Consider the following 115,343-nt stretch of genomic DNA (forward strand, 5'->3'; position numbering starts at 1 on the left):
CCAAAGCGTGAATAGTTCCTAGGTTTATAGTAGGTGTACTATCTACTACGGTATCATCATTAACATCTATGTCAGTTCCACCATCTACCTTTATGACATATACTTTATCATTATCTAATGTATTTATTATATTTCTATCCCATGCGATTATACCTGCTGTATGAACAGTTGAGCCGTATGTTGTTTGTGACTGCCATATAGGATTGACTCCCGTATCACTATCTGCATCAAAGTCAGTTGCTTTATATATGCTCACATCAGCCCCAGCCAATGCTCCCAAATCTGCTTTTGAGATGTGCCAAAGTATATAATAGATATAGTCTTTTACATTATTGAAATGAGGTATAGGTGGAGTCCAACTAGCACTATGCTCATTACCTCCATTGTAACTGCCATCACTTGAACCACCATTGCTACTACCTCCTACACTAGAGTTGTTTCCTCTGTTGTAGGAATTATAGATAACTGTTGCTTGTTGTTTAAATCTATCTGTTGGGACATATCTTATTTTATTTTCTTCTACTACTATATCTGCTATATGTCCATTAGCCAAGGAGTCAATAACATTAAAGCTTACATTTCTTATCTCAGATCCACCTGGGGTTTTAATGCTTACAATAATGTTTGGATATTCTCTTACTTCTTTTACTATATTTGCATCATTTTTATATGTTACATGTACAGGATATACTCCTGGAGTTAGACCTGTATCATCAACGGCAAAAAAGTGTTCTAAAGGTTGACAAGAGATATTTTTAATATCATGTGTTCCATTTGGTAAAGCTACGCTTAGATCCATATCTATAGTTTTATCATTCCAAGCTAGAGTTACTTCTATGTAACCATTTTTAGGTATTTTTGGGTTTCCTTCAAAGTTTGAATCTATAGTTTCTATGCTTGTATTGTTTTTATCTTTTAGTTCATAGCATATACCTTCAGTCAAAGGCTCAGCTATACTTTTTCCACCATAACTAGCTTTTACATAACTGTCTTGTACTTTATAGAGTTTTCCCTCTTCTTTAAATGGATATACTTTATCATCAATTTTTAAATTTACTGAGTCATATTCATGTTCAACTTCTCTTAATTTGTCTTCACATCCTGATATACCGCATTGTGATTGTTTTTTGAATTTCCATTGGGACTTTGCTGTTTTATGACTATTTATTGCATTCGTTATAAAGCTATAAACTTTATCTCTTGTTATTGGTGTTGACATGTAGTATTTAAATTCATGATACTTTCTATATGAACTTTTTTCTTTCGCAATCCAATCAGCATCATTGCAATATGGAGTTTTTCCAACAGCTACTTCAGTTCCTACGCATGGCGATGTAGTTGTACTATCAACAGGAACATTAGGACCTGCATACCAAGTATAATAACGCATAGGATTATCCATAACCGTACCTGCACCATTTAAAATGGAAATAGGGTCATTATCGTAAGTTAAATAACTACTATTATTTATTTTTATATCAGATGGTGATGCTAGTCCTATAGTTACAAAGTAATTTTGTATCCATTTATCTGTTTTTATATTAAATGTTTTATATGCTTTATTTGTAAAAAAGTTTCCTTGAGAGTGAGCTATAACTATAACTTTATGACCATTGTATATACTTTGTCTATATGCTTCTACTTGAGTATTAATATCATTTTGTTCTAGATGTTTAATAGTCTCTTCTGTTAACTTTAAGGCTCCTCCAATGATAGGACCTGTAGCACGAGAGATTGCTTCTGTAAAAGCATTCCAACCTACATTATAAATAGCGTTTTCATCTAAATATTGAAACCATGCCTCTGAATAGTCACTTATTGGTCCTCTTCCTGTGTTGAAGGCTAGGTCGTATTTGCCTACAAAATCTTCTATTTGTAAATCATTATCTATATAATTATCGTATACAACTTCACCTTGCATATAAGATTTTTCACGAGAAGTTGCACCAACTCCATTTGCAAAGTATATATCACTCTTATACTCATTAATTGGTTCATTAGTAGGTTCAGCAAACAAACTTAAAGTAAATAAAAGTATTAGTATTATAAGCTTTTTCATTTGCCAAGCTCCAACATCTCTTGTACATTAAAATCACAATTTTCTTCTTTATAATCTCTTCGCAATGGTATTGAGTAGCTTCCCCCACTTGAGGCTTCATTAAATTCTATATATGCTCTTATTCTATCTTTAGTATTCATATAGGCATTTTCCATAAACTCAACACCTTCAACTCTTGGCATTTCTATTTTTTTAATTCTCCGTAAATATCCTGAACATGAACTTTTATTCCACATTTCATCTTGTGTCTCTTGTGCTTTAGCACTAGCAGTAGGGTTCTCCAAATATTTAGGATAAGACTTAGCACTTTGCATCATATAAGCCTGTATAACAGGTTTCTTATACTTAAAGTAAATCTTCCTCTCCACATCATCCCTAACCCCATTGTTATTGCTATCAATCCCAAGCAGTGTAGAGTTGTTTAAAGTTTCATCTGGTTCAGGAGGAAGTTTATATCCGTTTATAATTTCATTTGACTGGGGAGGAAGTTTATTTCCGTTTATAGTTTCATCTTCTGTTTCGTCCATACATCCAGTTATGAAAAGAACTAAAAACAGACCTAAAATTACTTTTTTTATACTACTCATTATTATTTCCTTTTTTTGCAATAATTGATAATAGTATCTTTTCGTTTTATTTAGTGCATTAAGATATAAATGTTTATTTTATATTATTAAAGGGTAACAAGTGGTAACACTCTACACTAGATATGTCAATGAGGTATTTCCAAACTTTTTAGATTTTTTCATCTTGAAGGCACCTATTTTTTTTGGTAGTTCTAAGAGTTAGACCTGTATCGTTAAGTGCAAAAAAGTGTTCTAAAGGCTGACAAGAGATATTTTTAATATCATGTGTTCCATTTGGTAAAGCTACGCTTAGATCCATATCTATAGTTTTATCATTCCAAGCTAGAGTTACTTCTATGTAACCATTTTTAGGTATTTTTGGGTTTCCTTCAAAGTTTGAATCTATAGTTTCTATGGTTGTCTTATTTTTATCTTTGAGTTCATAGCATATACCTTCGTCCAAAGGTTCAGCTATACTTTTTCCACCATAACTAGCTTTTACATAACTGTCTTGTACTTTATAGAGTTTTCCCTCTTCTTTAAATGGATATACTTTATCATCAATTTTTAAATTTACTGAGTCATGTCTATGTTCAACTTCTCTTAATTTGTTTTCACATTTTGATATACCGCATTGTGATTGTTTTTTGAATTTCCATTGGGAAGGTAATTTGTCAAGCATTGTCAATTTTTTCTCTATCTCTGCCATAATTTTATCTTTTGCAACATTAGTTTTTAAAGTTTCATTTGTTAATGTATTTAAAATAAAATTTTTACCATCATTTTTAAGTTCTTCACCCATATAAAAAGTAAAAGCATGAACATTAGAGTCATATCTAAAATCAATATGAATCCAGCCATCAAATGTGCCTGTTGGGACTTGAAAATCATAAGTATGCATTGGTGATTCAAACGGAGGAATTGTTGAATCTCCTAAAGGAACCCATTTCGTGATTCTTACAGGATTAGTTGTAAAATCATCATACAAACCAATATGTCCCACAAGATCATTATGCCAAGATATACGAGGTGTTCCAGCTTTTATGAGTTCATGTCCTGGTGAAGCAATACTTATAGCCTCAAAATAATCCTGCATCCAATCATCTATCTTCCTATAAGCTTCATAAGTAAATAAGTTACCTTGAGAATGAGCCACAACTAAGACCTTATGTCCATCTGCTATACTTTTATTATAAGCAGTTATTTGTATGTTTAAATCTCTTGTATGTGCATCTTGTAAAAATTCTGGTAAATAGTCATTTAGATCAAAAGATGTCTCTTTTTTAAGTTTTTGTAGTATAGTTTCATATACGTCAGCTATGAATCCATGAGTGGAGTTATAAGCTTTAGCTACTTTTCCAATACTTTTGTCCATTTCAATAGATTTACCATTATAAAATTCTATTTTAATTGATTTTTCTAACAATAATGCATTTGCTGTAGCATTTCCATCATCAGTTAATATTCCATTTGCAAAATAAACATCTGTTTTTCTTTCATCTATTTCAGCAAAACTACTTAAAGGGTAAGCTACGCATAAAAATATAATTAATAATAATTTCATTTTTAACTACTTATCATATTTTGAAGTATTAAAATCACAAAATGATTTTCTTTCTTGTGCTTTAGGCAGAGGATAACTACCACCACTCAACAAAGTATCATATTCCCAATAAACTGCATTACGCTCTTTAGTATTAAAATATTTACTTTTTACAGGTGCATCTATTCTTTCATCGACCAATAAAGGATCCCCAAACTCTTCTGAATCATTTTGGTAATACCAAGCACAATATAAAGGGGCATTTACTACGGTTTCATGAATTTCAACAGCCCTCTCAGGAGTCTCTAAAACTTGTTTATAAGCCCTCCCAGCCTGCATAGCAATATCTATATAAATAGGATGTTTATCTTTATAAGTTTTATATATCCACCTCTCCACATCATCCCTAACCCCATTGTTATTGCTATCAATTCCAAGCAGTGTAGAGTTGTTTAAAGTTTCATCTGGTTCAGGAGGAAGTATATAACCGTTTATATCTTTATATACTGTTATTCTTAGTTTATTTGATGTAGTGTTATCTATTTTAGCTTGAATTGTTGTAGTTCCTTCTTTTAAAGTTTCTAGGGTAGTATTGTTTATAGTTACTATTGAGTTATCTTGTATAATCCATTGTATGTTTTTAGTTATATATTTTATGGTATCGTCTGAGTAAGCTGCTTGAATAATTAAAGCTGCTTGAGTGTTTTCTTTTAACTCTGTTTCTATTGTTTCTAAGCTTATGAATTTTATGAATACAATATTATCATTTACACTAAAAGAGTAGTTTATACTTGTTGTTATTATGTCATTGTTTCCAAAGAAGAAATTATATAGTTTACATTTTTTTACATCACGATTGAAGAAAGAACATATTTTCAAGATAAATTTTTGAAACCAATTGTTTAGTTTGATTGGTTTTGGGTTCTTTAGTTTTAAACTCTTTACATGTAAAGAGTATATTCCTGTTTTTAGGTTTTCATTTGGAGTGAAGAGTAAGGTGTTTTTATCTTTAATACTTAGTTTTCCTTTTAGGTTTTTATTACCTGTTGTTAGTTTTATTGTATTTTCATTTGTACTTGAAATAATTATTGGGTTATTAAATGTTATTTGTATTTGTACATCACTTTTTACATTAGTTGCATCTTTTTGAGGGATTAGTAGTGTTGTATGGTTGTTTGCATTTAAAGTTAATGAGAGCATACATAGAAACATAAGTTTTGTGATTATATTTAACATTTTTATAGCCTTTTTATTATAATAAATTAATTTTATCTTTTATGTTATTAAATATTACTTAAAATATATAGCTCCTATTATTCGTCCTACTGATTATATTTTTAACTTATTTATCTCAATTTGAAAAAAATCTCTGATTTCTTCTTTACTTATTGTCTTTATGGGGTTAAGGTAGTCTATGTTGTCATCTTCTATATCATCTATATACAACAAAGAGACCATAAAAAGTTTAAAAGTTAATCCATCTAAAATCTGCAAACTATCTTTAAAAATATTTTCAATACCTATTTGTTTTACTAAAAAATATAAATCATAATAATCTCTATATTTAGCCCTTAAAAAAATAACATTTACTTTCATTGCAGAAATAGATTTTAGTGAGGCTAAGTTAAGTATTTCTATTTTTTCAGGTTTTAAGAATTTCCATTTTGCATTAAAGAAGGTAACCTTTACTCCATTTAGCAACAAATCAATTTGTTCATTTGTTTGATTTAATATTTCACTATTTTTAAAGTTTTCTAAGTATCTGAAAATCTCTTGTTTATTAAAGTCATCTTCATAAGTAAAAAAATCTAAATCTTCACTTTTTCTATGACATATATGCAAAGCCAATGCTGATCCACCGACAAGTACATATTTGTTTAAAAATGGACAATCTTTATATAGCTTTTCTAAAAGGTCTTGTGTTTTAGGAAGCAAGTAGTTTAAGTTTTTCAAATCTTGCATTTTTCATCTCCTTAAAATAGTTACTTTCTACATTCATATTGAAAAAAACTCTAGCTAGCATTAGATTTGTTTTTATAAACTGTTGATCACGCATAACTTTCTTTTCCCAAATCTTTTTTATAGCTCTTATTCCAAAAAGCTTCATTCCTAAAACTATATCGTAAAAATCTCCATATTTTAAAAGATATTCTACAAACAGGCTCTCCCCTGCTTTGGCATATGTTATCTCTTTGCTATAACTCCAAAAAATACCTTTTTCTTGTAGCTTATCAAATAGTTTAACTTTTTGTCTGTAATTTTTATATATTTTAGAGATAGAAACTACCGAGAGATGCAAGTGTTTTGCTATTTGAGTTTGCAAGTAGCCGTCTTTGATAGCCATTGCGATTGCTACTTCTTTAGTGAAATTTTCAAAATAATTATTGAGGTCTTTTTTAACTACAAGTACTAACTTTTTATCTTTTTTTTCAAACTTAGCTGTAAAAATATCATTTATGTTTTTCAACTCTTTTTCGTTTGGTTCTTTAATTAAATCAATGTTATCCATAAGTTCAAAATCCAAACACTCAATAGTAACTTTCTTGCTACTCATAGACCATGTAAATTGACCTATGCTTTGTGTTAAATTTGCTTTTATTGGATTGTACTCTATATATTTAATTAGGCTTGTTAAGTAGTTTTCATCGTAAACAAAAAAAGATTTAAAACGTCCTTGCCATAGAGGTCCTACTCTTTTGTATTTGTTGTTAAAGTATATGCTATATCTAGAGTTTATCTGTCGCATAATCAACGATAAGTTTTTTTCTTGAGTTTGAAGTAAAAGATGATAATGATTCTTCATCAAACAAAAAGAGTGAATTACAAAATTGTAAATCTCACTGCTTTCTTCAAGAATCTCAAAAAACTTTTCATAATCTTCATCATTTACAAAAATATCTCGTCTCTCAACTCCACGATTAATAATATGATAAAAACCTATCTCTTCAACTCTAAGCTGTCTTGGCATTTACTTTTATCCTTACATGTAAAGTTAGTGATTATAACATATTTTGGTTAAAAGTAAATACCTGACCCTGCTAATTTTATGAAGAGGCGAGAGCTATCTCGTTTAGAGCTTCTTTGATTCCTCAGATAAACTCCTTTTTAGCTGTTGGTTTAGTCTCTTTACCTGGTATGATGACAGGACAAATACTAGTAGGAATTGATCCCATTGTTGCAGTTCGTTACCAAATTATGGTCATGTTTATGGTTCTTGGAAGCTCTGGCATTAGTACCATACTCTACCTTTTACAAAAAAAAGACTAGGCTTCAATTACAAACTGTATCTTTAAGCCCAAGTCCATTTCTGAGTGATTTTTGCCATTTATTCCTAACAACCCATTAAAATTTGAAGTAAATAAAAATGTTAGAAGAAGAATTATAAGCTTTTTCATTTCCCAATCTCCAACGTCTCTTCTACGTTAAAATCACAATTTTCTTCTTTTAAATCTTTATCATGTATTGGTATTTCATATACTCCACCACTCATAGCTTCATTAAACTTTATATATGCTCTTATTCTCTCTTTAGTGTTCATGTAGGCATTGTTCATAAACTTAACACCTTCAAGCCTAGGTATCTTTATCTTTTTAAGTCTTCTTAAATATCCTGAGCATGAACTTTCATTCCATGCATCTTTTTGCTCTTCTCCTGATTCTGCGACACCTACAGGATTATCCAAAATTTTTGTATACGATTTCGCACTCTGCATCATAAAGGCTTGTATAACAGGTTTCTTATACTTAAAGTAAATCTTTCTCTCCACATCATCCCTAACCCCATTGTTATTGCTGTCTATTCCAAGCAGTGTAGAGTTGTTTAAAGTTTCATCTGGTTTAGGAGGAAGTTTATATCCGTTTATCTCTTTATATACTGTTATTTTTAGTTTATTTGATGTAGTGTTATCTAATTTTGCTTGAATTGTTGTAGTTCCTTCTTTTAAAGTTTCTAGGGTAGTATTGTTTATAGTTACTATTGAGTTATCTTGTATAATCCATTGTATGTTTTTAGTTATATATTTTATGGTATTGTCTGAGTAAGCTGCTTGAATAATTAAAGCTGCTTGAGTATTTTCTTTTAACTCTGTTTGTATTGTTTCTAAGCTTAGGGTTTTTATGAATACAATATTATCATTTACACTAAAAGAGTAGTTTATACTTGTTGTTATTATGTCATTGTTTCCAAAGAAGAAATTATATAGTTTACATTTTTTTACATCACTATAGAAGAAAGAACATATTTTCAAGATAATCTTTTGAAACCAAGTTTTTGGTTTAATTGGTTCTGGGTTTATTAGTTTTAAACTCTTTACATGTAAAGAGTATATTCCTGATTTTAAGTTCTCATTTGGAATGAAGACTAAAGTGTTTTTATCTTTAATACTAATTACACCATCTATATTTTTATTATCAGTTTCTAGTTGAACTGTATTTGATGTTAAAGATGAAGAGACTATTGGGTTAGTAAATGTTATTTGTATTTGTGCATTACTTTTTACATTAGTTGCATCTTTTTTAGGGACTAGTGATGTTGTATGGTTGTTTGCATTTAAACTCAATGATAGTACACACAGAAATATAAATTTAGTAAGTATATTTAACATTTCTTATAGCCTTTTTATTATAATTGATTGATTTTATCTTTTATGTTATTAAATATTATTTAAAATCACATAGCTTCTATTAAGTAATGGAGCAATTCTATCTTAGCTTAGAAACATTACTTTGCGAAGTAGGATATATTTCTCAAATGCCAAATAGACTTGCATCTATAAAATCAAGTAAGTACCAATGCTATATGATATGCCAAGAATCCTAATCCATACGCTATTAAAGAAGTAAATACAAAAAGGTATATAAAATACTTAATGCCCCCAGCTTCACGAGTAAAAACAATAGAAGCGGCTAAACAAGGAAGATAAATCATAATCACTACTATAAAAGCAATAGCAGATGCAAAAGGTATATTTTTACTGATTGCATCTATAAGTGAGTTACTCTCCTCATCTACTTCATTACCAACTGCATACAAAACTCCAAGAGTAGATACAACAACTTCTTTAGCAGCAAGACCTGTTTGAAGAGCAACACTCATTTTCCAGTCAAATCCTAAAGGAGCAAATATTGGTTCTGAAAATTTACCAATACTTCCTAAATAACTTTGCTCTAAATTAGCTGAAGCTAATTCATTCGATAACTCTATCTTTGCATCTTCACTTTTTGCCATTTCAATCTTAGATGCAAATTCTTTTTCAAGAGCTAAATTATTTGGATAATTACTTAAAAACCAGATAAGCATAGATGCTGCCGCAATGAAAGTACCAGCTTTTTTTAGATACATCATTGTTTTTGTTAAAACTGTATGCCAGATTAGTTTTACAGATGGAAATCTGTATTTTGGCATCTCCATAACAAATGGTTCATCTGCTCCTTGAAATGCTGTCATTTTAAGAACTTTAGCAGCTACTAGACCAATCATTACACCGCTAATATAAATTATAAATAAAATATTACCTGCCATTTCAGGAGAAAAAAATGCACCGGCAAACAGTACATATACAGGAAGTCTAGCACCACAGCTCATAAAACCTATGACAAAAAGGGTTAAAAGTCTATCTCTATCATTTTTTAATATTCTAGCACTCATATACGCAGGGATAGAACAGCCAAAACCAGTTACTAATGGTATAAAAGACTGACCATGCATACCAAACTTATGAAAAAATCCATCTAATAAAAAAGCAACCCTTGACATATAACCTGTACTTTCTAAAAGTGCAATACCTATAAATAAAATCACAATATTTGGTACAAATAAAATAACTGCCCCAACTCCTGCAATGATTCCATCTACTATAAGAGAGCGAACTTCCTCATTTTGAATTGTCGAACCTACCGTATCTCCAAGCCAACCGAAAAATGCATCTATCCAATCCATAGGAATAGAACCTATTTCAAATGTTAATTGAAAAAGTCCCCACATAAAAAATAAGAATATTGGGATACCTAAGATTGGATGAATAAAAACAGCATCTATCTTTTCAGTTAGTGTCTTTTTTTCTTCAAAAGCATCTTGAGCTACAACCTCAGCAATAATTCCTCGATTAAAAGATGCATACTCTCCAGCAAAAGCCTCTTTTATATCATCTGTATCATGATGAAGTTCTATATGTTTAGATGCATCTACTAATATTGGTTGGAGTTCCGTCCAAATAGGCTCAGCATGTAAAAGTTCATAAGTTCTTTTATTATTTTTAAGTAGGTTAATTGAAACATTTCTATAAGAATTTACTGCTTTGTATTTATGTTTTGTTAAATAATCAACAATATTTACTATCTCTTCTTCAACTGCTTCGCTGAAGATTAATTTTGAGTTTTGGCTTGACGCTTTTCTAACGGATACAACAGCATCTAGGAGTTCTTCTATGCCCTCTTTTGTAACGGCAGAAACTTTAACACAAGGGATACCAAGAAGTTCTGACATATATGAAGCATCTATGTCAATTCCTTCTTTTTGAGCTTCATCACTCATATTTAATGCAATTACAATATCTTTGCTCATACTCATAAGTTCAGAAGTAAGTTGAAGATTTTTCTCTAAGTTTGTAGAGTCCATTACATTGATGATGAGATCATAACCTTTAGCACAAAGATACTCATGAGTAACTCTTTCTTCGATTGTATAATCTGTAAAAGCATAAGTTCCAGGTAAATCGACAACTGTAAAATGATACTCTTTATAATCAAATAAAACTTCTGTTTTATCAACAGTAACACCAGAAAAATTTCCAACATGAAGATGCGCGTTTGACACAGAGTTAATAAGCATACTTTTGCCAACATTTGGCTGACCAACAAGAGCTATTTTTATATGATTAGCTATAACAGGACAAGCTTTTTCTTCTTCTATTTTCATATCTCTTCAACCTCTATAAGCTTGGCTTCTTGTGCACGAAGAGCTATTCGCATTTTTCCCACTTTTACCTCTATGGTACTTTTAGCAGGACCGTATTCTAAAACTTCTATGATAGTCTCTTTCATAATTCCAAAAGATATAAGTCTTTGTTTTAAATCTTTTGGAGCATTTAATTTCACAACTTTTACCTTGTGTGTTTTTTCGCATTCTTTTAATGTTCTCACTTATTATCCTAACTCAAATTTCAATTCACTATCAATAGCATAAGTATTTTTACTTAAAGTATTAAAATGATAACAACTATCAACTTATAAAACTCTTAATATTGATAATATTTATCATTTAATCTTTTATTTTTTTCTATCTTTGCTTTGATATAATTGTACAATTTATTTAATCTAAGGTACTTTATGAAATTTCTTTTTAATCCATCCTCTCACTTTAACCTAGCAAACCTTTTTACTTTTGTAAATATTACAGCAGGACTTAGTGCTATGTATTTTATCACTCTAAATAACTTTTTTCTAGCTATCATCTTAGCTTGGATTGGTGGTGCTTTTGATATTTTTGATGGGAAAATTGCTAGAGAATATGAGCTTTCAAATGAATTTGGTGTTCAACTTGATAGTTTTGCAGACTTTTTGAGTTTTGTTCTTGTGCCTGTATTTCTAATCTTTCAAGCTGTTTATGCACCAAGTCTAACAGGCTTTATGCTTTTTGTCGTAGCAGTTATTAGCATCTACTATGTTATTTCAGGTTTAAGAAGACTGATTCATTTTAATATTAACACAGATGCTGGAGAAGTAGATAAACATTTTGTAGGTGTACCTACCCCACTTGGCGCCATCTTACTCTGGCTTGTATATCTTGGAAGTGCTTATAATCTTTTTTCTGTTTCTATGGTTATAGTCTTAATGCTCTTCATAGGATGGAGTCTTAACTCAAAGTTAAAAGTACCACATCCTTAAAAAGTATCTATTTAGAATTAACTCCATACTTTCCGCTTCCAAGTAAAAATATTACTACTGATATAACTAAGTAAAAAAATGGCAACTCTATGACTGGAGAACCATTTTTACTTAACTCAAGAAGTGTACTTCCATGAGCTAAAAATATTGCCATAAGCATATTAAAAGCAAGACCTAAAGAAGCCACTCTTGCATATAAGCCTAAAATTATCAGGATTGGAAAAACAACTTCTCCAACATAAACACCATAAGCTAAAAACTCTGGTAGTCCTGCATTTGTTGTTAAGTACTTTACTCCACTAATGCCATTTATAATTTTCTCTACTCCATGAAAGAGCATCATTATTCCAAGAGATAACCTAAGTATTAATTTTGCAATATCAGTATTCATATCTGCTCCTTATTTCGCTAATCTAAATTTATAACTACCAATACCAATAACCTTGCCTTTTTTTACAACCTCTTTTATGTAAGTAAGTGTACCTTTGGCATCTGCGTCACCTATCTCTTCTTCTATTATTTTAAGAAGTTCAACTTCATTGGCATCTGTGAATGTTTTTTCAGTTCTATATTGTGTTTGTATTTTCATAATAGTATAATACCCTAAATGAGGTATAAACTATGAAAGACATGTTAAAAAATTTTACGATTTTGTATGTGGAAGATGAAGAAATGGTAAGAAAAAGTGCCGTAGAATATCTTAGTAGAGTGTGTAAAAATGTTCTTGAAGCCAAAGATGGCAAAGAGGCTATAAATATATGGAAAGAGCATAAGCCAGATATAATAATTACAGATATTAGCATGCCTAAACTAAACGGTATTGATATGGCAAGTTACATCAGAGCGCATGATAAAGATGTTCAAATCATCATCGCTACTGCTCACTCTGATACTGACTACTTAATCCAAGCAGTTGAACTTCAACTTGTTAAGTACATCATAAAACCAATCACAAAAGACAAACTTATCGGTGCTTTAGAGAAGTCAATCGAACTTATAGAAGATAAAAGTAAATTTAACCTTTTACTTTCAAAAAACTGTGAATATAATGCTTTTGAAAAAGTCATATATACTGATAACAAAGAGATAAAACTTACAAAAAATGAAACTCTATTTCTTGACTTGCTAGCTCATCACCACACAAGAGTTGTAAAGTATGAAGAGATTGAAAATGCTATTTGGGCTTATGAAGGAATGAGTCAAGATGCTATCCGCTCACTTGTTCGTGGCATAAGAAAAAAAGTTCCAGATGGAGCTATAGAAAATATTTCAGGCTCTGGATATAAACTTTACACTTTATAACACTATCTTAAAACACGCTCCACTGTCTGAGTTGTAAACACTTAGTTTTCCTTCTAAGTGTTCTTCGATTATCATTTTTGACATATAAAGTCCCAAACCTGTTCCGCTTTGCTCATCTTTAGTAGAAAAATATGGCTCAAAAATTTTATCTATTATATCTTCATCAACTCCACCACCATTATCACACACATCTACAACAAGTTTTTTGCCTTCACTTTTTGTCGTTATGCTTATTTTTGGATTTTGGATTTTTTTATCTATGAGTATATCTTTTGCATTTTTGATTAGGTTTAACATCACTTGGATAAATTCGTTTTTATATATATGAGTGAGTTCTCTTCCATAAGATTCAACTTCTATCTCAACTCCACCTAATTCCAAAGATTTTTGCATAAGTTTTACACTTGTATTTACTACATTACTAACTAAAACAAACTCTTTTTCTTTATCTGGACGAAAATAGTTTCTAAAATCATCAATAGTCATAGACATAAACTCTAAAAGTTCATTACCCTCTTTTAGTTTTTCATCAAGATACTCTTTTGTTAGTTCTTTGTATTCATAAGCAGACTCAACATTCATAAATAGATAGGACATTTGATTTAGCGGTTGTCTCCATTGATGAGCAATCATACTAAGCATATCCCCCATTTCAGCCATTTTTGACTGCTGTATTAGCATCTTGTCTTTTTGCCTATGTGCATTTAACTCATCTGATACTCTTTGCTCTAGTGACTCATTTAGTTTTACTAACTCACCTTCTCTTTTGTGCACTTCTTCTTGATACTGAGAAAATATTTGGTTAATTTTTCTTGATAAAAGAAGAGATAAAATAACAACAAAAATAACAATAGTTGAAGATGCTTTTAAAATAAGCTCTAACTCGTTATCAAGTATTATCTCTAACTCTCGCTGTTTTTTAAACTCTTGTTTACTCATTCTTGATATTTCAAAACCATAAACTAAGTGCCAATCAAGAGGTTTATAGTATTTAGAGTAGTAGTAATACCCATCTAGTTTATATTTGTACCAAGTTGATTTTTGAGAAAGATTTTTACTAATTATATTTAAGGACTCATCTCCTAAAAAGATTCTCATTTTTTTAGACAAGTAGATTGCCTTTTTGTTATCATAAAGCCCCATAAAATCCGAGCTATCTAGTGGAATACTTTGAACCATACCCAAAAGAGTTGATTTTAAGACTTCCATTTCTTGCATAATATTGATAGCTGAACCAATATACCAACCATACATTTCTAAATCTTTAACAAAAATAACCTGTTTACCAACTCCTTGGTAAAACTTGCCTTCTAAAAAACCTTCAGATTTTTTTTTGATCATCTGAATCTCTTCAAGAACTAGTGATCTTTGATACATTTTATGTAAGTTTTCATTTCTAAAGAGAATATTGTTACCCTTAAAATTCGATATATAAAGAGCTTCTTTGTTTGAACTATAACCCATCTGATTGAAAGAGTCTAAGATTCTCTCTTTTATCTCTATATCGCTCTTTTTACCTTTATACTTTTCATAAATAAATCTAGCATTTTCATAAGCTATATCAATTCTTTTTTGTAACTTAATTTTTATATCTTTATCTACTCTATTATCTTTATAATCAAACAACAAATTAAGTTGTTTCACCCAAATCTCACTCTTATTTTTTTTAGAATCTACATAATCTTTTATAGAACGCTCTTTTATTTTTTGAAAATATAGGTTTACCTTTTCTATATAAAAAGTAGTTATAAAAAAACTAGCAGTTAACACAAGGGCAAGAGGAACAACAACAATAAGGTATGGAATAATTTTTTTCTCATTCACTCTCATTTTAATCTTCACTTGAAATACTCAATATTTTTTTTGGTTTTAATCCTAGCTCTATCATGTTTTGCGCCCGTTTTATGATGTTGCCTTTACCTGTTTTTAGTCTGTTCATGGAAGTGTCGTAAGAATCTTGTGCTTTTTGTAGATGCGAGCCAACTTTAGTCATTTCATCTACAAAAAGAACAAGCTTACCATACATCGCCTCGGCTTCCTCAGCGATTTTTTTGGCATGGTCTTGTTGTTTTTGTGTTCTCCAAATATGCTCTATTGTTTTTAGTGTAACTAAAAGAGTAGATGGAGAAACAACTAAAATATTGCTATCATAAGCCTTTTTAAAAAACTCTCCATCTTGTTCAAGAGCCAACAAAAAAGCGCCCTCTATTGGCATAAATAAAAGAACATAATCAAGTGTATTTACACCTTCAAGTTTGTCGTATTGTTTCGAGCTTAGAGCTTTTATGTGCGTTTTTATTGAAAATATATGCTCTTTTAAAGCTATTGCTCGTTCCTCATCATCATCTTCACTCATAAACCTCTCATAAGCAACTAAAGAAACTTTTGAGTCTATGATAATATCTCTGTCTTGTGGCATATGAATAACTACATCAGGTCTATAAGTTTTACCTTCACTTGATTTTAAAGTTGCCTGTGTTTCATACTCCATACCCTCTCTTAAACCTGACTCTTCTAAGATGCGTTCTAAAATTATTTCTCCCCAATTTCCTTGAGTTTTATTTTCACCTTTTAAAGCATTAGTTAGATTTATAGCATCTTGGGAGAGTTGAATATTCATCTGTTTTAGTCTTAGTAATTCATCTTTAAGTAGATGCCCATCTTTTAACTGAGTAGTAAACTGTTCACGAGATTGTATAGAGAAGTTAGATATTTGTTCTCTAAAAGGTTTTAATAATATTTCAAATTGTTCTTTATGAGTATGGTCAAATTTTTTTGTTTTATCATCAAAAATTTTACTTGCCAAGTTATTAAACTCTAAACCAAGTTCCGCTTTTGCATCTTTAAGAACCTCTAGTTTCTCTTGGGAAAATCTCACCTCATCATCATATCTAGCATTTAAAACTGCCAACTCTAACTTAAAGGCATTCTTTTCTTGAATTACTTTTAAATATAGATAAAACAAAACTAAAATAACGACACCACTAAAACTAAATAGCACCAAATATATATCTAAATTTTGTAAATCCATCTAAATTAAAACCTCTTGTATTTATAAATTTTGTTATTATTATACTATGATTGAACGGAATGAAGGTTTAAATCTTAGTATTGGTACTTTAATTCAGGACATAGACAAAGTATCTGCAAGAAACGCTAGCATTATTTACACAAGTTATACTTAAATTATTTTAATTTTAATAAATTCAAGATTTATTTTGTTTTACTTGGGTATAATTCGCATAATATTTTAGGAGAAGGTGCTTTGCAGTTGGCAAACTTGTATCATCTCCTTAATTACAAGGATTATGATGCAAGAAGAAAATGCACAAACACAAGAAGAAACAAAACAAGAAGAGCCTCAAATTACTTTTGATGATTTAGGTTTAAACAAAGACATGCTAAGAAGCGTAAAACAAGCAGGTTTTACTGTACCGAGTCCTATTCAAGCAGCTGCAATTCCATTTGTACTTCAAGGTAGAGATATCGTAGGTCAAGCACATACAGGTACAGGTAAAACTGCTGCTTTTGGTCTTCCAGCACTAAACAATATTGATGTAAAAAGTGGTGTTGAGATTTTAGTTATTACTCCAACACGCGAACTTGCTACTCAAGTAAGTGATGAGTTATTCAAGTACGGAAGAGGCATAAATGCTAGAACTGTTACAGTTTACGGTGGTAGTTCATACAAAAGACAGATAGACCTTATTGAGCGTGGGGCAAGTGTTGTTGTAGCCACTCCAGGTCGTCTTTTAGACATCTTAAAAAAAGATATGCTTAAAGATTTTTCTCCTAGCATAGTTGTTTTAGATGAAGCTGATGAGATGCTAGATATGGGATTTTTAGATGATATAAATGAAATCTTTTCGTATATTCCTACAAATCGTCAAACTCTACTTTTCTCAGCAACTATGCCTAAACCTATTAAACTTTTAGCAGAACGAATTTTAAATAACCCTGAGTTTATTTCTATAACAAAAGGTGAAACTACAAATGCTGATATTGACCAAGAGTATTATGTAATCGAAGAGAGTGAAAGAGATGATGCAGTTATTCGTCTTATGGATTCTGAGGGAACTAAAAAAGCGATTGTATTTTGTAGAACAAAAAGTGAAGTTGATAGACTAAGTAATGTTTTATCAAATGCTGGGTATTTAGCAAATGGTCTTCATGGAGATATGGAACAACGTCAACGTGAAGCAGTAATAAAAGGTTTTAAAAGCGATTCTATAAAAGTTCTTGTTGCAACTGATGTAGCTGCTCGTGGTATTCATGTAAACAATATTTCCCATGTTTTTAATTATCACATCCCTTTTGACCCTGAGTCTTATGTTCACCGCATCGGTAGAACAGGTCGCGCGGGAACTAAAGGTAAAGCTATAACACTTTTAACTCCACTAGAGTTTAAAGAACTTCAACGAATCAAATCAAAAGTTGGAGCAACTATGACTCACGCTTTTGTTCCAAGTAAAAATGACTTAAGAAGTTCAACTATCGATAAACTTGTTAGTAATGTTGAAAATCAACATATCTATGATGAAGCACATAAAGTTTTAGACAAACTTAGAGAAGATATTGATGAAGAACAAATGGCTTACAAACTTATCTCTATGCTACTTGACCAACAAGATATAAAAGGTCCAAATCAAATCGGAATACCTGCTGATAGATTAGACGCTATTTTAGAGCGTGCTGGAAGAAGAAGAGATACTGGTGGCGGTCGTGGTCGCAGTCGTGGTAGAAGTGGCGGCGGCGGTGGTTACCGTGGCAATAAGCCTCGCTCAGGTGGAGGTGGAAATAGAAACCGTGAGGGTGGAGGAAGTCGTGAAGGTGGTGGTTACAGAGGTAATCGCGATAGAAATCGCTCAAATTCTTCTAGACATAGAGATTAATTCAAAAAAGTTATGCATCTTTTGATATAATCAAAAAATGTATTTCTTTAAAAAAAGTTTTTTTCTACTAAGCATATTTTTTCTTTTTGAGTTGTCAGCATCTGTAACTCAAAAAGACATTTTACTTATACACTCTTACCATAGAGGTTATAAGTGGAGTGATGACATCTCTAAAGTCATCGATAAAAATTTTGATAACAGAGATGATGTATCTCTAACTACTGTCTATATGGACACAAAAAAAGTTGCAACTCCCCTTTACTTTGACAGACTATTTGAACTTTATGATGAACGCTTTAGAAACAGAGGTTTTGATCTTATAATCGCTGCTGACAACAATGCATTAGAGTTTGTCATCAGATATCATGAGCATCTATTTAAAGACTTACCCGTTGTATTTTTAGGTATAAACAACTTTGATGAAGCCATGATTTACGAGAACAATATGCGTTCATACACTACTGGGGTAGTTGAAGCGGTTGATATTAAAAAAAATATAGACCTCATCTTAAACCTTCATCCAAAACTAAAAAAAATTCTCATTATAAATGACCACTCAAGAACAGGTTTCGCCATTAAAAGAGATATATTTAAAGTTCTACCTATTTATAAAAATAGAGTTGAATTTGAATATGTTGATAATATGAAAATATCTAACTTAAAGAACAAGGTAACAAATCTTTCTAAGGATACAGCCATACTTTGGGTTTTACTTTTTCAAGATAAAGCAGGAAAATATTTTACTTATAAAGAGAGTTTAGAAGAAGTAAGAGAGATTTCAAATACCCCAATTTATGGCTTATGGGATTTTTACTTAGGAGAGGGCATCGTTGGTGGAGTTTTAACAAGTGCAGCATCACAAGCAGAGTCAGCATCTATAATGGTTGAAGATTTACTAAAAGGAGTAAATCCAAGAACAGTACCCATCTTAACTAAAAGTCCAAATAAATATATGTTTGATTATAATGAACTTCAAAAATATAAAATACAAATTCCATCTTCTATAAAGAACTATGAAATTATAAACAAACCATTCTCTTTTTATGAAACTTATAAAAAATTGGTTTGGGCAACTATTGGCACTCTTTTCATAATCACAATAATTCTAATCTTACTAACCATAAATGTAAGACGAAGAAAAAAAACTGAACTTGCACTCACAAACCAGCTAAAATTTATCGGTGTTTTGATGGACACTATTCCAAATCCACTAAACTATAAAGATTTAGATGGAGTTTATATAGGTTGTAATAAAGCCTTTGCAGATTTTTTTAACAAAAATAAAGAAGAGATAATAGGAAAGACTGTTTTTGATTTTTTTCAAAAAGATTCTGCTCTAAAGCATCTACAAAAAGATGCGATGCTACTTGACACTCATGGAACAGCGAACTTTGAAGAAACATTTCACTTCTCAGATGGTCGTTCAAGAGTTGTAAGCTATAACAAAACAGTTTATGAGAACATAGATGGTTCTATTGGTGGAATTGTAAGTGTTATGGATGATATTACTAAAAGAATTCAGCAAGAGCAGTTTATGATTCAACAATCTAAACTAGCAGAAATGGGAGAGATGGTTGAAGCTATCGCACACCAATGGAACGAGCCACTGGTAGAACTCTCCGCTATACTTCAAGATATGGAATTTTCTTATGTTCAAGATGAAATGAATGAAAAAAATATGAAAGAGTTCGTAAATGAATCAATGGTTCAAATTCAGTATATGTCACATACTTTAAAAGATTTTAGAAATTTTTTAAAACCTTCTACAAAAAAAGCTATATTTTGTGCTAAAAAAGCTTTAGATGATGTTTTGGAAATTTTAGGAAAACAAATTTTTTACTCTCATATCAAACTAACTGTTTCTTGTAGCAATAAGTCTATAAATGCTTATGGTTACGAGAGTGAATTTAAACAAGTTCTTTTAAATATCATAAACAATGCAAAGAAAAAAATACTATCCGCTAAAAAAGGTAACAATATCAACATAAGCATTAAATCAATAAAAGATTATGCACAAATAAGAATCAGTGATAATGGTGGAGCAATTCCTGGGGATATAATCGGTCTAATTTTTGATGCCTACTTTACTACAAATAAAGATGGAACAGGTCTAGGTCTTTATATGGCAAAGGTAATTATAGAAGATAAAATGAATGGTAAAATCCAAGTTTATAATGATAAAGAAGTTGTTACCTTTGATATAATTGTACCAAGTAAGGAAATGAAAATATGAAAATTCTTCTTCTTGAAGACAACAAACGATTAAACTCAACCATAACAAAAAGATTAAAAGCAAAAGGTTTTGAGGTAAATAACTTTTTAGATGGAGAAGAGGCTTATAAAGCAATCGATGAAGGTTATATATGTTTTGTTTTAGATATTAATACCCCTTCATTAAATGGAATTGAATTACTTAAAAAAATCAGAGAATATAACAAAGACACTCCAGTTATCATCATAAGCTCTACTATTGAGCTTGATGTAATTAAAGATTCTTATAGTTGTGGCTGTAATGACTACTTGAAAAAACCATTTTTTATAGATGAACTTGAAATAAAGATAGAGAAACTTTGTCATATAGATAAAGATGTCATAGAAATTAGTAAAGATTGTAAGTTTTATTTCAAAGATAGTGTTATTGAGATAGAAGGCTTACGAGTACATCTATCAACAAAAGAGCGCAACCTTATAAATTTACTTCTTTCTCAAAGAGGAAAAGTTGTTTCATTTGAGAGCATTCAAACTATCGTATGGGAAGGTAATATCGCTTCTATAGAATCCATTCGCTCACTTGTTAAACGACTAAGAAAGAAACTGCAACTTGACTATATAGAAACTGTTCTTGATGTTGGTTACCTTTTTAAAAATAAAAATTAATAAAATAAAAATGTCATACCTTTGTCATATAGCATCGATACAATACTTCTAACTTAAAATAAGGAAAGTACGATGAAATTGACAAAACTTCTAGGAACACTAGGTTTAGTTTCTGTTTTAGCTGTATCAGCGATAGCTGGTGAGAAAAAAGTAAAATGGAAAATAGCAACAACATGGGGACCAACAGCGGTTCCATTCTCAACTGCTGTAACAAATATGGCAGATATGGTTAACAAAATGAGTGGTGGTAACTTCACTATTAGAGTAGACGCTTCAAACAAACACAAATCTCCATTTGGTGTTTTGGATATGGTGAAGCTTGGACAATATGACATGGCACACTCTGCGTCTTATTATTGGAAAGGTAAAGATATAAATCTTCTTCCATTTACAAGTATGCCTTTTGGTATGACTGCAGCTGAGCAAAACTCTTGGTTTTATTATGGTGGCGGTATGGCGTTGATGGAAAAAGCTTATAAAAAACATAAAGTTTTATCGTTTCCAGGTGGTAACACAGGAAATCAAATGGGCGGTTGGTTTAGAAAAGAAATCAAAAGTGTTGAAGACTTAAAAGGCCTTAAGATGCGTATTCCAGGGTTTGCTGGAGAAGTTATGGCTGAGTTAGGTCTTACTGTTACAAATATCGCTCCAGGTGAGCTTTACACTTCTTTAGAGCGTGGAACTATCGATGCACTAGAATGGGTTGGACCTGGTATGGATATCAACATGGGATTTTACAAAATTGCACCTTTTTACTATACAGGATGGCATGAGCCAGCAACTGAGTTACAATTTTTAGTAAATACTAAAAAATTCAATAAACTTAGTGCTAAAAATAAAGAGATCTTAAGAGTTGCTATGAGATTAGCTGCGTATGATATGTACACAGAAAACTTTTATATGAGTGCTGAAGCTTGGGCGAAAATTGAAAAAGAATATCCAAATATCAAAATCAAAACTTTCCCAAAATCAGTATTTAACGCAATGAAAGCAGCAAACAAAAAATTACTTGCTGAAAAAACTAAAAATAATCCTCTTTTAAAAGAGATTTTAAATTCTCAAAATGCTTATATGAAAAAAGCTAGAGTTTGGAGTGAAATGTCAGATTACACTTACTTAAAAGACAACCTAGAATAAGGATCTAAATGCTATTGAAATTAGAAAAAGCTTTTAATAAGTTTGCTGATTTTATAGGAAATATTACTTCAGTTTTGATGTTGCTAATGATGTTGAATGTGTTTTATGATGTAATCATGAGATACTTTTTTAACTCTGGCTCCATTGGAATGCAGGAAATGGAATGGCATCTATTTTCTGTTGTAATTTTACTAGGAATTTCATACACATTAAAAGAAGATGGACATGTTAGAGTTGATATTATATATGACAATCTAACTCCACAAAAACAGGCAATCATAAACATTGTTGGAACATTTATATTTTTAATTCCTTTTGCCCTACTTATTGGCTTTGGTTCATTAGAATTTGTTTATGAATCATTTTCTTCAAACGAAATAAGTGGTGATCCAGGTGGACTATCTTATAGATGGATAATGAAAGCTTTTATACCTTTTTCGATGTTATTGCTTTCTATAACTGCTATTGGATATATAATTAAAAATATAAATATTTATAAAGGAGCATCGAAATGATTGGTATAGTAATGTTTTTTACAGCACTATTTATGCTTCTGTTTGGTTTTCCTGTTGCTTTTACCTTTGGTGCTGTATCTGTCATCTTTGGTTTTACAGCTGGATTCTTTGAAGCTTTTGCAGCAGATGAAGGTTTTATACAAGGATTACAATACGGTGTAGATATGTTTGCTTTTATGCCTTATCGAATCTGGGCTATTATGAATAACACTATTTTAATGGCGATTCCTCTTTTTATATTTATGGGAATAGTTCTACAAAAAAGTCAGTTAGCAGAGAGACTATTAGAGTCTATGGGTTATCTATTTGGCGAAGTGCGTGGTGGTTTAGCAATTAGCACAGTTTTAGTTGGCTCATTACTAGCAGCATCTACAGGTGTTGTTGGAGCTAGTGTGGTTGCTATGGGAGTTATATCACTTCCTGTTATGATGAAGTACAACTATAACAAAGGCTTAGCAACAGGAACTATCTGTGCATCTGGAACACTAGGGCAAATTATTCCTCCTTCAATAGTTCTTATCATCTTAGGTGATGTTTTTCAAGTTCCTGTTGGTGATTTATTTCAGGCTGCTATATGGCCAGGGTTATTTTTGATAGGTGCATATATTTTATATATTGTTATCTATTCATCTATTAACAAAGAAGCAGCACCTCCTATTGTTCTTGAAAATAATATTGGTTCTAAATCGGAACAAATTATTAAAGCACTAAAAGCTATTATTCCTCCACTTGTACTTATACTACTTGTTTTGGGGTCTATTTTTATGGGCATCGCAACTCCTACTGAATCGGCAGCAGTTGGAGGGATTGGAGCAATAGTCCTTGCATTTTTATATAAATCATTTTCTTTTGATATGGTTCATAATGCTTCAAAAGAAACTGTACAAATAACAGCTATGGTTTTTGGTATTCTTATTGGTGCTACAGCTTTTTCAATGGTTTTTACTTATACTGGTGGGGATATAATTGTAGAAGAATTTATGTTAGGACTTCCAGGTGAAAAATGGGGCTTTTTACTTCTCTCTATGTTTGCAATTATGATTTTAGGATTTTTTATTGATTTTATAGAAATTTCATATATCATTGTACCAATTTTAGTACCTATTGCTGAAGCGATTGGTATAAACCCTGTTTGGTATGCGATTTTAATAGCGATGAATTTACAGACCTCATTTCTCACCCCACCTTTTGGTTTTAGTCTGTTTTACTTAAAAGGTGTCGCCCCTCCAAATGTAAAAACAACAGACATCTATAAAGGGGTAGTTCCTTTTATTATTATTCAAGTAATCGTCTTACTAATGCTTACTTTTTATCCTGAAATATTTGGTATTTCTCAAATATCTCACTAGTCTATTAACCTCGAATTTATTCGAGGTTTAGTAAATATTACTTATGATAATATATATACTAATAAAAGGAGTTTTTATGCATCTGCTAATATATGAAGATGGTGAAATATATATAGAAAAACATGAAAGCGAAATACCTTGGCTAAAAATTTTCACTAAAGAGCCGTACAAAGAATTAGGAGATGTTCCAAAAAAATTACGACTTAAATTATGGGATATTTACGATATTTTAGAATTTGAGATGAAAAATTATTATAAACCTGACAAAATAAATATGGCATCTTTTTCAAATATACTTCCCCGTGTTCACATACATATTATGGCTAGATTTAAAGATGATTCTTATTTTCCAAATCCTATGTGGGGAGAAAAACAAAGAAATGCTAAGTTACATCTTCCCAGTGAAGATGATTTTTTTAAAAAAATTTTTACACTTTTAAATGAAAGAGAATATATTTAGTCTTATTTTGGTGAAAAAGGAACTAAGGCTGAACCCCAAGTAAGTCCACCACCAAAAGCGTCTAAAAGCATTAGGTCACCTTTTTTAAGTTTACCTTGTTCATAAATATCGTCTATTGCCATAGGTATAGATGCACCAGAAGTATTACCATATTTTGCAACAGTTAAAACAACTTGTTCTTCTTTTAACTTAAGAGCATCACCAACTGCTTTAATAATTCTGTAATTTGCTTGATGTGGAACGAAATGATTTATTACAGAACTATCTATTGAGTTTTTTTCTAAGATATCTATGACATCTTTTGTTAAAGTTCTAACTGCAACTTTAAAAGTTTCATTGCCTTTCATCTGCATAAAACAACCTGCTGCTTCTTGCTCTAGTGCATCATGGACTGAGCCTGTTCCACCATTTGGAGTCATAAGTAAATCAGCATAATTTCCATCTGATGCTGTATGAATATCTATAATTGCTTCTTGCTTTTTTTCAGTTGCACAAATCATTGCTGCACCTGCACCATCACCAAATAAAATACAAGTTCCTCTATCAGTATAATCCATAATTGCAGATATCTTCTCAGCACCTACAATAAGAACATTCTTTTTCATTCCTGATTCTATAAATGCTTTCGCAATAGAAATCAAATAAACAAATCCTGTACAAGCAGCAGAAATATCAAATGCTGTAATTTTTCCAAGACCAAGTTTTGTTGCGATTACCGTTGCAGTTGAAGGCATACAAAAATAATCAGGAGAGATAGTTGCACAGATAATCATATCTATTTCACTAGCATCTACACCACTTCTTTGTATAGCTTTTTTAGCAGCCTCAACACCCAAATCACTAGTATGCTCATCTTTTGCTGCGATGCGACGCTCTTTGATACCTGTTCTTTTTGTTATCCATTCATCTGTTGTATCAACCATCTTTGAAAGTTCATCGTTAGTTAATATTTTACTTGGAACATAAGAACCGATAGAGCGAAATGCAGCATAAGCCATTAAATATCCTTTTGATTGTACTCTTGAAGTTTTTCTAATATATGCTCATTTACACCTGTATCAACATAACCGATAGCTTGATAAATCGCATTTTCTATTGCCCTTGCATTACTCTTCCCATGACTAACAATAGCACAACCTTTTAGACCAATAAGAGGTGCGCCACCAACTTCGGCATAATCTATCTCTTTTTTCAAAAGTCTAAAAACTTTTCTCATTAAAAGTGCACCTGTAATAGCAATAGGAGATTTTCTTATATAGTCTTTAATCAAACCACTAATAGTAGCAGCTACTCCTTCACTAGTTTTAAGGACTAAGTTTCCTATAAAACCATCGCAAGTTATAACATCACAACTTCCATTAAAGATATCCCCACCTTCAACATTACCAACAAAGCCTTTATAGCCTTTAAGCATTTTAAAAGCGGTTTTTGTTACTTCGTTCCCTTTTGAGTCTTCTTCACCATTTGCTAAAAGACCTATTGACGGATTTTCAACCTTTAGTAAATCCTTAGCATAGCATCCACCCATAATAGCGAATTGTACTAGATGCTCAGGCTTAGAGTCAACATTTGCTCCAACATCTAAAACAACTGAACGACGACCTGTTTTTGTTGGCATAAGAGTCACAAGAGCAGGACGAGAAACACCCTTTAAGCGACCAAGCCTAAGAGTTGCCAAGGTCATTGTGGCACCGCTATGACCAGCAGACACAACTCCATCAGCTTCACCATCTTTAACTAAGTCAATAGCTTTATATATGCTACTCTCTTTTCTCCTAATAGCATCAGTTGCTAAATCACTCATAGAAATAACATCATCAGCTTCAACTATAGAAATCTCAGATCTATAACATTTTGGTAACAGAGCTAAAATTTCTTTTTTATTTCCTACAAGGATAGGTTCAAATGACTTTTTTTTAAGTGCTTGGATACACCCTTTAACAATTGGCGAAGGACCAAAATCCCCACCCATTGCATCAATAGCAATTTTTACCATTGATTACTTATACTCACCCGTAGTTGGGTTGATATGGTGAGGTAGCTTGTATGTTCCGTCTTTATCTTTAACTGGTTTAGCTAAAGTAATTTTATAGTGAGTTCTTCTTTTCGCTCCGCGAGAGTGTGAGACTCGTCTTTTAGGTACTGCCATAATCTATTTCCTTTATTTGGTTTTTATCTATCTACAATCTTGACAACTATGATAGTCGCTTTTGATTAGTTCTATTTCAGATTTTAGAAGTTCATCTAAATCTGCTTGTGAGTCAAAAGATTCTACAATATCTATTGCTAGATTGTTTGTATCATCATAAGCACCATCTGAGATATAAAACTCTACATCTTCATTTTGTGCTACTTCTACCTCTTTCCCACATTGGCTACACTGAGTTTTCACAAAGCCATTTAGCTTTGCTTTTAGCAAAATCAATTTGTCAGCATAATACTCTAAATAACCTTTAAAAATTATTTCATCAGACTTCACTTCAAAATCTAAAGGTGTTCTACCAATTTTAATTAATTTTATTTTCATAAGAACTTACGAAATTTCTCTCTCAGAGAAAAAGAATGCAATTTCTATAGCTGCATTTTCAACTGAATCACTTCCATGAACTGCATTTGCATCTATATTTTGCGCAAAATCAGCACGGATAGTTCCAGCCTCAGCTTCTTTAGGGTTAGTTGCACCCATTAAATCACGGTTTATTTGCATAGCATTGTCACCTTCTAAAACTGTAACTACAACTGGACCGCTAATCATAAAATCAACTAAGTCGTTGAAAAAAGGACGCTCTGCATGAATAGCATAAAATGCTTGTGCATCTTGGATTGAAAGTTGAATTTTTTTAGTAGCTGCAAGTCTAAGACCATTACTCTCAAAACGATCTAAAATTTTACCGATTACACCTTTTGCAACTGCATCTGGCTTTATTATTGATAGTGTACGCTCCATCAAATCTCCTGTATATTATAAAATTAGTCTGGGATTATATCGAAATAAAAGTATAGTTTAGTTTAAATTGAAAGATTTATAAAAGAAAAGATAAGCATAAGGTATAAAATACCCTTATGCTTAAAAATAAAAAAGAATTAATCTACAATAGCTTCTTTATTTGTGCGTTGCTCATCTGTAATTTCTTCACGATGCTCTGGGCTTTCACCGATAGCATCCCAAGTAATACAGCCCTCAGTAGGACATGCAGTAGCACAAGCTGGTTCATCATGATGACCAACACACTCTACACATTTGTCACCATAAACATAATAAGTATCCTCATCATTCGGATTATCATCCTCATCAACAATTGCTTCTACTGGACATTCATCTATACATGCACCACAATTAATACAGGTATCATTAATAATTACTGCCATAAATTTCTCCTAAAATAAATTTGGGACAAGTTTATCACAAGACTTTTAAAAATAGCTAAAATATCTTTGCTAAATAAACAAACATTATAAAAGTTCCTTATTTCCTAGAAAAGAATGCTTTTATGCTATCTACTTTATCTGTTCGCTCCCAAGTAAACTCTTTATCTTCTCGTCCAAAGTGGCCATAAGAGGCAGTTTTTTTGTATATTGGGCGTAGTAAATCTAAGGAATCTATAATACCTTTTGGAGATAAATCAAAAAGTTCTCTTATGCAAAGTTCTATTTTTTCCTCTTCAACTGTGCTTGTATTATGTGCATCTACCATTATCGAGACAGGCTGAACAATACCAATAGCATAAGCAATTTGTATAGTCACCTTTTCACAGATTTCACTAGCAACAAGATTTTTTGCAATCCATCTAGCTGCATAAGATGCACTTCTATCAACTTTAGTAGGATCCTTTCCACTAAAAGCACCTCCACCATGAGGGCAACTTCCACCGTAAGTATCTACTATGATTTTTCTTCCTGTAAGTCCTGCATCACCTTGTGGTCCACCAACAACGAACTTTCCAGTTGGATTTACATGAATAACTGTATTTTCATCCATCATTTCTTTTGGAATAACTACTTTTATAACTTCATCAATTATATCTTGAGTGATTTGTTTATGAGAAACACCCGGAGAATGTTGTGCCGCTACTACAATAGTATCAATATAAACGGGTTTTTCATCTATGTACTTAATACTAATTTGTGCCTTACCATCTGGACGAAGGTATGGAATAAGTCCTTCTTTTCTAACCTCTGCAAGTCTTTGAGTTAAGCGGTGTGCTAGATAAATAGGAAGTGGCATTAAAACTTCTGTTTCACGACAAGCATACCCAAACATTAAGCCTTGATCCCCTGCCCCTATAACTCCATCTGCTTTATCAACACCTTGCATAATATCTGGGGACTGTTCACCTACTGTATTTAAAACTGCTGCTGAGCGATAGTCAAATCCATAGTTTGCATCTGTATAGCCAATCTCTTGGATAACCTTTCTAGCTATCTCTTGCATTGGTGCATAAGCTGTTGTTTTCAATTCGCCTGCTATTACACAAAAACCATTTGATACTAAAGTTTCACAAGCAACTCGTGCTAGTTCAGGTTTAGAATCATGCTCTATAATATAATCCAAAATTGCATCACTGATTTGATCTGCCATCTTATCAGGGTGCCCTTCTGTTACAGACTCAGAAGTAAATATATACTCTTTTGTCATCGATTGTCCTTTTTTGTATTGTAGCTAAATTATATTATTTTCCATTTCTTATTTCATAAGAATGCGAAGCTTCTATTGATTTATACTCTACAAAACCAAGCCCATACTCTTAGGAAGTTGTTATCATTATAGATAACTATCGGTATATCCACTAAGTAAAATTTTCCAATTTAATCTCATATTTTAGTAATTGACTAAAGAATTATTCCACATGCCTGTAGTACAATTTAAAAAAACTTTTTGCTGGTCTTCAAGTTTTGCATCTATCTGGTACATATAAACTTGTTCTTGTGGATTTTTTCTTATGTTTGTTTAAGCCCTATTAAATTACGCACATCGGCTACAACATAAATAAGTTCACTTTCTTTAAAAAACTCTCGTATAATGGAGTACGACTCACCTACTTGCTTACGCGCTTCTATCGATATTGCTAAAAGAACCGTACATAATGACACCAGTATATAAATATTTTTTTTTATCACTTTTTAGCCTCTATTATTTTTATAAAATTAAAAGATAAAAATTATCCTTAAATAATCTTACTACTTTATTTTAGATGACAACCATTAATTATTTTTAGTTAAAATTTCGCCATAAACTAAAATACAAAGGACATATAATTATGTTAGTAACAAACAAAGCTCCAGATTTTACAGCAACAGCAGTTTTAGGTGACGGTTCAATCGTTGAAGATTTTAAACTTAGTGAAAATATGGGAGAAAAAGGTACAGTAATCTTTTTTTATCCACTAGATTTTACTTTTGTTTGTCCATCTGAACTTATCGCTTTTGATCATAGACTTAAAGACTTTAAAGATCGTGGTGTAAATGTTATAGGTGTTTCTGTTGATAGTCAATTTTCTCACTTCGCATGGAGAGAAACTCCTGTAAATAATGGCGGCATCGGTAGAGTTGGTTATCCGCTTGTAGCTGACCTAACAAAACAAATCTCTAAAGATTATGATGTACTTTTTGGTGAAGCAGTAGCACTTCGTGGTTCATTTCTTATAGATGCACAAGGTGTAGTTCGCCATGCAGTTATCAATGACCTTCCACTTGGAAGAAATATCGATGAGATGCTTAGAATGGTAGATACTATGCAGTTTACTGATGAGTTTGGTGAAGTTTGTCCTGCTGGTTGGCAAAAAGGTGATGAAGGTATGAAAGCAACAACTGAGGGTGTTGCTGAGTATCTTGGTAAAAACGAAGACAAACTGTAATTATTTCTATATTTAACTCTCACAACTTGTGAGAGTTATCTTGATGAAAGTAGTTCTTCTAATGCTTTAGAAGTATCTTTTTTCATATTAAGTTGTACTTGAAATAAAGCAACTTTTAAACTAGGTTCTGCATCTTTACTTCTGTCTAAACTTGCTTCCAATTCTTCTAATAATCGCTTTTTAAAACTTGATATTAATTTTGCTATCTCTTTCATAGCATCTGGTGAATCACCCATTTTTGCTATTAATTTATTACGATATTCATCTATTTTTGCTTGAATTTTTTCCATATTTAAATCTGCTAAAAACTTCAAGGCACCTTTAGTACAAAGATCGTCAAGAAATCTTGCAACAGCACTATCTTGTTCTTTATCTTCACTCTCTTTTGGTATTCTAGCTAAAACAGGTAATATTTGTTTTTCATTTTTTAAATTTATCTCTGCTTTTTGAGCTTGATTATAAATTTCTTCAAACTTATCAATAAACGGTTCATGATAATTTTGCATCGATGTTAAATAACTTTGACATGTTGCTCTAGTTTCCATAGCTATCTCCTCTATTAACTCAATATACTTTCAACTTAACAGCAAAAATTATTCCCTAAAAACTTCTAACTAGTTTAAAATAATTATATTCTAACAAATTTCAAAGCCTTAAAATTAACAAAAACTATATCTCTCCACTGACATTGAGGAGCTATGAGATTTAATCTTTTTGGATTGCAAGTTCGTGAAATTGCTACATAAAATTGAGAAGGTGCAAATATCTCATTTGTCTCAATAATTAAGTCTTCTATGGACATGCCTTGAGACTTATGAATTGTTATAGCAAAAGCTAATTTTATAGGAAACTGATATACACTAAGTTGAGCAACCTCAACCATCTCTTTTTTCCCATCTATACTTTTTTCACTCCACTTAGATTTACTTTGTTCAACTGTTTCAAGTTTTACAATCTTTGTATCACTTTTTCTTACATAAACAAAAGTTGGCTCTACATTTACAACAATGCCACGCTCTCCATTAAAATAGTTCCAAGAGTTTCGTGTAAAAAGAACTGGTGCTCCTATTTTTAACTCCAATTCTTTATCTATTCTAGAGTCATTCATAAATCTATCTACTTCTATGTCTTTAACACTTTTTATATGTTTAATAACTTGTGCCTCTTTTACAAAAAGCTCATCATCTATATAAGCGAGTTGTCTTTTATTATGTTTAGATGCTGAAATATTTTTTCCAAACAAAAAAGTAAACTCTCCTAAATCTTCTGGCAAAGGTCTGATAAAATCATTTAAATCATTATGAATTTTCTCATCAATAAATCCATTTCTAATACTTCCTAAAAGCTCTATAAACTTTTTGTCATCAGTTCTGTATATATGTGTCAGCTCAACTTTTTTAAACTCAAACTCACTCCATGAGTCTGATTCAAAAGCAAACTTAACTTCACCCCCTCCACGAACAACTGGTGGAAGTTGTAAAAAGTCACCTACTACTAAAATACAACCTTTAAACTCTGCTTGAGTTATACGAAGTTTTATCATCTCCATCAAAGTATCACTAACCATAGAAATTTCGTCTATGACAATAAGGCTCATACTAGCTATTAATTTTTTTATCTTATTTTTTATCAAAAATTTACCAGATTTTTCTAGTTCTTCTATAGTAGACGCTATTCCCAAGTCCATAAAACTATGAAGTGTTTGTCCATCTATTAAGGTTGCCGCCATTCCTGTCGATGCCAATTTTGCTACTTTTTTAGCTTCATCTTCAAAGTGGCGTATAATTTCTCTTGTTATTGTTGTTTTACCTACACCTGCTCCACCTGTTAAAAATACATTTTGTTTTTTTTCTAAATTTTGTAAAATATTTTCTAAGTAATTCATAAAAAATTATACTATAATACCTCCATGAAAAGAATACTAATCGTCGAAGACAACAAAACACTTGCCAAACTTATTGCTAAAAAGATTTCTACTACTTTAAAATATGAAGTAGATATAGCCTATAAACTTTCAGAAGCAAGACTATTTTTAAAAAAATATAAATACTTCTTAGCAATACTTGACATAAATCTTCCAGATGCACCAGATGGTCAAATAGTTGATTATGTTTTAAAAACGGGGAACAAAGTTATTGTACTTAGTGCAAATATTGACAAAGAGTTTAGAAAAAAAATTCTTAAAAAAAATATAATTGATTATATAAATAAAGGTGGAGTTAACGATATAAACTATGTTATTCAGACTATACAACGACTAGAAAAAAATCAAGAACATAAAATTTTGGTAGTTGAAGATTCTATGGTGTTTCGTAAAGTTTTAAAAGAAACACTAGAAAATCTTTTTTTTAAAGTCATAGCTGTAAGTCATGGGGAAGAAGCACTTGGTATGCTAAATGAAAATCCAGATATATCTTTAGTTCTTACTGATTATAATATGCCTGTTATGAATGGACTTGAACTAACTAAAGAGATACGAAAAAAATACAAAAAGTCAGAACTGTGTGTCATGGTACTATCTTCCAGTGATGATGAAGAAACAAATGCAATGTTTTTAAAACAAGGTGCAAATGACTACATTCATAAACCTTATTCTAAAGAAGAATTTTTCTGTCGTATTCATAATTCTATTGAATCCTTAGAAAATATTCAATTTATAACGAACTATGCAAATAGAGATGTCCTAACAGGTCTTTACAATCATCGTTATTTTTATAAATACATGAAAGAGTATTCACAAGACGCTAAAGTAAGTGGTGAACAATTTGCTGTTGGAATTGTAAATATTGACAACTTTAAAGAAATATACAAAAAATTTGGTCAAGATATTGGTGATGAAGTCATCATTAATTTATCTGAAATTCTAAGAACTAAAACCAATTACAAAGATTTTATAGCTAAATTTCAAGGTGAAGAATTTTGTATAATTTTAAAAAATATAAATAGAGATAGTGCTGCTGATATTTTTGAGAGATTACGCCAAGAAGTCGAAAAGTCTGGTTTTACTACTAAAAATAATGACTATATAAAATGTACAGTTTCCATAGGTGTTGCACTGCATACTGAAGATAATATTGAAGAAACAATATCTCAAGCAGATATGATGTTGCTTCAAGCCCAACAAAATGGAAACAATCAAGTAGTCTTTGACTAATTTTTTAAAATTATAACTTCTCCAAATGGAACTTCTTTTTCATTTGGACTTATCCACTTTACCATGTAAGATGGTTCTTTTTTTGGAAAAGTTCCTTCTAAATCGCTAAAGTAAAGAAGTAGTTGTGTGTCTTGCAAATTATCTTGAATAAACTCAAAAACAGGTCTAAAGTCTGTTGCCCCACCACCTTTTAAATCTACTTCAAGTCTATCACCACTATAAAAAATATGATGTGAATTTATCTTATCATCACTCACAAGCATATTTATTTCATAAGATGGTATTGTATTCATCAAAAATTTTAGCTCATTTAAAAACTCACTTAAAAGAGTTTCATCAACTGAACCAGAACTATCAACTGCTATGACAAGTTTAAACCTATTGCTAATGCTAGAAGGAAGATAAAAACCAAGATGCAAGAACTTTTTATTTGGTGGCATCTGAGCATAGTCGTCTTTATAAAATCTATCTATCGCAACTCTTAACTCATCTCTCCAATTAACATTAGACTTCAGCCCTAGTTTAAAAAATCTATGGAGTCCAGATGCTAAAGCTTCTTTTGCTTCTTCAGCATCTAGAGTAGCTTTTACAAACTCATCAAAAAGTTGTTCCTCTTGAGGATTCTCGGCATCTGGATTTTGTACATCGTTTTCATCATCTGCTTCATACTCCAACTCATCACGAAGAATGTCGGCTTTTAACTCTTCATATATCTCTTCTGCGTAAAGTCCACTAAATCTTTTTGAATAGTGTGCGAGGTCTGGTCGATGAAGTCCATTTTCAACAAGCATATCATTTATCGCGTAGTCAGTGGAGAGTTGCCAAAGCCATCCACTTCTGTTACTTTTACGATATTCGTGAGCCAAAGATGCGTGCATCGCACCATTTGCAAAAACAAATTCCATCTCATTTATTGTTAATGACTCTAAATAATCACTATTATATTCAAGCGAGATGCCATCACTTTTAAAAGTTTGTATATCATCATTAGAAATAAGCTTTAAGCGTGAAGCAACAGTTCCAAAAAATGGATACTCAACTAAGAGTTTAGCTTTTGCTTGAGATATTTTTTTTTGTATGTTTAACATATAAAATTATATCAGTTTATACTTACTAAAATAAGTCGAGAAAATTTATTAGTTTCAAAGTTTTGTTATCCGTTTAATATATCAAATATTTCTACGGATGGTGTTTTTAAAATATTCATACCTGCATAATTGATTTAAAGTAAAATTTTTTAGGCTGAAAAGTGCTTGAAACTACTGTATAGTAATGGTTAAAAAGGTTTTATTTACAATGAGCTGTAAAAAAATGCAAAAATCTGTCCACACTGTACATCAAAAAAGACTAAAAAAAATGGTGAATTAGGTGGAATTCAGAGATATAAATGCTCAAGTTGTAATAGTTATTTTTCATCAAAAAGACGACCAGATAAATTACAAGAAATTATTTTTAAAAAGTATATTTATAAGAGACAAACACTAAGTGATTTAGCAGAGGAATATAAGAAAAGTTCTCGATGGGTTCAGAAGCAAATATTTGAATATGAACCAAATATAAAATATCATAAACCTAGAGCGATAGTTCTTATCTGTGATGCTACTTTTTATGGCAAACGCAAAGATAAACTTGGAACGCTAGTTTTTAAAGATGACATTACCAAAGAGATACTTTTATCCAAACATATTCAAAGTGAACTATCAGCTGACTATAAACTATTACTCAATCAACTTTTAGAGCTTGGCTATACAGTTCTATCAGTCACAATAGATGGCAAAAGAGGCTTACAAAAGGTTTTTAAAGACTTTCCACTACAAATGTGTCACTTCCATCAGGCAAAGACTGTGAGAAGATATATAACTAAAAGACCAAGACTACAAGCTGGAAAAGATTTGAAGAAAATCATGTATCGACTCACTCAAACTAATGAAAAAAAATTTACTAAAAAGCTTGATGAATGGTATGAAACATATAAAAATTTTATAGAAGAAAAAAGTATCAATAATGATACTGGTAAATCATATTACACTCATCAAAAAGTTAGAGCTGCATATAGAAGTTTAAGAGCTAATCTTTCATATCTTTTTACAAGAAATAAATATAAAAATTTCAAGATTCCAAACACAACAAATACTCTCGATGGTGGAACTTTTTCTCCATTGAAAATACTCATTAAAATCCACAGAGGATTAAGCAAAAGCTTGAAGTTAAAAATGGTTGATGATTATTTATTAAACTATAAGAAAAAATAATTATTCAGCCTAAAAAAATTTACTTTAAATCACAATACTTAAAGTTTCGCAATAGTTTTTTAGCTCTGGCATTTTTAATTGTTCTATTTTCATTTATAAATTCCTTTGACTATTGTAATAGTAGCAAGTTGATGTTCTACTTTCATTTAGCAAATATTTCTTTTTAATATTTATGAACTACGCCAAAAGATAAGCAAACTGTTTAACCCACTCTTTAAAAACTATTGAATGTTCCATTTTTACACCGTTTCTCTGCAAGTCTTGAACACACATAACAGCAAATTCACTCTTTAGTTTTAGGGTGTATTTTAGTAGGTTATCTAGTTTTTCTTCAGAGTTATCTTTAAGTAGTCCACTAACTAGACCTACACTTAGAGCGTAGAGAACATCAACCTCATCAGAATATTCACCTTCACCTGTGTTTAAAATATTTTCTATATTTGGAAGTTTAGTCATAACTTTTACAAACTGTAAAAAGCCAACTGCGACATCTTTACCAACCGCACCACTAATTGCATCTACGAGCAGCTCAGCATCTATAGTACTTTTTAGTATAGCATCTACATACTCCCAACTTCTTGGAGTTGCAAAACTTTTAGTGTCACTCGCAGCATCAAAGGTAAATAGATGCTCATTTTTGTATGCTATATAAGCTATAATTTTTTCATTTATTCCCTGTTCATACGCCCAATCTCTCCACTCACTAGCATCAACTTCCATCTCAAAATGAACAAACCTATTTGCTAAAGGAGCGGGCATTCTATATGTCACTCCTCTATCACTTTCACGATTTCCTGCAGCAATTATTGCCCAACCAGAGGGAAGACAATATTCACCAACTTTTCTATCTAAAATTAGTTGATATGCAGATGCTTGAACACTTGGAGCTGCTGTATTTAACTCATCTAAAAATAAAATACCTTTTCCATCTTTTGGTAAAAAAGCTGGTGGCGCCCAAAGTGCAGTATGTGAGTCCTTGTCATAAAATGGGATACCTTTAAGGTCTGTTGGATCCATAAGAGCGAGTCTTAAGTCTATAAATTCCATACCCTTTGATTGTGCTATTTGCTTAATTATTGAAGATTTACCAACTCCTGGCGCTCCCCATAAAAAACTTGGAACTTTTTGCTCTATGAGAGCGGAAATTGAACTTATTAACTTTGAGGCTTTCATTAGACTAACCATCCTAAATTTTCACTTTGTATATGTTTTCCATATCCAGCATTTGTTTTTACACTTCTTTCATACCTAGCATCTAGTTGAAGCTGATACAAAATATCTATGGGTGTGTTTTCATTTTTAGCTAAAGAAGCATGATTTTTTTCATCTTGATACGCAACTTGTAATATCTCTTGTGGTGTTGAAGTATTTTCATATAAGGCACTTATTATTTTCTCATCATCATTTTGTAAGAGTTTTTTTATTATTGATATATCTAGTGCATTATTTTGTCCAAGAGCAAAATCAACATCACTTTCTTCTAAATTTAAAAGTTGTTTTTGCATCTTAAAACTAAGACTTTCATTTTTTGCTATTGAAGTTTTATACTCTTTTAAAAGTTTAAAAAGATCTTCATTTAGCGTAATTGTTAAAGCCATATTATTTGCTAATACCTCATCATTTAAAAACTCTTTTACTAAAGTAGCATCTAGTCTTTTGTTAAAAGAGAGAGCTTCTAAAATTCTCTCTCCACCACTTTTCAAAAATATCTTTTGCATCTCTAAATCACTAAAAACATTCATAGCTATTGCACATTTAAGTCTTGGATGAAAAATAAGTGGTTCAAGGTTTGAAATGACTTGAAGTAAGGTTTTATTTTTTGCCTGTGCTACTAGATGGATAAAACCAGTCGTAGCATATTGTACATTATGATTTCGTTCTATATTCTCATAAAACCTAGAAATAAAAGCGGCACTTACATCTCTGTTATTATCATTATCAAAAAAGTCTTCTTTATTCCAGTTATACATCTTTAAAAGTTTAAAAAAAATTTCATCTGTTATCATCGAGTTTGTTAAGAAATCTTTTAGTCTATCTTTATCGTGAGATAATTTTAGGCTCATTAAAAGAGTATCTCCGTCTATTATTTTTGCTAACTCTCTCTCTAAAACATCTATATCCATAAACACATATTTGCTTTCTTTATAAAGATTTTCACTCTCATTTTGTTCATAGGGCGTCATCATCTTGCCATCGACAATAAGTGCAATATCTTCATTAAATTCATCTATTATATTTATCTTATGAAAATGCATCTGTGCTTTAAACTCATCGCTACTAAAAGCACGACTCTTTCCAAATAGTAAAATAGTTTTATTTTTATACTTTTGTAAATTCATACGCGGATTATACACATTTTAATTTAGTTTTCTTTGTTTTGCTATAATTAACATTATTTTTTCAAGGAAAACAATGAAAATCTACGCACCATGGGAAAGAGCTTTTAATAAAATCTCAACTCCTTTTGAACACTTTTTACATGCTCAAACTACTACTGGTCTAGTTTTAATGTTTATGACAGTTGTATCCTTGCTTTTAGCAAACTCCCCTCTTTATGAAATCTATTCTGGATTTTTTCACATGAACATAGACTTCAATGTTGGTTCATGGAAACTTTCGCAATCTATTCATCATTGGATAAATGATGGTTTAATGGCTATATTTTTCTTTATTGTTGGACTAGAAATAAAAAGAGAGATACTAATAGGTGAGCTCTCAGATATAAAGGTTGCTATTCTTCCTATATTAGCAGCTATTGGTGGGATGGTGATTCCAGCTTTAATATACACTAGCATAAACTATGGGACGGAAGGTGCTGCTGGTTGGGGTATCCCAATGGCTACAGATATCGCTTTTGCCATTAGTGCTTTAGTTCTTTTGGGTAAAAGAGTTTCTCCTGCACTAGTAACATTTTTAGTTGCTCTTGCCATCGTTGACGACCTTGGAGCAGTTTTAGTTATTGCTATATTTTATACAGATCAAATCAATTTTTTACCGCTTATTCTAGCAGTTGTTTCTTTTGGAATCATGATTGCATTTAACCGCTTTGGTATTCATGCAATTTTACCTTATTTTATAGTTGGTCTATTTATGTGGTTTTTTATGCTTGAGTCTGGCGTTCATGCAACAATTGCTGGAGTTATTGCAGCTTTTGCTATTCCATCAAAAGCAAAACGAACAGCAATTGATTTTTCTAATAGTGCAAGGAATTTGCTTGATGAGTATGACAATTACCCAATTGCAACAGATAATACGATGCATGAGAGCCAAAAAGCAATACTAACAAATATGAAAGAGCGAATCTTAGCTGTTGAGGCACCTGCTGCAAGGCTAGAACATACTTTACATCTTCCTGTGAGTTTAATTGTTATTCCTCTTTTTGCTCTTGCAAATGCTGGTATTGCTATTGATTTTTCATCTATAAGTTCAATTGTTTTAGAACCTATATCATTAGGAATTATTGCAGGTTTAATTTTAGGTAAAGTACTAGGCATCGCTGGTGTTTCATGGATTACCATAAAACTTGGTATCGCAAAATTACCACTCAACAGCTCTATGAGTCAGATCTTTGGCGTTGCTTTTTTAGGTGGAATCGGTTTTACTATGAGTATATTTGTTGCTGACTTAGCATTTTTAGGTCACGATATTCTTATATTTCAAGCAAAAATTGGTATCTTAGCGGCTTCACTTTTTGCAGGATTTTTTGGCTATTTTTGGTTAAGGTTTGTTGCAAAAAGTCCAGCGTACAAGGAAAATATTAGATGAGAAATAAACAAAGTATTTTAATAGTTGATGACGCAAAAGAAAATATAAATATATTAGTTGAAGTCTTAAAAAGATATGATTTAATCACTGCTCTTAATGGGGAAACTGCTCTAAGAATCATACATGAAGAAGAAATAGACTTAATCTTACTTGATATTATGATGCCTGACATGGATGGTTTTGAAGTTTGTTCTATTATCAAAAAAAATAAAAAAACTGCTCATATTCCAATCATTTTTTTAAGTGCTCTTAATAAAGATGAAGATATTCAAAAGGGCTTTGAGTTAGGAGCAGTTGATTATGTCACCAAACCTTTTAAAACTAATGAACTTTTATCTCGTGCTCACACGCATTTAAGACTTAGAAGTTATGAAAAAAAGTTAGAAAAAAAAGTTACTCAAGAGATAGCCAAAAATTCTATAAAACAGCAAATAATTCATCAACAGTTTAAGCAAGCTGCACTTGGTGAACTACTTATGCATATAACTCATCAATGGAAGCAACCTTTATCAGCACTTAGTTCTATAAACCTTCTGCAGATGTCAAAGATAGAACAGGATATAGAAATAACTAAAAAAGAACTTTTAAATAATACAAAACAATCTGCAGACTTAATAAGTTTTATGTCTGAAACAGTAGATACTTTCAAAAAATTTTATGATCCTAATTTCAAAGAAGACTTTTTTTCTTTGACAAATTCAGTTAATAATGTAATCGCCATTTCAGATGCAACCTTTGATTATGAAAACATAACAATAACTCTTCACTCTCATGAAAATGAAAATACTCTTGCAAATGAAAATGAGTTTACACAAGTTATACTTTCCATACTTAATAATACAAAAAATATTTTTAAATTAAGAGGTATCAAAGACCCTTGTATAAATATAGAAGTTGAAAATAAAAAACTAACAATTAGCGATAATGCTGGTGGAATTGATGTTAAAATTATAAATGATATTTTTTTACCATTTGTTAGCACCACAAATAGCAATGGCATTGGTTTGTATATAGCAAAAGAAATTATTAATAAAAATGGTGGTGTTATATCTGCCAAAAATTCTGATATTGGTTCTATTTTTACTGTTGAGTTTTTGACATGGTTAGATTAAAAGAGATACTATTACCTTTAAACTCAAACTCCAACTCACTAGATGCTTCTTTATATAGAAGTGGTGAATCTAAATCTAAGTACTCAATCACATCATCATATTGCAAAGCTAGATGCAAAGCAGCATTTATAGAGATAGGTCCTTCAAGCATAGAACCTAACATACATTTCACTTTTTTACTTCGTGCATATTCTAAAATCTCTCTTGCTTTTGTAACTCCACCACATTTCATAAGCTTTATGTTTATCATATCAGCACTTTTTGACTCTATAACTTTTTTTGCATCTATGAGTGTAAAAACAGACTCATCTGCTAATATTGGAATACTTGAATAAGCTGCAATAATTTTTAATTCTTTTAACTGTGTACTTTTTACTGGCTGTTCTATTAACTCTATTTGAATATCTTTTATAGCATCTATATATTTTAAACTCTGCTCTAAACTCCAAGCTTGATTGGCATCTATGATGAGTTTAGCATCTAGGTGTGATAGCATTTTAGTAACTTTAATAGCATGTTTTATATCATGACCTAATTTTATTTTTAAAATATTCATACCATTTTTTACAGCTTCTTTAGCATCTAAGAACATCTCTTGTGGCTCTTTTAAACTAATGGTTATATCTGTTGTTAGTTTTATTTTAGTTCTTGTTTTATTTTTTTCTAACAAAGATACAAATGCCATATCAAGAGATGCTTTAGCACTACTACCTATGTTAAATTTATGCAAAGCATCTAAGGCCTGAAGAGGAGTTAAAGAAATTAGACTATTTTTAATAAACTCGATAGAAGATAAAATAGACTCTATATCTTCCCCTGTCACTGCTTTAGTCGCAGGTGCTTCTCCAAGTCCTATGTTTTCATTATCACAGCAAACACTAACTCTAACAAACTCTATAACATCAACGCGTCTAAGAGCGGTGATGAAAGGTGTTTTTAACTCTATTTGTTTTACTTGTGTGCTTATCGAAGTTATTTTCATTATTTTGCCATCATAAGTAAAATATTTCCAACAGCTAAACCACCAAAAGTACCAATTAGATATCCCATAATTGCCATTAAAACTCCGACACTTACAAGCGATTTATTGTAAGTTGCAGCAAGAATTGGTGCAGCTGCCACACCTCCTATATTTGCCAAAGATGCGACAGCTATGCTGAAGAGGTCAAGTTTAAATATTTTTGCTCCTATAACCATGATGGTAGCATGAATAACTAAGATTATAAAACCAGCTAAAACATAAAAACTTACATCACTAAAACTATCAAAAACAGCTTTTGAGCCTATGAGAGCAATAAGCAGATAAAGCATACTGTTTGCTATTTCACTTGAACCATTTACATTTTTTAGTTTCGTGAATGAACCGAGTATCCCTAATGCTGAAGCAGTTAAAACTATGCTTGTAGTTTTATTTAATATCTCAATGTTTTGTGCTAATATTTGAGATAAAGCAGATGCACCGAGAGCCAAAAGTATCAAAAGCCAATACTTCTTAGCCCCCATATCACAAGCACAAGCCACTCCACTAAACTTATCCATGATTTCATCGCTCTTAGTAAACTTATTAAAGTAAGAGGCAAAAGGAACTAAAAATAGTAAGAGCATAACCCATAAAGTATAGTTCACACTATCAACTACAAGGGCGTAACCAAAAGCCTCTTCGCCTACTCCAAGGGCTGAACCTATGGCTATCATATTTGCTGTTCCACCCATCCAGCTTCCGGCTAAAGCACCAAAAGCCGCCGCGGAGTTAGTATCAAAATTAAATATAAAAGCCACTAATATAAAACCAAAAGCGATAGATAATACTGCCAAAACATAAGAGATTAAAAGTGATTTTCCAAGCTTAAAAAAATGCGTGAAATCTACTTGAAGTAACATCAAAAATAGCATAGCTGGAAGAAGATTTATTTTTGCTAACTTATAGATGCTATCTATTTCTTCATTTTTATCAAAAACGCCCAGAGATGCAAAAAGCATAGAAAAGGCATAAATAAATACAACAACAGGAATAAATTTAAAAATTTTCAAAGAAGTTTTTTTCTCTAAAATGTTAAAAAAAGCGGCTAAAAATGCCAGAGAATATATATAAACTAAAGAAGATGTAATCAAGTTTTACCCTACATTTTTTTTAATATTGTAGCATATAAGTTCCAAATAAAAAAAGGATTGCAAATGCAAAAAATTACTTTAACGCTTTTATCATTAATGCTACTTACTTCATCACTTTTTTCTTCTTCCCTAATTGTTTATAATGGCGGTATTGGTCTTGTTCATGAGCAAAGAGAACTAAACCTAAAAAAAGGCGAAAAACAAATTATTTATAACGATGTAGCAAAAACAATAAATACAGACTCTGTAAATATAACTCTACCAACTTCAGTAAAACTTTATTCTCAACAATATCGTTTTGACAAGTTAACATTATATAAACTACTAGATGCGCATATTGGGAAAAAGGTAAAGGTTGGCATAAAAAATGTAACTTTACTATCTCATAACGGCTCAAATAGTATAGTTAAAACTTCTAATAATCAAATCATCTCTGTTTTAAGTAAAGATATTATTTTTAGCACTATTCCAACTTCACTTATCACAAAGCCATCTTTAGTTTGGAATATAGATGTAAGTAAAAGTATTAAATTTAAAATGGATATAAACTATCTTATAAGAAATATCTCTTGGAACTCCAACTACATACTTAATCTTCACGGTAATAAAGCAGATTTAAGTGGATGGATAACTATTGATAATCGTTCAGGAAAAGCTTACAAAGATACAAAACTTCATGTTTTAGCTGGTAATATTAATAGAGTGCAAAAAGTAAAACAAAGCACTCAATACACAAGAGAAATGGCAGCGATGCAAACCTCTTTTAATGTAAGCCATAGGTCTTATGAAGGTTATCATTTTTACTCTGTCCCTTTTAATGTAAATCTTGCCAACAATGAAAAAACTCAAATCAAGTTTATAACTCAAAATTCTATTCCCATCAAAAGAAAATATAATGCTACTCTTTCAAATCCACTATATCTTAACTCAGAAATAAGTCATAATGTAACTCAATATATAGAAATTCAAGAGTTAAAAATTCCTCTACCAAAAGGTGTGGTTAGAACATACTCTAAACTAAAGGAAGAAAATATTTTGCTTGGTGAAAGTAACCTTGAACACACTCCAAAAGACACAATCATCAAGCTTGTTCTTGGTAAAAATTTCGATATAAAAATCAAAGAGAGTGTAGAAAATTACTCTGATAATGACAAATATCTAGATGCCACTATATCTTACACTATAAAAAATTCTTCAAATAAGAAAAAAACTATTGAATTACTAATTCCTTTTAATAAAAACTCAACAAGCTCCGTAGAAACTGCTAAATCATTTAGCTTTAAAAATGGAAACCTACTCTCTTTTAAAGTTGTAGTAGAAGCTCAAAAATCAGAAAATTTCAGTGTTAGGTTTAGAAGTAAAAGGCAGTATATGCTAAAATAAGTATTATGAATCTACACACTATACAAAAGTAACAGTTACTGTTTGACCCATTTTTAAAGGATAATTATTGAGTAAAAGATATGTAATTTTAGATACTGAAACAACAGGAGTTAGTGAAAATGACAGAGTCATTCAACTGGGCTACATAGTTTTAGGAAGAAAAGAAATAGAAGTTCAAAATGAGTTTTTCTCTTGTGATATTCCTATTGGATACGCAGCTATGGAAGTTCATGGTATTACTCCCCAGATGCTAGAGGGAAAACCTACTTGTCAAGACTCATCAAGCTACAAAAGACTTTGTGAATTAAATACAGATGAAAACTATATAATTATTCACAATGCTCCTTTTGATTTAGGAATGCTTGAAAAAGAAGGTTTTCTTACACAAATGAAAGTGATTGATACACTTAGAGTTGCTAAACATATTATGCCAGATGAAGAGGCACACAGACTTCAATATTTTCGCTATAAAATGGATATTTACAAAGATGAGCAAAAAGAAGCAGATGCACTTGGCATTGAGATAAAAGCTCATGACGCTATCGGTGATGTTTTGATTTTAAAACTTTTTCTCTCAAAACTAAAAGAATTAGTAAGCCAAAGTTTTCCAGATGCTAATCCCGTTGATAAAATGGTTGAGCTAACTTCCACTCCTATCCTAATCAAAAACTTTAGATTTGGAAAACATAAAGGTAAATCTTTACAAGAAGTAGCAAGTAGTGATGCTGGATATCTAAGATGGATGCTAACAGGCATGGAAAATTTAGATGATGATATGAAATATTCTATAAATCATGTTTTAGGCATCTAACCTTTAGTAGAAAGAAAAAAGTACAAAAAGAGAGGTAGCTATCAAAGCACTTATTATTGCGTAAGGGAGTTGAGTTTGCACATGTTCTATCACTTCACATTCACTTGCCATAGAAGAGATAATAGTAGTATCAGATATAGGAGAACAATGATCACCAAAAATTCCACCAGAAATTACCGCTCCTATAGCTAAAGGAACATCAACACCCATGGTAATAGCCATAGGAACAGCTATTGGTATCATGATGCTAAAAGTTCCCCAAGATGTTCCTGTGGAAAAAGATATAAGTGAACTTACTAAAAAAATAATAGTAGATAAAAAATAAATATTTATATTTTCATCTGCTAAAGATGCTAAATATTCTCCTGTTTTCAACTCACTAGTAACTTCTCCAATAGCAAAAGAAAAAAGTAAAATCATGGCAATTGGAAAAAGTTCTTTTGCTCCTTTATAAGCTGTATTACCCCAAATACTTAAGGTCATATTTTTTGTAGGTACATAATAAATAAGAGTAAATATAAGTGTACTTAATACCGTATAAAATATAGCACTAGAACCACTACCTTGTAAAATATTTCCATCTCCACTTAGATACAAAAATAAAAAAACCAAAACAATCATTAAAGTTATAGGTAATATCATATAACTCATACTTGTTTTAGTATTTATTATTGTTTGTTTTGTTGAAGGCATATATTTTGTATATCTCATTGGACCAATATTGATATTAAAGTATACTGCAAAAAAAGTTACAACTAAAGCACTCATAGCATAAAAGTTGAAAAAGATAGACTCTATAAGAATGGAAACTGCATTTCCTTCCATTTGCCCTTGGTTTATTTGAGTTGAGATTAACCCAAGCAACAAAGCTCCCCAGCCATTAAAAACCAATAAGGAGCTTATTGGAGCAGATGTCGAGTCACAGACAAAAGCTAACTTAGCTTGTGGAATTTTATATTTATGACAAAATGGTCGCCCTACTGCTCCAGCGATAAGAGAAGTTATAGAGGACTCTATAAATATCACTACACCTATGAAATAGCTCAACATTAAAGATGATTTTTGAGAAGAAACAAGCCTAAGTCTATGAAGCATAAAATCTACAAAACCGTTTATCCCTCCACTTTTTTGTATCAACGCCATAATACTTCCAACTAAGATAGCAAAACCTAAAGTTTTTAATATCCAAGCTTTTGATAATAGCGTTATGTATAGGGAAAATAATGATTCTAAAGAGTTTAAAAAATCAAAATCATTTATTATGATAAGACCGAGTAAAATACCGCTAAAAAGAGATACTAATACACTTCTAGTATAAAGTGCTAGAACTATCGCAAGAAGAGAGGGAAATATAGATAATATTGAGGTTTCTATATTAAAACTCTAGTGCTAAAAGAACTAAACCTGTTCTACCAAACTTTTCTCTATATAGTTCACACTCTTTATATTGCACTTCTTTAAAGCCTAGTTTTTTATAATAAAGTAGTGTTTCTAAGGAGCCTATTTCTACCATAGACTGAACTATTCTATAGCCTTTCAACCTTGCCGTTAATAGGCTTTTTTGCATAAGAGATTTTAAAACTCCAACATCCATGTAACCTTCCAACTCTTCCATAAAATCAAAAACCAGCGTTCTAGTATTTAGCTCAAAATCACAAGCTTCTTGAATCTCTAAAAAGATTTTATTGCCATCTGAACAACCTATTTCATCTAGGGCATCTAAGAATGTTTTTGTAGTAGAAATTCTAGGTTCATAACTACAAAGACTACCAACATCTTCACCATCTATCTCTGCAATTAAAAAATTACTAAAATGACATTGATTTTTTGCTTTAGTTTGTATCAGTTTCTCTAAATTTTCTAGAGTTTTCTTATCATCTTGATGTCCAAAAATCAAATCAAATATACCAAACTGTTTATCAGCACGAGAGCTTTGTAAAATCATCTGTGCTAAAAAAGGCGAATCTGTACTTTGTGCTTTTTTTATTTTTATGCTCATAACTATTTTCACTCTTTAATTAAATTCATATAATAGTAATAGTACCATATATTATGATAAAAACTTTCTTAATCCTAGTAATTTTACAAAATTTTCTATTTTCTTCACAACAAATAATCTTAGTTATTAGTAAAAATTATACTAATTCTAAAGCTAAACTAACCTGTTATGAAGATGCAAAAAAAGTCTTTAAAACCATAGATGTGAATCTTGGTAAGAATGGCTTAGGCTTCGGTTTAGGCGAGATAATTTTAAAACAAAGTGAACAAAGTATAGTTAAAAAAGAAGGCGACAAAAAAGCACCAATAGGTATCTTTAAACTAACAAATACTTTTGGATACGACAAAAATGGAAAATCTAAGTTAAAATATACTCATTTAGAAAAAAACTTAATTTGTGTTGATGATTCACACTCAAAATTTTATAACCAAATCATACAGATGCCAAAAAACAAACCAAAAAGTTTTGAAATCATGAGAAGAAAAGATATTCAATATAAGCTAGGAGTTGTAGTTGGACATAATCAAGAACAAAAAAAACAAGCAGGTTCATGTATATTTTTACATGTTCAAAAAAGTATAGATGCTCCAACTGTAGGCTGCACTTCTATGAGTTTTAAAAATATGAAAAAGATTGTAGAGTGGTTAGATGAGAGTAAAAATCCAACCTTGATTCAAATACCTAAAAGCTCACTTGAAGAGGTAAAAAAACTTTACCCCGAACTTCCTATTTAGAGATATTATTTATTCTTTCTACTGTACAAACTAATTAATGGTCTAGTGCTTAAACCATGTAAAAAAATACTTAAAAGGATTGTTAGCGTTACAACTGCGTAAATAGTCTCATGTGTTTTTATGGAAATCACCTCATCTACAACAATAAAAATGTAAAGAATAGATGCTATTCCTCTTGGTCCAAACCAACCTATAAAAGCTACAGTCGCAAGATTTAACTTTGCCCCAATTAAACTAATAGCAACTGGAATCATTCTAAGTACAGTTAAACTCAACAGAGAGTAGAGTAAAACCTTAAAATCCATAAATTCTATATTTTGAGGAATAAAAGTAAGTCCAAAAACCATAAAACTAATTAAAATTAACAGTTCACTCTCACTCTCAACAAAGTTTTCAACATTACCTCGTAACTTTTTATTGTAATTTCCTAAAAATATACCTGCGAAAAATGCTGCTATAAAACCATTTCCTCCAAAATACTCCGCGCTGTAATAAGCAAATACAGCAATAGCCACTGGAATTAAATTTTTATAAGCGGATTCGACTCTATCTTTATTCATCGTTTTAGTAGATACAAGTGCATTTATATATCCAACTAAAGCACCAATTCCTGCGCCAAATATAATTTGTTGTGCTATATATATAAACCAATTTATATCGCTTGAAATACCTTTTTCTAGTGTTACTAGGGCTATCACACCTAATAGCATAGGAAAGACTATTCCATCATTTAAACCACTCTCTATATTAATGCTATCTCTTATTTTTTGCGGGACTCTTTTGTCTAATACTACTGCTTTACCTAATGCTGCGTCAGTGGGAGCTAAAAGTAGAGCCATTAAGAAAAGATATATAATAGACTCATCTGTAAATATAATAGTAGCTATAAATGTTGAGAATGCTATGGTTAGAGGAAGCCCTATGAAAAGCAATCTAAAAGGTATGCTCCATTCAGATTTCAATTCACTAAGTTTCAAGCTTGAAGCATCTGAAAATAGTATGATTACTAAAGCAATTTCTGCAACAATTGTAATTATATGGGTATCTAAATTTATTTCTACCAAATCAATACCTATAGGAGAAAGGAATACCCCTATTACTGTAAAAACCATAGGACCTGATATGTTTAAACCAAGCAAAAATTTAGAATAGTATCCATATCCTAAAACAACTAGTGTTATAATAATTATTGACATATTATCATGCATATAAATTCTTGTTTATGTATATACTTCTAATTACTAAGAAAGAAAAACTACTCTTCCTCTTTAGACATACTATCTTTAGCTTCTATACCAAGAATAGATAGTCCTGTTTTTAGTGAAAGTGCTACAACTAAAAGAAGTTTTAAAAGTTTTGCTTCATCATCATTTCCGATAATTTTACAATCATAATAAAACTTATGTAAAGACGCGGCCAATGCTTTTAAATAATCAGATAACTTTTGAACTTGACGAGAGCTAAAAGCATCTTCAATTACTTCAGGTAGTAAAAGTGCGTCAAACAAAAGTGTATCTGCGTTTTCATCTAAACCTTTTAGTGTACTTTTAAGAATATCTTCTTTTGAAAAGTTTGATTTTGACAAAATAGTTTGAATTCTTGCATGTGCATACTGTATATAAAAAATAGGGTTTGAACTATCTTGTTTTTTAAACTCAGCTAAATCAAACTCTAATGCTGTATCGGACTTTTTAGATGCAAAGATGAAACGAAGAGCATCTGAGCCTATCTCATCAACAATATCACTCATTAAAATAACATTACCTGCACGCTTACTCATCTTGTAAGGCTCACCATCTTTAAGAAGTGAAACCATTTGAGATAGTAGAGTTTCTAGTTTATTTGAATCATATCCAAGATACTCAACTGCCGCATTTACTCTAGGAATATAACCATGATGATCAGCACCCCAAATATTTATGTAATGCTCATATCCGCGTTCAAACTTTTGGTTATGATAAACTATATCTCCAGCTAAATAAGTTGGACGACCATCTTCACGAACTACAACTCTGTCGTTATCATCACCTTTAGCTTCAGATGCTATCCAAATTTTATCTTCTTTTTTATAGATGCCATCACCCATCTTTTGCATAACTCTATCCCAGTCATTATAAAGAGATGACTCATTTACAAAAGTATCAAAGTGAATATTTAAGTTAGCTAGCGAATCTACAACTATCTCCATTACTCCATCTTTAGCCCAAAGTGCAAGTTCTTTTTGACGATTTTCATCACTTAAAATCTTAATGCCAAACTTATCAACTGCGCCTTTTGCTAAAGCTTCTAAATAATCTCCACGATAGTAGCTCTCAGGGTAATCCACTTTCTCTTTAAGTATATTTTCACGACCATACAGTTGTATAGAAAGACCTAATAAATCAATCTGATTTCCAGCATCATTTACATAGTATTCTGCTGTTATATCGTATCCAAGATGTTTTGCTAAACGATATAATGTATCGCCATAAACTGCACCTCTAGCATGACCAATATGAAGCGGACCTGTTGGGTTTGCACTAACAAACTCTAAAAGAATTTTAGATTTTTTATCTTGTTTACCAAAATTGGAAGGATTGTCTAATGCCCAAGTACTGTACTCGCTTAAAAAATCTTCACTCAGACGAAAATTCAAATAACCTTTTACAGACTCAACACTAGAAAAAATTTCAGATTCATTAAATGAAGATGCCAATTCTTCAGCTATTATCATAGGGGACTTTCTAAGTTCCTTAGCTAAAGAAAAAGCAATTGGAGTAGCAAAATGCCCAAAAGACCTGTCTTTTGGTTTCTCTAAAACAACTTCACGACCAAACTTTTCACGCAAAAGCACCGATACTCGTTGTTTCAAGAATTATGCTTGTGTAGTAGTTTTCGGAGCTTCAGTAGATGCAACTTCTTCGCCTGATTCTACTTTTTTAGGAGCTTCAGTTGTTACAACTTCTGGCTCATCTACTTCTTTCATCTCACTTTTAAAGTTTTTTATTCCTTTACCAAGACCTTTTGCTAAATCAGGTATTTTTTTTGCACCAAATAAAAGTATAATTATTCCAAATATTATTAATAGTTCTGTTCCACCAGGCATGCCCATGCTTATTTCCTTTTTATGTTAAAATTAAGTTTTGTAGTATAGCTATAATTTGCTGTAACTACTCTTATTCTTCTATATCTTCCCATCTTTGAGCAAACTCATTTATATCTTGCATAGGAACTTTTAGTCTTGCCGCTTTAGCAATTGTTCTTAATGTTTCGGCTGCTATTTCCAACTCATCATTTATCACTAAATAGTCGTACTCACTAATCCTTTGTATCTCTTTTTTAGCCATACTTACTCGTCTGTCTATCACTTCTTGGGTGTCAGTTTTACGAGCTTCAAGACGGTACTTTAAAATTGAAAGTGTTGGAGGAGAGATAAAAACAGAAGTTGTAATATCACCAAGACGATTATTAACTACTGTATTACCTTGAACATCTATATCAAATATAACAAGTTTACCAACTTTTAACGCTTTTTTTACAGGTTTTAGAGATGTTCCATAGTAGTTACCATGCACAAAAGCATACTCTAAAAAAAACTCATCATCTATATCTTGCTTGAACTCTTCTTCACTAACAAAATGGTAATGAACTCCATTTATTTCACCTTCGCGTATTTTACGAGTTGTTGTTGAAATTGAAAAATATGATTCTCCAATATCGTTTATAATTTTATTTAAAAGTGTGCTTTTACCTGCGCCACTTGGGCCAGAGAGAACTAAAATTGCTCCGCTATTATTATTCACTATTTATCGCCTATTGTTATATTTATACTAATTTTCATGCCTTTAAGAGAAGCGGCTACATCTTCATTTGAAAGAGCTTTAAGAAGGTTTTTAAGTGCTTGTGTTCCATTATCACTAGAACTTTCAACTATCTCTTTCACAGCTTCGGCTTCATTTATTGTGTCTTGTATACTTTCATTAGCTACTTCATTAATAACTTCTTCACCGATTGCCAGCTTTATATCTTTTTCATTTAATGTGTCTAATCCATCTATATCACTGATAGCAATATCTAAAAGTGTATCTGCATCTAGTTCACTTTCTAAATCTTCTTCACTAAGTTCTAAAACCGCACTTTGTATTTGTGCTTCTATGTCTAATTCTTCTTGAGGTTCTTCTGTAGGTTCTACTTCTTCATTACTTAACTCTTCTGAATTTACTTCTTCAAGTTCCTCTTTGTCCTCAAGTTCAAGCTCTTCTTCCAGCTCCTCTTCATCAAGGATTAACTCATCATCTTCAAGTTCCTCTTTGTCCTCAAGTTCAAGCTCTTCTTCCAGCTCCTCTTCATCAAGGATTAACTCATCATCTTCAAGTTCCTCTTTGTCCTCAAGTTCAAGCTCTTCTTCCAGCTCCTCTTCATCAAGGATTAACTCATCATCTTCAAGTTCCTCTTTGTCCTCAAGTTCAAGCTCTTCTTCCAGCTCCTCTTCATCAAGGATTAACTCATCATCTTCAAGTTCCTCTTTGTCCTCAAGTTCAAGCTCTTCTTCCAGCTCCTCTTCATCAAGGATTAACTCATCATCTTCAAGTTCCTCTTTGTCCTCAAGTTCAAGCTCTTCTTCCAGCTCCTCTTCATCAAGGATTAACTCATCATCTTCAAGTTCCTCTTTGTCCTCAAGTTCAAGCTCTTCTTCATCAAGATTCAAGTCATCAGTTTTAAATTCATCAAGTTCTTCTAAATCATCTTCCTCTTCTAAAAGTTCTTGTACTTCCTGTAGCTCTTCTTTATCTAAAACACCTTCCCCTATATCATCTTCTTCATCTAAAGATAACTCATCAAGATCAGAATCCAACTCTAAGTCAATATCTTCTTCATCTTCTATTGCATCATCTAAATCTTTAATATCATCTAACTCAGTTTCACCTTCAATCTCAACTTCATCTAAAGATTTTAAATCCAATTCTTCTTCAATTTCTTGAAGCTTTTCTTCTTCTGATTTTTCATCTATAGCACCAAGGTCTATTGTACTTGCTTCTTGAGCAAAAGTAACAAAAAGTTCTACTAAGTCAGTTGGTAGAAATGGCTTTTTTAAGACTACACTAAATCCTAAAGCTTCTTTTGCATCTCTTGAACATATGTAGAGTGATTGATTGTATTTTATTTTACTTTGAACCTTATTCATTACTTCTTCACTATAAAAAGTATCATCTATCACAAACAAATCACATATACTTTCATTAATATCTTCTATATCTTCTATAATTTCTAGTTTATCTGAAGTTTTTTGTGCACTTAGTGTTACAAGTTTAGTTACAACTGGATTGTCATTTAAAAGTAATATGTTCACATTAGTTCCTTTTTTTAGAAGTTTGAGTTTATTGACATTATTGTATCAAAAAAAACTAAAAAAGCATCTCTAAATAATTAAAAGCCTCTTGCATTTGTGTTTTTAAGATTAACATTGCAGAAGCAAAGGTTGCAATAAGAACCATGAATGACACCATAATCTTAATAGGAAACCCAATAACAAGTAGATTAAACTGAGGCATTGTCTTCATAAGCATACCAAATATAATATCTGCGAGCCATGCTAAAGCAATGATTGGAAAAGCTATCATAAAACCTACTACTAGCATGTTTGAAGCCGCTAGTATTATATAGTTAAAAAGATTCTCTGTCATTAAAAATCCACCTAAGGGAATAGCACTTAATGATTTGTTTATGTATAGTAGCATCCAGTGGTGAAGGTCGATTGATAAAAGAACCATTAATCCCATCAAAGACAAAAATTGTGAAATAATTGGCATCGAAACACCACTTTGTGGATCAATTGCACTTGCCATTGAAAAACCCATCATGAAAGATATAATTCCACCTGCAAAAGTTATTACATTGTAAGATAAAAGCAATATTATTCCTATTGCTAAACCGAAAAATAATTCACTTAGTATCGCAAGAATTATACTAGCTATATTTATTTCAATCTCTAAAGGTGGCATAGATGAGTAAAAAACAATAGTAAAGAAAAAAGCCATTGAAACTTTTATTGTTGGAGGAATATTTTTATGTGAAAAAATTGGTGTTGCTATAAAAAGTGCGGCAAAACGAAAAAATAGAAGAATAAAACCAACTATATATGTATCGGTAAAAATACTAGGCCATGTCATTAGTCTATCCTGATTAACTCTTTGTTTTCAAGTCTATAAACTTTTTTACACTTAAAAGCCAACTCTTCATCGTGTGTCACAAGTACCATTCCTGCACTATTTTTTTCAATATACTCAAAAAAAATATTCATAACTTCGTTTGCAGTTACTTTATCTAAGTTTCCTGTTGGTTCATCTACAAATAAAATACGAGGCTGCTTAGTCAAAACTCTAGCAATAGAAACTCTTTGTTGCTGACCACCTGAGAGTTCAGTTACTTTTTGATTTATACCCTCATAAATATTTAATTTTTTTAAAAGTTCATCATCAATCTCTTGATTTGATAGTATCGCTGCTACTTCCAAGTTTTCAAAAGCACTAAAACCTTTAAAAAGATAATGAGATTGAAAAACAAGGCCAAGCTTATCGCGTTTCATCTGAGCTAATTTTTTTTTACTCATGCTTAAAATATCTTCACCAAATATAGTTACACTACCACTATCTGGAACTAAAAGAGTTGAGAGTATATGCAAAAATGTAGATTTACCACTTCCACTAATACCAATAATGGCAATAGATTCTTTTTCTTCTAACTCAATTGATAGGTTGGAAAATAGTTCATACTCAAAAGTATGTGAAATATTTTTAGCTGATAATAGATTCATAAAAAAGATTATAGCAAGTTTAGATAAAAAATTGCAAAAAAAAGGCTAGAACATAAGTCCTATCCTTTTATAAAAAGAAAAGGATTAAGCTATTAGCTTAAGCCATTTGAGCAGCGACTTCTGCTGCGAAGTCGTCTTCTTTTTTCTCGATTCCTTCACCAACTTCAAGGCGAATAAATTCAGTAATACTAGCCGTTCCACCAAGAGCTTTAGCTGCGGCAACAGTAGCTTGTGCAACTGTCATCTTGTCATCTAAAACATATTGTTGGTCTAGTAGAGCTTGTTCTTGGTCTAGCATTGTATTATCTAAGATAAAACGAGCTATTTGACCTGGTACAATTTTATCCCAGATTTTTTCTGGTTTATTTTGCTCTTTCAATTTAGCTTTTATATCAGTCTCAGCTTGAGCAATAACTTCATCAGTTAATTGCATCATAGAGATATATTTAGGTACATTTTTCTCTGATTTTTTTAAACGAGCTAGTTCAATATTCTCTTTTTTAAGAGCTTCAATTCGACCCTTTGTTTCACTCTCTACATACTTAGCATCAAAATCTTTGTAAGATAATGTACTAGGTTTCATAGCAGATGCATGCATAGCAACTTGCTTAAGAAATGGAATCATTCCCTGCGCAGTCTTTTCGCTATCACATTTAGCAGTGATAATCACAGCTATTCTGCTGTTTGAGTGAATGTAACCATTAAGTGCAGTTGTAGCGTCAGCATTAAGAGTAGAAAAACGACGAAGTTCAATCTTTTCACCAATCTTAGTTACAGCTGTAGCAAATGATTCACCAAAAGGAGAAGCATTAAAAGCTTCTACGTCAGCAGGTTGATTATCGTAAATTTCTTGTGCAGAATCTTTTACAAGATTTTGGAAACCTTCATTTTGAGCTACAAAGTCAGTTTCAGAGTTAATCTCTATAATAGTTGCTTTAGAAAAATCAGCGGCAATTACTAATCCTGCAAGACCTTCAGCAGCAATTCTACTTGCTGATTTTTTAGCAGCTTTAGCAATACCTCTTTCTTTTAACCATGCAGTTGCTTTTTCCATGTTTCCATCGTTTTCAACAAGCGCTTTTTTACAGTCCATCATACCAGCATCTGTAGCTGCTCTTAGTTCTTTAACTTGTGCTGCTGTAACTGCCATGACTACGCTTCCTTTGTTGGAGCTGGTACTTCAGTTGCCTCAGCTTCTACTGCTACTTCTTCACTCGCAACTTCTTCTACTTGCTCTTCTTCTGCAGGTGCATCTCTAAGAGCTTTACCTTCATTAATTGCAGCTGTCATTTCACGACAAAATAGTTGAATTGAACGGATTGCATCATCATTACCAGGAATTGGGTAAGTGATTAAATCTGGATCGCAGTTAGTGTCTAGTGGAGCTACAACAGGAATATTAAGGCATCTCGCTTCTAAAACAGCGATGTGTTCTTTAACTGCATCTACAACAAATAACATATCTGGAAGTTTTTTCATATTTCTAATTCCACCGAAATATGCTTCAAGTTTAACTTTCTTACGAGTAAGCATTAGAGCTTCTTTTTTCGTAAGTAAATCAATTTGACCATTTTCTTGCATCTCAGAAATAATATCAAGTTTACGGATTGATTTTTGAATAGTTGGGAAGTTAGTAAGCATACCACCTAACCATCTGTTATCTACATAAGGCATGTTACAAGCGATTGCTGCATCTCTTACAGAGTTACGAGCTTGTTTTTTAGTACCTACGAATAATACAGTTTGCCCTTCAGCAGCTGCGTCCATAACGATTGTATATGTGTTACGGAAATAACGAAGAGTTTTTTGTAAATCAATAATATAGATATTTTTACGAACACCGAATATATATTTTTTCATTTTCGGGTTCCAACGACGAGTTTGGTGTCCAAAGTGTACACCACATTCTAATAAGTCTTTCATAGTTACCATAGGTAATCCTTAAATCGCAATTTTTCGTGCGAAGAGTTTTGTTAGTTAATCTTTGAAGATGTCGGACGGGTCTATCCTAAAGAGGAAGTCGCACTAACTTTTGACACAATCTGTTAATGTTTTTTTATGCGTTTGCATAAGAAAAATCCGCGAATTATACTCAATTATTATTTAATTTAAGCTTTTAGACTCTCTAACTCTGCTTGAACTTTTGCAACATGCTCTTTAACTCTTACTTTTTCAAAAACAGCTTTTATGATTCCATCTGGGTTAATTATAAAAGTCGTTCTAACAATTCCCATATACTCTTTTCCATAGTTTTTCTTTAACTGCCAAACACCATACTCTTGCATCATTGTAGTCTCTTCATCACTTAATAGCGTTATGCCTAACTCTCTTTTTTCTATGAAATTACGATGTTTTTTTGTGCTATCTGCACTAACACCTAAGATAATTGCATCTAGGTCTGAAAAATCAGGGGCTGCATCTGTAAACTCACAAGCTTCAGTTGTGCATCCAGGAGTATTATCTCTTGGGTAAAAATATAAAACAATCCACTTACCCTTTAAATCTCTTAAGCATATTTCTATATCATCTTGGTTAGGCAGACAAAATTCCGGTGCTTTTTCATCAATTTTTAACATTTTTTTATTCCTTTATACTTTTTAATTTTAATAGACAAACATTAAAAAATAGACCCAAATCCCTGTTAGAGAAGTCATTACAACTCCCAAGAAGGTTAGTAGTCCAGCTTTTTTATGTCTGTTTAGTAGTAGCTGTTTTTTTGCCATAAAAATAGTTACAGCCCAAATAACAAGAGTTATAACAGATACTATAATATGAAAAATCAAAACTATAAGTGCATAATTGTGTGACACATGACTTTCTTTCATAAAAAAGTCAAAGCCACCGCCCATTCTTACTCCTATTTCAAAATAGGTTAAAACTATCACAGAAAATGCAAAAATAAACACTTGTGAATAAGCATGAAGTTTATACTTTTTATTTCTCGCTAAATAGATAGCACTTGCAACAAGAAGAGGCAAAAGTGAAACTATCAGAGTTACTAAATCCATAAAAAATGGAGCACGTGTACCTAAAAATCCAGTTTCAAACATATAGTTCATTATTTAGCCTTTTGTTTTTGATAGTAAGCATACCATGAGCCAAGAAATAGTAAAACAACAACTACACTAATGGTTATTTGCTTTAAATATGTATTTATCAGCTCTTGATTTTCACCTATAAAATATCCTAACATTGTTAGTATTAATGCCCAGATGCCAGCACCTAAAGCAGTATAAGTAGAAAATACAATTAGGTTCATTTTTGCAAGCCCAGCAGGTATAGAAATCAACTGTCTAATCCCTGGAATAAGTCTTCCTATAAAAGTAGAAATATGTCCATGTTTAGCAAAGAAATCATCCATTTTATCTAAGGCACTTTCTTTTATAAAAAAGTATTTTCCATATCTTTTTAGTATTTTTCTTCCTAAAGTAAGAGCAAGATAATAATTTATAAAAGCTCCAACTAATGAACCACCTAAAGCACTTATCATTATCATAGATATTGACATATCACCTTTAGATGCTAGGTAACCAGCAGGGATAAGAACTATCTCACTAGGAAAAGGGATAAATGAACTTTCTATTGCCATTAATAAAAAAATGCCTAAATAACCCCAGTCAAATATCAAATCTACTATTGTTTGTGCTAACTCTTTTATCATTAATTATTTTCCTTTGTCAGCATAGCTAATACTTTTGGAAGCTTATCATCATCGGCATAAAAATACTCTTCTAAAAGTGGTTTAATTTTGTATTCTTTAACAAACTCTAAATCTTCACTATTTTGAACTTTCATAAAATAACTATGCCCTAGCATATAATCCTCACCCAAATTTTCTTTACATCCTATAAACTCATTTAGTTTTTCCATTAGTTCTTTGGCATCTGTATTTTTAACTAACTCTAAATTTGGTTTCATCTTTAAAAATGTAAATCTTCGTCTAAGTGCTATATCAACTGTAGCTATAGATTTATCTGTAGAGTTCATAGTGGCTATTATGTAAAGGTTTGAAGGAACTGAAAAATTTTCTTTAGAATATGGCAGAGTAACTTCATATATATCTCTTTTATCTTCTTCTATAAGAGTAATTAACTCTCCAAATATTTTAGAAATATTTCCTCTGTTTATTTCGTCTATGACTATGTAGAAGTTTTTATCGCTTTTTTCTAAAGCCTTATTAACAAGGTTTTTAAATACTCCATCTTCAAGTTTGATGCCATTATTGTTGGGTCTAAATCCCTCAATAAAATCTTCATAAGAGTAACTTTGATGAAAAGTTACAAACTCTACTCTTTTTTCGTCTTTTATAGTTTTAAAAATTTCACTATCATGTTCTACTTTTTCATTTTTTGAAATAATATCAAATATCTCTTTTTGACTTCTTCCATCTTCTATCATAGCTATTAATCTTTGGTAGTTATGAGTTTTTCCAACTCCTGGAGCACCATATAGGATTATGTTTTCAATATTTATTGTTGATTTGTTAAGCAATACTTCATTATTTATTGTATTTTTATCAACAATAGTTAAGTTTTCTTGACCTTGTTTATTAAAAATCTTTTTTAATATGACTCTTCCACCGCTAGTTCTAAAGTCATCTTCTAATTCCAATATTTCTAAATTATCTTTACATATTGATTTAACTGGATATAAATTATCATCAAACACTTTATAAAAAATATGAGCATTATTTAATGGATAATTATCGGGGTTATTATTGTAATCTTTCATTGTATCTATAACTTGCAAATATTGTAAATAATATTTATATCTCATTGCTACACTTCTATTATCTGAAAATGTAGCAACTCCACCATCATGATGATTGTCATAAATTTCTTGATAGTTATTATCTTTATTAGCAAATGTTTTTATTTTTTCTATATCATCTAGGGTAGAAAATTCTTCAATTTCATTTAATATTGCTAAACCCGTAGTAATATGAGAAGTATAAAAACTTATTGAATTATCTACGAAACCAATTTTTCTTAAATACTCTCCAAATCCATTTAAATTAATCATATTATCTTCTCCAATCTGTTTCTAATCTCTTCAATATACTCATAATACCCACCATAAAAATCCAAATCAACACTCTTCATCTGCAACTCCACCTTATTATCATTCTCACCCAAAACTATTGTCTTATCTATTTCATCCAGATGCTTAGGATAAAGAAGCATAGTAGCATCTATATTTTCAAAATTATTAGCATAAACATACATCTGATATCTATCTTCACGAGATGCTATTTTATCATTTTTTATTACTTTATATTTACAGTCAATTATAAGATTTTTACTTTTTATAATGATGTCAGGTCTTAACTTTAAACTTCCAAAATTTCTTTCATTTTGCAACTCTGTTGTAGCATCTATTTCTTTATAAATTCTACCTATAAACTTCTCAAACAAAACATTCATATCAAACAAAAATGCAAAACTCTTTTTACCATTTTCAAATGTAGGAACAAACTTATTTAAAAGTAGTATAGCAAACTCAAAACTGTCTTTGTATCTACTGTTTAGTCTGTTAAAATGAATATTTATTTTGTTAATATCAAAACTCTTTGCATCTACCTCATCAAGTATCAACTCACACTGCTTTAATAACTTCTTATTTTTAGCAAACTTTATTAAGGTTTTTATAGCATATAAAAAGAATTGGTTTAGTTCATTGTTTTGACTAAACTCATCATATTCACAGTATATTTTATTTTTAGTAAAGTTGTATTTTAGATTTTCATTTATAAGATACTTACCTCTTAAAGTTGTAAGATTATCTTGTTCAGTTATATACTCTTTATAGATGCCCTTTTGAAACTCTTTAAAAAGATTTTGTATAAACATTTGAATAAAAACTTCTAAAATTTCATGAGGTTCGTTTTCACTAGATGCTGTCTGTTCATTTAATAGTTTTACATCGTAAACATACATAAGCATATATATAAAAATATTTAGATTTTTTTTACTGTCATGATTTGCTATTTTAGGGAGTATGTAATAATCTTTGTCACCATGATTTAAGATACCACAATATTGAGTCGCTTTTACTTTTTGCCAGTCTTGGCGAAAATACTGATGCAAAGATTCATTTACTTGAATATATTTGTTTAAATCACGGGGTATCTCTTCATACTCATAAATGATATTTTCAAGCATATTCAATTAATAAACTTTAGTTTTATAGTTCAATCTTTAAAATCTTGTTTTTCAACGTCGGTAAATAGTCTCTTAATATACTCTCAATAAAGCCTAAATCTACACCTTCATAATCATGAACAATATAGTTTCTTGTATAATATGCTCCATCTTTATCATCTTTTAAATCATAAGTTTCTACAACTTTATCATCAAACTTTTTTAGTGTTTCGCCAATCTGTGACAGTCCCATTAAAACTGCCATTTGACCTTCAAAATCTTCTAAAGTTTTTACAATACCCTCATGTCTTTTAACTATTTCTTCTATATTTTCTATCATCTCAACTATAAAATCTATTTTAGCTTGTAATGATTTTTCAGACATAAACTACTTCATCTAAAATATATTTTTTTGCTGTTTTTGAAAGGTTATTTTTAGGAGCTAAGTCAATTTTTTTATCTAATGACTTACTTATTTGTTTTTTTATTTCATCTAGTTTTTTAAAGCCTATAAATCCACTATATTTTTTAAAAAAAACATCATTAAGATGATACAAAATATCTACATCACTATTTTGTGTATTTTCTCCTCTTGCGTATGAGCCAAAAACTCCATCTATAACAAAACCATCATTAATAAAGTTATTTTTTAAAGATTTTATTTTATTTAAAATATTTATATCTTGCATTTTAACACCTCATACTAATATATTGTACATTATAGCAAATTATCAGAATTAACTTTTTGGACATCTCGTATCATCTGTAATGCCACATCTTTTTTGCCATACTGGATTAGGGCTCTACTTTTATGTTCTAATGGTTCATCAAGTATAGCTAAGAATTTATCTTTTAAATCTTCACTTTCTCTTTCACACCAACCAAGTTCTTTTTCTTGTATGAATTTTGCATTGTGGTATTGGTGATCAGATGCAGCGTGAGGATATGGCACATAAAAAGCAGGACAACCATTTGTTGTAAGCTCCCATAGGGTACTCGCCCCTGCACGACTAACTGCCAAGTCAGAAATCTGAATCAATCTTGTTAGCTCAGTTGTAAATCCATAAAGCTTTACACTAATTCCTAAATTTTCATACTCTTTTTTAACTCTCTCATAATCACTCTCACCTGCTTGATGAATAATTTTTATGCCTTTTTCGTTAAGGGTAGATGCTACACTTAAAGCTAAGTCATTTATAGCTTTTGCTCCATGTGAGCCACCTAAAAATATAATTGTTTTTAAATTTTGTCTAACTCTTGCACTTTTATAAAACACATCTTTAACGGGATAGCCTTTAATTGGTGAGTCCTCATCATAAGCGCTTATAAATCTCTTAGCATAAGGTTTTAAAAGTGAGTTCAGCCTTCCTTTTACAGCATTTTGTTCATGTATAAAAAGAGGCATTCTCATAGAAATACTAGCTAGTGATGCTGGTGCAGCTGAAAAACCACCTACACTATAAACAGCATCTATACTATGTTCTTTTAAAATAGTTCTTGATTTTATAAAGGCACTAAATACTTTAAAAAGTGCTTTTATTTTACCAACACCTTTTTGATTTACAACTCCTGTTGTTTGTAGAAAATAAACTTCAGAAAAAAGAGTAGAATTTTCAAAATATTTCTTATCTTGTCCTTTAGTTGAACCTACAAAAATTACTTCATGCCCATCTTTTTTGGCCGCTATTACAAGAGCTTCGGCTATCATAAGATGACCACCAGTTCCACCACCTGTAATGCAAAGTTTCATAAAATTATCTCCATCTACTCTAAGTCTGCTTTTTTAGATGCCATCAGTACCATACCAATAGCAATAGATGCCGCAATCATCGCTGAACCACCATAACTCAAAAATGGAACCGAGATACCTTTAATAGGGGTGATTCCACTAATACCATAAGCATTTACAATAAAAGCAAAAGATAGTAAGAGTCCTATACCAAGTGAGAATAGATAGATGCTTGTATCTTTTGAACGATTTGCAATTTTAAATATTCTTTGTAGTATCCACATAAATAAAATAACTACAAATAACACGCCAAAAAAACCAAACTCTTCTGCTAAACCTGCCAAAATAAAATCTGTATGAACCTCACTTAAAAAGCCAAGTTTAAAAGTTCCTCCACCCAAACCTGTACCAAACATTCCACCATTGTGTATTGCATTTATTGAGTGTCCTATTTGATATGGTTCTATCTCTGTTGGAACTCTTAATTTTTCTGCTATTGTAGCTGGAAAAAGTTCTAATACACTGTTTTGAGCCAACGCCCACCATGACTTTATACGAGTGATTCTATGTTCTGCAGTAAAAATAAAAAACAGAAAAAAAGTTAAAGCTATAAAAAGAAGTGAGAAAAAAAATCTAAAACTACTCCCCGCAAACATCAACATAAAGAGAAGTGTCATGCCAAGAACTACAACTTGTCCTAAATCATTTTGAACAAAAGCTATCATAAACATAGCACATACAAAGACAAGTGCATAAGGAATAAAACGCTTAAACTCTGCTCCTATTCCCATGCCAGCATGGTGTCCTAATTTTCTTGAAAAACTCCATGCTAAAAAATAAACAAAACCAACTTTAAAAAACTCAACTGGAGCAAGGGAAAATCCAAAAATTTTTATCCATCTTTTTGCTCCACCAACAGCAGAGACTAAAGACTCTGATAAAAAAGGCATCGCTATTATTAAAATTCCTGAACCTATAAAAAGCATAAAACCAATAGGTGCCAACCATTTATCAGGATCAAGTTGAGCTAATAACCAAATTATTATAACTCCCATAAAACCAAAAAAAGCTTGTCTTATAGCGAAATGAAACTCACTAACTCCAAAAAGAAGTGTTGTATATGCTGATAAAGAGTAAGTAAGAACTATACTAATTAAAATTAACATAGATACAAGTAAGAATAATTTTCTATCAGCCATAAGTAAACAAGCCTATTTAATTTTATTTATTTTTAAAACAAACTCAACTTCTGCTTTTGAGATATGTAGCTCTTTAGAGATAGTTTCCAGAGAAACTCCTTGCTTAAAAAGTGAGATAATTTTTTCATCATCATTTCCATGAACTGAGGTTGGAATAGAGATTTGTTTTACCCCATTTTCTAAAGATGCCATACGAGAATTCATTTGTCCATCCATATCATGAAGAGTTTTTTCTAGTTTTTTTAGACCAAGAGAAAGAGGGCTTACCATGTCATACACTGTTCTTTCTACCTCTTCATAAATGTTTTCATCACTCATTCTACTATTATTATCTTTAATATTTTTTGCTGTCCCTTCAAGCTCTTTTTTTAAGTAATATATATCTCTGTTTAATTCTTCAACAACAGATGCGACAGAGTGGATATTTTTATTGAACTCTGAATCTTTTGAAAAAACATAATATAAAAGATATAAAATCATAGCTGCCATGGCAACTACAATATACTCGATATTTATAAACTCTGTATAATTCATTTTTCTTTCGCCTCACGAATAAGTACTCTCTCCCTTGCTGTCAAATAGACCCCCCACTCTTTTTCATCTCTATCATGTATTTTTGTTATTTCAACTAATGATGAATCAAGTGCCTTAAAAAAAACTGCAACATCTCTTTTTGGGTGAACAGGCATTTCAACCCGTCCATAATATTCTACTCCAACTTCTAAAACATCTGCTTCTAATTTAAAATGATCAAAACCAATAGACTCTATTTTTATTTCATGATTTAGTGATATTCGTTTAGGGATTTCATTTTTTAAAAACATCTCTAAGGCATCTATCTTTCTATGCAATTCTACAACAAGGTTTAGTAAAACAGGGTCGGTATCAGAAGTTTCACCTCTTCCTTTAGCAAGTTTTAACCATTGACTTATCGGGTCATCATCACTCTCACTTAACTGTGCATACTCTCTTAAATACTCTTCTTTATCTAGTGACGCTTCACTATACACTAAACTGATTGGAACAGGTACTAAACGAATACTCATGCAAACACCTTATCTAAAACTATAAATATGAAAAATGCTATGCCTAAGTAACCATTTACAGTAAAAAAAGCACGGTCTATTGTTGTGAAATCTTTTCTAACTAGGTAGTGTTCATAAGAGAGCATAATCGCACTTAAGATAACTGCACTAAAAGCAAAAATACCAAGACCTGCAACCCAAACAAACAAAGCCCAAAAAATAACACTAAGTAAGTGGAATAATGCAGAGATAAAAAGAGTTGCATCTGAGCCATATCTTGATGGAATAGAATGTAACTTATTATCTATATCAAAGTCCATATCTTGAAGCGAATAAAGTAAGTCAAATCCAGCAACCCAAAATATAACACCTAAACTAAGTATAACTGACCAAGCAGGTATCGATGCTTGAACTGCTACTACACCAGCAATAGGAGCTAAACCTAAAGAGATGCCAAGAATAAGATGTGCTAAATGAGAAAACCGTTTAAAATAGGAATAAGAGCTAAGGACAAAAAGGATGGGAACACTTAAGTAGAGTGCTAAATCATTTATCATATATGCAACTACTATAAAAACAAAAGCGTTTACAGCTATAAATATTAAAATACTAAAAGAATCTAACCTTCCATCCACATTTGGTCTTGAAGTTGTTCTAGGATTTTGGGCATCTATATCTCTGTCTGCATAACGGTTTACACCCATAGCAAAATTTCTAGCACTAACAGCAGCTAAAACTCCCATCAGTAAAAGCCAAAACCCAAACCAGCCATCTGCTGCTACAATCATAGCAATAAAGATGAAGGGAAGAGAAAATATAGAGTGTTCGAACATTACAAGTTCATTAAAATCTTTTAATTTATTTATATATTTTTGCAACTATTTACCTTAAAATATTATTGATTGTTATTTTATCTAAAGTTGATTTAAAATGATATAATTTTACAATGAAAAGATTAGCCATCATAGGACCAACAGCATCTGGAAAAACTGATTTAGCCATAAAAATTGCTAAAAAAATGGATTCTTATATACTCTCTATTGATTCTCTTAGCATCTATAAAGAGATAAATATCGTTTCTGCTAAACCTTCAAAACAAGAGATGCGTGGCATTAAGCATTTTGGTATTGATGTCTTAAAGCCTAATGAGCATTTCAGCGTTGATACTCTCATAAATATCTATCAAGAAGTGAAAAAATTATGTGAATTTAATAATAAAAATCTTATTATTGTAGGTGGCACATCTTTTTATTTAAAATCACTTTTAAGTGGACTTTCTACTCTCCCAATTATAGATGAAGAGATTAAAAATAGAGTTAAATTTAAGTTAAAAAATCTAAAAAAATCTTATGATTACTTAGTAAAAACTGACCCTTTATATATGTCAAATATAAATTCTTCCGATGCTTACAGAATTGAAAAGGCTATGCTTATCGTCGAAGCATCTGGCGTATGTGCAAGTGAATGGTTTAAACTAAATCCTCCAAAACCAATTATCAAAGATTTAGATATTTACAATATTGAAGTGCAAAGAGATGTTTTAAGAGAACGAATATCAAAAAGAACTATACAGATGATTCGTCTTGGTCTGATAGATGAAGTTTGTCTTTTAGAAAAAAAATACACAAGATTTCCAAATTCAATGGGAGCTATTGGTATTGTAGAAGTTTTAGAATATGTAGATGGTAGTGCTTCAAAAGAAGAGATGATTCAAAATATTTCTACCCATACTGCGCAACTAGCAAAAAGGCAGGATACTTTTAATCGTACTCAATTTAAAAACACAACTTCTGCAAACTTAGATGAGCTAAGAAAATTACTAACATGAAGTTATTTTTAATCATATTGCTAAGCATAAGTCTATATGCTCAAAATTCTCTTTATTTTTTCCCAAAAGATTCAAAAAAAGCTAAAAATGATATTGAAAAACTTATAAAAGATTCAAAGCGTAGTATTGATATAGCTATGTATAATTTTGGAAATAAAAAACTTGTAAAATTGTTACTTAAAGCAAAAAAACGAGGTGTTGAAGTAAAAGTTTTTTATGATAAAAAAGATGTGAATTTTAAAAGTATAGATGCCAATACATTAGATAAAAAACTTCACACTAAGATAGCAATTTTTGATAAAAGAACAGTTGTTTTTGGAAGTCCAAACTGGACTAAAAAAAGTTTTAAAAATAATTATGAAGTTTTATATATTACAGATGACAAAAAGCTAGTCTCAAAATTCAACAATTTTTTCAAATCTCTAAACTAATCTGATTTAGCACCTTGTGCTAGTTTTGCCCAAGCAGAAGTTGGATCAGCATCTATAGCTTCTTGATAAGCAGTTTGTGCCTCTTCACCTCTCCATAGTTTTTCATATACACTTCCTAAAAGATACTTTTGTCTTGCTCTATCATTTTTACTTAATTTCACAGTGTTTAGTGATTTTATGACCTCTAGTGCTTTGTTAAAGTCCTCTTTATTTATGTATGTTTGATATATAGTAAACTCTACAAATGGACTTTGAGAGTAAGAATCAGATGCTTTTTGAATACTCATAACTTCTTGTCCATATTGTAAAACTAAATTATCATCTTTACTTTGACTACCAACACTCATGACTGCTATGTATCGCTCTATATCTTTGTAACTTTTGCCATATACTTTTTGAACTCTAACTATGGCATCTATCATTTTTTCACTTTTTTCAAGTCGCTGGTATGTATCAAAAACTACTCTATATATATCTTTATATATTGAATTTTTATCATCTTTTATTAAAACTAATAACTCTTTAGATGCTTTTACAACTTCACTGTAATTTCCTGTTGCAAAATCAACTTTAATATGTCTATAAAGCCATTTTTTTCTTATATCTATATCTTTAGAATTTAGATTTTTACTTGTTACTTTTTTAGCAAGTAAAAAATCCGCACCTTTCATAGCACACTCATAGATGCCATCATCCCATTTATCAGATAGTGATATAGAGTACTCTGAGGATATCGTTAAAACTCTTTTACATTTTCTTTTTTGTAAAGCTTGTTCCATTGCACCCAACGCCGCTTCGTTAACTATTTTTTGTGTATCAGGGTATGAGGCAGTATCTAAATTTAACAAGGTATCTTTAAATTCTAATACATCATCAAACATAGTGTTAGCTGACATAAGTTTTGCTTTTTCATAAACAGCGCGATTTCCTATGCTATCATCAGCATAAGTAGCTATTAACTCATTATAATCATCTATTTTTGTACTTAAGTTAGCATCATTATCATCAAAGAACAAAGAGTCTTTAGCAACTTGAACTTCACTATCATATAAACCATCAGGGTACTTTGTAAAGTATTTGTTTAAAGCTAGTAAAGCTTCTTGTTTTTGAGAAGTTTTTGCAAACCAAATACCTACATTTTTTAGTAAACTTTCATGCATATCATCATCAGAATTTATATTATTTACTAGTGCTTGAGCAATAGATGCCGCACTAAAATACTCCTCAGCATCTACAAATAAATCTATCATATCTAATGATTTTTTATATTTAGAAGCAAATAAATCTGGTTTTGCTTTGATTATTTTTGCTACATATTTATTTGCTTCTTTTTTGTGTTCATTTCTTATATTATACAAAGCAAGTTCATAAGCAGCATTTGCCGCAATTTCTATGCTACTAGTATCATGTAAAGCTTTTTTGTAAAATGATACAGCTTTAATAAGTAAACCATCCTCTTTGAGCATATCACCCTTATAAATATATCCCCATTTTGCGAAGGAAGAATCTTTATGTTCGCTAAATAGTCTATCAAAAAAATAATCTGCTTGTGAATTTAAACCATTTAAGGCATAAGATCTCGCAGATAGTGCTAAAACTTCTGCTACATTCTCATAAGAGGAGTATTCTCTTAAATAAATTTTTGAAGAAGCTATAACATTATCATCATTTTTAAGTTTTGCATTTACTCTGATTTTATAATACAAAAGTTCTGCATTAAAAAGTGAAGAAGGAAATTCAAGCATTACATTTTCTATAAGATTTAAACATTTATCATACTGTTTATCATTATAATAACGCTTTATCTTTAAGTAGTCACTAACATCACCTACATTTTTAATATGAACAGGATTACCTTTCATATCTAAACTTCCTACATACGGGAATGTATCTTTTTTAAGAAAAAATGGAAAATTTATTGCCATTTGAGATGGTTCATCTTTATGCATAAATGGAATTTTTTTATTGTATCCTATTATCATCCAGTGATTTGCTAATTTTGCATTAGCTTTATACACATCATCATTTTTACTTAAATTGAAAACAACAGGAAAAAGTTTCATTTTTTTGTATGGAGTTATAATTATAAAGAAAGTTCTTTTCTTTATTTGCGTTTGAATATTAAAAAAATCATTTTGAAGTGGTTTAAATTTTTTACTTGGAGATTTTGAAAAAGCACAAACAATTTTTGAGACTTCATCAAAATCATTTTTAATCTCTTGGCACAAGAACTTATTTTTATCTTTTATATGAAGTGTTGAATAGTTTTGAAAATCACTTTTTGCCCCTTGAAGGCTTATATCAAGGGCAAAAAGTAGTGATGAGGATAAATTTATAAATAAGTAAAAAGAAAACATTAGTCTTGACAAATCATTTTCCTTTTCCTCATAAATTTATAAAGTATTAATACCCACTTTTATATACAAGTGCAGTAACAAACTCTAATACTGGATTTACAATAATAAAAGCAAATATAGTTCCCACTACTGCAAAACCAATGATAGCTTTTAAAGGAAGAGTTGCATTTGAAACAAATACACTTCCATCTTTATTTATAACAGGGTCTTTCATAAACATAAATACTATAAGTTTTAAGTAGTAATACCCTGCAATTGCAGAGTTTAGTGCCATTATAAGTGCTAAAACTGTATAACCACCTGTAACTGCTGAACTTATCATATAAATCTTACCCCAAAATAATGCAAATGGTGGTAACCCTGCTAAAGAAAGCATAAATAGACCCATAATAATGGCTGCCATTGGTGATGTTTGTATCATCCCTGCAAACTTATTAAAACTGTGGTCTGAACTTTGATGAACAGGAAGATGTTTTTGGCGAGAAATCCATAACATACTAAAAGCACCAAGGTTAGTAAAACTAAATAAAATCCAGTATAAAAACAAAGCACTATTTGATTGTGTTGTTCCTATTAAGATAGCTGCCATTACAAAACCTGCATGTGAGATTGAACTATATGCCAACATTCTTTTAACATCTGTTTGAACCAATGCCCAAATATTTGCAAAAGTCATAGTAATAACTATGATGATATATAGTATTATTTCTAACCAAACTACCCCACTATGGATTAAAAATTCAAAAATTCTCATCGTAACTACAAAAACTGCAATTTTAGGAACAATTGATATAAATCCAGCCATTGCTGCACTCGCCCCTTCATAAACATCAGGCGCCCAAGTATGAAATGGGACAAGAGATAGTTTAAAGCCTAAAGCTGCCAATAAAAATACGGTTCCTACAAGAACAAAACCTATATCAACATAACCATTAGCTGCTAAAACAGCAGAAATTTGATTTATCTCGATTGAGCCTGTTAAAGCATAAAATACCATTGAACCAAAACTAAAAAAACCTGCAGATAATGCACCCATCGTAAAATACTTAACTGCTGCTTCAAATGATTTGTCACGATTATGCATAGCTATTAAAGTATAAAGAGCTAAAGATGCTGTTTCAAGACCTACAAAAATTAAGATTAAATTATCTGTTGCAACCATAAATTGAAAGCCACTAAGCATAAATAAGAAAAGTGCAAAAAATTCTGGATAAGAGAATTCGTGAAATCTTTTATGTGTTAATGCTAATGGAATAAATAACAAAGATGCCCCGACAATTATTAACTGAGAAATGATTGCTAATCCATCTATGAGCATAACATCAAAAACACCCATAACAGTCCCATCAGTAGCAAAAATTCCTGCTGATTCTAAAATAGCTCCCATATCTATTAAAAGGAAAAGAAGACTTATCATTACAAATAAAGTCTTATCAAGTCCACCTTTAATAATATCAATGACTAAAATTAATAAGGCACCAATAATTGGGATAAGCATTGGTGCAAGAGTCATTAAGTTTAACGACTCTAGTGAAATATTTACTGGCGCTAACATTAGTGTACCTCCTTCGTAGAAGTTCTCGTAATTTGTATCTCTGATACAATATTAGGTATTCTCTTTTTAGCTTCATCTGTTATAGCTTTATCGTGCATAAGCTGAACGATAGACTCTACTGAGTTACTAATAGGTCCTAAAACTGGTTTAGGGTAAATCCCTAACCAAATAGTAATGATAACAAGAGGAATTAAAGCAATTAACTCTCTTTTATTTACATCAGGTAAGTTTTTATTTTTTTCATTTTTAACTTCTCCAAAAAATATCTTTTTATAAGCTGCTAACATATAAATAGCTCCAACAATAATAGCAATTCCTGCTAGAAGAGTTAAGATATGTGATTGTTGATAAAAACCTAAAAGACTTAAAAATTCACCTACAAAGTTAATCGTTAAAGGAAGTCCAACTGAAGCCATTAACATAATACCAAAGATAGTTGCATACCTAGGCATAACATGAGCTAAACCACCAAAATCTCTCATCATCTTAGTATGTCTTCTATCATAAATCACACCAACAAGCAAGAAGAGTGCACCTGATACAATACCGTGACCAATCATCAAAAAGATTGAACCAGATATACCTTCAACATTCAGTGCAAAAGTACCAAGAATAATAACCCCCATGTGTGAAACAGAAGAATAAGCTACAACTTGTTTAATATCTTCTTGTGCATAAGCAACCATAGCAGTATAAACAATCATAATGATTGCAAGTATAGCGATTGGGAACATAAAGAACACAGATGCATCTGGGAACAATGGCAATGAAAAACGGATAAATGCGTATGTACCCATTTTAAGTAAAATCGCTGCTAGAATTACCGAACCAATAGTTGGAGCCTGACCATGAGCGTATGGTAACCACGTATGAAATGGAAACATAGGCACTTTGATAGCAAAACCAAAGAAAAAGGCAACAAAAAGCCAAAGTTGAAATGTTTCTGGCAAGACAAGTCTATACCAATCAAGTATTGCAAAACTCCAGACACCTGTTACTTGATTGTAAAAATACGCCATAAACAACATACCCACTAACATAACTAAAGAACCTGTAAATGTGTATAGGAAAAATTTAACTGAAGCATAAATTCTTCTTGGTCCACCCCATGCACCAATAATATATAACATTGGAACAAGAGAAAGTTCCCAAAATAGATAAAACACTATTGCATCTAGAGCTAAAAACACTCCTACCATAGTCATCTGTAAAAACAGAAGCGTAATAATAAGGTACTTTACATTTTTTGTATCACTAAGAGATGCGATACCTATAAATGTAAAAAATGCTGCTAACACTACAATAAATAAAGAAATTCCATCTACACCTAAGATATAGTTGATTCCAAAAGCAGGAACTAAAGGAAATTGTTCCATAAATTGCATACCTGATGCATTTGGATCAAAATTAAACCAAAGTAACAAAGAAAGAGCAAACTCTATAAAAGCAACTGCTGTACCGTATGCACGCATACTATCTTTTGCAACTGCAAATCCAAATATACCTGCTACTGCTGGAAAGAAAATTAAAATTGATAAAATATTATCTAACATCTACTAAACTCCTAAACCTGATAACAGTAACTTAATGTCATCAGAGTGACTTGCTGCAAATGCAAAAGCTACAGCTAGTGATAATAAAATAACAAGACCTGCTACCATCCATTTAAGCATTGTGGAAAGATTACCACTCTGCATATTCCTCGTTCCTTCACCTGCTGAATAAAATGTATTTGCGATGCCATCAACGGATGCATCAACAATTTTTTGATCAACTTCTTTCCAAAGAACTGTTGATAATTCTCTATATGGTTTAACAATGTATTCTTCATATATATATGGTATGAAGTATTGATTTCTAAGTAGCGTGTAAACAAATGTTTGCTCTAATGCTGATGTACCATCTGGAACTTTTATGTTGTTATGTGCATATTTTTTATATGCAAAAAGAATCGCAGCAGCTACGAAGAGTTGTGTTCCGATAGTCATTATCCAATATGTCAAAGCACTATGAACATGGTACTCAGTTGCAGGAAGAACTGCTGTAACCATTTCAAAATAAGTCATCTTAAATGAACCTGCAATTATTGCAAGCAGTAAAAGTGGACTCATACCAACTAACATAAACTTATATGCTTCATGAGGATGAATACCAAAGAGTTTATATCTCTCTTCACCATGAAAAATTAGTGCGATTAATCTAAATGAGTAGAATGCTGTTAGACCTGCTGTAAATAATAATACAGAATATATAATGTAATGCTGATCAACAAAAGCAACTTCAAGAATTAAATCTTTTGAAAAGAACCCAGCAAATGGAAAGATTCCAGCCAATGCGATAGACGCAAGAGTCATCATTATAAATGTACCTCTCATTGTCTTTTTAAGCCCACCCATTTTAAATGGGTCTAGTTCATTATCCATCGCATGCATAACATTACCAGCACCAAGAAAAAGAAGTGCTTTAAAAAATGCGTGAGCCATCAAGTGAAATAATGCAACCCAGTAAGCACCAAGCCCTGCTGCTGCAAACATATAACCTAACTGTGATAGTGTCGAGTAAGCAATGATTTTTTTCATATCACGATTTACAAGAGCCATAGATGCTGCAAATATGGCGACAAAAGCACCAAGAGAAGCTATGAAAATTCCAACATGCGGAATTAAATCATAAAGTGGACTAGCACGAACTACTAAGTAAACACCTGCAGTAACCATAGTCGCAGCATGAATTAGAGCAGAAACAGGGGTAGGACCTTCCATCGCGTCTGCTAACCAAGTATGTAGTGGAAATTGTGCTGATTTACCCATAGCACCGATAAATAAGAAAATACCCATCCAAGTAAGTGTTTCATCGTCAAGTGTAGGCATCGCAGCAAAAGCCTCTGCATATTGAAGTGTTCCTGTATTCCAGTAAACTAAAAAGATACCAATTAGCATTCCAAGGTCAGCTATACGGTTCATAATGAAAGCTTCATTTGCCGCCCAAGTAGCACTCTCTTTGTGATACCAAAAACCAATAAGTCCCCATGAACAAAGACCAACACCTTCCCAACCTATGAAAAGACCTGCAAAGTTATCACTCATAACAAGAATTAGCATTGAGAAAACAAATGCTGATAACCAAGCAAAAAATCTGTTAAACGCTTTATCGTGATCCATGTAACCTATTGCGTAAACATGTACAACAGTTGAAACTAAACTAACAACCATCATCATTGTAACACTTACTTGATCAACTACAAAACCAAAAGGAATATATAAATTTCCTGTTTCCATCCAAGTCATCAACTCAACATGAACACTCTGACCAGTTGTAAGCACATGAACTAAAAGTACTGTACTGCTTAAAAAAGATACTCCAAGCAAAGCACTTGGAATAATTCCAGTTACTGTAGTTTTAGGTGAGGCAGCAAAAAGTGCCGCAAATAAAGAACCTACTAATGGTGAAAATAGTGCGATATATAAAAATATTTCCATTTATCTACCCTCTCATCGTTGACATTGACTCTAGGTCAATATTGTTATGTCGTTTATGCCAAACAATTAATAGACCAAGTCCTACAGCGACTTCACTAGCAGCAATTGCAATCACAAAAAATGCAAACATTTGTCCAGTTAAGTCACCATAAAAATGTGAAATCGCAGCAAAAGCAATATTTACAGAGTTTAGTAATATCTCTGATGCGAAAAACAACATTAAAAGGTTCTTTCTTCTCATTACACCTATTAAACCAATAGAAAATAAAATTGTAGAAAGTACAAGATAGTGATTTAGTCCTATTTCCATCATAAAAGTACCTTTTTATTTTTTTCTTTTTTTAAGTCTTTTATTTCAGCATCGCTCATTAGAGTCAAAGAAAGATCCATTTTCTTACCAGCTAAAACAATACCTGATATCATTGCAACAAGTAACATTACAGCAGCAACTTCAAAAGGAACAAGATACTTTGTAAAAAGTACTAAACCTATCTCTTGCGTATTACCAGCACCTTCAACCATTGGATAAAGAGCCTTAATATTATCGCCCACTATAGGAGCAGCAAAAATTAAAACCACTAAAATTGCGGCTAAAGTAGATAAGCCTGTAATTAAGTATTTATTTCCTTGTTTCTCTTTTAACTCTCTCGTAGTATCAAAAAACATCATCCCAAATGCATAAAGAGCCATAACAGCACCTGAATAAACAACAATCTGCACCGCACCTAAAAAATCAGCACCTAATATAAAGAAAAATGCTGATATAAAAATCATTCCTGCTGCTAATGCTGTTAAAGCATATAGTGCCTGTGATGTTGTTACCGTAATGTAAAACATCGTTATAGTTAAAAAAGCAAACAAATAAAAAGCAATCGCTTCAAACATACCCAAACTCCTTAATAAGCTAGAGGTGTTTTTTTAACACGCTCATCTTCATGTGGTGTAATTGCACCAAAACCTTCAAACTCTTGTTGAGTACCCGCTGTCATTACATCAAGTGGTGTTAGCATATCTGCAAAATCCACATAATGTTCTCTTTGATCACTTGCATTTTCGTATCTACCACCATGAGTAATAGCTAACTCTGGACAAACTTCTGCACAATATCCACAAAAGATACAACGCCCTAAGTTTATAGTGTAGTCAGTCACTTCTTTACGAGAGTTTTTATCTATCTTTGTATCTATTTTAATACAGTTTGATATACAAATTTTTTCACAAAGTCCACAACCAATACATCTTTCAGCATCTGACTCCCATAATCTTTTCATTTCATGGATAGCTCTATATCTTGGACCGATTGGCATCTGTTCTTGGGGGTAACTAATTGTATGTTTTTTAAACCATATTAGCTCTCTCATAACAACACCAAGACCAACAAAAAGTTCAAGTCTAAAACTTCTTTTTATAACTCGCTTAAATTTTTCCCAAGGTTCTGTTGGGTAATCCTCAATATCTACCATAAAGTATTCGTTAGAAATTTCTCTATTGTTAAATTGTTCGTTTTTCATCATTACCCCTTACATCAATACTATTGCAGTTACTAAAATGTTTAGTACCGCTATTGGCATTAATACTTTCCAGCATAACCACATTAATTGGTCTGGTCTTACATCTGGCCATGCAGCTCTTGTCCATAAAAAGAAAAAGAAGAAAAATGACATTTTTCCAAGTAATCCTAATGCACCAAACAAGCTACCATCTCCATATCCACCTAAAAATAATAAAGGTATTACAAAAGATATAAAGAACATATTTGCATACTCACCGATAAAAAATAGTCCCCATCTCATTCCAGAATACTCAGTACCAAAACCATCGATAATTTCATGGTCATTAGCAATAAGGTGGAATGGTGTACGACCAGTCTCAGCAAAAGCAGCTATCCAAAACAATATAAAAGCAACAGGTTGTGTCCAAATAATCCAATCTGTAATTCCACCTGCTTGATACTCATTAAAATCAATAAGTGAAAGTGAACCAACAAGCATAATTGGTGCAAGAATTGAAAGACCTGTAACTACCTCATAAGAGATAAATACAGCCGCACCACGAGCAGCAGAAAGTAATGCAAACTTATTCGCAGAAGCCATACCACCAAGAAGTGGACCGTAAAGACCAACTCCCATAATTCCTAAAATATATAATATACCAATATTTATATCTGCAACTATTGGATGTACTTCGTAACCAAAAATTGTAAATGATGGTAAAAATGGGATTGCAGCAGCTGCCATAAATGCAGTAGCAGCTGTAATAACTGGTGCTATCTTAAAGATAGGCGCTACTACATTTGTCGGGATAATATCCTCTTTTGTAAAAAGTTTTACCCCATCTGCTGCAACTTGAAGAAGTCCATAAGGACCAACATTCATTGGTCCAAGACGCCGTTGCATAAATGCAAGAATCTTACGCTCAAAGTAAGTTCCTATACCTGCAAGTGCAGAAAAGACAAGTAAAACTACAACGATTTTTATAACCGTTTCAATTAAATATGCTGTTTCCATATATTACACCTTTTGTATCGAAGCTGATGCAAAGCGATAACCGCTAAACAATGCCTCTGAATTTAGTTTAGAATCAAATGTTGGTAGTATTGCAATACTACCAGCTATTTTATTATCACTAATAATATTAAGAATAATTTTAGAATTATCATTTTCAACTCTTACACTATCCCCTTCACAGAATTCTGAATTTTCCAAAAACTCTTCACTCATATAAAGACCCGCAACTTCATCAAGATTTGTAGTCTTATTTGTAAAATCAGTAAATTGTCTCACAGGATTTGCTAGATAGATAATAGTACCTTCTAGTTTTTCATCATTTAATTTTTCTACATTTTGACTTGTACTTTTGTTAACTTTTACATTTTCTAAAACATAACCTCTAACTTCTGTGCCATCATTTTCATAATGATTAGGAAGATTATCAAAAGTTTGAGTTTTAAAACCAACACTTGTTGGAAGAGATTGTGTATACTCAATTACATTTTTTACGTTCATTCCAAGTGCATTTGCTATATCATTTAATTCATACCCATTATACTCAAGTGCTGCATTTGTTGGATTTACTCTTTTGTTGATTGATGTAAGAGTTCCTTCTTGTTGATTGATGGCTGGCATATCTAAATCGCCATCACCCAATGCCGATAATGTGAAATCAGCTTTTGTATTGTAACCGATACTGTATTCTCCCGCTTCCTCATCAAGTTCACAAATAAGAGCAACACCTAGAGAGTTAGTTAATGGAGGTATAATTGTTAAAGCTATATCACTACATTTTTCAACAAGAGCAACTAGTCTTGCAAGATTTTTAGAGTTTGGATGATTATATAAATCTGGTCCAACTATCATAGCAAACGAGTCTTTTTTCTTTAAATTTTTCTCTAAAGCTTCCATAAAATTATCACTTGCACCTAAAAGTGTTAAAAGAGAATTGTCATCAACAACAACTTCTTTAGAAACTTTTTTAGGAACCATTTTAGTTTTTTCTACTTCAACTTCTTCCTCTTCCCCTGTTTCTTTATTGACTTTCATCTCTTTAACAATCTCAACTACTTTTTCTTTTATAGTTTCTTCAACTGTTATAGTTTTTTCAGAATGAAACGATGCTAAATACTCAACCACTTTCGCAGGTAGTTTTTCTTTATCTCCAAATAAGTCTAGAATTAAATAAAGGACTACTTCTTCTTGAAGTGGAGCATGAGTGACAGTCATTATACTTTTACCAAGACCTTCGATGATAGGGTCTTTTACAGGATGAAAATATAAACCAGCACCTTTATTAACTGTCATAGAATTATTTAGTGCATATCTGGCATTTGGATTATCACTCTTAAGAGCTGATCCAACAGATATAACAAAGTTAGACTTATGAGTAGACTTTAAGTCACTTCCCCAAAGTTTTGTTCCACTAATTTCACTATAATTTTTCATAAATGTAGCAAAAGATTTTGCTTCATTATTTATAAGTTTATAACCATGCTTCTCTTTTAGAGTTTGCAGTATGTATGCTTCTTCATTTGTAATAGTTGAAGTAAACTTTATAGTATCTGCTTTTTTGAAAGCTTCAAGAGCAGATGTAAATGCTTTTTCATCTTTAGTAACATTTGTGTTTTCATAATCAAAACCATATCTACCAGCACCGCAAAGTGACACATAATTCCATTCATTCATCACACGATAAATTTTCTTCTCAGGGTTATCTATGCTTGTATGCTTAACATCATAAGTTATTTGACAACCAGCAGAGCAGTGACCACAGGTTGCTGGAATTTGTTCTAACTCCCAAGCATTTGATTTATATACAAACTGGGTATCTACTAATGCTCCAACAGGACAAACAGATGCACACTCTCCACAAGAAGTACAATCAAGAACATCAGTTCCATTTGTTAAACCAATAAGAGATTTATTTAGTTTGTTCCACATTGCGTAAGCATCTTTTGGCATCTCATCTTTATACTCAGCCTCAAGAGCATCTGCTCCTCTTGGAATTGTTTTAAGAGAGTTGTCACCAATCATATCTTTACATACAGTTGAACATCTTTCACAAACGATACAAAGACCAGAGTTATACTGAATATGTCCCCAATCATGAGTAGTTCTAGCCACATCTTTAACTGCAAAGTGTTGAGCATCTACTCCCATATCTAGAGTGTAGTTTTGTAGTTCACACTCACCAGACTGATCACAAACACCACATTCAAGAGGATGATTTACATCATAAACTTCCATTATGGCGCGTCGTTCTTGCTCTATATTTTCTGTTGATGTCGTGATATTCATACCATCTTTTGATTTTGCATTACAAGCATAAGCTTGTTTTCCATCAACTTCAACTAAACATAATCTACATGCAAGAGTTGGACTACATCTCGAGAGATAACAAATTGCAGGAATATATATATCATTTGCACGAGCAGCATTTAATATAAGCTCTCCCTCTGAAGTTTGAACCTCTTTGTTATCAATTGTAATTGTTATATTGTTACTCATTTATAACCTCTATTTTAACTTGATTGTATCTATAATTTGAAGTTTTCGAATCCATGCTAAAAATTGGATTGTAAGCAATAGTGCCTTTCATATACTTATCCACTTTAAAGCGTCTAACGAACTCAACTCCATCAATGCTAAACTTCACATTATCTCCTGATTTGATTTTTGAACAAAGTGCAAACTGTTTCGAACCAAGAAGGTCTTCTTTTTCAATAATTTGCTTACAATTTTTTGTAAACTCACTAAACTGGTCTAATGGATTTCTAGCATAAACTACACTTCCGTTAAACTCACCTAACTCTTCAACTTCTTCTATTTTTGGCTTTTTTCTATTTGTTTTTGGCTCAATTTTATAACCTCTATATGCTGTACCACTATTATCATAATAGTTATCAAGATTATCAAACTCAATCTCTTTAAAGCCAAGTTTTGAAGTATAATCGATAATATTTTGAGTTTTTACGCCAAGGGCAGATGCTATGTCGTTTAACTCATATCCATTATAAAATGCACCAGCATTTAAAATAACTAAATCTTTATCAATATTTACAAAGGTACCTTCTTGCTGATTTAAAGCAGGCATATCTAAATCTCCATCACCTTTTGCTTTTAAAGAAAAATCTGCTTTCACATTATAACCTAGAGTAGAACCATTTTCTTTTTTGTCTAAATCACAAATCAGACTAACACCTAAAGTATTTGTAACAGGAGGAATTACCATAATTTTAAAAGCAGTATTTTTTTGGATATATGCTGCTATTAATGCTATGTTTTTTGCTCTTGGATGATTTATAATATCTTCACCTATAATAAGGATAGGATTATTTTTTCTTGCATAATTGCTTTTTAAAGTATCTAATTCTTCTTCAGAAATATTACTTTCTCCGCTAAGATACCCAATATCAAGAGAATCAAAAAACTCTTCTTGAGTTGACTTATCTTCTACAAAAACATCAGCTATCATTGCTAAAGCCGCTTCTTCACTTCCCACTTCATTCTTAATGAAAAGTGAAACCATATTTGCAACATCTTTTTCTTCAACAGGATGAATAGAAGATATATAAGCCTTGTTATTTCCAACTGCTTGAGATAATGCAAATTTTAAGATAGGGTTATCACTTTGAAGTGAACTTCCAACACTTATAACAAAATCACTTTTCTTTAAATCATCAAGAGTTGCATTATAAAGAGAAGTATTTGCCATGTCTGCAAAACTACTCATAAACTCTTGAAAGCTTCTAGCTTCTTCATTAACAAGATTAAACCCAAGTTTTTTCTTCAAAAGGTTTAGTAAATATGCTTCTTCATTCGTAATATTTGAAGTAAACTCTACATTTTTAGCATTTGAAAAAGCCTCAACCGCTTTGTTAAATGCTATATTGTCTTTTGATTCAACTCTGTTTTCATAATCAAATCCAAATCTTCCCGCTCCACACAGAGCTGTAAAATCTGCCTCGTTTGTAACTCTTTTGATATCTCCATCCTTTGATTCATAATATAATGAACAAGCACTTGAACAGTGCGAACAACTTGAAGGGATTTTATCTAATTCCCAAGCATTTGATGTGTATTTGAAATTAGTAGATGCCATAGCCCCAACAGGGCAAACAGAGACACACTCTCCACACTCGATACAATTTGCCATATTTATCTCTATGCGAGATTTATAACCACCTGCTAAAATGTAAAGAGCTTCAACTCCTACAATTTCATTACAGGTAGAAGTACATTTTTCACATAAGATACAAAGAGCAGGGTCGTAAGTATGAACTCCCCATTTCTTCTTTTTTCTAGCTATGTCACGAACTCCAAAATCCTGAACGCCTATATCAAACTCTAAAGTTTTGTTTTGTAAATCACACTCTCCACTTTTATCGCATACGCCACACTGTAAAGGATGGTTTACATTATAAAGTTTCATAATGTTTTGTCTTTCTTTATACAAAGCATCTGAATCTGTTGTAAATTCCGAACCTTCAGTCGGATTAGTATTACAGCTTAATATAAATCCATCTACATTTTTTGCCTCAACAACACACATTCTACAAGATGCATTAGGAGTTGTTTTAGTAAGATAACACATGGTAGGGATATATATATCTTCACGACGCGCAACTTGAAGTATGCTTTCTCCTTGTTTAGCCACAACAGAATTGCCATTGATTTTAAAATTTATCATGTTGCAACCATTGCTATGTAATAACATCTCATACAGCGATTTGCTTCCGTTATAGCTTGTTCTTGAGTGAAACCAAAATTGACTTCTTTGTTATTGTCTTTTCTATTATCAACATCTAAAACTTCACTCTTTTGTCTAGGAATACCTGGTAACCAACCTGTAATTTTTTCATCTTTATCATAAACGCGTAGACTTCTTAAATGGTCTTCCATAATCTCATCATCATTTAGACTTATTTCTCCACTTTGAAGATATCGAAGCATTACTGATGTTCCACGCTTTGCTTGACCAACGGCGTTAACAATTGTCATAGGACCATATTCACAATCTCCACTAGCAAAAACACCTTTGCGAGTTGTCATATAGTCTTTTCCATTTGTCTTAATAGTTCCCCATGAGGTCATACCTATTTCCCATTCTGGAGGAAGTAATTCTAAATCTGCTGATTGAGAAACTGCTGGAATTATAAAGTCTGTTTCAATACTATAAGAAGCACCTTCAACTTTTACAAGTTGTGCGCGACCACCATTTGGGTCTGGCACTAACTCATATTTATCAACATCAAGTGATTTTAAGATATTATTTTCATCATTCATTTTATTTACTGCTGAATGAAAAAGAAATTCCACTCCTTCTTCAACAGCTTCATGATACTCTTCATAGGTTGTATTTTTTATAATTGTCTTTTCATCACGACGATAAATCATATAAACTTTTTTAGCATTAGCACGAATGGCACAACGAACAACATCCATCGATGTGAAACCCCCACCAACACACACAACAGTTTTACCTGTTAAATCAACTGCTTCTCCGATGCCATATTTATCCCAAAGATTAACTTGGTCAAGCATCTCTATAGCTGACCAATAACCTTCAACATCTTCTTTCTCATTATCACAACGAACTTTTTTACTTATTCTTGTTCCTGTTGCAACCATAATAGCGTCATATTCTGTTTCAAATCTTCTCATATCATCTGCTGTGACTTTAGAGTTAAGTATAAAATTAACACCCATATCTCTAACACACTCTATATCTTGGTTATATTTATCTATTGGCATTCTGTACTCTGGAACACCTACTGCAACTTCTCCCCCAAGGACAGGAAGTTCTTCATAAACATCAACTTCCACTCCCTGGGCAGCAAGATAGTAAGCAGTAGTTAAACCAGCAGGACCAGAGCCTATAACAGAAACTTTTTTGCCCATAGGCTTTTTCTTTTTCTCCATTGGATGATAAAAACCAAGACCATGATCGCTCTCCCAATCAGCACCTAATCGTTTAAGTTCCATAATAGATATAGGCTCATCAAGATTGGTTCGACGACAAGCATCTTCACAAGGGTGAGGACAAACACGACCACAAACATGAGCAAGAGGCATGGTTTTACGAGTAGCAGCTAAAGAGTCATAAAATCGTAAATCTCTTACACCTTCTATATATGCTGGAATATCTACATGAGATGGACACATATCAGTACATGGAGCAGTTATTTTAGCTATATAACTAACTTCTTGGGTGTAATGTTTAGATGCTTTTTGATTATTGATGCAATCCATAAACTCATCTTCAAAATGTGTCATTAAATCAATAATTGGATTTGGAACAGTCTTTCCAATCTCACATTTTGAAGTAAGTTGCATAGACTTACCAATCTCTTTTAAATGCTCCATATCAGCAATAGAGCCTTCTCCACGAGCAATCTTATCGAGTTGGTCATAAAGAATTCTTCCGCCCCATCTTCCAGGTGCGCATCTTCCACAAGCTTCTGAATACTCTTGATACTGAGCAGCATACTCCATAGCTAAACGAATAACATCTACATCTTCTTTAAATAATGCAACACCATCCCAACCTATAAAGGCTTTAGAATCACGGTGGTCATCGTATATTGCTGGTAGATTATATGCTGATTCTTTCCACTCTTCTTGAGGTTTACCAATATTGTTTATCAGCTCCCCTTTCCAAGTAGAAAAATATACTTTACTCAAAATAAATTCCTAGCCTTTTTTCACTACGATAGTCCAATCGACTTCGTTAAACTTTAAAGAGTTCATAAGCTCATAGCCACACTCTTTTACAAGATCAGCAGACTTTTGAATAGGTGTAAAGTTACCTATTTCAAACAAAAAGATTGCAACTTCACCCTCTTTATGTTGGGCTAAAAGTTCTTTCATACGAGGTTCAAACTCTTTTTTTAAATGTCTTAAATCATATCTTTTCATTATCGATCAACCTCTCCAAAAACTATGTTTGTTGTACCAATAATAGAAACAACATCTGGAATATAGTGACCTGGTAAAAGGTCAGTTAAAATACCTGTATGCCAAAAAGATGGAGCACGAAGTTTTAGTCTATAAGGATAAGGTCCGCCTTGAGAATTTATAAAGAAGCCAAGCTCACCTTTTGGTGATTCAGTTGCTACATATACTTCTCCAACTGGAGGACGCATACCTTGTGTTACTAAAACGAAATGTTGCATCAAAGAGTAGTTTTGAGTCATAATATCCATCTTAGATGCTGATATATATTTTGGAGAATGAGCCATTAATTCAGTTTGTCCATCTTCAACACACTTAGCATACATATCCATACATTGGTAAAGAATCTTAGCAGTTTCACGCATCTCTTCCATATAAATACGATATCTTGCAAAGTTATCGCCTTTGTCAGACCAAGGAACATTAAATTCTACTTCATCATACAACTCATAAGGCTCTTCTTTACGAATATCCCAAGGAGTTCCAGATGCTCTAAGCATTGGACCTGTACAACCCCATGAGTGTGACATCTCTTTAGAAATAACTCCAACATCTTCCATTCTCATAAGCCAAATACGGTTAGTGTCAAGAAGGTCTTCATAATCTTTAATATTTTGAGGAAGTTCATCTAAAAAAGTCTTTAGTTGAGAGATAAATGTATCTTGAATATCTAAAGGAACTCCACCTATGCGGATTGCCGAATGAGTAAGTCTAGCTCCACAATATCCCTCGATTATATCCATCAAATATTCTCTTTCACGAAATGCGAAAAGGAAGACTGTCATAGCTCCAATATCAAGTGCGGTTGTCGCCAACCAGAATAAGTGACTCATCAAACGATTTATCTCTAAAAGCATCATTCTGATAACTTTTGCACGACGAGGAACTTCTAAACCAATTAATTTTTCAACAGCTAGTGCAAAACCATAGTTATTTGAAGAAGAAGCGATATAGTCCATTCTGTCTGTTGTTGGCATGAACTCGTTATATATCATGTTCTCAGCCATTTTTTCCATTCCACGATGAAGGTATCCAACATCTGGATGAGCTTTTACGATTTGTTCTTGTTGTAAATGAAGCATTAAGCGTAATTGACCGTGAGCAGATGGATGCTGAGGACCAAAGTTTAAGATAAGTTCATTATCATCTCTATCAAAAGTAATATTCTCAAAAAACGGTGTTAATCTATTTTTTATTTGTGCCATATTTTCGCCACCCTATCTTTGTGGGTCATCAACAATAGTTGTTGAATCTCTATCAAATTTCTTAATTAAGAATACTCCACCCTCTTCTTGGTAAGGCTGTATTACTTCTGGCTCATCTCCAGTAATTTTTGTTCCTTTTGGAACTTCATGACCTAAGCGAGAAAATCTATCTGAATCATATCTATCTACTCTTGCAGTATCTCTAATTTCAGGTCCTATCTCTTCTCTTGCCTCTTTTCCATAGATCTTATCAACTTCATACCAAGCAGCTGCTTCATCACCTTGAAGTGGGTAAGTTTTTAGAAGTGGATGTCCGCTCCAGTCATAAGGCATAAGGATTCTCTTCATAAAAGGATGTCCATTTGCTTCGATTCCAAACATGTCAAACATTTCACGCTCACTCCAGTCAGCACAGCGAAAAAGTTTTTCAACAGAATTAACAGCTTCACCATTTTGAATAAACATCTTAATACGAATACGCTTTCTCTTATTCATACTTAGCATTTGATAAAAAACTTCAAAACCATTTCTATCTGCAATCCAATCAATAGCGCTCATTTCTGAAAGCTGAGAATATTCTAACTCATCTCTCATAAATTCTAAAACTTTGTAATTGTCCTCTGGATTTATAAATACTACAAGTTGCTTAACTTGAATAAAAGCGTCTAAAACTTCAAACTTAGATTTAATAGCTTCTAAATCTGCGTTGAAAACTTCATCACTCTCAGGTGGGCTTTTTGGCACTTGTGGAGATTTGTAAAATCTATCTGTGTAATATGCTTTAGCTTGAACATTATCTTTAGCTTTATATGCTCTCATTACATTAGCCTTTTTGCTTTTTGTGCTTTAGATGCATGATTTGCACGAATTTTTTGCTGGAGTAACATAACTCCATATTGAAGCGTTTCAGGACGAGGAGCACAACCAGGAAGATATAAATCTACAGGAATAATTCTATCAACACCTTGAACAGTTGCGTAAGTGTTAAACATACCGCCAGTATTTGCACATGAACCCATAGATATAACCCATCTAGGCTCTGTCATTTGATCATAAAGTCTTTTGATAAATTCTGCATGTTTTTTAGTAAGAGTTCCAGCAACTATCATAACATCCGCTTGTCTTGGAGATGCTCTAAAGATTGTTCCAAATCTGTCAAAGTCATATCTTGAAGCACCTGATGCCATCATCTCAATACCACAACAAGCAAGACCATAAGTAAGCGCCCAAAGTGAGTTTGAACGTCCCCAGTTTACAATCTTGTCTATACTTGTAAGTGCGACAGGCAATCCACCGTCTTGTGTGTAATTTACTTTATGTTGTGCCATTCAAGCGCTCCTTTTTTCCATGCATATACGAAACCAATAGTCAATAATCCTATAAACATTAACATCTCAGCAAATCCAAACCAGCCAAGTAGTCTAAAATCTACTGCCCATGGAAACATAAAAATAATCTCAACATCAAACAGTAAAAAAAGTAATGCAAACAGATAAAATTGTGGCGAAATTCTGTTTGGTTGTTTCGTGATTTCAGGTCCACATTCGTAAACCGAAAGTCTAATTTTTTCGCTATCTCTAGCTGCCAACGCACGACTCGCAAGTCGAGCAATAATTGTCGTAGCAGTAAATGCACCAAATGTTACAACAAATAGTACAAATACCCCAAAATACGGATTTGCAGTGCTTATGTGCTCCATATAACCTACCTTATAAATATTTTTTTCATTTTTTTTGAGCATAACTCTAGAAAAAATAGTTAGTACACTATATCAAAAAGAGTATTAAAGAAAGGATAAGAGTAAGTTAAGAATATATAAGTGTAACTAAAAGAAACGCTATTCTTGATTTTCAATAGAAAATGTGTATATTAGTAACACTTTCTATTTTAAAGGATTATTTATGCAAAAAACCCATTGATTTTTCACTATCGAAATTAGCATCTTTTTCTCTTTTTATTTCACTTACGAAGGCTTCTAAAGTAAAAAGTGGCTCATCTGTAACAGCAACTTTATATGCTGTATTTTTTATAATCAAATTAATTTGACCACCTGTTAATGGGTATGAGGCTAATTTAGCAACATCAAAATCTTTTTCATATGGAGCTTCTTGTGGTAACATTTTTTCCCATAATTCTACTCTTTGAGCTTCAGATGGTTTTTTAAATTCTATTTTGTAGTTAAAGCGTCTTGAAAATGCTTTGTCAATATTTTCTAGTAAATTAGTAGTCGCTATTAACATTCCTCTAAAATTTTCAATCTGCTCTAAAAATATATTTTGCATCTGATTATGCATCTGATCAGCAGAACTATTTACACCACTAGACCTAGCTCCTAAGAATTGATCTGCTTCATTTAGAAGTAAAATTGGCTCTGTTTTTGTTTTTTCACTCAAATCATAAAAAGTGTCGAAAATTTTACGAACATTCTTTTCACTTTCACCTACATACATAGATAAAATTTTTGAACAATCAAATGATAAAATTTGTCTTTTTAAAGATTTTGCAAGAGAGTGTGCCGTCATTGTTTTACCAGTTCCAGCGTGGCCATAAAAAATAATCCTAGCATCTATACCACTCTTTTTATCTTTAACACCCCATTTTACAAGTCTAGCCATAACTTCTTTATCAACTTGACGCATAAGATTTTCTAAAGTATCTTTTGTTTCTTTCGCTAAAACTACATCGTCCAAAGTAGTTTCACTCTCTACTAGCTCAAATATATCTTGTTCTTCTATCAGTGCATTTAGTTTTAATCTACGAACTTTTTTATTTTTTTGCGGGTGGATTATACTTTGTAAAACCTCATCAACAATATAAAAAGCACGAGCGATACCACCAAAAGGATTTAGCATCTCCTCATAGTCTATGATTCCTGCACTGAGTAAATTTGAGCCGTCTTCAAGCAATGAGCGATTTTTGATGCGTTCATACTCATCTAATGAGATTAAATCTATCAGAGTATTCATCTCTCTAAGAGTTGCATCTGTTGCACTATATTCTTCACGAAGAAGCGCTAAAAATATGATTTGCTCTTTTGATTGAAGCTTTTTTTGTTTAAAAAACTTATCTAAAATAAATTTTTCTGAAGTTTGCTTAACTCTTTGCTCAATCCTTTTTTCCAGAAGCTGTAACTTTTGCTGAATTCTATCGATGCCAAGAGAATGTTCATGTACATTTTGACGAATTGTACTCATCTTTTGATAAAGTTCTATCCTGAAAAACTGTTCTTGAAGGTACTCCAAATGGTCACTATATGGTTTTATGTCTGACAAGTCTTTATCATGTTCACCATCTTGAAGTAGTTTTAAAAATGAAGGGGTTAAACCAACTGCTGTATTTAAAAGCTCCAATGGTGTAACATCTGAAATCTTCACAGGAGTAAAACTTTGCTGATGAATCCATCCAAGTTCTAAAAGTATTTTAATCTCTTGTAAATGATCCAGATGTTCAAAACCATCAGCACCATAAAGCTCATTTAAAAGTTCCAAAACCAAAACATCATCTTGACCTTGCATATACTTATTTGCTAAGTTTTGTAACATTAAGGCTTCATTTTCACTACATTTTAGTTGTGAAAATATTTGAGCCTTTTGTATATTTTTGTTTTGTAAAAAATCAACTAATATTTTCAATTATATCCTTAAAATTTATATCCTACACCTGCAGAAACTATAAGTACATTACCATTTGAGAATTCACCATCTAAATTATCGTTTTTAACAGTTCTACTCTCTCTCATAGAATAAAGAACTGATAAACCAACATCTAATTGCTCGTTTATTTGATAACGACCACCTAGAGATATTGCAAGAGAGTTAGAATCTGGAAGTTCAAACCCTATAGTTTTTTCTGGAACTGGTGACTGATCGTAAACCATACCTGCCATTATTGTCATATTTTTTAGTTCTTGAGTAATACCCAAACGAAAAGCGTTTGTATCTTTCCAGTTTTTTTCAATAGCCTTCCCAAAAATATTTCCTAACATAGCACTTTCTGTCCCATCATAATCAAAATCTAAGGATTGATATGCTGACCACATATTTCTTTCATATACAATTTCTATACTTGTTTTTGAAGGTAGAGTATATGCGACTGCTAGACTAAATGTTGCAGGAAGAGGTATGCTAACACTCGTATACCCATCATAAGTAGTAGAAGTAATCCCTTCTGATAATTTTGCGTCACCTTCAACATTTAAACTAACATTAGAACGATATGTAGCCGCTAACTCTAAGTCTTTTGTAGGTTTGTACGCCAAAGCTAAGTTATAACCATAACTAAATGCATCACCCGTCATATCGCGAAAGGCATTAGCCCCACCTAATGCACCAACAGCACCATCACTTTTAACTATTCCGCTTGTGTGCAAAATTCTAAATCCAAAAGCAAACGAAACTTTATCATTAATTGGAATAGCAACACTAGGATTAATTTCTACAATTTGAAGAGTAAATTCTTCCGCTGAAGTTTTTGCAGGTTCTTTACTCCACCTTTTAGATAATCCACCTGGAGCAGTTATGCTAAGACCTATACGAGTCTCTCCAGCTTTGCCAGAAACATAATGAATAGATGGGATAAAAAATGATTCTGGCTCAGAGCTTAAACTACCATTAAATACAGTAGCTCCACTTGTATGCTTTCCATTATAATCAATAGCATCTAGTCCAATATAAGTCAAATCAACTTCTAAATGATTTTTATCTTCCATAAAGACCATGTTAGCAGGATTATAATAAGCTGCATCTGCACTTTTGTTATGTGCGATATTTGCTGCACTAAGTGCAACTGCGTTAAGTGAAGTCTCTGGAATTTTATATCCCCCTGCCATTAAAACTGAACTAGCCACAAGTGACATTAATACTATTTTTTTCATTCTTTTCTCCATCCCTTAAATATTTTCTTCAATCTTACATAAGTTTTGCTTAATCTACAAAAGAGTAAAGAAGTTCTATTTCATTTTTCCAGATTTTATCATCAATTGTTTCAAGTATAAGCGGTATATCATCCATGCGTTTATCATTCATCAAAAATCTAAAAGCATCTAGACCTATTTCTCCTTCTCCAAGAGAATGATGTCTGTCTTTTTTTGAACCTAAAGGCGGTTTAGAATCGTTTAAATGCATTCCCATTAAGTATTTAAACCCTACAATTTTTTCAAACTCAGCCCAAGTTTTATCGTAAGCCTCTCTTGTTCTTATGTCATAACCAGCTACAAACATATGACAAGTATCTATGCAGATGCCAACTCTGCTTTTGTCTTCTACCTTGTCGATTATTTGCGCTAGATGCTCAAACTTATAACCTAAGTTACTTCCTTGTCCTGCTGTGTTTTCTATGACAGCCTTTACGCCAGTAGTTTTATCAAGAGCCATATTTATAGACTCAGATATTTTACTTAAACATTCATCTTCACTTATCTCTTTTAAGTGACTCCCTGGGTGAAAGTTCAGTCTATCAAGACCAAGTTGTTCACATCGTTGTAACTCATCAACAAAAGCTACTCTACTTTTTATAAGCTTTTGCTCATCAGGGTGACCTAAATTTATAAGGTATGAATCATGGGGCAATATATGCTTCGCTAAAATTCCACTTTCTTCTAAAGCACTTTGAAATTTATCTATGGTTTGAGCATCTAGCTCTTTTGCATCCCATCTTCTTTGGTTTTTTGTAAAAAGGGCGAAGGCTTTTGCACCTATCTCTTTTGCATTTGTTACTGCATTAAAAACTCCACCACTTGCTGAAGTATGAGCTCCTACAAATTTTGTATTTATTTTATCCATTATTTTGTGTCCTTGATTTTGAAAATTATTTTATTTTTTTTATCTTTAAAAAATGTAACATTTGAAGTAACTCTGTATGTTATATCTACATTTTTATTTTTTATTTTTTGTAAAAAACCATCTTCTGCTTTTATAAGATTTTCTCCATCATAGATGCTATTTGATAAAAGTATATTTTGGAGTATATCACTAGGATATGTTTTGTTTAAGTAGTCTTCATTAAAGCCGCTTTTACTCATACAGCCTTCATTAACACAAATTAGATGATTTATTTCTATCTTTTGTATCGATTTTCCTGCACTAAAAAGTTCTAATTCTATAGCTTTATCACGGCTTCTAATGTAACCTAAGTCAGCAAACTTAATCTGCGGTGATTTTATAATGATGATTTTTGTTTGAGTCTTTTCATAGTTTTTAACACTACATGCACTAAAAAAAAGAATAACTGCTACTAATAGTAAGTATTTCATTTATTTTTGTATAAATTTTCTACACTTCTTCGCTGCACTTGTACCATAAATTATTTCCTTAAACTTCTCTATTATTTGAAATTATAATCAATTTTTAGTAAAATGTCATGTTTAACATATCTTACTTACTTTTTTATATCCTTATTTCTACGATAAACTCTGCCCCATTTTTTGTACTAAGCACCTTTATTTTCCCATTAAAATGTTTTTCAATAATGAGTTTAGATATATATAAACCTATACCACTACCCTCTAATTTTGTACTAAAATACAAATCAAAAATCTTTGCCATATGCTCTTTGGGGATTCCTTTAGCATTATCTTTTACACTAATGTAAAGAGTACTTTTACTTTTTTTCAAACTAATAAAGATAGAGGGTTCTTCTATCTTTTTCTCAACTAATGCATCTTTTGCATTTTCTAATAAATTTAAAAGTACCTGTGCAAGTTCATTTTTATAAGCAAATATTTCTTGTTCCTTATCTATGCTTTTGTGAACTTTAATACTATTTTGAGCAAAAGTGATATTTGAAATATTTAAAATCTCATCTACTAAATCATGTAGATTAAAGGAGACTTTTTCTTTATCTAATTTAAAAAAATTTCTAAAATCTTCTATTGTATTAGACATAAAGGTTAAAATATTTTCAGCTTTACTCACCTTTAAAATCATCATCTCTTTACTTAATTTATTCATTGAGTGTTTAAATTCAAGATTCATAAAAATAGATGAAAGCTCATTAATCGGCTGTCTCCATTGATGTGCAATACTGTTTATCATCTCACCTTGAGAACTAAGTTTTGCTTTTTGAATTAACACTTGTTCCTTTTCTTGATTTTTTAAAATCTCTGCTTTTACACGCTCATCAAGAATCTCATTTACCTTAAGTAACTCTTCCTCTCTTCTTAAGAGCATATAAGAGTAATATAAAAACAAAACAAAAAAGACAAAAGCGATAAATAATAAAATCATATTTCTCATTTTTTTAGATGCCATTAGTGACTCTTCCAGCGGTGTAGTTACCTCAATCACACCTCGTATATCTCCAACTTTCCATTTATTATTTTCCCACATTTTGTCTGAGTGATTGTTATGACAATTGACACAAGATATATTACTCATATAATCTGCTATAGCTACGATTAAGACAGCTTTACCATCAAGCTGCTTCTTTTTAATAACAATACCTCCACTACTTTCTATGTCCCTTAGGGTCTGCTTTTCATCTTGTGTTAAAACTCTATTTTTTCTATTTTTAAATGGAAAATTACTATATGTACTAAATTTAACTCCACTATTTTGCGAAAAAAGATCACTTAAATCATGAATAGTAGTTGCAGGGAGGGGAAGAATATGAGAACTATTTTTATGATTAACCCCAAAAGAGAGACTCTTTATATTACTATTTTTTATATCTTTAACAACCCAATCTAAATAATATGAGCGAGTTAATTTAATCTGTTCTACATTATTTTGACTATTTTTTTTAACCAATTCAATAAGATTTTTTTCTGTAATATAGGGAATAAAGAAGAACAATGAACTAATGATAATTATGGAGACCAACCAAATAGAAATCAATATTTTACTTTTAAAAAATAGCTTCAACATTAGATTCCTTTATATAATAAAATTATTATATAATAGTTTTTATCGAAGGGATTATATGACGAAAGAACTTATTTCACTATTAAACACTTCAACTATTCTTTTTGTAGAAGATGAAATTGGTATACAAGAAGAGATTGGGGAGATTCTTTGTGCAATTTTTAAAGAAGTTCATATAGCAAAAGATGGACTACATGCATTGTCTTTATATAAACAACATAAACCTGACTTAATTTTAAGTGATATTAAAATGCCAAAACTCAATGGGTTAATGATGATAAAACAGATTAGAAAAACTGATGAGACAACAGCAATCGCAATTATTAGTGCTCATACAGATTTAGACTTGATGCTTCTTGCAACAGAACTTAATTTACTCAAATATATTATTAAGCCAATTACAAAAAATAAACTTAATGAAGTTTTTGAAAAATTCCTTGAAAAAAAATCTACTGCTCAAGTGATAGCACTAGGAGATGGGTATATATTGGACAAGCACCAAAGTAGCATCATTTTTAAAGATATACATACTTCTCTTACAACAAAAGAATTAAACTTTTTATCCTTACTTCTAAAGAAAAAATCACTCATAAGTTATGATGAGATTGAATATGTACTAAAATTAGAAGTATTTTCTGAGCATGCTGTAAGACAGTTTATTAAAAAAATTCGTATAAAGTTGCCAAAAAATTACATACGAAATATTCAAAATCAAGGTTACACCATTAATACTCCTTTTATATAGACACAAATAAGACACAACCCTATATTACAATTTCACAAACCAAATTAAGGAATTCATAATGAAATCGATCAAAACTTTAACAATCTCTACGCTTCTTATAGCCTCTCTCTCTTCTAGTATTTATGCTAAAGAGTGTTTTAATGCAGACAATATTGATGTAAAATGGACATCTTTTAAAACATTGGCAAAAGTTGGTGTAAGTGGAACATTTAATGATGTAAAACTCACGACACCTAGAAATGCAAACTCACTAAAAACACTACTCAAAGATGCACAAATTGCTATCTCTTTCAAAAATATAGATGCAAAAAGCGCTGTCAAAAATGAGAATATATTAAAGTATTTTGTGGCTAATTTAGAGACTCAAAATATTACTGGTAAAATTACTGGTGTTAATCAAAAAGAACTTTTCGTTGAATTTCAGCTCAATAAAACTACTAAAATAATTCCAATGAAGTACCTTGTAAAAGATAATCAAGTAATAGCATCTGGTGTTATTGATGGTATGGATTTTGGAATGAAAAAAGCATTATTTGTATTAAATAAAAATGTAGCTGGACATCTAAATAAAGGTTGGTTTGATATCCCAATTTCATTTTCGATGAATCTTTCAAAACAGTGTAAATAGATGGGTTTCACTCTATTTACCTACTAATCTTCTTTAGACAGTTTTTTATAAAGTTTAATTCTCAAATTTGTGCTACACTTGTGTCATAAGAGAGAGTTTTTTCGGACGCTGCGAGGAGGGGTTTTTTATCAACCATTTGCTCGCCATCTTCATAAGATGGAACGGTGGACTTACCCTCTTTTTGTACATTGTTTTAGGAACTAACTCCTTATTTTCTCTCTTATCTCTTCTAACCCTGAATTCAAGTTACAAATGCAACAAAAACCTTTTTCATAATGCCATATTTCCAACAATTGTACCAAAGAAACCTTCGTATTCTTGCATTAATTTGAGCAGCTTCCGCACTATATTTAGAAGAAGTTTTTCTTGAAATTTTAATATTGCTCCAAATCTTAGTGGGTTTAGGTTTATATCTTACTACAATCAACCTCTATACATTTCTTTGATTTGTTGCACTTATTGGTTGAATGCAGGTTTTAAGATATCACGACCATTTGTATGTTTACTTAATGTGATTTCATAGGCGTTTGCTACTATCTCAGGTGTCTTTGCAATATCATCAACTTTGATTGGTATTTGACCTCATCTAAATTCAGCATCTATGCCATGCTTATCGAAGATATGGAGCATTGAATAGTTATCAATAATTCTGTGATAGCCACTTAAATTAATCGCTGTCTTTTCTTCTACCAATGTTACATAAGCTTCACCCACTTCATCTGTTTTGTTATAGCCCCCTTTCTCACTCGGATGCGCTATACTTACACGCACCTCATACCAAATAGAGCTTGAGTTATAGCCCCCTTTCTCACTCGGATGCGCTATACTTACACGCACCTCATACCAAATAGAGCTTGAGTTATAGCCCCCTTTCTCACTCGGATGCGCTATACTGACACCAAGAGGATTAAAAAGGCTACTTGAGTTATAGCCCCCTATACTACCCCAATAAGTCAAGACAACTTTTTCAAAAATCTAATTCCCTAAATACCTGTTACCCTATGCTACATTTTCACTAGATTTAGTGTAATTCTCATCATTGATTTTTAAACTATCATAATAAACATTCATAGGTTTTTTATATTTCAATGTCTCATGAAATCTTCTGTGATTATAAAATTCTATATAATCCTTAACATCACTTTTGAGAATTGATACTCTCTCATATTCATTGAGGTATATTTTTTCAACTTTAGCACTTCTCCAGAACCTCTCAATACAAATATTATCTGTTGCTCTACCTTTGCCATCCATAGAGATAATTATGTCATTATCTTTTAATGTTTGAGTGTGGATACAGCTTGTATATTGTGACCCTTGATCAGTATTAAATATCTCAGGCTTACCATAGAGTGCGAGTGCTTCATCTAGTACACCCATGACTAAATCTGTATCCATTGTGTTGGATATTCGCCAAGATAATATTGCTTTAGAATACCAATCAATTATGGCAGCCATATAGACCATACCACCTTTAATTTTAATATAGGTTATATCTGTTGACCATACTTGGTTTGCTCTTACGATATCTAATCCTCTTATTTTGTAAGAGTATTTATGATGTTGCTTGTCCGCCCAGCTTGTATTTAGTGGTCTTACAGCTAAAACAGCCTGTAATCCTAACTCTCTACGGTATGCCAGCACTGTGTTGGGACTGACACGAAAACCATCCTCTAGTAGTTGATGATACACTTTCATATAGCCATAGCTTGGTATCTCTTCAAATACTTTTTCTATATGTTTTTTAATTACATTTTTAGCAAGATTTACCATTGGTGCATAGAACAAATTACTTCTGTTATAGTTAATAAGATTACATTGTTTTACAACTGATAATGCCTTATTTTCATCTCTATCAATCAACTCCTTTTTATAGCTAGAGTCCAAGCTGCTTAACTTTCCCACCGCCCAGTCCTTCTCTACTGTTAGTTGACCTACAACCTTTGCATATTCATCAAGTTTAGCTTGTAATCTTACATTCTCTTCTTTGTACTCTTTAATTACTTTTGCAGGTTCCATCGCAACTTCTGCATTTTCCAAAAATATCTTCTTCCAATTTTGTAAGTTTTTTGGTGTGATATTATTTACACTTGCTATTTCATTTAGTGTCTTATCTTCTTTTAAAACTTCTAAAACTAACTTTGTCTTGAATTCTGCTGTATATGTTGTTCTTTTTCGACTCATAAGATTACCTTCTATTTTTATTGTTTAATTTTACTCTTTTAAGAATTAAACTTTAGAAATAGTTGTTTGATTTTCTTGGGGTAGTATAATAGCCCCCTTTCTCACTCGGATGCGCTATACTTTTTATTCCTGAACTACCGTAATTTCGCTAGTTATAGCCCCCTTTCTCACTCGGATGCGCTATACTAAAAAGATGATCACAGTGGAGTCAATTTATGTTATAGCCCCCTTTCTCACTCGGATGCGCTATACTTTTATTCCTGAACTACCGTAATTTCGCTAGTTATAGCCCCCTTTCTCACTCGGATGCGCTATACTCGTAAGGTGATGCTTGAGTTTATGAATGAGTTATAGCCCCCTTTCTCACTCGGATGCGCTATACTCAGTCTGTTTGCCATTGCATTTTTAATAGCGTTATAGCCCCCTTTCTCACTCGGATGCGCTATACTAATCAATGAGCATATCAAAAGTCCCATACAGTTATAGCCCCCTTTCTCACTCGGATGCGCTATACTCAACTGCGGGCGGGCGTGCCGACTCTACAGGTTATAGCCCCCTTTCTCACTCGGATGCGCTATACTAATACAAAGAGAAGAAACAAGAGTTAAAGAGTTATAGCCCCCTTTCTCACTCGGATGCGCTATACTGAAACAGTAGTAGAAGTGATTGAAATTTTGTTATAGCCCCCTTTCTCACTCGGATGCGCTATACTAGATGCTGCGTTCATTGGAGCGAGTACTGAGTTATAGCCCCCTTTCTCACTCGGATGCGCTATACTTGATGCTCAAAACACAGGATTAACAGGTGGGTTATAGCCCCCTTTCTCACTCGGATGCGCTATACTATCACACAAGTACTTGCAGATATAGGTCAAGTTATAGCCCCCTTTCTCACTCGGATGCGCTATACTTGAATAATGATTGCCTCTAAGGTCGAGGTCGTTATAGCCCCCTTTCTCACTCGGATGCGCTATACTGAGCCTTATGACTTTAATATCACTTCCAATGTTATAGCCCCCTTTCTCACTCGGATGCGCTATACTCCTCCTAAAAATACTCCGCTCATCATTGCGTTATAGCCCCCTTTCTCACTCGGATGCGCTATACTAGTTGTAAAAGTTATCATTGAGCTGATGTTGTTATAGCCCCCTTTCTCACTCGGATGCGCTATACTACCTACAGAAGCTTTGCAATGGCGAATCGTGTTATAGCCCCCTTTCTCACTCGGATGCGCTATACTACTAGCTTTTAAACCCCTCTAGTTAGTGGGTTTAATCGCTAATTCTTTTTTAAAAATATCTCTAAATTATTTAAATAATATTGATTTTAGTGTATTTTTTTAAGTTTTTTTATTTTATTTTTAAGTATTTTTATCAATTTGCAGAGTATTTTGTTTCATTTTTACCCACTTCATTAAAAAAGTAATAGTTGCTTTTTTTCTAACTTCTCTTCTTCTTTTTTTATACCAACTAATGTTTCCATTTTAGAATACTGTAAATCGGTAATAGAGAGCATCCGTATATGTCCTTTTGCTGGGATATGCTCTTTCACTCTTTTTTTATGAGTATCTAAACTATCATCACCCTTACAAATTCTACTATATACTGAAAACTGCATCATTGTAAAACCATCTTTGAGCAAAAATCTTCTAAAATTAGTATATTTTTTTCGCTCTTTCTTTGTTTTAGTAGGTAAATCAAAAAATACAAAAATCCACATAAATCTAGAACTACTCATAACACAGATGGTAGTTTTAAACTACTCACATCATTAACTTTTAAAGATTTTACAAAACTAAAAGCCATTATGTCACACACATTTAATACAGTAACATTTTCCTCATTTAACCTCATCTGCATTACAAGCACATTTAAAAGTGCAGATTTTACACTTATACCTAAATGCACATCAAGTTCATCATCTATCTCAAGCTTTTTAACAACCATATCAACCATTGGTCTTAATGGTTCTATCATATCATCAGCCAAATTATAAGCGTTTAGTTCTGAGTGATGAAAAACTCCAAAAGTTGGTAAAAGTCCATAAGACACTAAAGACCTTGCAACTGCCCCACGAACTATCGCATATCCATAGTTTAGTGCTATATTTCTAGGATCTCCATTTTTTTGATCACGCGTAAAATTATCAAAAAGCACACTCCAGTATCTTCTTGCAGCTAAAGCTTCTAAATTTTCACTATCTCCTGATTTTACTTTATTTGTAAGCAACTTAACTTGTATATTGTCTTTTTCAAAATATGCTAAAAGCTGTGATTGGTTTATGATTTTTTGGGTGATTATTTTCTGCCAAATCTGTTTTTTAAGTGGAAGTTTCATATCTCTTTGTATATGAGATATTTGAGAAAATCTTGAGTGTTGATGAAACGGAATAAATAAACCGTTCGGCATATGATAATTATCGCAAGTAAAAAGAGCTATATTTTTTTCAGCACACATACTCAAAAGGGCGACTGTCATTGTCGCTTGGTTACTTTCTAAAACTATAACTGTTATATCTTCAAGTGGAACGGTGATAGTAGCTTCATCTTTAGGTTCATATACAAGTTGTAAGTTTTTCATACTTAATCTACACGGTTTCGTTACTAAAATAGTTCGCCATGCACTCATCTTTTCTCCTTTATTTTTTTCTTTTTAATCTACCCTCTTTTATAGTTCCTTGTCTTTTTTCATTTTTCACTTCTATATAGTTCCCTAAAGCATCTACTTGGTATTTTTTTATAAATACTAAATTTTGAGAGCCTAAACTATACTCATTCGCTCCATCATGAGCTTTTATCTTCAAATTAGCAGTCCCACTATGTGTGCTATCATAATACCCCAACAGTTGAATTGACTCTTTAGTAGCTGTTTTTTTAGTCTTCACCTCTATCAAATCCCTTTTATAAAAAGAAAACTTAAACTCATACTCTTCATCCATTTCTATCCATGGTTTGTTATGCGCTACTATCGCCTTATTTGGCAACTTATCTTTTACAAAATCACTCACATAAATAGGAACAAGATAATATTTTTTTGTTTTTTTGTTTTGAAATAAGTCCACTCTAGGCATACCATCATTTAAAGCTATTCCATGTTTGAGTTTTACATTGTTTTTAATACTACCGCCTTTTAAAACATCTACTTTTCCATTTTCTTTTTTCATGCTTAAAGTTTTATCACTATATATAGTAGCCTTATGAGCTGCCCCACCAATCTTCCTCCTTGGCATATGAGAAACAAATATATCTTCTAAACTCTCTTTTACTTTTTTATGAAACTCATCTAAAGGAGTTGTAAATCTTAAAAATTTTGATTTTTCTTCTTTTGACTTATATTTAAAACCTTCTGTTTCTTTTCTTGCAGAAACTGTAGACAATGCTTTAACCATAGACTGTGTTGAAAATGCAAGTATGATTGCATCTTCTGCATGATGCAAATGATTGTCTCTATTTTTATCTCCTACTCCCCATTTATAACGAAGTTGTGAAGTCAGCATCCCATTCATTGTAAATACATGTCGTTTCATTTTTGAGTCTTTAAACTCTACATGTGATTCTATGTAATTTTTAACAAACTTAGATATATAAGAGGTATCCACCTTATTTCTTTCTCTAAAATCTTTTGCACTACTTTCATCAAAATTAGTTTTTATCAGTCTATTTTTTTTAGCATATTTAAGATTTTTCAAACCTTCAATTCTTCCAACAAATATATCCCATTTATCTGAATCTATATACTCATAGGGAGTTTTATTTCCCTTATCTTGGTTCTCCTTTGTGAAACACAATACTTTGTTATTTAAACTATCATCAAGAGAACGACTATATGGAAGTATATGGTCAACTTCTGTAGCATACGAGTCAGCTAACATATGAGGGTTTATATAATCCCCGCTATATATACAATATCCATTTTGTTCTTCCCAAAGTCTAAACTTAAGAAGCTCTTTCGCATTTGGTTCTTTACCCAATTTATCTATAGCTTGTTCTCGTGCCTTTTCTTTTGTATCTCTAAATTCTCCCTGAGCTTTTTCTATCTTTCGTCTATCATCATGCGAGTTTTTTATATCTCTAGTAAACTCTACATGCACAGCATCTATACTTCCATATTTTCTAGCTATAGCGTTATAAACAAGACGCATCTGAGCTATTGCTCTTTTTACAACTGGATTTGTCATTTCTAGATTTTCTTGTTTAGTAAGCGGTGGTAAATGTAAAGTTTTATCCCCTTGAAAAATAGCCTTAAAATCATATTTAGCTTCCGTACAAGCCACATCATAATCAAGTCCATCTTCTAAAAATGGAATTATTTTTTTTATAGCGGTATTGCTTAGATGCCCGAACTTTGAAAAAGACAAAGAGAGTAAAGCTTCACAAGCTTTTTTACTCTCAACAATCTCTTGAAATTGTTTCCTAGATTCTTTATCATTTTTTTCAGTAGTTAAAACTGTAGCTAGCGCATCTAGTATGTCACTATCATTTTCTATCTTTTGCCAATAAAGATTATCTGATTTTTGAATAACTTTTTTTATTTTTTGATATGCAGTAAAATCGATTAATTTTTCACTTTCAGGGTCTTTTTTTGCAGTTTCTCCCGTTTTATGGTCATAATAAACTAAACCTTTAAACTTAATACTTTCATCTATACTAAAAAGTTTTCTAATCTGTTTATATGTTCTTGGTGTTGGTTTATTTTTTGCTTCATATATAGCTTGATTTACTTGTTCTTTAGAAAATAAAACTTCTTTGTCATTAGTTAATAAACGAAGATTTTTTAGTTTTTGCAAGGCTCTAAAATACTCAAATGTGTAAGAACTTTTTGATGCTCTTTTTTCATCAACTTCAAATGGACAATATGCAACCATATCAGCTACTGATTTTAAAGGTCGTTGTTCAAATGCTATATCTTTATAATTGAACCCTCTGAACAAGCCAGATGATTCTTCTTTATACTAATATTCTATCATTTTAAAAATTCTCTTTCAATTTTGAAGTGAGTTTCTGTCTTGTTTTTCTATATTTCTACTATTTATTAGCATGTTAGAACCTTATTTTGTTCCTTTTGTATCAGTTCCTAGCCCTTACCAGTGCAGGTGTCCGTCTCAGATTATAACAAGCAGCCAACATAAAAAAGTGTTGTTGATTTTTCTCTATTCCCCGATATCTGGTTTTTCTGAAGTTCATATGTTGTTTTATAAATGCGAATGGTAATTCCACGAGACATCTTATCTTTGAGAATCTTGTATTATTTCTTGATTGTTTAGGTCTTAGTTTCGATTGACCTCTTACTCGTCTTTCAACTATACCAGCAAAAATACCTTTTGCTCTTAGTGCCACTTTTCTTGCCTTTTGCATATAGCCGCTATCTGCGAATATTGCTTTATTTTCATCTTCTGTCAGCTTATCAAACTGTGTACTATCGTGTGTTGATGCAGTTGTAGCTATTACTTTTTTGATGATACCGTTTGTATCAGTTGCTATATGCATCTTTAATCCATGATGTTTACGACCTCTTTTTGAAGTATAGGTTGCATCAGAATCATGGGCTTTATTTGAAATAACTTTACCCTTGTCATCTTTTTTTCTCTTTGGTTCGCTTGAGTGGATGAGAGTAGCGTCTATAAGAGTTCCCTCATTGAGTATAAGTCTTTTAGATTCCATCATCTTTTTTACTTCTTCAAATATATCACCAAGTATCTCTTCTTTGATAAGCTTGTTTCTAAATTTACAAATAGTTGTTTCATCTGGAATAGTATCTTCATCTCTTATATCAAGAAACTTTCTGAAGCTTATACGGTCATGTATAAGCTCTTCGGTCATTGGGTCTGACAATCCATACCAGTTTTGTAAAAAAAGTGAGCCTACTAATATCTTTGATGGAATAGATGGTCTTCCTGTCTTACCTTTGTTGGGTTTGTATACATTTTTCTCTATAAGTATCTTCTCAATAGCTTCAAATGGAATAATCTCTTTCATCTCATTTAAAAACTTCATACTCTTCTTACCACCTTGGTATTTCATGGCATGGTCAAAAAAACTTAGTTGCATATTTATCCCTCAAACTTGGCTTCTTAGTATATTTATTTTAGCTAATTATTGGTTTGAGGGAGGTTAAGTTAAATTGCTTGATTGTTCAGAGGGTTCAATTATGTAAAAGTTCATCGCTTACTAACTTACTTCCAAATTCTTGTTGCTTTGAGAAGATAATATTAATCTCATCTATAAGCATTGCTCTTGATACAGAATTTTCATAATTTAATTTGCCTTCAGTATCTTTACCATTTCGTTTTTTAACTTTTGTTGATATATATTCACCTACTGTCAAATATTTTGAATTTTCTAAAATATCTTTGTTATGACCTATTCCTGATAAAACAGCTTTTCCTTCATTATCGCTAGGCTCTTCACTTTTACGATTTGAAAAATATCCTCTATGCTTTGCAAGATGTATCATAATTCGAGAAAGTTCTTTTACATCTAGCTCTCTGTAAAGGGCATCTCTTCTTAAATCCCAAACATCTTTTTGACCTTTATTTCCAATGAAAAGATTATCTATTTCATTTTGAGTAATTATTTTACGTTTTAGGAGTAGTCTTTTGATAGCTCGAAGTTTTTGAGCCTTTCTTTTTATAGTCCGCCTTGCACCTCTAGCTTCACGCCTTGGAAGTGCTAAAGATTTTCCATCTTTTGGGTGCTCCGCAATAGTAAATATGCGCACACCGCTATCAATGATTTCATTTTTATCTGGATTTTCATCATTTGTATTAACTAAAGCCCAACCAATAGAAGTTATTCCTAAATCCAATCCTAAAATTACTTTTTCCATTTCAACCACCTTTAATTAAAACAATTATATCATAACAGTAATAGTTTATCCGAGTGAGAAACGAGTGGGCTATAATAAAGAGGTTGCGGTTCCCTCTGCAAGGCTGTCTTAGACTTAACTGAACACTGTTCATCCTATCAAAATGCCGTACTTCTTATGCAACTTCCCTATATATATTTTATTTTAATGTCAATCTGTCATATTTTTCAGTTTATGTGATTTTTTTGTGTAAGATTATAATGTTCCCAGCAATTTCTTGCTGGGACAGATTCAACATAAGGCTAACCTTATCAAAAGGTTTAGACTAAAGTTGGCTTTTAGAATCTGGAAATTCAAAGTCAGCTTTAAGATTAGAAGAGTTTAACTCTTCTAATCACTTATGTTGAAATCATAACATAAATGGAAAAATGAAAATACATATAGATATAGACTGCTTTTTTGTAAGTGCTTCTCGTATAAAAGATTCTTCACTGGAAAATAAAGCAGTTGCTATTGGTGGAAGAAGTGATACTAAGATTTTTAATAGTGAGGCGAAAAAACAAACCGTAAGTTTTGAGAATTCAGGAAGTTTTGTTCCTACATTTTACAAGGCTTATGAAGAAAGTGATGACGACCTAGATGCATTTAAAGATGCAAATGGAAAAGTCAGAGGTATACTTACAACATCTTCTTATGAAGCAAGAGCCTTTGGTGTTAAAACTGCTATGAGCATAAGAGAAGCTTTAGGACTTTGCCCTCATCTAATCATAAAAGCACCAAATATGTCTTTATATCAAGAACTATCACATCAGTTACATGAGTTTTTAGCATCTAAGATTCCTATTATCGAACAAGCCAGTATTGATGAGTTTTATGGTGATTTAAGTGGTTGGATAGAAGATGATGACATTGAGCAGTTTATAGACAACCTTAAACATGAAATAAAAAAAGTCTTAAAACTTCCAGTTTCTATCGGAGCAGCAAACACTCGCTATATTGCTAAACTTGCAACTACTGCAGCTAAACCTTTTGGCTGTAAAACTATTTACAAAGATGAACTTGATAGTTTCATACAAAACATACCAGTTGGAGAATTTGCAGGCATTGGAAAGAGTATGAAAGCACGACTTAAGTCGGTACAGATTCATACACTCGGTGAGTTAAAACAAAGAAGAGGAACTTTAGAGTCATGGAGTCCTTATGCAAAAGAGCTATATAAAAGAGTTAGTGGACTTACAGATGCCCCCATTCAGACTACACACAGAAGAAAATCCATAGGAATATCAAGAACTTTTGACCCACTCTATGATAGAGAAGAATTAAAAAGAAGAGTTCATGTACTCTCTCGGCATCTAAACTTTGCTATATTAAAATTAAAAGTTATTCCTACTATTTTTCATCTTAGTATCGCTTATGAAATGAATCAAAAATCTCATATTAACTTATCTCTTAGTGAAATTTTTACAGAAAAAAAGTTTGACTCTTTGTGTATAAAACTTTTTAATAAAGCAGACAATCAAAGGCGACTTCGTGTTATTAGGCTTAGTATCAACTGTTCAAGTTTTACAAGGGACTCCAAAAAAGAGTTATCTCTCATAGGTTTTTATGATGAGCAAAAGATGAAAAAACTAACAGATTCTACTCACGAACTAAGAGAAAAGTATGGTATAGATGCCATAAAATGGGGAAGTGAGTTTTAACAAAAAGATAATTATTTTATGTTAAACTTATACCAATGACAAACTCAAAACTTTTAGAACAATTTCGTTCCTTTTATTTTAGAAATTTTCCTGATGATATGGAAACTCAAATCAACTATTTTTCCATATTTGGTGGTCTTGGTTGGGATGTTGACACTTCAAAACCACTAACACAACTCATAGAAGAACTCATACTTCAAAATTTTGATACTTTAAATGAAAAGATAGAACAACTAACACTAAATGAGCCAAATAATAAAAGACTTCTCAGTGCTTTAGCAGTTGGAGATAGAAAAATATTTTCTGCCTTTAAAAGAGCAGGTTTGAACAATGGAAATGGTGGGGGAGCATTAAATTACCTACAAGAAAAAGGCATAGTTCAGATTGAGTATTCAAGAGAATCAGAAGCTAATAAAATCTCTAAACATAGAATCTCTCATAAAGTTCTCTTCACTTACCCATTTATAAGATTTTGGTTTTACTTTATATACCCGCATATAAGAGAAATTAAAGAAAAAAACTACAACAAACTTTTTAAAAGTATTCAAAATAAACAAAATAGCTACACAAGTTTAGTATTTGAGGAGTTATCAGAAGTTTTACTAAACTACAACTTACGAGATGCTCAAATCATAAGCTCTGGAAGTTATTGGGATGCAAATATGGAGATAGATATACTTACAGTAACAGACAAAATGGAAATTTATGTAGCTGAATGTAAGTGGACAAATCATAGAGTCAATAAAAGTGAACTTCATAAACTAGAAGAAAAATGTTTAAAATTAGGAATAAAGCCCTTTCAGATAATTTTATTTTCTAAAAGAGGTTTTTCTAATGAATTAAAAAGTATGCAAAGTAAAGATTTAGCACTTTACTCTTCTGATAACTTTGAAGCACTTTTAAAAAATGCTTTAAACTCAACTCTTATAAAAAGTTTTATTAACTAACAATCCTAAGTGCGCTATATGCTTCTTGAAGTAGTTGAAACTTTTGAGTATAGTGACTTATCATGTTTGGATGCTCATGTACAATCTTATCAGGATGGTAAACTTTCACAAGTTTTTTATAACTCTTTTTAAGTGCATCTTGAGAAGCTCCAACAGGACACTCTAAAACTGTGTAAAGGCGAATATTTTTATCTTCATCTTCAGCCTTACATAAATCTCCAAAACTAAATGAAGCGAAATCACTATAAAGTTTTGACATAAAATGATTATCGTAAGTATATTGAATCTGATAATGCAAGATATGTCTTTTGTTTAAAGCTCTCTCTAGTCTTGCTTTTGCCTTGTAGTCACTAACATCTACAACTAAGGAAGAGTCTGTTCCTCTTTCTACATAAACTTCTAACTGTGAACGAAGATAATTAATAACCCATGAGTTTGGAGCATCTAGAGAAATTAAAACAGTATCTTTGTCATAAGCATAAAGATTGACCTTGACAGTTTGTGGTTCTTCTAGTTTTTCTAACTCTATTTTTATAGGTTGAGTACCATACTTTAACATTGAACGCAGAAAAAACTGATGGTTAAATTGATGTTTAGCAGCATGATGTTGTGAAAGTTGTGTTAAAAATTCTTCTCGTATTTGTGTAAGTGTTTCATTTCTAAATACTAAAACTGCCTTTGGTAAAAAAAGCATTCCTCTTGCATGATGATTTAAAAATTCTTTCATCCATCTAGTATTTAAAGTATCAAATCCCGTTGTGATAAGAATAAGATTATTGCGAAGTACAATTTCCATAGCCCTACCTTTTTTTATATATTTTCATGTCTTAAAGCAAAAATAGTTCCCACATATGTAGTTTAACATATATTTTTATATTTAGAAGGTTCTCTATCTCTTAAAAGTCCCCAATACTCTCTTTGTTTCTTTATCTCTTTTAAGTCAAATTCCCCATAAACTATCTCTTCTTTATCTTTAGATGCCTCTGAAATTATCGCACCTGTATAGTCTGTTATGAATGAAGAACCATAAAAAGTCAAAGAACAACTCTCTCCCTGTTCAAATCCTATGCGATTTGCAACTACTACGGGAACTGTATTTGTTGCTGCATGTCCCATCTGAACTCTTTGCCAATGCTCTTTTGAGTCAATTTTGATTTCAGGTTCACTTCCAATAGCAGACGGATAAAAAATAATCTCAGCACCATCTAAAGTCAAGGCTCTTGCAGTTTCACAAAACCACTGATCCCAGCAGATGCCAACACCAATTTTTGCATAAGCAGTATCATAAACTTTAAAGCCTGTATCTCCTGCTTTAAAGTAAAACTTCTCTTCATATCCTGCCCCATCTGGTATATGAGTTTTACGGTAGTTATCCATAACTTCTCCACTAGCATCTATGACTACTAAAGAGTTAAAATAGTTGTTTTCACTTTTTTCAAAATAACTTACTAATATAACCACTTTTAATTCTTTTGCTAAGTGAGAGAAGCGTTTGACTAGGGAATTATTTTTTAGAGTAGAAGCTAAAGAGAAGTATTTCTCATCCATATCTTTACAAAAATAAAGAGAGGAAAAGAGTTCTGGTAAAAGTATAATTTTTGCACCATTTTCACAAGAAGTGCGAACAAAGGTTTCTGCTTTTAAAACATTAGCCTTCTCATCATCACACATACCCATTTGAATGGCGGATACTTTTAGCATTATAAAATTATCCTCTACTTGTAACTTCTAGTAAATGATAACCAAACTGAGTTTCAACTGGTCCATAAAGAACACCAACATCACCACTAAACACTACTTTGTCAAACTCGGGTACCATTTGTCCAGGACCAAATTTACCTAAGTCTCCACCAGCAGAACCAGATGGGCATTGAGAATTTGCTTTTGCAACATCTTCAAAAGAAGCTCCATTATCTATCTCTGTTTTAAGCGTATTACACACCTCTTCACTATCTACTAATATATGTCTTGCTGTTGCATAAGCCATTTATATTTCCTTTTTTTTTGATTACAAAATTCTACTTTAAAATATTAAATATTTACTACTGATTTTGCCCATTTCTCCATAATTTGCGTCATTTCTTCTCTAGGAGGCTCTAAAAAATCTATTAAAAAAGTACCTTTAGTTTCACAAACTCCAAAACTTCTTGGTCTTGTTGCTAAGATTTTACTATTTGGTATAGCTTTTCCAAAACAGAAGATTAAGTTTTTCGCATCTAAGAGTTTTTCATTGATTTCACCACCAATGCTTTTGGTATGTGTGTATTGGTCAAAAACAGATATAAAAACTGCTACTTTATGTCCATCAATAAGAGTTTTTAAAAACTCTATTATTTCATTAACATTTTTATAACTTGTTTCACTTTTTTGAATTTCCAGACTAAAAACTGGATACTTTTCCATTAAAATCGTTTTCTTCACTTAACTTCCTTATAGTAAATACTATCATTTTCTTGTTTAACTCTTCATAATTTTTTTCAGATGCTCTGCCACTCTAAATGAATTTGCATAGATTGTCCAAGTATATGGAACACTACCACCTGTTGGCATAAAGCTGGCATCTGTTACATAAAGATTTTCCAAGTCATGTGCTTTACAGTTCTTATCTAAAACTGAATTCTTTGCATCTACTCCAAAGCGACAACCCCCTGCTACAAGATTTGGGGGAGGAGAGTCAGAAATAGACACTTGTATATCACTTGCTCCCATACTTTTTAAAACTTTCTCTGCTCTAGATGCTAGGTGCTTTCCAACCTCAACATCTCTTTTGTGTCCATACAAATTTATTGCACCAACTGCTATGCCGTACTTATCTTTTACCTTTTCATCAATACTAACATAAGTAAAGTCAGTTGGAAGCCAATCATTAAAAACTTCAAAGGTCAATACTCTTGATGTTGTTAGAGTTTTTTGTATCCTTCTTTGAAGTTTATCTCCCCACATTATATTGCCCTCATCATCATAGAACTCTCTACTCGCACGAGAGATTATATTTTGATGTTCAAAAAGAAAATCTATTGTTCCGCCTTTGTATTTTACTCCACCTTTATCATACTCATACCAGTCTTGAAGTGAGCGATTAAAAAACAATCCAGCTTGCATAAGTTCTTTAAACTCATCTTCACTTAAATTTTCTTTTTTTATACGACCTGTTCCACTTCCACCACCAGAGAAAATTAGATTTTTTCCAACTTCTTTAGAGTTATTTGCTAAACCATTTGGAAAATATTTATTTTTTGAGTTTAGGAGTAGTCTTGAACTCTCTATTGCTTGAGCTGCTAAGACAAAAATTTTTGCTTTTATGGAGTGGCTTTTTTTATCTTTATCATAGTAATGTACTTGTGTGACCTTTGATTTGTCACTATCTATTTTATATACAAATGCTTCACTAATTATTTCTGCATTACATTTTTGAAGTAGCGCTGCTCTAGCACTCCCTTTTGCCCCAGTTGCACAAGGATAACTTCCACAAAAGTTAGAATAAGCACAAGAGTTCCTTCCTAATGTAGCACTTGAGAGTATCGCTCTTGGTGTTGCAAAACTTTTATATCCTAACTCTTTACATGATTTATCAAACCACTTTGTTGCACCATTTACTTCTAAAGCATCCATACTCATAACATCTCCAGAAACACCAATAACCTCTTTTACTTTTTCATAATACGGTTCCAATTCTTCATAAGAAATCGGCCAATCAACTACATTAGCACCTTTTATCTCTCCATAAACACTTCTTAATTTAAAATCATTTGGTTTCATTTTATGAAAATATCCGCTCATTAGATTTGATGAACCTCCAACCATAGAACCATTCCAAAAGCTCCAGTTATACTCAGCTCCTTCAAATCTATCTATGCTCCCACCTTCATTTCTAACATTTATGACATGTTGCTCATCTTTTAAAAGAGGTGTAAACTTATCTCTTCGTGAGATTGCAAGTTCATCTTTTGAAAAATCTTTTTCTCTGTAATATTTTCCCTTTTCTAAAACTACGACTTTATACCCAGCATTTGAAAGCTCATAAGCAATTGGTGCGGCACCTGCTCCACTTCCAACTATACAAATATCATACTTCATAAAAGTACCTTTTTTGGTCGTGGTAGTCCAGACGCATGATGAAGCCATTTCCAGCCACTTTCATTTTTGTTGATGCCATAAATAGTATCGCCTAAAAGTGCTTCATATACAAAAGAAAGCATCTCATATATCCACTCTTCTCCCCACTCTTCTTTTGAAATGGATTTTAAAGTTTTTTGACGCTCTTTAAAACTTAGTGAGATGTATACTTTTTTATAAAGAAGCATAGCCTCTTCATCCAGCCATCTAGCTCCATTTTTTATATACCTTATTGCAGATTCACTCACTCTAGTGTGTGTTAAAATAAGGCTCAAATATGCCCTTGCATTTAACTCATCAAACTTTGGAGCATCTTTAAAATCCCCATATAAATCTTGTTGAGCAAGAGCTAAAGTATCTATAGTACTAGATGCTACAAGCCCAGTTGAAGTAAGTAAACAACTACTTAATCCTAAGGCACTTAGCTTTAAAAATGTGCGTCTTTTTTTTAAAATCATATTATGGATACCTCTAAAAATATATATGCATTATAACCCTTATTTGGCTACAATAAGATAAACAAAAACTCAAGAGCATCTATGCAAAAACTATTTTTCATTCTTTTACTAAGCTTCTTTTCTTTACATGCAAGTAGTATAAAAGTGGCTGTTGCGGCAAATGTCAGCTATGCCATACAAGATTTAACGAAAGAATTTAACAAAAAATTTCCAAATATAAAAGTCAAAATAATTCTTGGAAGCAGTGGTAAACTAACTGCACAAATAAAACATGGCGCTCCTTATCAAGTCTTTATATCAGCAGATATGAAGTATCCAGATGCTTTATTTAAACAAAAGATTGCCATCACAAAACCTAAGGTTTATGCTCTTGGCTCATTAGCACTTTTTTCACATAAAAAAATGGACTTAAGTGCTGGCATCTATGCATTAAAAAGAGCAAATATATCTAAAATAGCTCTAGCAAATCCAAAAACTGCTCCTTATGGCATAGCGGCCAAAGAGGCTTTAACAAATGCTAAAATATACAAAGAGTTAAAGAGTAAGTTTGTATATGGTGAGTCAATTTCTCAAACAGTTTCTTACGCTGTAAGTGCAACAGATGCTGGAATAATTGCTAAGTCATCACTTTATTCAAAAAATATGAAACATTATAAAAGAAAAGAAAATTGGGTAGAGATAAACTCAAAGTTATATACTCCCATAAAACAAGGCATAGTTTTACTACAAGAGAATCCAGATGCACGAAATTTTTATAACTTTTTACTCTCTAATGACGCAAAAAATATATTTCAACAATATGGATATAAAACGCCATGAATACCTTTAAAGCAACAATCACAAAAATTCAAAATGTTGAGTGTTTAAATATTGTAAATTTTGACTTTGCCCAGCAGAACCTTAGTATGATGAGTCTAGATTTAAGTAAAAACTTACAAGTTGGGAGTGAAGTTGAACTAACTGCAAAATCAACTCATATCGCAATAGCCAAGAGTTTTGAAGGCACTCTTAGCTACTCAAATCAACTAAGCGCTAAAATCATCTCTATAAACGAAGCACAACTCTTAACTAGCATACAACTTTCCTGCTCAGACATAATATGTGAAAGTGTTATAACAACTAGCTCATCACAAAGAATGAACTTACAAGTGAACGATAATGTCACTCTTCTTATACAAGCTAGTGAATTATCTATTAAAAGAGTTTTATAGTGTTTGAAATCCTAAGTAACCTCGAACTAGCTCCTTTTTTACTCTCTTTTAAATTAGCTGGTATTACTACTTTTATACTTTTTATACTTTGTTTGCCGTTTGCTTGGTGGCTCTCTCAAACAAACTCAAAAAGTAAACCTGTACTAGAAGCCCTAACAGCCCTTCCAATAGTTCTTCCGCCATCTGTTATAGGTTTTTATATTTTAATAGCTCTTTCAAAAAATTCTCCTATTGGTTCTTTTTTTGATGAGTATTTTAGTATAGATTTAGTTTTTAACTTTAATGGTTTAGTCATTGCGAGTTGTTTTTACTCTCTTCCATTTATGGTGCAACCTCTTCAAAGTGGTTTTGAAACAGTAAATAAAAACATGCTTGAAGCCTCTTATGTAAGTGGAAAAAGCAAAGTAGAAACCATCTTAAGAGTTGCCCTTCCAAACATAAAACCAGCACTCATAAGTGCTATAATCGTAACTTTTGCTCATACAGTTGGAGAGTTTGGCGTAGTTTTAATGGTAGGTGGAAGTATCCCAAATGAAACAAAAGTAGCATCTGTTGCCATTTATGAAATGGTAGAGATTATGGACTATAGTTCAGCTCATATCTATAGTGCTTTAATGCTGATAATGAGTTTCTTAGTTCTTCTTAGTGTTTATATCTTTAACCATAAGAATAACAAACAATTTGCTGGGTTTCATCGATAATGAAGAATTTGTTACAAGAGAAACTATAGATGGAACTAGTTTATTTATGGGTAGAAGATTATAAAAATATCAAAGAACAAGGCTTTAATTTTTCGCCTAGATTTGAGTGTAGTTATGATGAGAAGACAGAAGAATTAATTATAGATGAAAAAAAAGATTATGTAAGTATATTTCCTGAAAACATTAATGTTACTGCTATTATTGGGGAGAATGGGAGTGGGAAGAGTAGAACTTTAGAGTGCCTTGAAAAAATAATATTATCGGATGGAGAGCTAGATGAATTTAAATATATCTTGGTTTATTTTGATGAAGTGCAATTGTACATATCAAATATTGATATAGAAACTTCAATTCAAAAAGAAACTGTCTTTAATGATATTTGTTCATTAGCATATAAATATGATATTTCAAATGAAGAGATAGATTATGCACAACATTATAGTACTGCAAATTTACATTATTTAACACTTCAAAAACAAGAAATAGTGAACATACTTTCTGCAAAACAAAATGATATGGACTCTTTTCATATTTCTTCATTTATGTATGAGCCTGTAAAAATAGAAATTTCTTTAAAACATTATTACAAACTTATTCAAGAGCATAGAAAGTTCCTTGATTTTAAAAAGAGTGATGAAATAGAAAGAATATTAAAAGATATAACAGATTCATATCATCAATATTTAACGATATGTTACATTAGGCAAGAAGGATTGGATGTAGCTTCTAGAGTACTGAAAAATAAAGAGTTGTTAATAGAAAATATAAAAACTCCATTATCGCTAAAGCATTACATTAGTTTTTTTATCCCTATTGCAATAATGAAAGAATTTGAATTATCTAAAATGTCTCAAGAGCAAAAAGATATTTATTTTCATGAAGATTATTGGCATTACTTTGAATTTGATTTTATTGATGAAACAGAGAGAAGATATAATCATTTAAGTCATGGAGAAAAAGTTATTTTTTCTCAGCTTTTAGGTGTTTTTTTCTATATAAATGCATACGAAAAGTTATTATTTTTATTTGATGAGCCAGAAATAGCTTTACATCCTAATTGGCAAAAACAATATTTAAGTGAAGTAATTAACTTACTGAAAAAGATACCTAAGAAATATCATTTTATTTTTACAACTCATTCACCTTTTTTACTTTCTGATTTATCAAATCAAGATATTATATATTTAAATAAATATATAAAAGAAGATGCAGAAGTGAAACAAGCCTTACAAAAAGTAGGTAATTGTAAGAATGTAAGCAAAACAGTAAATATAAATCCTTTTGGAGCAAATATTCATACACTTTTATCTCATGGTTTTTTTATGGAAAATGGTCTTATGGGTGAGTTTGCAAAAAGTACAATTGATGATATTATTAAAAATTTAAAAGATGAAAAATTCAATCCAACAATGGAAGAAAAAGAAAAATTATTAGCTACTATAAAAATTATTGGCGAAGATTTTTTAAGAGTAAAACTATTGGATATGTATTACAAAAAATTTGATGATGATTTAACAAAAAAACAGAGAAAAGAAGAACTTTTAAAACAAAAACAAAATATAGAAAAAGAATTAAAACATTATGATTAAAATCCCATATCCAAATCAACAAGTTTTAGATAACTATTTTGATGATGTTAAGGATGAGCTTTTAGAAAGAATTCAAAAAATAAAAGCAGGAAAAAAGGTAACAAGAAAGAAAAAGACTTATAAAGTGACTAAACCAATAATGAGTATCTTAAATTATTTAGACAATGAAAATAATTTAAAAAAAATGATTTTAGCAAAACCAAATAATCTTATAAGAATGATTCAATTTACAGAAAAGAAATTTAAAAAAGCCAGATATTCAAAAGAAGCGCTAAATAATATTTTATTTAGTATATTTATTGACTATGGTTATAAAAAAATTGATAAATTGGAATTTATTGATAATATAAATCTAGGAAGTTGTCCATATTGCAATAGAAATTATATTTTTACTGTAAATAAAAAAGGTTCGGTAAAACCCGAAATTGACCATTTTTATCCTACATCAAAATATCCTTACCTTGCTGTTTGTTTTTTCAATCTAATTCCATCATGCCCAACTTGTAATGGATTTGGAGCAAAAGAGGCGAAAGATACTTTTTATGCTTACCCAATAACAAATCCTTATGAATTAAAAGAAGATGATTTTAAATTTTCAATCTCTCCAGAAAGTATTGAATTTTTTAATGTTAAAAATAAAAAATATGATTTTGGAAGTTTTGAGATAGAAGTGTATGGAAATAATGCAAATTTAGAAGTTTTTAAATTAGAAGAACTATATAAACAACATAAAGATATAGTTTTAGAATTATTAATAAAAAAAGCCTATTATCCAGATAGTTACGTTCAAGAATTAAAAGGTTTTGATTTTTCAGAAGATGAAATATATAGATATTTATTTTCTAATTATAAAGAAGAAAAAGACCTACACAAAAGACCACTAAGCAAACTAATAAAAGATATTTCGCAAGAGTTGGAGTTAATATAACAAAATGCAATACTTTTCAATAAAACAACTTTTTCATGTTAGACTTTATAAAAACATCAAGGTTAGCTTATGTCAAATATTACAGTATTAGAACAAAGTATATCAACAAAGAAAATAAACAAAAATGATTATATTTGTATAACAGATATTGCAAAATATAAAGATAGTAGTGATGCGAATGATATTATTAAAAACTGGTTTAGGAATCGTAATACCATAGAGTTTTTAGGTATTTGGGAAAGACTAAATAATCCAGATTTTAAACCCGTCGAATTCGACCTAATTAAAAAAGAAGCTGGACTTAACAGTTTTACAATGAGTGGAAAGAAGTGGATTGAAAAAACAAATGCTATAGGCATAGTATCCAAATCTGGACGATATGGTGGAACATATGCTCACAAAGACATTGCGTTTGAATTTGCATCTTGGGTTAGTGTTGAATTTAAACTATATCTCATAAAAGAGTTTCAAAGACTAAAAGAACAAGAGCAAAAACAGTTAGGTTGGGATATAAAAAGAAACCTAACT

General features: G+C 31.6%; 116 protein-coding genes and 1 CRISPR repeat array (2 of these 117 running past the window's edge). Of the genes, 30 read left to right on the forward strand and 86 right to left on the reverse strand.

Annotated features, from left to right (window positions below; genetic code table 11):
- The 6 genes from MOV42_RS11460 to MOV42_RS11485 all read right to left on the reverse strand — a co-directional run.
- A protein-coding gene (locus tag MOV42_RS11460; protein WP_324171312.1) for a cadherin domain-containing protein crosses the window boundary here: on the reverse strand, positions 1-2,059 show its 5' portion. Its footprint begins 3,845 nt before the window's first position; the window shows 2,059 of its 5,904 coding nt (coding positions 1-2,059); it begins with the start codon at positions 2,057-2,059; its stop codon lies off the left edge, out of view.
- Positions 2,056-2,646, reverse strand: a complete 591-nt coding sequence (locus MOV42_RS11465) for a hypothetical protein (protein ID WP_324171313.1) — start codon at positions 2,644-2,646, stop codon at positions 2,056-2,058. The genes MOV42_RS11460 and MOV42_RS11465 overlap by 4 nt, the downstream gene beginning before the upstream one ends.
- Positions 2,647-2,794: 148 nt before the next feature.
- Positions 2,795-4,189 carry a hypothetical protein gene (locus tag MOV42_RS11470; RefSeq protein WP_324171314.1) on the reverse strand — a complete coding sequence of 465 codons (1,395 nt, stop codon included), beginning with the start codon at positions 4,187-4,189 and terminating at the stop codon, positions 2,795-2,797.
- 6 nt (positions 4,190-4,195) lie between these two features.
- Positions 4,196-5,404, reverse strand: coding sequence for an Ig-like domain-containing protein (locus MOV42_RS11475; protein ID WP_324171315.1), 1,209 nt, complete (start codon positions 5,402-5,404; stop codon positions 4,196-4,198).
- 93 nt (positions 5,405-5,497) lie between these two features.
- A complete protein-coding gene (locus tag MOV42_RS11480; RefSeq protein WP_324171316.1) occupies positions 5,498-6,130 on the reverse strand; it encodes a nucleotidyl transferase AbiEii/AbiGii toxin family protein in 633 nt (210 codons plus the stop codon).
- Positions 6,093-7,136 (reverse strand): transposase, encoded by a 1,044-nt coding sequence (locus MOV42_RS11485; protein ID WP_324171317.1) that lies wholly within the window; start codon positions 7,134-7,136, stop codon positions 6,093-6,095. The genes MOV42_RS11480 and MOV42_RS11485 overlap by 38 nt, the downstream gene beginning before the upstream one ends.
- A gap of 95 nt (positions 7,137-7,231) precedes the next feature.
- Here MOV42_RS11485 and MOV42_RS11490 point away from each other — a divergent pair, with 95 nt between their 5' ends.
- Positions 7,232-7,435 (forward strand): ABC transporter permease, encoded by a 204-nt coding sequence (locus MOV42_RS11490; RefSeq protein WP_324173028.1) that lies wholly within the window; start codon positions 7,232-7,234, stop codon positions 7,433-7,435.
- Here MOV42_RS11490 and MOV42_RS11495 read toward each other — a convergent pair.
- The 4 genes from MOV42_RS11495 to MOV42_RS11510 all read right to left on the reverse strand — a co-directional run bounded on the left by MOV42_RS11495 (position 7,432) and on the right by MOV42_RS11510 (position 11,307).
- Positions 7,432-7,563: a hypothetical protein gene (locus tag MOV42_RS11495; RefSeq protein WP_324171318.1), complete on the reverse strand. Its 132-nt coding sequence runs from the start codon at positions 7,561-7,563 to the stop codon at positions 7,432-7,434. The two genes, MOV42_RS11490 and MOV42_RS11495, sit on opposite strands and share 4 nt — an antisense overlap.
- Complete coding sequence (locus MOV42_RS11500) at positions 7,560-8,771, reverse strand: Ig-like domain-containing protein (protein ID WP_324171319.1); 1,212 nt, start codon at positions 8,769-8,771, stop codon at positions 7,560-7,562. The genes MOV42_RS11495 and MOV42_RS11500 overlap by 4 nt, the downstream gene beginning before the upstream one ends.
- 173 nt (positions 8,772-8,944) lie before the next feature.
- Positions 8,945-11,083, reverse strand: a complete 2,139-nt coding sequence (feoB, locus tag MOV42_RS11505; RefSeq protein WP_324171320.1) for a ferrous iron transport protein B — start codon at positions 11,081-11,083, stop codon at positions 8,945-8,947.
- Positions 11,080-11,307 carry a FeoA family protein gene (locus MOV42_RS11510; protein ID WP_324171321.1) on the reverse strand — a complete coding sequence of 76 codons (228 nt, stop codon included), beginning with the start codon at positions 11,305-11,307 and terminating at the stop codon, positions 11,080-11,082. The genes feoB and MOV42_RS11510 overlap by 4 nt, the downstream gene beginning before the upstream one ends.
- 186 nt (positions 11,308-11,493) lie before the next feature.
- On the opposite strand from MOV42_RS11510, the gene MOV42_RS11515 reads away from it, so the two are divergent.
- On the forward strand, positions 11,494-12,051 hold the full coding sequence (locus MOV42_RS11515; RefSeq protein WP_324171322.1) for a CDP-alcohol phosphatidyltransferase family protein: 558 nt from the start codon (positions 11,494-11,496) through the stop codon (positions 12,049-12,051).
- A gap of 7 nt (positions 12,052-12,058) precedes the next feature.
- Here MOV42_RS11515 and MOV42_RS11520 read toward each other — a convergent pair whose 3' ends face one another.
- Together MOV42_RS11520 and MOV42_RS11525 are read right to left on the reverse strand one after the other, a co-directional pair.
- The gene (locus MOV42_RS11520; protein WP_324171323.1) at positions 12,059-12,442 is read right to left on the reverse strand and encodes a DoxX family protein; all 384 of its coding nucleotides are present in this window, start codon (positions 12,440-12,442) and stop codon (positions 12,059-12,061) included.
- Between the two features lie 9 nt (positions 12,443-12,451).
- A complete protein-coding gene (locus MOV42_RS11525; RefSeq protein WP_324171324.1) occupies positions 12,452-12,640 on the reverse strand; it encodes a hypothetical protein in 189 nt (62 codons plus the stop codon).
- A gap of 32 nt (positions 12,641-12,672) precedes the next feature.
- Here MOV42_RS11525 and MOV42_RS11530 point away from each other — a divergent pair, with 32 nt between their 5' ends.
- Positions 12,673-13,353 (forward strand): response regulator transcription factor, encoded by a 681-nt coding sequence (locus MOV42_RS11530; RefSeq protein WP_324171325.1) that lies wholly within the window; start codon positions 12,673-12,675, stop codon positions 13,351-13,353.
- Here the strand turns inward: MOV42_RS11530 and MOV42_RS11535 are convergent.
- Together MOV42_RS11535 and MOV42_RS11540 are read right to left on the reverse strand one after the other, a co-directional pair.
- Positions 13,348-15,183, reverse strand: coding sequence for a cache domain-containing protein (locus tag MOV42_RS11535; protein ID WP_324171326.1), 1,836 nt, complete (start codon positions 15,181-15,183; stop codon positions 13,348-13,350). The genes MOV42_RS11530 and MOV42_RS11535 overlap by 6 nt on opposite strands.
- Before the next feature lies 1 nt (position 15,184).
- A complete protein-coding gene (locus tag MOV42_RS11540; RefSeq protein ID WP_324171327.1) occupies positions 15,185-16,384 on the reverse strand; it encodes a DNA recombination protein RmuC in 1,200 nt (399 codons plus the stop codon).
- A gap of 280 nt (positions 16,385-16,664) precedes the next feature.
- On the opposite strand from MOV42_RS11540, the gene MOV42_RS11545 reads away from it, so the two are divergent.
- From MOV42_RS11545 to MOV42_RS11575, 7 genes are all read left to right on the forward strand, one after another.
- Positions 16,665-18,245 (forward strand): DEAD/DEAH box helicase, encoded by a 1,581-nt coding sequence (locus tag MOV42_RS11545; protein WP_324171328.1) that lies wholly within the window; start codon positions 16,665-16,667, stop codon positions 18,243-18,245.
- A gap of 37 nt (positions 18,246-18,282) precedes the next feature.
- Positions 18,283-20,478 (forward strand): ABC transporter substrate binding protein, encoded by a 2,196-nt coding sequence (locus MOV42_RS11550; protein ID WP_324171329.1) that lies wholly within the window; start codon positions 18,283-18,285, stop codon positions 20,476-20,478.
- Positions 20,475-21,122 carry a response regulator transcription factor gene (locus MOV42_RS11555; protein WP_324171330.1) on the forward strand — a complete coding sequence of 216 codons (648 nt, stop codon included), beginning with the start codon at positions 20,475-20,477 and terminating at the stop codon, positions 21,120-21,122. The genes MOV42_RS11550 and MOV42_RS11555 overlap by 4 nt, the downstream gene beginning before the upstream one ends.
- A 72-nt stretch (positions 21,123-21,194) precedes the next feature.
- Positions 21,195-22,259, forward strand: coding sequence for a TRAP transporter substrate-binding protein (locus tag MOV42_RS11560; protein WP_324171331.1), 1,065 nt, complete (start codon positions 21,195-21,197; stop codon positions 22,257-22,259).
- Positions 22,260-22,267: 8 nt separating this feature from the next.
- Entirely contained in the window at positions 22,268-22,774 is a 507-nt protein-coding gene (locus tag MOV42_RS11565) for a TRAP transporter small permease subunit (protein WP_324171332.1), read from the forward strand.
- Positions 22,771-24,123 carry a TRAP transporter large permease subunit gene (locus tag MOV42_RS11570; RefSeq protein ID WP_324171333.1) on the forward strand — a complete coding sequence of 451 codons (1,353 nt, stop codon included), beginning with the start codon at positions 22,771-22,773 and terminating at the stop codon, positions 24,121-24,123. The genes MOV42_RS11565 and MOV42_RS11570 overlap by 4 nt, the downstream gene beginning before the upstream one ends.
- 76 nt (positions 24,124-24,199) lie before the next feature.
- On the forward strand, positions 24,200-24,583 hold the full coding sequence (locus MOV42_RS11575) for an HIT family protein (RefSeq protein ID WP_324171334.1): 384 nt from the start codon (positions 24,200-24,202) through the stop codon (positions 24,581-24,583).
- A gap of 2 nt (positions 24,584-24,585) precedes the next feature.
- Here MOV42_RS11575 and MOV42_RS11580 read toward each other — a convergent pair whose 3' ends face one another.
- From MOV42_RS11580 to MOV42_RS14030, 8 genes are all read right to left on the reverse strand, one after another.
- Positions 24,586-25,581 (reverse strand): beta-ketoacyl-ACP synthase III, encoded by a 996-nt coding sequence (locus tag MOV42_RS11580; RefSeq protein WP_324171335.1) that lies wholly within the window; start codon positions 25,579-25,581, stop codon positions 24,586-24,588.
- Positions 25,581-26,579: a phosphate acyltransferase PlsX gene (gene plsX / locus MOV42_RS11585; protein WP_324171336.1), complete on the reverse strand. Its 999-nt coding sequence runs from the start codon at positions 26,577-26,579 to the stop codon at positions 25,581-25,583. The genes MOV42_RS11580 and plsX overlap by 1 nt, the downstream gene beginning before the upstream one ends.
- Positions 26,580-26,582: 3 nt before the next feature.
- Positions 26,583-26,732 carry a 50S ribosomal protein L32 gene (gene rpmF, locus MOV42_RS11590; RefSeq protein WP_294963024.1) on the reverse strand — a complete coding sequence of 50 codons (150 nt, stop codon included), beginning with the start codon at positions 26,730-26,732 and terminating at the stop codon, positions 26,583-26,585.
- Positions 26,733-26,759: 27 nt separating this feature from the next.
- The gene (locus MOV42_RS11595) at positions 26,760-27,110 is read right to left on the reverse strand and encodes a hypothetical protein (protein ID WP_324171337.1); all 351 of its coding nucleotides are present in this window, start codon (positions 27,108-27,110) and stop codon (positions 26,760-26,762) included.
- A gap of 6 nt (positions 27,111-27,116) precedes the next feature.
- A complete protein-coding gene (gene ndk / locus MOV42_RS11600; protein WP_324171338.1) occupies positions 27,117-27,530 on the reverse strand; it encodes a nucleoside-diphosphate kinase in 414 nt (137 codons plus the stop codon).
- Between the two features lie 137 nt (positions 27,531-27,667).
- Entirely contained in the window at positions 27,668-27,952 is a 285-nt protein-coding gene (locus tag MOV42_RS11605; protein ID WP_324171339.1) for a 4Fe-4S dicluster domain-containing protein, read from the reverse strand.
- Between the two features lie 97 nt (positions 27,953-28,049).
- Positions 28,050-29,219 (reverse strand): methionine adenosyltransferase, encoded by a 1,170-nt coding sequence (metK, locus tag MOV42_RS11610; RefSeq protein WP_324171340.1) that lies wholly within the window; start codon positions 29,217-29,219, stop codon positions 28,050-28,052.
- 302 nt (positions 29,220-29,521) lie between these two features.
- Positions 29,522-29,701, reverse strand: a complete 180-nt coding sequence (locus tag MOV42_RS14030) for a DUF4105 domain-containing protein (RefSeq protein WP_416385439.1) — start codon at positions 29,699-29,701, stop codon at positions 29,522-29,524.
- Between the two features lie 140 nt (positions 29,702-29,841).
- On the opposite strand from MOV42_RS14030, the gene MOV42_RS11615 reads away from it, so the two are divergent.
- A complete protein-coding gene (locus MOV42_RS11615) occupies positions 29,842-30,438 on the forward strand; it encodes a peroxiredoxin (protein WP_324171341.1) in 597 nt (198 codons plus the stop codon).
- Between the two features lie 35 nt (positions 30,439-30,473).
- Here MOV42_RS11615 and MOV42_RS11620 read toward each other — a convergent pair whose 3' ends face one another.
- Both MOV42_RS11620 and MOV42_RS11625 read right to left on the reverse strand, forming a co-directional pair.
- Entirely contained in the window at positions 30,474-30,983 is a 510-nt protein-coding gene (locus MOV42_RS11620; protein WP_324171342.1) for a hypothetical protein, read from the reverse strand.
- An 83-nt stretch (positions 30,984-31,066) separates the two neighbouring features.
- Positions 31,067-32,323, reverse strand: coding sequence for an ATP-dependent DNA helicase (locus MOV42_RS11625; protein ID WP_324171343.1), 1,257 nt, complete (start codon positions 32,321-32,323; stop codon positions 31,067-31,069).
- A gap of 24 nt (positions 32,324-32,347) precedes the next feature.
- Here MOV42_RS11625 and MOV42_RS11630 point away from each other — a divergent pair, with 24 nt between their 5' ends.
- Complete coding sequence (locus tag MOV42_RS11630) at positions 32,348-33,592, forward strand: diguanylate cyclase (protein WP_324171344.1); 1,245 nt, start codon at positions 32,348-32,350, stop codon at positions 33,590-33,592.
- Here the strand turns inward: MOV42_RS11630 and MOV42_RS11635 are convergent.
- Positions 33,589-34,680, reverse strand: a complete 1,092-nt coding sequence (locus tag MOV42_RS11635) for a DUF2201 family putative metallopeptidase (RefSeq protein WP_324171345.1) — start codon at positions 34,678-34,680, stop codon at positions 33,589-33,591. The genes MOV42_RS11630 and MOV42_RS11635 overlap by 4 nt on opposite strands.
- Before the next feature lie 231 nt (positions 34,681-34,911).
- On the opposite strand from MOV42_RS11635, the gene MOV42_RS14035 reads away from it, so the two are divergent.
- Positions 34,912-35,844: an IS256 family transposase, variant Zn-binding type gene (locus MOV42_RS14035; RefSeq protein ID WP_416385458.1), complete on the forward strand. Its 933-nt coding sequence runs from the start codon at positions 34,912-34,914 to the stop codon at positions 35,842-35,844.
- 177 nt (positions 35,845-36,021) lie between these two features.
- Here MOV42_RS14035 and MOV42_RS11645 read toward each other — a convergent pair whose 3' ends face one another.
- The gene (locus MOV42_RS11645) at positions 36,022-37,017 is read right to left on the reverse strand and encodes a MoxR family ATPase (RefSeq protein WP_324171346.1); all 996 of its coding nucleotides are present in this window, start codon (positions 37,015-37,017) and stop codon (positions 36,022-36,024) included.
- Positions 37,017-38,183 (reverse strand): hypothetical protein, encoded by a 1,167-nt coding sequence (locus MOV42_RS11650; RefSeq protein ID WP_324171347.1) that lies wholly within the window; start codon positions 38,181-38,183, stop codon positions 37,017-37,019. The genes MOV42_RS11645 and MOV42_RS11650 overlap by 1 nt, the downstream gene beginning before the upstream one ends.
- A gap of 73 nt (positions 38,184-38,256) precedes the next feature.
- On the opposite strand from MOV42_RS11650, the gene nhaA reads away from it, so the two are divergent.
- Both nhaA and MOV42_RS11660 read left to right on the forward strand, forming a co-directional pair.
- The gene (gene nhaA / locus MOV42_RS11655; protein WP_324171348.1) at positions 38,257-39,609 is read left to right on the forward strand and encodes a Na+/H+ antiporter NhaA; all 1,353 of its coding nucleotides are present in this window, start codon (positions 38,257-38,259) and stop codon (positions 39,607-39,609) included.
- Positions 39,606-40,721, forward strand: a complete 1,116-nt coding sequence (locus MOV42_RS11660; RefSeq protein ID WP_324171349.1) for a hybrid sensor histidine kinase/response regulator — start codon at positions 39,606-39,608, stop codon at positions 40,719-40,721. The genes nhaA and MOV42_RS11660 overlap by 4 nt, the downstream gene beginning before the upstream one ends.
- On the opposite strand, the gene MOV42_RS11665 is transcribed toward MOV42_RS11660, so the two are convergent.
- A complete protein-coding gene (locus MOV42_RS11665; protein WP_324171350.1) occupies positions 40,690-41,703 on the reverse strand; it encodes a dipeptide epimerase in 1,014 nt (337 codons plus the stop codon). The two genes, MOV42_RS11660 and MOV42_RS11665, sit on opposite strands and share 32 nt — an antisense overlap.
- Positions 41,703-42,833: a DUF819 domain-containing protein gene (locus MOV42_RS11670; RefSeq protein ID WP_324171351.1), complete on the reverse strand. Its 1,131-nt coding sequence runs from the start codon at positions 42,831-42,833 to the stop codon at positions 41,703-41,705. The genes MOV42_RS11665 and MOV42_RS11670 overlap by 1 nt, the downstream gene beginning before the upstream one ends.
- A gap of 63 nt (positions 42,834-42,896) precedes the next feature.
- Here MOV42_RS11670 and MOV42_RS11675 point away from each other — a divergent pair, with 63 nt between their 5' ends.
- Positions 42,897-44,216 carry a hypothetical protein gene (locus MOV42_RS11675; protein WP_324171352.1) on the forward strand — a complete coding sequence of 440 codons (1,320 nt, stop codon included), beginning with the start codon at positions 42,897-42,899 and terminating at the stop codon, positions 44,214-44,216.
- Between the two features lie 67 nt (positions 44,217-44,283).
- A complete protein-coding gene (locus MOV42_RS11680) occupies positions 44,284-45,027 on the forward strand; it encodes a 3'-5' exonuclease (RefSeq protein ID WP_324171353.1) in 744 nt (247 codons plus the stop codon).
- A gap of 3 nt (positions 45,028-45,030) precedes the next feature.
- Here MOV42_RS11680 and MOV42_RS11685 read toward each other — a convergent pair whose 3' ends face one another.
- Positions 45,031-46,170: a Na+/H+ antiporter NhaC family protein gene (locus MOV42_RS11685; protein ID WP_324171354.1), complete on the reverse strand. Its 1,140-nt coding sequence runs from the start codon at positions 46,168-46,170 to the stop codon at positions 45,031-45,033.
- 232 nt (positions 46,171-46,402) lie between these two features.
- Positions 46,403-47,026: an acyl-CoA acyltransferase gene (locus MOV42_RS11690; protein ID WP_324171355.1), complete on the reverse strand. Its 624-nt coding sequence runs from the start codon at positions 47,024-47,026 to the stop codon at positions 46,403-46,405.
- Positions 47,027-47,079: 53 nt separating this feature from the next.
- Between MOV42_RS11690 and MOV42_RS11695 the strand changes: the two genes are divergently transcribed.
- Positions 47,080-47,760, forward strand: a complete 681-nt coding sequence (locus MOV42_RS11695) for a L,D-transpeptidase family protein (protein ID WP_324171356.1) — start codon at positions 47,080-47,082, stop codon at positions 47,758-47,760.
- A gap of 5 nt (positions 47,761-47,765) precedes the next feature.
- On the opposite strand, the gene MOV42_RS11700 is transcribed toward MOV42_RS11695, so the two are convergent.
- From MOV42_RS11700 to mqnP, 21 genes are all read right to left on the reverse strand, one after another.
- Complete coding sequence (locus MOV42_RS11700) at positions 47,766-48,956, reverse strand: cation:proton antiporter (RefSeq protein ID WP_324171357.1); 1,191 nt, start codon at positions 48,954-48,956, stop codon at positions 47,766-47,768.
- A 59-nt stretch (positions 48,957-49,015) separates the two neighbouring features.
- Positions 49,016-50,611 (reverse strand): arginine--tRNA ligase, encoded by a 1,596-nt coding sequence (gene argS / locus MOV42_RS11705; RefSeq protein ID WP_324171358.1) that lies wholly within the window; start codon positions 50,609-50,611, stop codon positions 49,016-49,018.
- Positions 50,612-50,614: 3 nt separating this feature from the next.
- On the reverse strand, positions 50,615-50,851 hold the full coding sequence (gene tatA, locus MOV42_RS11710; protein ID WP_324171359.1) for a twin-arginine translocase TatA/TatE family subunit: 237 nt from the start codon (positions 50,849-50,851) through the stop codon (positions 50,615-50,617).
- A 64-nt stretch (positions 50,852-50,915) separates the two neighbouring features.
- Positions 50,916-51,542, reverse strand: a complete 627-nt coding sequence (gene gmk, locus MOV42_RS11715) for a guanylate kinase (protein WP_324171360.1) — start codon at positions 51,540-51,542, stop codon at positions 50,916-50,918.
- Positions 51,542-53,089 carry a DNA topoisomerase IV gene (locus MOV42_RS11720; RefSeq protein ID WP_324171361.1) on the reverse strand — a complete coding sequence of 516 codons (1,548 nt, stop codon included), beginning with the start codon at positions 53,087-53,089 and terminating at the stop codon, positions 51,542-51,544. The genes gmk and MOV42_RS11720 overlap by 1 nt, the downstream gene beginning before the upstream one ends.
- Positions 53,090-53,144: 55 nt before the next feature.
- Entirely contained in the window at positions 53,145-53,909 is a 765-nt protein-coding gene (gene fliR, locus MOV42_RS11725; protein WP_324171362.1) for a flagellar biosynthetic protein FliR, read from the reverse strand.
- The gene (locus MOV42_RS11730) at positions 53,909-54,553 is read right to left on the reverse strand and encodes an ABC transporter ATP-binding protein (protein ID WP_324171363.1); all 645 of its coding nucleotides are present in this window, start codon (positions 54,551-54,553) and stop codon (positions 53,909-53,911) included. Before MOV42_RS11730 ends, fliR begins: the two co-directional genes overlap by 1 nt.
- Positions 54,554-54,650: 97 nt before the next feature.
- Positions 54,651-55,703 (reverse strand): translation elongation factor Ts, encoded by a 1,053-nt coding sequence (tsf, locus tag MOV42_RS11735; protein ID WP_324171364.1) that lies wholly within the window; start codon positions 55,701-55,703, stop codon positions 54,651-54,653.
- 2 nt (positions 55,704-55,705) lie between these two features.
- Positions 55,706-56,485, reverse strand: coding sequence for a 30S ribosomal protein S2 (gene rpsB, locus MOV42_RS11740; RefSeq protein WP_324171365.1), 780 nt, complete (start codon positions 56,483-56,485; stop codon positions 55,706-55,708).
- A 176-nt stretch (positions 56,486-56,661) separates the two neighbouring features.
- Positions 56,662-57,129, reverse strand: coding sequence for a thioredoxin-dependent thiol peroxidase (bcp, locus tag MOV42_RS11745; protein WP_324171366.1), 468 nt, complete (start codon positions 57,127-57,129; stop codon positions 56,662-56,664).
- 27 nt (positions 57,130-57,156) lie between these two features.
- Positions 57,157-57,612 carry a DUF420 domain-containing protein gene (locus tag MOV42_RS11750; protein ID WP_324171367.1) on the reverse strand — a complete coding sequence of 152 codons (456 nt, stop codon included), beginning with the start codon at positions 57,610-57,612 and terminating at the stop codon, positions 57,157-57,159.
- Positions 57,612-58,214: a DedA family protein gene (locus MOV42_RS11755; protein WP_324171368.1), complete on the reverse strand. Its 603-nt coding sequence runs from the start codon at positions 58,212-58,214 to the stop codon at positions 57,612-57,614. The genes MOV42_RS11750 and MOV42_RS11755 overlap by 1 nt, the downstream gene beginning before the upstream one ends.
- Positions 58,214-59,575 (reverse strand): McrB family protein, encoded by a 1,362-nt coding sequence (locus tag MOV42_RS11760; protein WP_324171369.1) that lies wholly within the window; start codon positions 59,573-59,575, stop codon positions 58,214-58,216. The genes MOV42_RS11755 and MOV42_RS11760 overlap by 1 nt, the downstream gene beginning before the upstream one ends.
- Complete coding sequence (locus MOV42_RS11765) at positions 59,572-60,714, reverse strand: McrC family protein (RefSeq protein ID WP_324173029.1); 1,143 nt, start codon at positions 60,712-60,714, stop codon at positions 59,572-59,574. The genes MOV42_RS11760 and MOV42_RS11765 overlap by 4 nt, the downstream gene beginning before the upstream one ends.
- A 22-nt stretch (positions 60,715-60,736) precedes the next feature.
- Complete coding sequence (locus tag MOV42_RS11770; protein ID WP_324171370.1) at positions 60,737-61,078, reverse strand: DUF86 domain-containing protein; 342 nt, start codon at positions 61,076-61,078, stop codon at positions 60,737-60,739.
- Positions 61,071-61,382: a nucleotidyltransferase domain-containing protein gene (locus MOV42_RS11775; protein WP_324171371.1), complete on the reverse strand. Its 312-nt coding sequence runs from the start codon at positions 61,380-61,382 to the stop codon at positions 61,071-61,073. The genes MOV42_RS11770 and MOV42_RS11775 overlap by 8 nt, the downstream gene beginning before the upstream one ends.
- Before the next feature lie 29 nt (positions 61,383-61,411).
- A complete protein-coding gene (gene murG / locus MOV42_RS11780) occupies positions 61,412-62,443 on the reverse strand; it encodes an undecaprenyldiphospho-muramoylpentapeptide beta-N-acetylglucosaminyltransferase (protein ID WP_324171372.1) in 1,032 nt (343 codons plus the stop codon).
- A gap of 14 nt (positions 62,444-62,457) precedes the next feature.
- On the reverse strand, positions 62,458-63,621 hold the full coding sequence (locus MOV42_RS11785) for an FtsW/RodA/SpoVE family cell cycle protein (RefSeq protein ID WP_324171373.1): 1,164 nt from the start codon (positions 63,619-63,621) through the stop codon (positions 62,458-62,460).
- 12 nt (positions 63,622-63,633) lie between these two features.
- On the reverse strand, positions 63,634-64,155 hold the full coding sequence (locus MOV42_RS11790; RefSeq protein WP_324171374.1) for a hypothetical protein: 522 nt from the start codon (positions 64,153-64,155) through the stop codon (positions 63,634-63,636).
- Complete coding sequence (locus MOV42_RS11795) at positions 64,152-64,667, reverse strand: hypothetical protein (RefSeq protein ID WP_324171375.1); 516 nt, start codon at positions 64,665-64,667, stop codon at positions 64,152-64,154. The genes MOV42_RS11790 and MOV42_RS11795 overlap by 4 nt, the downstream gene beginning before the upstream one ends.
- A complete protein-coding gene (mqnP, locus tag MOV42_RS11800; protein WP_324171376.1) occupies positions 64,664-65,524 on the reverse strand; it encodes a menaquinone biosynthesis prenyltransferase MqnP in 861 nt (286 codons plus the stop codon). Before mqnP ends, MOV42_RS11795 begins: the two co-directional genes overlap by 4 nt.
- Before the next feature lie 68 nt (positions 65,525-65,592).
- Here mqnP and miaA point away from each other — a divergent pair, with 68 nt between their 5' ends.
- A complete protein-coding gene (gene miaA, locus MOV42_RS11805) occupies positions 65,593-66,474 on the forward strand; it encodes a tRNA (adenosine(37)-N6)-dimethylallyltransferase MiaA (RefSeq protein ID WP_324171377.1) in 882 nt (293 codons plus the stop codon).
- Complete coding sequence (locus MOV42_RS11810; RefSeq protein ID WP_324171378.1) at positions 66,471-66,905, forward strand: phospholipase D-like domain-containing protein; 435 nt, start codon at positions 66,471-66,473, stop codon at positions 66,903-66,905. The genes miaA and MOV42_RS11810 overlap by 4 nt, the downstream gene beginning before the upstream one ends.
- Here MOV42_RS11810 and MOV42_RS11815 read toward each other — a convergent pair.
- From MOV42_RS11815 to MOV42_RS11915, 21 genes are all read right to left on the reverse strand, one after another.
- On the reverse strand, positions 66,902-69,274 hold the full coding sequence (locus tag MOV42_RS11815; RefSeq protein WP_324171379.1) for a DUF7494 domain-containing protein: 2,373 nt from the start codon (positions 69,272-69,274) through the stop codon (positions 66,902-66,904). The genes MOV42_RS11810 and MOV42_RS11815 overlap by 4 nt on opposite strands.
- Positions 69,275-69,308: 34 nt before the next feature.
- Positions 69,309-70,817: an NADH-quinone oxidoreductase subunit NuoN gene (gene nuoN / locus MOV42_RS11820; protein WP_324171380.1), complete on the reverse strand. Its 1,509-nt coding sequence runs from the start codon at positions 70,815-70,817 to the stop codon at positions 69,309-69,311.
- Positions 70,817-72,370, reverse strand: coding sequence for an NADH-quinone oxidoreductase subunit M (locus MOV42_RS11825; protein ID WP_324171381.1), 1,554 nt, complete (start codon positions 72,368-72,370; stop codon positions 70,817-70,819). Before MOV42_RS11825 ends, nuoN begins: the two co-directional genes overlap by 1 nt.
- Positions 72,371-72,373: 3 nt before the next feature.
- Entirely contained in the window at positions 72,374-74,296 is a 1,923-nt protein-coding gene (gene nuoL / locus MOV42_RS11830) for an NADH-quinone oxidoreductase subunit L (RefSeq protein WP_324171382.1), read from the reverse strand.
- 4 nt (positions 74,297-74,300) lie between these two features.
- Complete coding sequence (nuoK, locus tag MOV42_RS11835; RefSeq protein ID WP_324171383.1) at positions 74,301-74,609, reverse strand: NADH-quinone oxidoreductase subunit NuoK; 309 nt, start codon at positions 74,607-74,609, stop codon at positions 74,301-74,303.
- The gene (locus MOV42_RS11840) at positions 74,606-75,181 is read right to left on the reverse strand and encodes an NADH-quinone oxidoreductase subunit J (protein WP_324171384.1); all 576 of its coding nucleotides are present in this window, start codon (positions 75,179-75,181) and stop codon (positions 74,606-74,608) included. The genes nuoK and MOV42_RS11840 overlap by 4 nt, the downstream gene beginning before the upstream one ends.
- Positions 75,182-75,192: 11 nt before the next feature.
- On the reverse strand, positions 75,193-75,807 hold the full coding sequence (gene nuoI / locus MOV42_RS11845) for an NADH-quinone oxidoreductase subunit NuoI (RefSeq protein ID WP_324171385.1): 615 nt from the start codon (positions 75,805-75,807) through the stop codon (positions 75,193-75,195).
- A 9-nt stretch (positions 75,808-75,816) separates the two neighbouring features.
- Positions 75,817-76,803 (reverse strand): NADH-quinone oxidoreductase subunit NuoH, encoded by a 987-nt coding sequence (gene nuoH / locus MOV42_RS11850; RefSeq protein ID WP_324171386.1) that lies wholly within the window; start codon positions 76,801-76,803, stop codon positions 75,817-75,819.
- A gap of 3 nt (positions 76,804-76,806) precedes the next feature.
- Positions 76,807-79,296, reverse strand: a complete 2,490-nt coding sequence (locus MOV42_RS11855; RefSeq protein ID WP_324171387.1) for an NADH-quinone oxidoreductase subunit G — start codon at positions 79,294-79,296, stop codon at positions 76,807-76,809.
- Positions 79,289-81,478, reverse strand: coding sequence for a 2Fe-2S iron-sulfur cluster-binding protein (locus tag MOV42_RS11860; protein ID WP_324171388.1), 2,190 nt, complete (start codon positions 81,476-81,478; stop codon positions 79,289-79,291). Before MOV42_RS11860 ends, MOV42_RS11855 begins: the two co-directional genes overlap by 8 nt.
- Positions 81,475-83,472 (reverse strand): FAD-dependent oxidoreductase, encoded by a 1,998-nt coding sequence (locus MOV42_RS11865; RefSeq protein ID WP_324171389.1) that lies wholly within the window; start codon positions 83,470-83,472, stop codon positions 81,475-81,477. The genes MOV42_RS11860 and MOV42_RS11865 overlap by 4 nt, the downstream gene beginning before the upstream one ends.
- Positions 83,473-83,481: 9 nt before the next feature.
- Positions 83,482-83,706 carry an NADH-ubiquinone oxidoreductase subunit E family protein gene (locus MOV42_RS11870; RefSeq protein WP_324171390.1) on the reverse strand — a complete coding sequence of 75 codons (225 nt, stop codon included), beginning with the start codon at positions 83,704-83,706 and terminating at the stop codon, positions 83,482-83,484.
- Positions 83,706-84,947, reverse strand: coding sequence for an NADH dehydrogenase (quinone) subunit D (nuoD, locus tag MOV42_RS11875; RefSeq protein ID WP_324171391.1), 1,242 nt, complete (start codon positions 84,945-84,947; stop codon positions 83,706-83,708). The genes MOV42_RS11870 and nuoD overlap by 1 nt, the downstream gene beginning before the upstream one ends.
- Before the next feature lie 12 nt (positions 84,948-84,959).
- A complete protein-coding gene (locus MOV42_RS11880) occupies positions 84,960-85,766 on the reverse strand; it encodes an NADH-quinone oxidoreductase subunit C (protein WP_324171392.1) in 807 nt (268 codons plus the stop codon).
- The gene (locus tag MOV42_RS11885) at positions 85,766-86,275 is read right to left on the reverse strand and encodes an NADH-quinone oxidoreductase subunit B family protein (protein WP_321777485.1); all 510 of its coding nucleotides are present in this window, start codon (positions 86,273-86,275) and stop codon (positions 85,766-85,768) included. The genes MOV42_RS11880 and MOV42_RS11885 overlap by 1 nt, the downstream gene beginning before the upstream one ends.
- A complete protein-coding gene (locus tag MOV42_RS11890) occupies positions 86,257-86,646 on the reverse strand; it encodes an NAD(P)H-quinone oxidoreductase subunit 3 (protein ID WP_324171393.1) in 390 nt (129 codons plus the stop codon). Before MOV42_RS11890 ends, MOV42_RS11885 begins: the two co-directional genes overlap by 19 nt.
- Positions 86,647-86,842: 196 nt before the next feature.
- The gene (locus tag MOV42_RS11895) at positions 86,843-88,579 is read right to left on the reverse strand and encodes an ATP-binding protein (RefSeq protein WP_324171394.1); all 1,737 of its coding nucleotides are present in this window, start codon (positions 88,577-88,579) and stop codon (positions 86,843-86,845) included.
- 8 nt (positions 88,580-88,587) lie between these two features.
- The gene (locus MOV42_RS11900) at positions 88,588-89,820 is read right to left on the reverse strand and encodes an OmpP1/FadL family transporter (RefSeq protein WP_324171395.1); all 1,233 of its coding nucleotides are present in this window, start codon (positions 89,818-89,820) and stop codon (positions 88,588-88,590) included.
- A 49-nt stretch (positions 89,821-89,869) separates the two neighbouring features.
- On the reverse strand, positions 89,870-90,727 hold the full coding sequence (gene nfo / locus MOV42_RS11905) for a deoxyribonuclease IV (protein ID WP_324171396.1): 858 nt from the start codon (positions 90,725-90,727) through the stop codon (positions 89,870-89,872).
- The gene (locus tag MOV42_RS11910; RefSeq protein ID WP_324171397.1) at positions 90,727-91,197 is read right to left on the reverse strand and encodes a hypothetical protein; all 471 of its coding nucleotides are present in this window, start codon (positions 91,195-91,197) and stop codon (positions 90,727-90,729) included. Before MOV42_RS11910 ends, nfo begins: the two co-directional genes overlap by 1 nt.
- A 133-nt stretch (positions 91,198-91,330) precedes the next feature.
- Positions 91,331-92,809 carry an ATP-binding protein gene (locus MOV42_RS11915; protein ID WP_324171398.1) on the reverse strand — a complete coding sequence of 493 codons (1,479 nt, stop codon included), beginning with the start codon at positions 92,807-92,809 and terminating at the stop codon, positions 91,331-91,333.
- A 55-nt stretch (positions 92,810-92,864) separates the two neighbouring features.
- Between MOV42_RS11915 and MOV42_RS11920 the strand changes: the two genes are divergently transcribed.
- Positions 92,865-93,551, forward strand: coding sequence for a response regulator transcription factor (locus tag MOV42_RS11920; RefSeq protein WP_324171399.1), 687 nt, complete (start codon positions 92,865-92,867; stop codon positions 93,549-93,551).
- Positions 93,552-93,609: 58 nt separating this feature from the next.
- A complete protein-coding gene (locus MOV42_RS11925; protein WP_324171400.1) occupies positions 93,610-94,179 on the forward strand; it encodes a hypothetical protein in 570 nt (189 codons plus the stop codon).
- Between the two features lie 582 nt (positions 94,180-94,761).
- Here MOV42_RS11925 and MOV42_RS11930 read toward each other — a convergent pair.
- The 7 genes from MOV42_RS11930 to cas9 (MOV42_RS11960) all read right to left on the reverse strand — a co-directional run bounded on the left by MOV42_RS11930 (position 94,762) and on the right by cas9 (MOV42_RS11960) (position 103,186).
- The gene (locus tag MOV42_RS11930; protein WP_324171401.1) at positions 94,762-95,136 is read right to left on the reverse strand and encodes a hypothetical protein; all 375 of its coding nucleotides are present in this window, start codon (positions 95,134-95,136) and stop codon (positions 94,762-94,764) included.
- Positions 95,137-95,178: 42 nt separating this feature from the next.
- Positions 95,179-96,363: an IS3 family transposase gene (locus MOV42_RS11935; protein ID WP_324171402.1), complete on the reverse strand. Its 1,185-nt coding sequence runs from the start codon at positions 96,361-96,363 to the stop codon at positions 95,179-95,181.
- Between the two features lie 85 nt (positions 96,364-96,448).
- Positions 96,449-97,602: a CRISPR direct-repeat array (repeat unit 36 nt; unit sequence GTTATAGCCCCCTTTCTCACTCGGATGCGCTATACT).
- 173 nt (positions 97,603-97,775) lie between these two features.
- Positions 97,776-98,099, reverse strand: a complete 324-nt coding sequence (gene cas2, locus MOV42_RS11940; RefSeq protein WP_324171403.1) for a CRISPR-associated endonuclease Cas2 — start codon at positions 98,097-98,099, stop codon at positions 97,776-97,778.
- On the reverse strand, positions 98,096-98,989 hold the full coding sequence (gene cas1, locus MOV42_RS11945; RefSeq protein WP_324171404.1) for a type II CRISPR-associated endonuclease Cas1: 894 nt from the start codon (positions 98,987-98,989) through the stop codon (positions 98,096-98,098). The genes cas2 and cas1 overlap by 4 nt, the downstream gene beginning before the upstream one ends.
- 10 nt (positions 98,990-98,999) lie before the next feature.
- Positions 99,000-101,291, reverse strand: a complete 2,292-nt coding sequence (gene cas9, locus MOV42_RS11950) for a type II CRISPR RNA-guided endonuclease Cas9 (protein ID WP_324171405.1) — start codon at positions 101,289-101,291, stop codon at positions 99,000-99,002.
- A gap of 136 nt (positions 101,292-101,427) precedes the next feature.
- Positions 101,428-102,408 carry an IS5 family transposase gene (locus tag MOV42_RS11955; RefSeq protein ID WP_324170753.1) on the reverse strand — a complete coding sequence of 327 codons (981 nt, stop codon included), beginning with the start codon at positions 102,406-102,408 and terminating at the stop codon, positions 101,428-101,430.
- A 94-nt stretch (positions 102,409-102,502) separates the two neighbouring features.
- Positions 102,503-103,186 carry a type II CRISPR RNA-guided endonuclease Cas9 gene (gene cas9 / locus MOV42_RS11960; protein ID WP_324171406.1) on the reverse strand — a complete coding sequence of 228 codons (684 nt, stop codon included), beginning with the start codon at positions 103,184-103,186 and terminating at the stop codon, positions 102,503-102,505.
- A 407-nt stretch (positions 103,187-103,593) separates the two neighbouring features.
- Between cas9 (MOV42_RS11960) and MOV42_RS11965 the strand changes: the two genes are divergently transcribed.
- Positions 103,594-104,865 (forward strand): DNA polymerase IV, encoded by a 1,272-nt coding sequence (locus MOV42_RS11965; protein WP_324171407.1) that lies wholly within the window; start codon positions 103,594-103,596, stop codon positions 104,863-104,865.
- 35 nt (positions 104,866-104,900) lie between these two features.
- The gene (locus MOV42_RS11970) at positions 104,901-105,812 is read left to right on the forward strand and encodes a DUF234 domain-containing protein (protein WP_324171408.1); all 912 of its coding nucleotides are present in this window, start codon (positions 104,901-104,903) and stop codon (positions 105,810-105,812) included.
- Here the strand turns inward: MOV42_RS11970 and MOV42_RS11975 are convergent.
- The 6 genes from MOV42_RS11975 to MOV42_RS12000 all read right to left on the reverse strand — a co-directional run bounded on the left by MOV42_RS11975 (position 105,805) and on the right by MOV42_RS12000 (position 110,386).
- Positions 105,805-106,608, reverse strand: coding sequence for a J domain-containing protein (locus MOV42_RS11975; RefSeq protein WP_324171409.1), 804 nt, complete (start codon positions 106,606-106,608; stop codon positions 105,805-105,807). The two genes, MOV42_RS11970 and MOV42_RS11975, sit on opposite strands and share 8 nt — an antisense overlap.
- Before the next feature lie 62 nt (positions 106,609-106,670).
- Entirely contained in the window at positions 106,671-107,513 is an 843-nt protein-coding gene (gene aguB / locus MOV42_RS11980) for an N-carbamoylputrescine amidase (RefSeq protein ID WP_324171410.1), read from the reverse strand.
- A 7-nt stretch (positions 107,514-107,520) separates the two neighbouring features.
- Positions 107,521-107,799, reverse strand: coding sequence for a peptidylprolyl isomerase (locus tag MOV42_RS11985; protein ID WP_324171411.1), 279 nt, complete (start codon positions 107,797-107,799; stop codon positions 107,521-107,523).
- A 44-nt stretch (positions 107,800-107,843) separates the two neighbouring features.
- Positions 107,844-108,233, reverse strand: a complete 390-nt coding sequence (locus MOV42_RS11990; RefSeq protein ID WP_324171412.1) for a DUF6858 family protein — start codon at positions 108,231-108,233, stop codon at positions 107,844-107,846.
- A gap of 36 nt (positions 108,234-108,269) precedes the next feature.
- Positions 108,270-109,889, reverse strand: a complete 1,620-nt coding sequence (locus tag MOV42_RS11995) for a GMC family oxidoreductase (RefSeq protein ID WP_324171413.1) — start codon at positions 109,887-109,889, stop codon at positions 108,270-108,272.
- On the reverse strand, positions 109,886-110,386 hold the full coding sequence (locus MOV42_RS12000) for a hypothetical protein (RefSeq protein ID WP_324171414.1): 501 nt from the start codon (positions 110,384-110,386) through the stop codon (positions 109,886-109,888). Before MOV42_RS12000 ends, MOV42_RS11995 begins: the two co-directional genes overlap by 4 nt.
- A gap of 81 nt (positions 110,387-110,467) precedes the next feature.
- On the opposite strand from MOV42_RS12000, the gene modA reads away from it, so the two are divergent.
- The 6 genes from modA to MOV42_RS12030 all read left to right on the forward strand — a co-directional run.
- Entirely contained in the window at positions 110,468-111,205 is a 738-nt protein-coding gene (gene modA, locus MOV42_RS12005; RefSeq protein WP_324171415.1) for a molybdate ABC transporter substrate-binding protein, read from the forward strand.
- Positions 111,202-111,597 (forward strand): transporter, encoded by a 396-nt coding sequence (locus MOV42_RS12010; protein ID WP_324171416.1) that lies wholly within the window; start codon positions 111,202-111,204, stop codon positions 111,595-111,597. Before modA ends, MOV42_RS12010 begins: the two co-directional genes overlap by 4 nt.
- Positions 111,597-112,298 (forward strand): molybdate ABC transporter permease subunit, encoded by a 702-nt coding sequence (gene modB / locus MOV42_RS12015; protein WP_324171417.1) that lies wholly within the window; start codon positions 111,597-111,599, stop codon positions 112,296-112,298. Before MOV42_RS12010 ends, modB begins: the two co-directional genes overlap by 1 nt.
- A gap of 29 nt (positions 112,299-112,327) precedes the next feature.
- Positions 112,328-113,887 carry an AAA family ATPase gene (locus MOV42_RS12020; RefSeq protein WP_324171418.1) on the forward strand — a complete coding sequence of 520 codons (1,560 nt, stop codon included), beginning with the start codon at positions 112,328-112,330 and terminating at the stop codon, positions 113,885-113,887.
- Positions 113,880-114,815 carry a hypothetical protein gene (locus MOV42_RS12025; RefSeq protein WP_324171419.1) on the forward strand — a complete coding sequence of 312 codons (936 nt, stop codon included), beginning with the start codon at positions 113,880-113,882 and terminating at the stop codon, positions 114,813-114,815. Before MOV42_RS12020 ends, MOV42_RS12025 begins: the two co-directional genes overlap by 8 nt.
- A gap of 69 nt (positions 114,816-114,884) precedes the next feature.
- A protein-coding gene (locus MOV42_RS12030) for a KilA-N domain-containing protein (RefSeq protein ID WP_324171420.1) crosses the window boundary here: on the forward strand, positions 114,885-115,343 show its 5' portion. 282 nt of this gene lie beyond the right edge of the window; the window shows 459 of its 741 coding nt (coding positions 1-459); the start codon lies at positions 114,885-114,887; its stop codon lies off the right edge, out of view.

It is taken from the genome of Sulfurimonas sp. (assembly GCF_029027405.1).
In the GTDB taxonomy this organism is placed as follows: domain Bacteria; phylum Campylobacterota; class Campylobacteria; order Campylobacterales; family Sulfurimonadaceae; genus Sulfurimonas.

Bases quoted from the DNA above. Each gene is read 5' to 3' on its own strand.
- MOV42_RS11465 (WP_324171313.1), bottom strand. From the start codon at position 2,646: ATGAGTAGTATAAAAAAAGTAATTTTAGGTCTGTTTTTAGTTCTTTTC.
- MOV42_RS11470 (WP_324171314.1), bottom strand. From the start codon at position 4,189: ATGAAATTATTATTAATTATATTTTTATGCGTAGCTTACCCTTTAAGT.
- MOV42_RS11475 (WP_324171315.1), bottom strand. From the start codon at position 5,404: ATGTTAAATATAATCACAAAACTTATGTTTCTATGTATGCTCTCATTA.
- MOV42_RS11480 (WP_324171316.1), bottom strand. From the start codon at position 6,130: ATGCAAGATTTGAAAAACTTAAACTACTTGCTTCCTAAAACACAAGAC.
- MOV42_RS11485 (WP_324171317.1), bottom strand. From the start codon at position 7,136: ATGCCAAGACAGCTTAGAGTTGAAGAGATAGGTTTTTATCATATTATT.
- MOV42_RS11495 (WP_324171318.1), bottom strand. From the start codon at position 7,563: ATGAAAAAGCTTATAATTCTTCTTCTAACATTTTTATTTACTTCAAAT.
- MOV42_RS11500 (WP_324171319.1), bottom strand. From the start codon at position 8,771: ATGTTAAATATACTTACTAAATTTATATTTCTGTGTGTACTATCATTG.
- feoB (WP_324171320.1), bottom strand. From the start codon at position 11,083: ATGAAAATAGAAGAAGAAAAAGCTTGTCCTGTTATAGCTAATCATATA.
- MOV42_RS11515 (WP_324171322.1), top strand. From the start codon at position 11,494: ATGAAATTTCTTTTTAATCCATCCTCTCACTTTAACCTAGCAAACCTT.
- MOV42_RS11520 (WP_324171323.1), bottom strand. From the start codon at position 12,442: ATGAATACTGATATTGCAAAATTAATACTTAGGTTATCTCTTGGAATA.
- MOV42_RS11525 (WP_324171324.1), bottom strand. From the start codon at position 12,640: ATGAAAATACAAACACAATATAGAACTGAAAAAACATTCACAGATGCC.
- MOV42_RS11530 (WP_324171325.1), top strand. From the start codon at position 12,673: ATGAAAGACATGTTAAAAAATTTTACGATTTTGTATGTGGAAGATGAA.
- MOV42_RS11535 (WP_324171326.1), bottom strand. From the start codon at position 15,183: ATGAGAGTGAATGAGAAAAAAATTATTCCATACCTTATTGTTGTTGTT.
- MOV42_RS11540 (WP_324171327.1), bottom strand. From the start codon at position 16,384: ATGGATTTACAAAATTTAGATATATATTTGGTGCTATTTAGTTTTAGT.
- MOV42_RS11545 (WP_324171328.1), top strand. From the start codon at position 16,665: ATGCAAGAAGAAAATGCACAAACACAAGAAGAAACAAAACAAGAAGAG.
- MOV42_RS11550 (WP_324171329.1), top strand. From the start codon at position 18,283: ATGTATTTCTTTAAAAAAAGTTTTTTTCTACTAAGCATATTTTTTCTT.
- MOV42_RS11555 (WP_324171330.1), top strand. From the start codon at position 20,475: ATGAAAATTCTTCTTCTTGAAGACAACAAACGATTAAACTCAACCATA.
- MOV42_RS11560 (WP_324171331.1), top strand. From the start codon at position 21,195: ATGAAATTGACAAAACTTCTAGGAACACTAGGTTTAGTTTCTGTTTTA.
- MOV42_RS11565 (WP_324171332.1), top strand. From the start codon at position 22,268: ATGCTATTGAAATTAGAAAAAGCTTTTAATAAGTTTGCTGATTTTATA.
- MOV42_RS11570 (WP_324171333.1), top strand. From the start codon at position 22,771: ATGATTGGTATAGTAATGTTTTTTACAGCACTATTTATGCTTCTGTTT.
- MOV42_RS11575 (WP_324171334.1), top strand. From the start codon at position 24,200: ATGCATCTGCTAATATATGAAGATGGTGAAATATATATAGAAAAACAT.
- MOV42_RS11580 (WP_324171335.1), bottom strand. From the start codon at position 25,581: ATGGCTTATGCTGCATTTCGCTCTATCGGTTCTTATGTTCCAAGTAAA.
- plsX (WP_324171336.1), bottom strand. From the start codon at position 26,579: ATGGTAAAAATTGCTATTGATGCAATGGGTGGGGATTTTGGTCCTTCG.
- rpmF (WP_294963024.1), bottom strand. From the start codon at position 26,732: ATGGCAGTACCTAAAAGACGAGTCTCACACTCTCGCGGAGCGAAAAGA.
- MOV42_RS11595 (WP_324171337.1), bottom strand. From the start codon at position 27,110: ATGAAAATAAAATTAATTAAAATTGGTAGAACACCTTTAGATTTTGAA.
- ndk (WP_324171338.1), bottom strand. From the start codon at position 27,530: ATGGAGCGTACACTATCAATAATAAAGCCAGATGCAGTTGCAAAAGGT.
- MOV42_RS11605 (WP_324171339.1), bottom strand. From the start codon at position 27,952: ATGGCAGTAATTATTAATGATACCTGTATTAATTGTGGTGCATGTATA.
- metK (WP_324171340.1), bottom strand. From the start codon at position 29,219: ATGACAAAAGAGTATATATTTACTTCTGAGTCTGTAACAGAAGGGCAC.
- MOV42_RS11615 (WP_324171341.1), top strand. From the start codon at position 29,842: ATGTTAGTAACAAACAAAGCTCCAGATTTTACAGCAACAGCAGTTTTA.
- MOV42_RS11620 (WP_324171342.1), bottom strand. From the start codon at position 30,983: ATGGAAACTAGAGCAACATGTCAAAGTTATTTAACATCGATGCAAAAT.
- MOV42_RS11625 (WP_324171343.1), bottom strand. From the start codon at position 32,323: ATGAATTACTTAGAAAATATTTTACAAAATTTAGAAAAAAAACAAAAT.
- MOV42_RS11630 (WP_324171344.1), top strand. From the start codon at position 32,348: ATGAAAAGAATACTAATCGTCGAAGACAACAAAACACTTGCCAAACTT.
- MOV42_RS11635 (WP_324171345.1), bottom strand. From the start codon at position 34,680: ATGTTAAACATACAAAAAAAAATATCTCAAGCAAAAGCTAAACTCTTA.
- MOV42_RS11645 (WP_324171346.1), bottom strand. From the start codon at position 37,017: ATGAAAGCCTCAAAGTTAATAAGTTCAATTTCCGCTCTCATAGAGCAA.
- MOV42_RS11650 (WP_324171347.1), bottom strand. From the start codon at position 38,183: ATGAATTTACAAAAGTATAAAAATAAAACTATTTTACTATTTGGAAAG.
- nhaA (WP_324171348.1), top strand. From the start codon at position 38,257: ATGAAAATCTACGCACCATGGGAAAGAGCTTTTAATAAAATCTCAACT.
- MOV42_RS11660 (WP_324171349.1), top strand. From the start codon at position 39,606: ATGAGAAATAAACAAAGTATTTTAATAGTTGATGACGCAAAAGAAAAT.
- MOV42_RS11665 (WP_324171350.1), bottom strand. From the start codon at position 41,703: ATGAAAATAACTTCGATAAGCACACAAGTAAAACAAATAGAGTTAAAA.
- MOV42_RS11675 (WP_324171352.1), top strand. From the start codon at position 42,897: ATGCAAAAAATTACTTTAACGCTTTTATCATTAATGCTACTTACTTCA.
- MOV42_RS11685 (WP_324171354.1), bottom strand. From the start codon at position 46,170: ATGGCGTTGATACAAAAAAGTGGAGGGATAAACGGTTTTGTAGATTTT.
- MOV42_RS11690 (WP_324171355.1), bottom strand. From the start codon at position 47,026: ATGAGCATAAAAATAAAAAAAGCACAAAGTACAGATTCGCCTTTTTTA.
- MOV42_RS11695 (WP_324171356.1), top strand. From the start codon at position 47,080: ATGATAAAAACTTTCTTAATCCTAGTAATTTTACAAAATTTTCTATTT.
- MOV42_RS11700 (WP_324171357.1), bottom strand. From the start codon at position 48,956: ATGTCAATAATTATTATAACACTAGTTGTTTTAGGATATGGATACTAT.
- tatA (WP_324171359.1), bottom strand. From the start codon at position 50,851: ATGGGCATGCCTGGTGGAACAGAACTATTAATAATATTTGGAATAATT.
- fliR (WP_324171362.1), bottom strand. From the start codon at position 53,909: ATGACATGGCCTAGTATTTTTACCGATACATATATAGTTGGTTTTATT.
- MOV42_RS11730 (WP_324171363.1), bottom strand. From the start codon at position 54,553: ATGAATCTATTATCAGCTAAAAATATTTCACATACTTTTGAGTATGAA.
- tsf (WP_324171364.1), bottom strand. From the start codon at position 55,703: ATGGCAGTTACAGCAGCACAAGTTAAAGAACTAAGAGCAGCTACAGAT.
- rpsB (WP_324171365.1), bottom strand. From the start codon at position 56,485: ATGGTAACTATGAAAGACTTATTAGAATGTGGTGTACACTTTGGACAC.
- bcp (WP_324171366.1), bottom strand. From the start codon at position 57,129: ATGTTAAAAATTGATGAAAAAGCACCGGAATTTTGTCTGCCTAACCAA.
- MOV42_RS11750 (WP_324171367.1), bottom strand. From the start codon at position 57,612: ATGAACTATATGTTTGAAACTGGATTTTTAGGTACACGTGCTCCATTT.
- MOV42_RS11755 (WP_324171368.1), bottom strand. From the start codon at position 58,214: ATGATAAAAGAGTTAGCACAAACAATAGTAGATTTGATATTTGACTGG.
- MOV42_RS11760 (WP_324171369.1), bottom strand. From the start codon at position 59,575: ATGATTAATTTAAATGGATTTGGAGAGTATTTAAGAAAAATTGGTTTC.
- MOV42_RS11765 (WP_324173029.1), bottom strand. From the start codon at position 60,714: ATGCTTGAAAATATCATTTATGAGTATGAAGAGATACCCCGTGATTTA.
- MOV42_RS11770 (WP_324171370.1), bottom strand. From the start codon at position 61,078: ATGTCTGAAAAATCATTACAAGCTAAAATAGATTTTATAGTTGAGATG.
- MOV42_RS11775 (WP_324171371.1), bottom strand. From the start codon at position 61,382: ATGCAAGATATAAATATTTTAAATAAAATAAAATCTTTAAAAAATAAC.
- murG (WP_324171372.1), bottom strand. From the start codon at position 62,443: ATGAAACTTTGCATTACAGGTGGTGGAACTGGTGGTCATCTTATGATA.
- MOV42_RS11785 (WP_324171373.1), bottom strand. From the start codon at position 63,621: ATGGCTGATAGAAAATTATTCTTACTTGTATCTATGTTAATTTTAATT.
- MOV42_RS11790 (WP_324171374.1), bottom strand. From the start codon at position 64,155: ATGAATTATACAGAGTTTATAAATATCGAGTATATTGTAGTTGCCATG.
- MOV42_RS11795 (WP_324171375.1), bottom strand. From the start codon at position 64,667: ATGAGTATTCGTTTAGTACCTGTTCCAATCAGTTTAGTGTATAGTGAA.
- miaA (WP_324171377.1), top strand. From the start codon at position 65,593: ATGAAAAGATTAGCCATCATAGGACCAACAGCATCTGGAAAAACTGAT.
- MOV42_RS11810 (WP_324171378.1), top strand. From the start codon at position 66,471: ATGAAGTTATTTTTAATCATATTGCTAAGCATAAGTCTATATGCTCAA.
- nuoN (WP_324171380.1), bottom strand. From the start codon at position 70,817: ATGTTAGCGCCAGTAAATATTTCACTAGAGTCGTTAAACTTAATGACT.
- MOV42_RS11825 (WP_324171381.1), bottom strand. From the start codon at position 72,370: ATGTTAGATAATATTTTATCAATTTTAATTTTCTTTCCAGCAGTAGCA.
- nuoL (WP_324171382.1), bottom strand. From the start codon at position 74,296: ATGGAAATATTTTTATATATCGCACTATTTTCACCATTAGTAGGTTCT.
- nuoK (WP_324171383.1), bottom strand. From the start codon at position 74,609: ATGATGGAAATAGGACTAAATCACTATCTTGTACTTTCTACAATTTTA.
- MOV42_RS11840 (WP_324171384.1), bottom strand. From the start codon at position 75,181: ATGTTTGAAGCGATTGCTTTTTATTTGTTTGCTTTTTTAACTATAACG.
- nuoI (WP_324171385.1), bottom strand. From the start codon at position 75,807: ATGAAAAACGAACAATTTAACAATAGAGAAATTTCTAACGAATACTTT.
- nuoH (WP_324171386.1), bottom strand. From the start codon at position 76,803: ATGGAAACAGCATATTTAATTGAAACGGTTATAAAAATCGTTGTAGTT.
- MOV42_RS11855 (WP_324171387.1), bottom strand. From the start codon at position 79,296: ATGAGTAACAATATAACAATTACAATTGATAACAAAGAGGTTCAAACT.
- MOV42_RS11860 (WP_324171388.1), bottom strand. From the start codon at position 81,478: ATGATAAATTTTAAAATCAATGGCAATTCTGTTGTGGCTAAACAAGGA.
- MOV42_RS11870 (WP_324171390.1), bottom strand. From the start codon at position 83,706: ATGAAAAGATATGATTTAAGACATTTAAAAAAAGAGTTTGAACCTCGT.
- nuoD (WP_324171391.1), bottom strand. From the start codon at position 84,947: ATGGCACAAATAAAAAATAGATTAACACCGTTTTTTGAGAATATTACT.
- MOV42_RS11880 (WP_324171392.1), bottom strand. From the start codon at position 85,766: ATGAGAGCATATAAAGCTAAAGATAATGTTCAAGCTAAAGCATATTAC.
- MOV42_RS11885 (WP_321777485.1), bottom strand. From the start codon at position 86,275: ATGGCACAACATAAAGTAAATTACACACAAGACGGTGGATTGCCTGTC.
- MOV42_RS11890 (WP_324171393.1), bottom strand. From the start codon at position 86,646: ATGGAGCACATAAGCACTGCAAATCCGTATTTTGGGGTATTTGTACTA.
- MOV42_RS11900 (WP_324171395.1), bottom strand. From the start codon at position 89,820: ATGAAAAAAATAGTATTAATGTCACTTGTGGCTAGTTCAGTTTTAATG.
- nfo (WP_324171396.1), bottom strand. From the start codon at position 90,727: ATGGATAAAATAAATACAAAATTTGTAGGAGCTCATACTTCAGCAAGT.
- MOV42_RS11910 (WP_324171397.1), bottom strand. From the start codon at position 91,197: ATGAAATACTTACTATTAGTAGCAGTTATTCTTTTTTTTAGTGCATGT.
- MOV42_RS11915 (WP_324171398.1), bottom strand. From the start codon at position 92,809: ATGTTGAAGCTATTTTTTAAAAGTAAAATATTGATTTCTATTTGGTTG.
- MOV42_RS11920 (WP_324171399.1), top strand. From the start codon at position 92,865: ATGACGAAAGAACTTATTTCACTATTAAACACTTCAACTATTCTTTTT.
- MOV42_RS11925 (WP_324171400.1), top strand. From the start codon at position 93,610: ATGAAATCGATCAAAACTTTAACAATCTCTACGCTTCTTATAGCCTCT.
- MOV42_RS11935 (WP_324171402.1), bottom strand. From the start codon at position 96,363: ATGAGTCGAAAAAGAACAACATATACAGCAGAATTCAAGACAAAGTTA.
- cas2 (WP_324171403.1), bottom strand. From the start codon at position 98,099: ATGAGTAGTTCTAGATTTATGTGGATTTTTGTATTTTTTGATTTACCT.
- cas1 (WP_324171404.1), bottom strand. From the start codon at position 98,989: ATGAGTGCATGGCGAACTATTTTAGTAACGAAACCGTGTAGATTAAGT.
- MOV42_RS11955 (WP_324170753.1), bottom strand. From the start codon at position 102,408: ATGCAACTAAGTTTTTTTGACCATGCCATGAAATACCAAGGTGGTAAG.
- cas9 (WP_324171406.1), bottom strand. From the start codon at position 103,186: ATGGAAAAAGTAATTTTAGGATTGGATTTAGGAATAACTTCTATTGGT.
- MOV42_RS11965 (WP_324171407.1), top strand. From the start codon at position 103,594: ATGAAAATACATATAGATATAGACTGCTTTTTTGTAAGTGCTTCTCGT.
- MOV42_RS11970 (WP_324171408.1), top strand. From the start codon at position 104,901: ATGACAAACTCAAAACTTTTAGAACAATTTCGTTCCTTTTATTTTAGA.
- MOV42_RS11975 (WP_324171409.1), bottom strand. From the start codon at position 106,608: ATGGAAATTGTACTTCGCAATAATCTTATTCTTATCACAACGGGATTT.
- aguB (WP_324171410.1), bottom strand. From the start codon at position 107,513: ATGCTAAAAGTATCCGCCATTCAAATGGGTATGTGTGATGATGAGAAG.
- MOV42_RS11985 (WP_324171411.1), bottom strand. From the start codon at position 107,799: ATGGCTTATGCAACAGCAAGACATATATTAGTAGATAGTGAAGAGGTG.
- MOV42_RS11995 (WP_324171413.1), bottom strand. From the start codon at position 109,889: ATGAAGTATGATATTTGTATAGTTGGAAGTGGAGCAGGTGCCGCACCA.
- MOV42_RS12000 (WP_324171414.1), bottom strand. From the start codon at position 110,386: ATGATTTTAAAAAAAAGACGCACATTTTTAAAGCTAAGTGCCTTAGGA.
- modA (WP_324171415.1), top strand. From the start codon at position 110,468: ATGCAAAAACTATTTTTCATTCTTTTACTAAGCTTCTTTTCTTTACAT.
- MOV42_RS12010 (WP_324171416.1), top strand. From the start codon at position 111,202: ATGAATACCTTTAAAGCAACAATCACAAAAATTCAAAATGTTGAGTGT.
- MOV42_RS12020 (WP_324171418.1), top strand. From the start codon at position 112,328: ATGGAACTAGTTTATTTATGGGTAGAAGATTATAAAAATATCAAAGAA.
- MOV42_RS12025 (WP_324171419.1), top strand. From the start codon at position 113,880: ATGATTAAAATCCCATATCCAAATCAACAAGTTTTAGATAACTATTTT.